This is a genomic window from Kineosporia sp. NBRC 101731 (genome assembly GCF_030269305.1).
Lineage (GTDB): Bacteria > Actinomycetota > Actinomycetes > Actinomycetales > Kineosporiaceae > Kineosporia.
In genome coordinates this window covers 57672-170953 of sequence record NZ_BSTC01000012.1, presented here as the reverse complement: position 1 = coordinate 170953, position 113282 = coordinate 57672, and the positions used below count along the sequence as shown (strand labels likewise).

Here is a 113282-nt window from a genome sequence, read left to right as displayed (position 1 = left end):
ACCAGGACAGCGGCCGGAAAACGTAGACCGGTCAGGGAAGGCAGGCGTGGCTGCGCCGGCGTTGCGGTGAGTGCGTCGTCTCTTCGTGCGGTCTCGGGCATCTCGGGTCCCCCCTGGGCTGGGTGCATGACGACGGCAAGGGTTACCCGTGGGGATCGGCGCTCCAAGTATCGTGACCGGAATATGTCTACTCGGGTGTGGGCCAGCCTCCGTAGGGACGGGTGATGGCCTCCAGCGCATGCCCGTCGGGGTCGTCGAAGTACACGCCGCGACCGCCGTCGCGGCGGTTGATCCGTCCCTCGCCGCGGTGCTCGGGGCCGCCCCAATAGGTCAGCCCGCGCTCGTGCAGGCGTCGCAGCAGATCGTCGAATTCGATGTCCTCCAGCAGGAAGGCGTAGTGCTGGGAGGGCACGGGTCCGGTCACCGACAGGAAGTCCAGGGTGACGCCGTTGCCCAGGACCACGCCGGTGAACGGTGGATCCTCCACCGGTGCGGGCAGTCCCAGCAGGTCGGCCAGGAATCTGGCCGAACGACGCTGGTCGGCCGACCTGACGATGGTGTGGTTGAACTGTGCCGCCATCTTCGTCTCCCTGACGGGCCGGTGGGTGAGGTCGCGCGCGACCGAGTTGACAGATCATCGGCCGATCGCGTGCGTGCGAACCGGCCGGCAGACAAGAGTTTCCTGGTGAGCAGAAATGCGCAACCTGTCGATCGGCTGGCCGCGTCCCTGCCGGGCCGGGTCCGCGCCCCACGATTGCCCGAAGCGGGTTTCAACACCGGTGTGTCCTGCCGGCCGATGGCGGTGGTGGAGGTCGGGCAGTCGCAGGAGGTCGCCGCGGCCGTGCGTTTCGCCGCCGAACGGGACCTGGCGGTCGGGGTGCGGGCCACCGGGCACGGGTCGGTGCCGGTGGGCCCGGAGGCGATCCTGGTCGACACGGCGGCGATGGACGGGATCCAGATCGACGCTGATACCCGAACGGCGCGGATCGGGGCGGGCGTGCGTTCGGGTGATCTGGTCGCATCGGCCGCCGCGCTGGGGCTGGCCCCGCTCAACGGCGCCTCACCGTCGGTGGGCACGGTGGGGTACACGCTGGGCGGCGGGATCGGGCCGCTGGGCCGGGCCCACGGTTTCGCCGCCGACCACGTGCGGGAGCTGGAGCTGGTCACGGCCGAGGGAACGGTGCAACAGGTCACCGCCGATCGTGAACCCGACCTGTTCTGGGCGTGCCGCGGCGGCAAGGGAAACTTCGGCATCGTCACCGCGATGACGCTGGACCTGGTCGAGATCGAGGACTTCTACGGCGGCGGGCTGTGGTTCGCGGCCGCGGCGGGTGCCGAGGTGCTGTCCGCCTATGCGGACTGGACCGCGGGCGTACCCGACCGGATGACCTCGTCGCTGGCGTTGCTGCGCCTGCCCGACCTGCCGGCGCTGCCTCCGCCGGTGCGGGGGCAGTTCGTGGTCCACGTACGGATTGCCTTCGCCGGGCCGGCAGAGGAAGGCGAGCAGTTGGTCGAGCCGCTGCGCACGATCGCCCCGCGACTGATCGACTCGGTGGCGCCGATGCCGTATGCGCGGGTGGCGGAGATCCACGCCGATCCGGTCGAGCCCGGTCCGTACCGGGACAGTTCCGCCCTGCTGACAGAACTGGACGCGGGGGCGATCAAAACGCTCCTGGAGCGGGCCGGTCCGCAGGTGCAGGCGCCGGTGGACGTCGTGGAGATCCGGCATCTGGGAGGTGCTTTCGCGCGGACGCCGAAGGAGGGCAATGCGGTTGGCTACCGGCGGGCGGGGTTCACGCTGTTCGCTGTGGCCCGCGCGGAGGGCGAACAGCTCGCCCCGGCCAGGGAATTCCAGCGTGACCTGATCGAGGCGATGGCGCCCTGGCGCCTGGGTGGTCCCTGTCTCAGTTACCTGGGACCCGAGGAGACCGACCCCGCGGTGGTGCGCTCGGCCTGGGAGCCTGCCACCTACGAACGGCTTCGCCGGATCAAGACCGACGTCGACCCGGCCAACACGTTCCGGATCAACCACAACATCCCCCCGCTGGAGGCATCAGGATGAGGCCGTCGTCCGAACTGGAGATCTGCGTGGTCGGGGCCGGGCCACGCGGGCTGTCGGTGCTGGAACGTCTGTGCGCCAATGAGAAGTACCAGCCCTGTGGGGCTTCTCGGGTTCTGGTGCACCTGGTCGATCCCTGGGGGCCGGGAGCGGGGCAGGTGTGGCGGGCCGACCAGTCGGCGCACCTACTGATGAACACGGTGGCCTCTCAGATCACTCTCTACACCGATGCCAGCGTGAGCATCGACGGGCCGATCGTCCCCGGGCCGAGCCTGTACGAGTGGGCCGCCACCGTGCAGGACGGGGACTTCGCGGCGCAGGCGCGGCGTCTGGGGCCCGATGACTACCCGACTCGCGGTTTCTACGGCCGTTACCTGGACGCCTGCTTCCGCGCGGTGATCCAGGACGCGCCCGCACACGTAGAGGTGCGTGTGCACACCTCACGAGCCGTGGCGATGGCCGACGTGCACGGCGTACCCGGAGGGCCCCAGGGTGTGCGTCTGGAGGACGGCACCCGGCTGAACGGCCTGGATGCGGTGGTCCTGGCCCTGGGGCACGTGCCGGTCCGCCCGACGGTGCAGCAGGCACGTACCGCAAGCCTGGCCCGCATCCACTACTTGACCTACGTAACCCCCTCCAACCCGGCCGATGTCGACCTGGAACAGATCGCTGCGGGTGAACCGGTGCTGCTGCGCGGCCTGGGGCTGAACTTCTTCGACTACATGGCGCTCCTGACCTCCGGGCGCGGAGGGCGATTCGTGCCGGCCGGGGACGGCAACAGGCTGGAGTACCTGCCCTCGGGCCGGGAACCGGTCATCTACGCGTTCTCCCGGCGGGGTGTGCCTTACCACGCCCGCGGCCACAACGAGAAGGGCGCGCACGGACGCCACGAACCGCGACTGCTGACCGCTGCCGCCATGCAGGCCGCCCGCCGCCGGGAGGAACGCGACGGCCTGCGCTTCGGCGAGCAGATCTGGCCGCTGATCCGCCGGGAGATCGAGAGCATCTACTACGAGATGCTCCTGCGGCGCTCCGGCCGCCCGGACGAGGCCGCGGCGCTCACCGCCCGCTACCTGGTGGCGGCGCCCGGCACGGAGGCACAGCTGCTGGAGGAGTTCGGGGTGGACCCGGACCGGCGCTGGGACTGGGGCGCCGTGATCAGCCCGCTGCGCGGGCGTTCCTTCAGCGATCAGGCCGAGTACCGGGCCTGGCTGCTGGAACACCTGGAGAAAGACGTGCAGGAGGCCCGTCAGGGCAACCTGAGCAGCCCGCTGAAGGCTGCCCTCGACGCGCTGCGCGACCTGCGCAACGAGATACGCCTGGTGGTGGACCACGGTGGCCTGGACGGCAATTCGCATCGGGACGATCTGGAGGGCTGGTACACGCCGCTGAACGCCTTCCTGTCGATCGGGCCGCCCGCCGAGCGGATCGAGCAACTGATGGCCCTGATCCGGGCCGGGGTGGTGGACCTGCTGGGAGCGGGTGTGCAGGTGCGCATCGATGCCCACCTGCACCAGTTCTGCGCCTCTTCCACGAGCATCCCCGGGCTGCAGGTGCGTTCGCGGGCACTGATCGAGGCCCGGCTGCACGAGCCCGACCTGTACCGCACGGAGGACCCGCTGCTCCGGCACCTGCTGAACACCGATCAGTGCCGCCCCTACGGCATCCGCAGCCGGGAGGGGCAGCCCTACATCACCGGCGGCCTGGCTGTCACCACGCGTCCTTATCACCTGGTGGACGGGGCCGGTCACGCCCATCCGCGCCGGTTCGCCTACGGGATCCCCACCGAGTCGGTGCACTGGGCCACGGCCGCCGGCGTGCGCCCGGGCGTCAACTCGGTCACCCTGGCCGACTCCGACGCCATCGCCCGGGCCGTTCTGCAGTTGCCGCCCGTGGCGCATGTGCCGGTCGAGATCCGGCCGCTGGCAGACGGTCTGGGTCACGACCGGCCCATGTCGGCGGCCGGGACGCCGGAGCCCGCCGGGGTGATCGTGTGAGCCAGGACGCCGGGATCGACTCCGGACTGCTGTCACCGGTGCGGGCGGGAACCCCGGCCGAGGCAGCGGTGGCCGACCAGGCCTGGGTGCAGGCCATGCTGGACGCCGAGAGCGCCCTGACCCGCGCCCAGGCCCGCACCGGCACGGTGCCCGGGCCGATCGCCCGCACGATCACCGAGACCGCGCGGCAGGGCCTGCCCGACGTGCGTGCGCTGGCCCTGGCCTCCCGCGAGACCGCCAACCCGGTGGTCGCCCTGATCAGCCAGTTCCGGGCGGCGGTGGCAGCCCGCGACGAGGCGGCCGCCGCGTACGTGCACCGGGGCTCCACCAGCCAGGACATCTTCGACACGGCCGCCATGCTGGTGGCCACCCGGGCCCTGCGCATCGTGCACGCCGATCTGCTGCTCACCGCCGGGACCCTGGCCGGGCTGGCCCGGACACACCGGGACACCGCCATGCCCGGTCGCACCCTGGCGCTGCAGGCGGTTCCCACCACGTTCGGTCTGAAGGCGGCCGGGTGGCGGCACCTCGTGCTGGAGGCCGCCGACCGGGTACAGGCCCTGCTGGATCCGCCGCTGCCGGTGTCGCTGGGTGGCGCCGCGGGCACCCTGGCCGGGTACCTGGAGTACGCGCGCCTGGAGGGTGGCGACCCCGGCGGGGAGTACGCGCGCGTTCTGGTCGAGGCGTTCGCGGAGGAGACCGGACTGCGTCCGGCCCTCCTGCCCTGGCACGCCCTGCGCGTTCCGATCGCCGATCTGGCTTCGGCGCTGGCATTCACCGCCGGAGCGCTGGGCAAGATCGCGGTGGACGTGTTGTCGCTGGCCCGCACCGAAGTGGGTGAGGTGAGCGAACCCGGGCGTCCCGGACGGGGAGCGTCCTCGGCCATGCCGCACAAGCGCAACCCGGTCCTGGCCACCCTGATCCGCAGCGCTGCCCTGCAGGTCCCCGCCCTGGCCGGTGCCCTCACCCAGTGTCTGGTGTCGGAGGACGAGCGTTCGGGCGGCGTGTGGCACGCTGAGTGGTCGCTGTTGCGTGAGTGCCTGCGGCTGACCGGCGGGGCGGCCCACACCGCGGCTGAACTGGTGCAAGGGCTCCGGGTGCACGAGAGCCGGATGGCCGCGAACCTGGACCTCACGGCGGCCCAGATCACCTCCGAACGCCTGGGGGTGGTGCTGGCGCCGGTGCTGGGGCCTTCGGAGGCCCGGAGTTTGCTCACCCGGGCCTGTAACGAGGCCGACGAGGCCGGCGGGGGCAGGACACTGCCCGAGGTACTGGCGGAAGTGCCCGAGATCGCGGCGCGTTTCAGCGTGCAGGAGTTGGAAGGGCTGTGCCGCCCGGACCAGTACACCGGTCTGGCGGGCGCGCTCGTGGACGAGGCGCTGAAGAGTCGGTAGCCGAGGGCGGTACGGTCGGCTCGGGCCTGACCGGGTAGGGCGCCGGGGTCGCTGTGGGATCAGGGACGACCACCGGCGCCCTTCGTTTCCGGTTCCGCACCGGCCGACGTCGGGCGAGCGTCGGCACGAGCGTTCAGGGCGTGTTTCGCCAGCGCAGGGCAGGTTTTCGTGGTGAGTGGACACCGCTCGGTACTGGTGCGCCTGCATCACCGTGGACGCCACCGAAACCTTCCACGGCCACCCCGGCCCCTCCCCGACGTCAGCTCGCAGCGACGTTCCGGGTGTCGACGGCGAGAGTGTATTTCTTGCCCTTGACCTTGACCCGGGAGAGCACGATCGTGTCACCCTTCGAGAAGTGCTTCATCGGGACAACCTTCGTCCCCCCGGATTTCGTGACGTAGCAGCCGAACAGCTTTCCCCTCACCGGGAAGCCGGTGGCCAGCCCGGAACTGTCGTTCGTGTACCGCACCACCTTCGCCTTCTTGCCCTTGCGGACCACCCGGAGGTACTCGCCGCCGGCGACCGCCCCGGGGGACCAGCGCTTGCAGGCCTTCTGGGCCTCGGACACGGTGCTCTGTCGCACCTGGCCGTCGGCCTGCGCGGTGGGAGTGCCCAGGCCGACAGCAGCCACCGCAACGATGCCTGCGACGAGCGAACGGACGGGGAACCTGGCGGTCATGGTGATCTCCTGAACGGTGCCGGTGGCGGTCGATCGGGCTCGCCCCGGATCGGGCGAGGTTTCCTGCAGCCAAGGATTCGACGATCTTGCGACGACTCTGAAGTGTGCTGGCACCTGCCGGAGGGCCGCTGCTTCCCGGCGCGGGCAGGACGGCCCGAAAATTGAGGGCAAATACTGCGACACACGTGTGCGAACGGGGACAGGTACTGGGTATGAACTCCACCATTGCGTCGTCGCGGGAGCGGGAACAGCGCTTCCGCGAGATGTACGACGCGTCGTACATCGATCTGCTGCGGTTCGTCCGCCGACGCGTTCATCCCACCCACGCCGAGGACGTGGTCGGTGAGGTCATGCTCGTTGCCTGGCGCCGCCTGGACGATGTCCCCGCCGACCTCGTGGGTTCGCGCGCCTGGCTCTTCGGCGTGGCCCGCAACATCCTCCAGAACACGCGACGCCGCGAGGACCGGCATGATGCGGTCGCGGTCCGGCTCGCCGACGGCCTTCACCGTCCCGCCGATGCCGGCGAGCTTCCTGACCTGGTGGCCCACCGGGCCGATATCGCCGCAGCCTGGCCGCGGCTGAGTGCGCTGCATCAGGAGGCTATCGCCTTGTCGGTGCTGGACGGGCTGACCGCGCCCGAGGCGGCCGTCGTGCTCGGTATCTCCTCCACGGCTTTTCGCCTGCGGTTGTCCCGTGCCCGGCGCACCCTGCGGCGCCATGTCGAGTCCACCACCGCCGATGTCCGCCTGTCCGGCGGCCTTGCTTCCGACAGGAGCCCCCGATGAACAAGCGCGCCGTCGCCGCCATGACCACCGCCGCTGTACGTGCCCTCGACCCTGCCGGGCCTGCCGTTCTGAGCGATGCCGAGGACGAACGCGCCGACGCGACGTTGGCCCGGATCCTGGCCACTCCCAGCCAGGATTCGGTCCCGGGGACGTCCGATCGGCCGCGTCAGCCGCGTCTGCTCCGCGGTCGAGTGCTGGTGCCGGTGGGCCTGGGCGGTGCCGTGGTCGCTGCTCTGCTGTTGAGCGGCGGTTCTGCTTTTGCGTCGTGGACGCCGAAGCCCGAGTTGCTGACCGGCGCTGCCGCGACCGAGGCCGTCACCGCGTGCCGCGCCGCCTTCGGGGCGTCTGATCGGGCAGAACCGGTCGTGATCGCGGAGCGACGTGGTGAATGGACCATTGTGCTCATCGACGGCCCCCGGATCAGCGCGTCCTGTTTGATGTCCGAGAAGTTCCTCAAGCAAGAGGACCACGCGGACCCCTCGGCGGGGTTCATGGGAGGGTACGACCCGGACCCCGCCAAGGCCCCCTCCGTGGCGCGGGACCGCCTCGTCGAGACGGAATATGCGGGAGGCAGCTTCTCCATGCCGGGTCGCTGGCCTTTCACCACCGACGAGGTGTGGCTGGATGTGGTCCAGGGATACGTGGGGAGCGATGTCACCGGTGTCACCGTGCATCCCCCGGTAGGCCCTGACGTCGAGGCATCGGTCGTCAGTGGCCGGTACACCGCCTGGTGGCCCAGGGGCGTGCTCAAGGGCGACCATCCTGGAGGGGGCGGGGGGTCGAGCTACACCGTGACCCTGGCCGACGGCACCACGCAACCGATCACGGGTGGCATTTGATCAGCGGACGACGATTGACACACCACCCCGACCATCCGGCTGAACGAGACCGGAACCGGAACCGATCCCTCCACCCTGACCGTCCGCGACGCCGACGGAGTGGCTCTGGTCAGCATCGACCTGGCCGATCTGTCAGCCGGCCACCCGCAGACCGGGCGCCTGAGGGGTTCAGTCGAGGATGGCCCGGGTGACGCTCATCTGATCGCCGAGCACGCCCTGGATGAGCTGCTGGGTCTGGTTGATCTCGTCCACGGCGTGGTGGATGTCGGCCAGCGAGGCGGTCACGGCCTCGACGCGGCTCTGGATCGCGGTGACCCGGTCGCTGACATTGGTGGTGGCCTGCTCGGTCTGGCTGGACAGCTGCTTGACCTCCTCGGCGACGACGGCGAAGCCCTTGCCGGACTGGCCGGCGCGGGCGGCCTCGATGGTGGCGTTCAGGGCCAGCAGCTTGGTCTGCGCGGCGATGGTCTGGATGTCCTTGACCACCTTGTTGATCTCGGCACTGGCCTGGCCGAGTGCCGCCACCTGCGTGTTGGCCTCCTGGCTCAGTCGCCCGCCGCGCGAAGCCACGTCGGAGGCCGAGGTGACGTTGCGCTCGACCTCGCCGATCGACTCCATCAGCCGCGCTCCTGCCACCTTCAGCTGCTGCCGGGCCTGGAAGCGCTCCATGGCCTGACCGATCAGGAAAGCCGTGTTCCGCAGAGCCATCTCACGGCTCTTGGCCATGACCAGGGTGCGGGTGGCGAAGAAGTCGATGGTTCCGACGAGCTTGCCGTTGACCGTGATCGGCAGACAGACACCAGACTTCACCCCGGCCCGCTGCGCGGCGGGCCGGCGCACACAGTCGGTCAGCTCACCCAGGTCCTCGACGAAGACGAAGTCGTTGCGGGCCCAGGCCCGACCCGACAGGCCCACACCCTTGGCGAAGGACGCGGACAGGGTGACGTCACGGAACTCCGGGTTGACGTCGCCGGACTCCTTGGAGAAGCGCAGTACCTGCGCCTCTTCGTCCAGCCGCCAGAAGGAGCCGTACTGCCAGTCGAAGTCGCGGCGGATGATCTCCATCGCCACCCGCAGCGCGTCGTCCTCGCTGCCGGCCGACGTCAGTTCACGGATGACGGCGGAGACCGCATCCACGTCCTGGGCGGCCTTCTCCTGGCGGACGGTCTCGTGCAGGCGCTCCAGGGCGGAGGAGACGAGCACCCCGATGGCGCGCAGCACCGCCAAGCGGTCGGCCGAGAGGGTGAGGACCTCCGTGGTGAAGAAGTCCATGGTCCCGATGACCTCACCCTGCTCCAGGATGGGGAAGCAGATCCCGCTCCGTACACCGTTCTTGGTGGCGACGGGAGCCCGCACGCAGTCGACCATCGTGCCCAGGTCCTCGACGAAGACCAGGTCCCGCTGCCGCCAGGTTCGCCCGGAGAGGCCGACCCCCTCGGCGAAGGACGCCTGAAGTGTCACTGTCCGGAACTCCGGGCTCACGTCACCGCTGTCCATGCCGAAACGCAGCACCTCCGCGATGCGGTCCCGCTCCCAGTAGGAGCCGTAGGCCCACCCGAAGTGCTGACGCACGCTCTCCAGGGACGTCTTCACTGCCTCTTCGACGGTGGTGGCCCGACCGAGCTTCGTCACCACGTCGGTCACCGCGATCACGTCGGCGTGGGCCTCAGCCATGGCCTGCTCGGCAACCGGGTTGTGAGACGTCCTTCTGAACACGGATGACTCCAGGCGATTAGGGGGCCACCCTGGCAGGGGGCGCTGCCGGTTCCTACGGCGTGCTCAGACTCTTCGTGAGCAGAAAGACCGTTCCTCTATCGCTTTGAGTGACGATTCACTCGAACGGGTGCCAACTGTTCCGGGCTGTCCCTCGCGTGCGGTCATCACGGCGGCGACATCAGGCCGATTCGCTCGGATGAGGACGGGCGGACCATATAACCTGCAGCGCGTGCGTCTAGGGCCTGGGCCCATTCCTGTCTCCGCTCGCAGTCGGGCCGCACCTTCCCTACGCTCCAGTCGTGCCAAAGGCCCCGATGTATACTCAGTTTACGAAAAGTACGCTTGTCACTGTCTCGCACGCGATTGAGCAGGCGGCTCTGGCTCCCGGCGAGGACGGCCCGATGGTCGTGATGGCGCTGTTCCAGCGGATGCCCTATTTCGATCGGGAACGTTCGGTCTACGAACGCATTGCGCAGCGGGCCGCCGTCACGGTGGTCGGTATGGTCCTTGATGAGGTGCCCGAGCAGATCCCCGGTGTGCATACCGTGGGTCTACAGGAACAGGAACCCCTGGCCCGGGAGTGGAGCGTGGCCGTCCTGACGCCCCGCTTCGGCGCGGTGCTCGTGGCCCACGACCGTGAAGAGGTCGATCCGCGCGCCGCGACCATCGAAAGTGGTCGGCGGTTCGACGGCTGGTCGCGGTACCGGCGGGACGACTCCCTGCACGAGGTGCTCAGGCTACGAGCTGCGCTGGCGGATCGGCTTCCGGCGGTCGCGCAATCAGCTATCGACGATGTCGTGCAACGGGTTCGCCATTTCCCAGCTAGCCCCGGTGAGGTTCGCGCCGATGCCTCTGCCCGGCTGATGGTGGAACAGAACGAACGACACCGTGCCCACATTCATTCTCTTCGGCAAGAACTCGCGATGGCCGGCGCCGACCCGGCCGAGGCCGGACTGACCAGCGACCACGGCGTACGCAGGTGGTCAGGTGCGGACGGGGTAACCGCCTCCGGCGTGCTGCCGGTGGCGCTCTTCGGCGTGAGAGTCACTCGGTCGCCGTCGGCGACGGCCCATGTGGACCGGCGGGTCGAGGTCCGGGAGACCCAACAGGTCATCCGGGTGCTGACCGCGCTGCTGCGGGGCCAGGATCGAGCCACCCGGGTCGCCGACAACGAGTTCATCCTGGTCATGCCCGACATGCTTCAAGAGGACGCGCTGCGCATAGCCCACCGCATTGGCGCGGATTTCGCGACGGCCAGCGAACGCAACCCGTTCCTGTCGGCCACCGCAACAGTCGCCGTGGCCGAGACCCGGCGCAGGCCCCTCCCGGTTGATGAGATCCGTAAGGCGCTGACCTGGGCCGTGGCCGAAGGAGCGCCGGTCGTCACCCTGCAGACGGACTAGGGCCGAGGTCTTCCGAAGTACCCGATAGCCGTGCATGGGTGAGTGGTGCGACAGCGAAGCGGAGCGCGATCTGCAACCGCCTGCGTCCACCAAAAATGTTTCCTCTCTTTAATTTTGGACGCCTGGGTCGGGGTTTCACGCGGTCAGGTCCAGTGGCACGACGGTCGGTTTCATCTCGTAGATGCCGGGGGTTGTGGGCAAGGTGCCCGTACCCTCGCGGTGAGTGAGGAGCACTGGTGATCACCCATCTGGTTCTGTTCGGCGCAACCGGCGACCTGGCCGGCCGGTTCCTGCTGCCCGCGCTGGCCCGTCTCCTGGCTGCTGGTGATGTATCGCCGGACCTGCAGGTTGTCGCGGCCGCACCGCAGGAGTGGGATGACACTACGTTCCGTGATCGTGTGGCGTTCCGTCTACGCGAGCACGCGGGGGGCCTGTCAGAGGACGACTCGCGGGCCTTCCTGGATCGCCTTCACTACCAGCGGGTGGATTTCGCGGATGTGGGCAGTGTTCGCAAGGCGGTGCACGGGTTTGCCGATACCGCACCGGTGGCTGTGTACCTGGCTCTGCCGCAAGGGCTGTTCCAGACGGCCACTCGCGCCCTCGGCGCCAGCGGTCTACCTCCCGGCAGCCGGATCGCTGTGGAGAAACCCTTCGGGGAGGACCTGGCCGGTGCGGTCTCGTTGAACGCGTTGCTGGCACAGGTGATGCCTGACGCTCCCGAAGCAGTCTTCCGGGTGGACCACGCGCTGGGGATGCCCGGTGCACAGCAGGTGCTGGCGTTACGCGGCGCAGAGGCGATGCCCGCCTCCATCTGGGACAGCGCTCACATCGAGCAGATCGACATCCTCTGGGAGGAAACTCTGGGTCTGGAGGGGAGGGCGAACTTCTTCGACCGGACCGGGGCATTGCGGGACGTGCTGCAGAACCACATGATTCAGGTGCTGACCGTAGTCGCGATGGAACTTCCCGCTGCGGCGACGAACAAGGATCACCGTGACGCCAAGATCGAGTTGCTACGTTCGGCCCGCGCTCTTCCCGAGTCCCGTCGGGCCCGGTTCACGGCTGGAACACTGGCGGTCAGCGGCACCGACGTCGTGGGGTATGTGCAGGAGGACGGTGTCGACCCGTCCCGACAGACGGAGACCTATGCGGAAGTGGCGGTGCACGTGGATCGGCCCCGGTGGTCGGGGACACGGTTCTTGCTGCGAGCAGGTAAGGCCCTGGCGACCGACCGCAAGGGCGTCCTGATCCACTTCCGTCCCGAGAGCGGCCGGGAGCCGTTGTGGATACCGATGGACGGGCCGCCCGGGTCGATGGACGGCGAACTGGTCGCCTACGGAGCAGTTCTCCTGGATGTGCTTTCGGGGAGCAGCCGCTTGTCGGTCAGCGCCGAGGAGTCCGAGCAGGCCTGGCGGGTCGTCGAACCGGTGCTGCACGCGTGGGCCCAGGGCGTCGTGCCCTTGCTGGAGTACCCGGCCGGCTCCTCCGGCCCCGCACACCCTCTGCCTGATCGCAGCCGCGACAGCAGTCCCGGATCTGGAACGGCGGCGGCACCATGACCATCATCACGTGCGGGGCTGGTGGATGTGAATGGGACGATTACCCGCTGCACACCGCGTTCACCGCGGTTCCGGAAAGGACCGTGGAAGAACGACGCTCGCTGTCGTCGGGTATAACGCTGCGCCAGAAGACCCTTCGTGATTGTACACCTCCCGATCCAGAAGGCAGAGCATGAGAATGTATGTCGCGGGTACATCCATGGCCGGGTCGCTGGGGGAGAAGTGGAACATTCGACGGATGCCAACGAAAGTGGGAGGCAGGCGGCCGCGGCTGCTCATTTCCAGGTCGGGGCCGACTATGTGAGCAGCGGCGATGTGGATCAGTGCGACGCGGCGGATGAGGAATTCGAGGCGGCTGTCAGGCTGGGAGGTTCGTCCTGGGCGTGGCTCGCCGCGGACGAATACCTCTACGCCAGCGTAGCGGCGAACTTCGGCCGCTGGATGGCGCGCGGCATTGTGCTGGATTTTCCTCTTGCTATCGCGCCCGCCATCACTGTTTCGCCGGACACCTTCGCTCCCATGACCGATGGCTCACGTATCAACAGAATTAACGTTCATCTGAAAGTTGAAACGGATCAGCTGCAGGAGGCTCGGGCGGCCCTGGCCGCGTGTGAGGGCAGGCTCATGCGAGTGGACCAAAACGGGCGTGAATGGGAAACATTCGAAGCATTGATAGAGGCTATGCACGAAGGGCCGCTGGACCGGAATGGGGACGAGCTCTATAACCCTGCCGACGTCAGTCGGCCGATTCTCCTGGGCGGGGGAGTCGGGATCTCGATTGATACGGATGGCCAGGTATGGGGTCCCATGGCACGGTCCATCCTGCGAGTCATCATCGAGGAGTTACATGCTGCGGGGGTGGCAGCGGCACATATCCGCGCCTTTCGGTATTAGCAATGGCGTGTTGCGTCGAGAGGGCTCAGCGAGACCGTGTTCCGTACGTCTCGGAGTCAGATGTTGATGCAGACGATCTGGACTACGGCTTCGTAACCCACGGACGTCAGAGCGAAGGGTGACGGAGGGATGCAGGAGCGAGACCAGCCGCTCGAAGTCCCCTTCGCGGGCGGCCGCGAAAAAGGCATCGACGACTTCACGGCGATGCCCGGTCGGTCGCTCGGTGGGCGCTACTCCCTCGGCCCCGTTCGCCCGTACGCGTCGCCGGGCCCGGCTGGCCAGCTGGCGAGCGGCGGTGGGGGTGCGGTCGAGCAGGGGGCCGATGTGATCGAAGGGAACACCGAACAGGTCGTGCAGGACGAAGGCCAGATTCACGATAGTCAGAGGCAACTGGTTGCTCATCGCACTCCATCCGTGGGATGTGGTGTCTGCTCGCTCGGCGGGTTCGGCATCCCGGCCGGTCGCTGACCGCCCGTTCGTGATCAGGCGGTACCTCCCCGGTGGTCCGGTACTCTCCGGTCGCCGGGGAGCTGCAGGCATCAATGGTGGACGCGTCGGTGCACCTACCGGGGAAGCGTCAGGTACCGTCCGTCGCCCCGGTAAAGACGAACCCCGCCGCTGTAGGGGAGGGTGTTCCCGATCACCCGGGTCTTCCAGACCCCGTCACACTCGGTGGTGTCGGCGATCGTCTTGTACGCAAAGGCGTCGTACGAGTAGTACTTCGCGTGGACGCAGTAGCCGTCGGTCGACTCGTCCCGGGTGCGCACCTTCCATTGCTCGCCGGCGGTGCTGACGCAGAGCTGGCCACCTCCCCAGGTGGCGTGCACCTCGGTCCCGCAGTCCCAGGTGACGGCCTGGGCCGAGCCCGCGGCGCCGATCCCGAGCCCGGTGAGGGCGATGGCACTGGCGGCGACGAGCGAGAGCGATCTGAATCTGCTGAGCATTCCGTTGCCTCCGGTCGAAGATCCATCAACGCACCCATACTCATGCCGACACCGGCTGTACTCAAGCAAAGGGCTTGGCCGGAGACTCATCTCCGCCCTTCGTGGTGTACATCCCGACGAACGTCAGTCAATAGGCCTGCCTCTCGGCCATAGCGGTGGAGGTCAATGGCCTGGTCAAGGTTGCCTCCAGGCCCGTCCGTGGGCGATTCTCACTGTGAGGAGAGTGCTTTTCGTCACCGCGACGGGGCCGTTCGTCGCCTTCTGGGCTCTCGTTCGCCCGGTCCGGGCACGGGCAAAAGTGACCGTCCGAGTCTCTGGACACCGACGCTGACAGCAATTAATGTCTGGTTTCGGTAATTGATCATGATTGTCCGAATCGTGGGGGGAACCTTGCTCAACAACAAGGCGGGTGCATGGATGCGCCGCATCGTCGTGGGTGGCGTCGCCGTGGCGCTGGCCGCGGGAACGGTCGGCATCGCCGCTCCGGCCCAGGCGTCCGTGTCGCAGGGGTATGTCGCCGGCGCAGGGGTCCTGACCGACGACTGGGGTGACGAGGGCACGATCTCTGCCACGACCCGTAGTCACAGCAATGCTGTCTTCCTCTGGCAGGCGGTCCTTGTCGCGGACGGCTACCTGACACCGAGCCAGGCGGACTGCTGGTTCGGCTCGACCACCAAGGCAGCCACCCAGCGCTGGCAACGCGCGCACGGCCTCGACGATGACGGCTCGGTCGGCCCGCTGACCTTCGGCAAGGCCGACGACAAACTGGTCTGGTCGGGCACACACGTCGCTTACGACGGGAGCGTCAGCTTTTTCGACGCCATGGCTCGTGACGGCAACGGCTACTACTACTTCTACCGGACCGGCGATAAGGCCTCGTACACGAGCTCGTCGGTCTGCGACTGACCTCGTTCCTTTCGGCCCGGCCCACCTGAGGGCCGGGCCGCCATCCAGTGGGGGGAATAGTGCGAAACATGAGCACGGCGCATGGATGCGCCGTGCAGCTGTCTGCGGAGCTGTGCTGGCCCTGAGTGTGGGAACGTTCGGCGCAGTTTCGCCGGCGCAGGGGTACATCCTGGGTTTCCGGGGTCCTGACCGACGACTGGGGAGACGAGGGAACCATCTCCTCGACGACCATGACGCGGTCGGCCCGAAGACGTTCGGCAAGGCCGACGAGTGTGTCCATCTGCGACTGGTCTCGTTCCGTTCGGTCTGGCTCCGCCTGAAGGGCCGCCGGCTAGACCGTCCACACCAGGCAGAAGGGCTTGCCGGCCGGGTCGGCGTACACACGCCAGTTCTCGCCCTCGCCGTCCAGCCGGGTGGCGCCGGCCTCGAGGGCCCGGGATTCGGCGCTGTCCACGTCGTCGACCAGCACGTCGAGGTGGATCTGCTGCGGGTGGGCCGGGTCTGGCCAGCGGGGCGGCGTGTACTCCTTGACCTGCTGAAACATGACCGGCTGGGCGCCGTCCTCACCGATCATGGCCATGCCGTCGGCCTCGAACGTGAGCGGCTTGCCCAGCAGCTGGGTGTAGAAGTGCGCCAGCGCCGAGGCATCGGGGCAGTCGAGCATCACCCCGGCCAGCGTGATCCCGTCGGCGTCCGGACTCTGGGCCAGGTCGAACGGGTGGCCGGCCGGGTCGGCGAGGGTGTGCCAGTGCTCGTTGCGCTGCAGCACCGTGGCCCCCAGCCGCTGGGCCTGCTCGGCCGCCGCGTCGATGTCGGGCACCCGGAAATCCAGGTGCGCCTGCTGCGGCTGCTGCGCCCCGGGCCACTGCGGCGGTACGTGGTCGGGGGCGAGTTGCAGACCCAGCCGCCAGCCGTCACCGCTCTCCATGGTGATCCAGTCGTCATCCGTGGAGAGGCGGCGCCAGCCGGCCAGGTCCTCGTAGAACGAAGCCAGGACCTCGATGTCGGGCGCGTCGATGGCCACGGCGCGCAGCGAGCCGATCGGTGATGTGGTCATGGTCTGATCCTGGCCGATTCGGTGACGGTCGTCACCTCCGGCGCGGCGCTCCGGCTGTCAGTCGGCGGCGACTTTCAGTACTGATCCGCGGGTGAGTGACACCAGTTCCTCGAAGGTCAGAGGAACAACGGTGTGGGGCGTACCCGCGGCCGTCCAGACCGTCTCGTAATCGCTCAGCGCCTCGTCGATGACGGTGCGCAGCTGGGTCGGATGGCCGATGGGGGCTACGCCGCCGATCGCCTGTCCGGTGATCGCTCGAACCTGCTTGGCCGAGGCCATCTCGATGCGGGACGCGGAGAGCTGCCCCGCCAGGAAGTCCGTGTCCACGCGGTGTCGACCGCTGGTCATGACCAGGACCGGCTCACCGTCGGACAGGAAGAGCAGGCTGCTGCCGATGGCTCCGATCTCACAGCTGAGCGCTGCGGCCGCCTCGGCCGCCGTGCGGGTGGAGTCCGGCAGTTCGCGGACGGTAGCGCTCAGGCCTGCGTCGGCGATCGCGCGCTGCACGAGCCGGCTTCGCTCAGGGAGGGCGTTCAGGTCACTCATTGTGCTCTCCTGTTGTTGTGGGGTTGAGGGGGTAGCGCATCACCAGGACGGTGCTGCTGCGGTGAACCAGTCCTTCGTAGAAGTGGTCCTGGTCGCCGGGGAAGGTGTGGCTCTGCCCGCCGACGAGATGGGCAGGGGCGTGGTTGACTCCGACCGCGATTTCTCCACTGACGACGGTGATGCTCTCGACAACGCCCGCGGTGTGGCCGGGGGATTGTCGGCGCCCCTGCCCGACCGTCATCCGGTAGACCTCGACGAGTTCGGCCGACTCGGTCCATCGTCCGATGAGCTCGGCGTCGATGTTCTGCCCGTGAGCCTGCGGTCCCGGTAGCCGGCCCTGTGTGAGGTCGCTGTTGTCCGTCACGAGGAGATCGCCCAACGGCACGGTAAGTGCCGTGGTGATCGCGAAGAGCGTGTCCAGAGTCGGGTTTCGCTGGCCGCGTTCAAGTTCGGACAGCGTCCCCTTCCCCAGGTGCGTGGCCGCGGCGAGCGCGGAGAGCGACAGGCCGCGCTGGATGCGCAGGCCTTTGATGCGATCTCCGACAGACGCGGACAGGTCGGGGAACGACGTGGGTCCGGCTCCTGATGGACGGGGTTGACGGGGTGACATGAAGGCACCCTATCGTTCTATCAACAGAACGTTCCATAGGCAGAACGGGGTAATCGTTGTGCCGGTGAGTCGCCTGCAGCACATCCCCGGAACGGGGTCGCCCATCTTGAGGCACGACGTAGATCGTCAAAGCTGTTCCTGGTTATCGGCTCTCGGCAATCAATCACTACTGGGGACGAGGACGTGCCTGCCCGCTGGCAATCCGGGCGACGAGCGTGCGTCCCGCCACCAGCGGCCGGAGGTGATCTGACCCATCAAGCCGGCCAGGATCGAAGCTGAGCGAAATCGATGTGTTCCGGATGTGCGATGGTCGAGTCGAGGTCGGGTTCAGCTCGAGACGTGGCCAGGTGGGCCCTGAGCCCTTGCCCGTGCGCGGTCGCGGTCGCGGTGCCGTTGTCGTCGCTGATCAGTGAAGGGCTGCTGCAGTCCCAGGTGTTCCAGGTTCAGCCCAGATAGCTGACGGAATGGGCACAGCCCAGCTCTGACGCAGAATGTCCCGCCCGGGCGCCAGCTTGCGCATCTCGGCCTGGCGGACGGCCTCCGCCGCCTCCATCGCGGCACCTGGTCTTGTCGAACCGGATGATCAATCCCTGCTGGGACAGTGCTTGATTTAAGTGTCTCTAAAGACAGCGAAAAGAATCCACCAAAAGCAACGAGGAGCACATGAAAAAAGAACTTTGAAAACCTGTTATATCTGACCGGTGTGGATGGTCGCCGGTAAATCGGGGACTATTGAGAATGTGTTCCCTGGTGGCCCGTCAGGTCTCTGACCAGGAAAAACGTTCATGGGTAAGGTTCCTTTCCCGGTCGCGCTTGTCTTGATTGAAAGACTCTGCCAGCATGGCGAATCGTCAATCCGGCTCCCGGTCATTGCCGGAATTCATTGACTCATTCAGGCCTCGCCGCCCCGTGGGCCTGATGGCTACCGGACCATCGTCTTCCCCTCCGAGAGGCATTCAGACAATGACCACCAACGTCTCACGCGGTCGCGCACCGCTGACACTCCGCTGGCGGAAAGTGGCCTTCGCCACCGCGGCCGTAGCACTCGTCGGCGGTGTCATGGGCGGCGTGACGCTTGCAGCAGCCGCACCGTCCGACGTCACGGCTGCTACCACCCTTGGTGCCTCAGCTGCCGCCAAGGGCCGCTACTTCGGCGTTGCGATCGCCGCGGGTCGTCTCAGCGACTCCACCTACAACCGGATCGCCACCAGCGAGTTCAACTCGGTCACGGCCGAGAACGAAATGAAGTGGGATGCCACGGAGCCGTCCCGGGGTACCTTCACCTACTCTCGTGGCGACCAGATCCTGAACAAGGGCACGGCCATGAAGGCGAAGGTGCGCGGTCACGCCCTGCTGTGGCACCAGCAGCAGCCCGGCTGGGCGCAGTCGCTGTCCGGCAGTGCTCTGCGTAGCGCCGCGATCAACCACGTCACCCAGGTCGCCTCGCACTACCAGGGCAAGATCTACGCCTGGGACGTGGTCAATGAGGCCTTCGCCGACGGCGGCAACGGTGCCCGGCGCGACTCCAACCTGCAGCGCACCGGAAACGACTGGATCGAAGCCGCTTTCCGCGCGGCCCGGGCCGCCGACCCGGCGGCCAAGCTCTGCTACAACGACTACAACACTGACGGCATCAATGCGAAGTCCACTGCCGTCTACACCATGGTCCGCGACTTCAAGTCCCGCGGCGTGCCCATCGACTGCGTCGGCTTCCAGTCCCACCTGGGCACCAGCATGCCCGGCAACTACCAGGCCAACCTGCAGCGCTTCGCCGATCTCGGGGTAGATGTCCAGATCACCGAGCTCGATGTCGCGCAGGGCTCCAACCAGGCGAGCACCTACGCCACGGTGACCAAGGCCTGCCTGGCCGTGTCGCGGTGCACCGGCATCACGGTGTGGGGGGTCCGGGACAGCGACTCCTGGCGCACCGGCGAGAACCCGCTGCTGTTCGACAACTCCGGTAACAAAAAGGCCGCTTACACCTCGGTACTGAATGCCCTCAACACCGGCACCAACAACACCGGCACCACCAGTCCGGTTGCCAGCAGCCCGGGCACGACCAGCCCCAGCGCCGGCTCGAGCTGCACCCTGCCCTCGACCTACCGCTGGAAGTCGACGGGCTCGCTCGCCACTCCCAAGAGCGGCTGGGCGTCGCTGAAGGACTTCACCACCGCTCCCTACAACGGTCGTCAGCTGGTCTACGCGACGACGCACGACACAGGTTCGAAGTGGGGCTCGATGAACTTCGGCCTGATCACGAACTGGTCCGACCTCGCCACCGCGAGCCAGAACTCGATGAGCTCGGGAACCGTTGCGCCGTCGCTGTTCTACTTCGCCCCGAAGAAGATCTGGGTGCTGGCCCACCAGTGGGGGCCGACCGCGTTCTCCTACCGGACGTCCTCCGACCCCACCAAGGCCAACGGCTGGTCGGCGCCTCAGCCCCTGTTCACCGGAAAGATCACGGACTCGGGCACCGGGCCGATCGACCAGACCCTGATCGCCGACGACAAGAACATGTACCTGTTCTTCGCCGGCGACAACGGCAAGATCTACCGCTCCACCATGGGCATCGGGAACTTCCCCGGTAGCTTCGGTTCGGCCTCGACCGTGGTCCTCAGCGACAGCAAGAACAAACTGTTCGAGGCCCCGCAGGTCTACAAGGTCAAGGGCAGCAACCAGTACCTGATGATCGTTGAGGCGATCGGGACCAACGGCCGTTACTTCCGCTCGTTCACCGCCACCAGCCTCGGCGGTACCTGGACCCCGCAGGCCGCGACCGAGAGCAAGCCGTTCGCGGGCACGGCGAACAGCGGCGCCACCTGGACCAACGACATCAGCCACGGTGAGCTGATCCGCACCAGCGCCGACCAGACCATGACGATCGACCCGTGCAACCTGCAGATGCTCTACCAGGGGCGCTCGCCCAGTTCCGGTGGTGACTACGGTCGCCTGCCCTACCGTCCGGCCCTGCTCTCCCTGCAGCGCTGAGACGACCGGGTTGTCGAGTAATGGCCTATCCGACGTCACCCAGAAGGTGGCTATGAGCATGGCAATCAAGGACTGAACATGACGCGATACCAGAAGAGGCAAGCTGGCGGCGATCGAAAGATGCTGAGCCGCAGAGGCATACTGACGGCGATGGGCGCCGCACCGGTTCTCGGGGTCGCCGCGGTCGCCGTGAGTGCCAACCAGGCCTCGGCGGCACCGGCAGCCATCAACCCTGGCGCGGCCAGGCAGACGATCCGTGGCTTCGGTGCCATGACGCACGCCGCGTGGGTCGGGGACCTGACCACCGCCCAGCGGGAGACGGCCTTCAACACCGGGGAGGGCAAGCTGGGGTTCTCGGTATTGCGCATCCCGGTCGGTGAGAAGGAATCGGACTGGAGCCGGGATCTGGCCACGGCCCAACGCGCCGTCGCGCTGGGAGCCACGGTCTTCGCCTCGCCGTGGAACCCTCCGGCGAGCATGACCGAGACCTTCACCCGGGGTAGCCAGACCAACGCCCGCCGGCTCAAGGCCGGGTCTTACGCCGCCTACGCGCAGCACCTGAACAACTTCACCGTGTACCTGCGTAACAACGGCGTGGAGCTGTACGCCATCTCGATGCAGAACGAGCCCGATTACGCGCAGGAATGGACGTGGTGGACCACGTCGGAGATGACCCGTTTCCTGCGCGATCACGCAGGTTCGATCAGCACCAGGGTCATCGCCCCTGAGTCGTTCCAGTACACCAAGTCTGTCTCGGATCCGATCATCAACGACTCGGCGGCCTGGGCCAATGTGGACATTCTCGGGGCTCATCTGTACGGCACGCAGTACTCCAACTTCTCCTACCCCCTGTTCAAGCAGAAGGGTGCTGGCAAGGAGCTCTGGATGACGGAGGTGTACTACCCCACCAGCAGCGCCAATTCGGGAGACGCATGGCCCGAGGCGCTCGGTGTGGGCGAACACATCCATCGCTCCATGGTGGACGCCGAGTTCCAGGCCTACGTGTGGTGGTACCTGCGGCGCAGTTACGGCCCGATGCGCGAGGACGGCCAGATCAGTAAGCGCGGTGCCCTGATGGCGCAGTTCTCACGGTTCGTCCGCCCCGGCTACGTCCGGATCGACGCGACCGCCAGCCCGGCCACCAACGTCCTGGTGTCGGCCTACCGCAAGAACGACAGCATCGTCATTGTCGCCATCAACAAGAACACGTCGTCCGTCAGCCAGCAGTTCGCCCTGGCCAATACCAGTTCCTCCGGCAGCGTCTCGAACTGGCTGACCGACGCGACCCGGAACGTCGCACCCCAGCCGGCTCTCACGATGTCCGGCGGATCCATGACCGTCACCCTTCCCGCCCAGAGCGCGATGACGTTCGTGACCACCCTGAGCGGTGCCAGCACCACCACCCCGGTCACCACCTCCAGTTCCGGCGCAGCCGAGGAGTACAAGCTGGTGAACGTCGCCAGCGGCCTGGTCCTGGGTGTGCAGTCCATGTCGAAGGCCGACGGCGGCCAGACCGTGGTGTGGAGCGACACCGGCACAGCGGATCACCGCTGGGCCAGGGTCGCCGACGGCACCGCCTTCAAGTTCCGTAATGCACACAGCGGAAAGGTTCTCGGTGTTGACAACATGTCCAAGGCCGATAACGCACGCGTCCTGCAGTGGGAGGACAACGGAACGGCCGACCATCGCTGGACCCTGGTGTCCAACAGTGACGGCTCCTACCGCATCCGCAACGTCAACAGCGGCAAGGTGCTCGCCGTCCTGAACGGCTCCAGCACTCGAGGTGCTCAGGCCGTTCAGTTCTCCGACAACGGTGACGTGAAACATAACTGGCGCCTGACCAAGGTCAGCTGAACCAGCTGGGCTCCGGACCGGATATTTTCCGACCGGTCTGGATCCCGGATCACCTCGATGGACACAAAGCTGGGTATGCGCCGAGACCGTCCAGCTCAAGACATGTCGCCACGAAACCCAGCCACTGATGGGGCTGTTCGCAGAATCGCGGACAGCCCCATCGCTCGGGGGTTTCCGGTTCAGTTCGAGACGGTGGCCAGGCGGGCCTTGAGCCCCTGGCCGTAGGCGGTCGCGGTGCCGTTGTAGTCACTGATCAGTGAGGGGCCGCTGCTGCAGTCCCAGTTGTTCCAGGTCCAGCCCAGATAGCTGACGGAATGGGCATCGGCCCAGTTCATCAAGCCGTCGACAAACCCGTGGGCGCAGTCGTTTTCTCCGAACTCGCCGAACACCAGCGGCACCTGGGCGGCGACCGGGGCCAATTGGCTGTCCCAGCAGGAGGTCGAGGCGCAGGTGTTGAAGTTGTAGACGTGTACCGCCGCGACCAGGTTGTTCAGCGGATCGGTCGGCTTGTAGGCCAGCCACTGGCTCAGGTCGTTGGAATAGGCCAGACCGCCGAGCATGATCACGTTGGTCGCGCCGGTGGCCCGGACCGAGTTCACCAGGGTCTGGAATCCGGCCACCGAATAGTTGATCCCGGCGCAGGTGCCGCCGTCACGCCAGCATTTCCAGCCGGACGTGGCATCGCCGGTCGCGCGCTCTGGATAAGGCTCGTTGAACAGGTCGAACACGACCGCGTCATTGCCCTTGAAGGCGTTCGCGACACCGGTCCAGAAAGCGGGCGAGTACTGCGTGTCCGGCATCGGCTTCTGGCAGACGGAGGCCACGTCCGAGCAACCGGAAGAATTACCGGTGTAAGCGCCGTAGGTCCAGTGCAGTTCGACGATGGGGGTGATCCCGTTGTCGATGAGGAGCTTGACGTAGCGCTTCACCTCGTTCTGGTAGGCCGTCCCGCTGTATTCCGGAACCGGATTGCTGGTGGTGCCCAGCCAGCATTCCTCATTCAGTGGGATCCGGACCGTACGGACCTTCCAGGTCCGCATCGCGGTGACCGAGGCCTGGTCCATCGGGCCGTCCCAGATGCCGGTGCGGTTCTTGATGCAGGCGAACTCTCCACCGGACCGGTTGACACCGTAGAAGCGGTACGGCGTGCCGGCCGCGGTCAGGACCTGGTTGCCGGACACGTGCAGCGCCGGCGCGGCCCCCGGGGTCGTCGGCGTGGTGGGGGTCGGTGAGGCGGTGGGCGAGACGGTCGGTGAGACGGTGGGACTGGCCGAGGTGCTCGGGGTGGTGCTGGGGGTGGGTGTGCTCGTGCCCCCGGTGCACACAACCCCGTTGAGCTTGAACGAGGTCGGGCTCGGGTTGGTCCCGCCCGAGGACCCGAGGAACCCCAGGGAGACGGACTGACTGGTGGGCAGGGCGGCGTTCCAGCCCAGGTTCACCGCCTTGACGTCGGTGCCGGACTGGGTCCAGGTGGCATTCCAGCCCTGGGTGACTGTCTGGTCGGCGGTCGGGAAACCGAAGGTCAGGGTCCAGCCGTTGATCGCGTCGCCGAGGTTGCGCACGGTGACCGCGCCCTGGAAGCCACCGGTCCACTGGCTCTGGACCGTGTAGTCGACCTGACAGCCGGCGGCGGCCTGGGCTGTCGGTATCACTGGAGCCAGCGCGGCCGCCGCGAAAAGTCCCACGGCCAGCCAAGCAGTTCGTCGCCACATGGAGCGTCCTCGATCCAAAGGAGATTGTGACATCGCGCAAATCCCGATGGCGATGAAATTGTTTCATTCACCGATTTCCGTACAGGGCGCGCGAAACCTTATGGAAACCATTGCCTGGGAGCGCTCTCATGTCAATAAGAAAGGCAGCTTCAAGGCTTGTTCCGGAGCACACCTGACGATGCCCACGAATCCTCTACCGTGACGGTCGGATGGAACCGGCAAAAGGTTGCCCCAGATCTCGAGAAATCTTGAAAGGTATTCATCGTCCCGGCCGCAATCGCCCGGCGGTAGGGATCTCTTGCCGATGCCTGGAGTGCGTGGAACCATTCAGCTAATGCTTGCCCAACCTGCACGGCGTCGTGCAGGTCGTCAAAGGAGACGACAACGGCCAAGAACATGACCATGGCGAAGGTTGCCGCGGAAGCGGGCGTTTCTCCGGCCACGGTCTCTCGTGTGTTGACAGGTTCGGCGCAAGTGAGTGACACCACTCGTCGGCAGGTTTACGCGGCGGTCTCTCGCCTCGGATACCTACGCCGCGGTGAGCGGCCCGGCGACAGCCGGTATCCACCGATCATTTCCGCGGTGATCTGCGAGCCCACCACCCGGATGTTCAACGACCCCTTCTTCGTGCGCTTCATCAGTGGCGCCGAGACCTACCTGTCCGGGCGGGGTGTTCCGCTGCCGCTGATATCGGCGGCCAGCCCGGTCTTCGCCTCGACGGAAAAACACCTGCTCGGAGGGGGTTCGGACGGTGTCCTGCTGGTCTCCGTGCACGGCCGGCACCCGTTGGCCCTGACCCTGGCCGGCACCCGGCTGCCGATCCGCGCCGCCGGGCGACCGGTGGACGAGGTGCAGATGCCCTTCGTCGACGTGGACAACCGCGGCGGCGCCCGGGCCGCGGTCGAGTTACTGCTGAAGACCCGGAAAAAGATTGCCCTGATTACCGGTCCGGCCGATCTACCGGCCGCCCGGGACCGGCTCGCCGGCTACCTCGACGCGCTCGCCGAAGCCGGCCACCCACCTCTGGTCGCGTCCGGGGACTTCACCCCGATGGGTGGCAAGAACGCCATGCGGCTGCTGCTCGATCAGGCCCCGAATCTGGACGCGGTCTTCGCCGCCTCGGACCCGATGGCCATGGGCGCCATGGCGGCCCTGCGCCAGGCCGGTCGGCGGATCCCCACCGATGTCGCGATGATCGGCTTCGACGACGTGACCGCATCCGCGTTCACCGATCCGCCACTGACCACGGTGCGTCAGCCGGTCGAGCGGCTCGGGGCGCTGGCCGCCGAACTACTCTTCGAACAGGTGGTGTCCGGTGACGGGCCCGCCGCTGACCAGATTCTCGCCACCGAACTGGTCATTCGCTCCTCCACCTGAGGCCCTTCTCAGGAAACCCACTTCCGGTGGTGACCAACTCGTCCTCCATGACTGCGGGAACCATCCCCGGCGAAAGCCCCGCCTCGACCGATAATTTCGGTCGGGGCGGGGCTTCGGTGTTACTGCCGGTAGCGCCGAGAGCAGCTACCGGCAGCCGGCGGCCCTCAGATCACAGCGCCGGGTAGGCGTTGGCCAGGAGCTGGCGGAACTGGGCCGAGAACCAGGCCCCGGAGACCGGGGCGTTGGGCAGGGCACCACTCATGCTGTTGCCGTTGCGGCCGTTACCGGTGTAGGTCGGGTCGCACATACCGTCCAGGCCCTTACCGGCCGGGTTGCTCGGACCGGTCGGCACCAATGTGCTGGAGCCGTCCGACTCGCCCGGAGGCTTGATCCAGGTGTAGGCGTCGATCCCGCTGGCCGGAGCGGCCTTGGGACGCTCGCCGATGCCTGCGCCGCTCTGGTTGCACCAGTTGCCGGCGTGGATCCGCCGGTCGATCCGGGAGGCGTCCACGTAGGTGTTCAGGTCGGTCGAGGTGCTGGCCGCGGTCGGCCGGGCGGAACCGCCCCAGCCGTTGCGGGAGGTGTCGATCAGCATCCCGATGTTGGAGTTGAACCCGGCCGAGATCAGCTGGGTGCGGAACCCCTGGGCGAAGGTCAGCTCGTCGGTGTACTGGTTCCAGTCCACCCACTTCGACTGCCGCACGCTGGTGCCGTTCACGGTGGTGTTGATCTTGACGAACGGCTCGTTCAGGGCCGAGTAGTTGGCCGTGTTGGTGATGAAGCCGTCCACCGTGTTGACGCCGCCGGTGGCCTTCTTCGCGGTGTCGGCGAACATCGTCGCCGCCGGGGCGAAGTTGCTGTCCCAGCCGAGCCAGCCGTGGTGCGCGGCGTCGATGTAGTTGTAGTTGTTCGTGCCCGCCGCGTGCAGTTTCGAGAGGGCGTAGGCAATACCGGTCGAGTAGTTGCCGTTGGCCAGCATCGTGCGGCAGGCCTCGGTGGCGCCGGCGGCGCTGCCCGCGTTGGTCACCAGGTTCGGCAGCGAGTCGATCTCGACGATGTTGACGATCCGGATCGAGGCGTACTTCGGGTCGGCCTGGATCGCCGCGATCGGGTCGATGTACTCGGTCTTGTACCGCTCGATCTCTGTCGGGCCGAGCTCACCGTTGGACGCCAGGGCCGCGCAGTCCCGACCGGGCAGGTCGTAGATGACGAACTGAGCCAGGGTCGCGCCCTGGGCCAGTGCCTTGTCGAGGTGTCCGCGCAGGCTGGTGGCATAGCCCGACCCGGACGGAGCGGTGATCGAGGCGATGCTGTCCAGCCAGACGCCGGTCGGCTGGTTGGAGATCGCGCTGCCGCCCGGCTCGGCCGCCGCCTTGGCCGACCAGTCGGCGTTGACGTACCACTTCGCGCCCACGTAGGGGTTGTCGAGGTGAGTGCCGGGCTGAGGGGTGGTGGTCGTGGTCGGCGTGGGGTTTGCCGTGGGCGATACGGTCGGGGAGACCGTCGGAGAGACCGTGGTGGTGGCCGTCGGCGTCGGCGTCGGGTTGGTGGTGCCGCCGTTGCAGGTGGTGCCGTTCAGGGTGAAGCTGGTCGGCTTGTCGTTGGTGCCCGAGTACGTGCCGTTGAAGCCGACGTTCGTGCTGGCGCCCGAGGCCAGGCTGCCGTTGTAGGCGGCGTTGACGATCTTGACGTGCTTCCCGGTCTGGGTCAGCGTGCCGCCCCAGGCCGAGCCACCCGTCTGGTTGCCGGCGTAGTCGAACTCCAGCGCCCAGCTGGTGATCGGGTCACCGGAGTTGGTGATGTCGATGCTGGCGGTGAATCCGGAGCCCCAGGAGTTCGCCGTGTACGCGACCGAGCATCCGGGGGCGGCGACAGCCGCTCCGATCGATACCAGCGAGATTCCTCCGCTGACCACTGCTACGGCCGCGGCGGCGGCCAATACACGGTGCGAGCGCAGGCGCCCCACACCCTGCCGTAATCTGTTCATGCGATTCTCCTGATGGCTCGATCCACCGCAACGGCGAATGACCGCGACGGACCTTGGGTCGGCTGTACCGGTTGACGCTGCCGTTGTTCCGAGCGCCGACAAGCGCTACGAGCAGGTTGCGGAGACGTTTCACCGATGTCAATGGAGAACGATTCGGCTCTGTGAACCCAGGGAATGGAATCACCGGAAAGATTCGACGAACCCCCGCTGACCTGGCATGAAGCATCTGAGGCAGCCATTTTGGGGCCCGAATCCGGTCTCTCGCCGGGCGGGATCTTCTGAAATTCATTCATGCCGGACCAGCGATCGGTCAGTCCGGCCCCAGGCGGGTCAAGCAGGTGCCCTTAACCGATAGAGCGAGTTCTTGGGAGACCCCTAGAGGTTAATGCGCCGGCTGGTCCCACAGAGAAAGTAGTGACCTTCTCGCGCTCGGGCCGGGCTTCTGGCGCAACCCGGCATCATCGGGTCATGCCTATCGCGCACATACAGGAGTCCTACCGGCTCCGTTTCGATGGGGGCCTTTCGGGTGCCCGGGGGATCCAGCACGGCGCTGACGTCGTGATCGTCGTGGAGATTGCTGCCGAAGTGAACGCCAGCGATCAAGTGCCCCTGCTTCGAAATGGAGTCTTTGTCGCCGCTCCTTGACCCTGGGCTGCCATGATGACCGCACGAGCTCGGGGGAGCTCGGACGGGGGGAGAGCATGAAGGTCTGGAACAGCGCCGTGACCACACAACCGGCGCTCGTGGTGCGGTGCGAGAACGACGCCGAGGTGAGCGCGGCCGTGCGGCGGGCCCGGGACGAGGGCCTGTCGCTGTCGGTCCTGGGCGGCGGCCACGACTGGGCCGGACGCGCCCTGTGTGAGAACGGCCTGGTCATCGACGTGAATGGCCTGAAGAAGATCTCGATCGAAGACGACGTCGCGACCGTCGGCGGTGGGGTGAGCTCGCTCGAGGTCATGGAGGCAGCCGCGGCCACCGGGCAGGCGGTGGTGGCCGGAACGGTGGGCTCGGTCGGGCTGACCGGCCTGACCATCGGAGGCGGCTACGGCCCGCAGCTGGGGAGCGCCGGGCTGGCTGCCGACAACCTCGTGGGGGCAAGGGTCGTCCTCGCCGACGGCACGGTCGTCGAGGCCGAGGACGATCTGCTGTGGGCCCTGCGTGGGGGTGGCGGCAACTTCGGCGTGGTCACCGAGATGCGGGTGAAACTGCGACCGTTCAACACGGCGCTGGCCGGGTCGGTGTTGTTCCCGGGGCAGCAGGCGCACGACGTGTTCACCGGTCTCGGTGAGTTGCTGGCCGAGGCCCCCGATGAACTGGGGGTGCTGTCCGGGGCCATGGACCTCCCCGACGGCACGCCGGCCCTCTACCTGAACCCCACGTGGGTGGGCGATCCGGTGGTGGGCGTTGAATGGGTGCGCAAAATCGAACGATGGGGGACGCCTCTGGTCTCCCAGGTTGCCCAGGTCCCGTTGTCGGAGTCGTTGCGGGCCGCTGACGAGCTGTTCGCCGCCGACGGCCGGAGCTGGATTCTGCGCACCCTGAACGTTGCGGCGCTCACTCCCGGCGTGGTCACGACCATCGTGAGTGCCGTGCAGAACAAACCCTCGCCGAACCAGGTGATCAACATGCATCACTTCCACGGCGCCGCCACCCGGATCAGCCCTGAATCGGCTGCTTTCGGGCAGCGCCGCGAGCATGTGATGGTCGAGATCATCTCCGGCTGGAAGGACGAGGACCCGGCCCCGTTCCAGCGATGGGCCGATGAAACGCTGGAAGCGCTGAGGGAATACGCCCTGCCTGGCGGCTACCCGAACCTACTCGCCCCGGACGCACACGCCCAGATCGTGCAGGCCTACGGGACGAACGCCGCCCGGCTGCGCTCGGTGAAGCAAAGGTTCGACCCGGAAGGGACCTTCACCGCCATCCCGCTGCCCTAGGAGGATCGTGCAGTTCCTCCCCCGGGGGGAGGAACTGCACGATCGGCCTCTACTTCAGGTGCCGGGCGAAGAACTGGTTCGCGGAGTCCCCTTCGTACGCCGGAACGCCGGTGTGGCCGCCCATATTGGCGTGCAGCGTCTTCTCCGTGGAGCCGAGGGCGTCGAAAAGGTCCAGGGCCTGCTGGCGATCATTGTTCTCGTCGTCCCACTGCAGGAGGACCTGCACCGGAACGGTGACCTGACGGGCGTCCTGGAAAATGACGCGCGGCACGAAGCTCCCGGCGAACAGGACAGCGGCCCGGACGCGTGGCTCGACCATCGCCAGCCGGACTCCGATGGAGATGATCCCACCGGAATACCCGACCGGTCCGTCGATCTCGGGCAGTTCAAGCAGGGTGTCGAGGGCCGTCTGCCATTCCGTGACCGCCTGGCCGGCCAGCGGAAGGACAAGCCGGTCGACGATGTCGTCGGTGACCGGCTCTCCGGCCGCCAGCGCCCCGCGGAGATCGGCCCGGGCCTGCTCGGCGTCCGGCGAAGGAGGCCGATTCCCGCTCCCGGGTAGCTCGATGGTGGCTGCAATGAAGCCCTCGGCCACGCAGTGCCGGGCCCGCCCGGCCACCCGGGGATACATCCGGTTCAGCCCGCCGGGATGGCCGACCAGGATCAGGGGCGCCGGGGCGGGGCTGGACGGAGGGGTCCACAGGATGCCAGGGATGTCGCCGAGAGTGAAAAGGCGCTCGAGGACGCCGTCGTCGAGCTGCTGTTCAGAAGTGAAATGCATGGTCATACCCTTCGGAAGGCCGTGAAAACGGCGCTCCCGGACGACCTATCGCCCGACCATGACCCCAGAAGGGAGCACCCATGTCGATGTGTTCACGGGTACCACCTCCTTTGTCTCTCGCACGGTCTGCCGGGAAACATAGCAGGGGGCGTCGTGAGCGACAACCACTTTATTGTCGCGGGCGGACAAGCATCGGGTCGTTGCGGATGCCCGCTCGAGAGCTCACACATGTGGCTCGTCCGGTACCGATACGTGTGATGCACTGAATGGCATGAAGCCGAGCACTCACCGGTCGCCCCTGACCCTCGCGCTGACGCTCTTGTCGGCCGGACTGATGGTCGGCGCATCGCTGATCGCGGCATCACCCGCCAACGCCTCGACGGCGTCCTCAAAGCCTTGGCCCGACAGCACCACGGCTGTCCAGCCGGACGGGCTGGTCGTGGCCGGCGGGATGACGCAGCCCGTCTTTGCCGCCGCCACGGTGATCAAGGAGCGGATCTGGGTCGAGACCGTGGTTGACACCGATGCCGACGGTCATCACGACCGGGTCGCGATCGACATTGAACGCCCGGCCGCCCAGGGGCGGGTCTCGAGCATCCTGGAGGCTTCGCCCTACTGGGAATGCTGCCAGGACGTCGCCAATCATCGGGTGGACGTGCCGTGGTTGCCGCAGGAGCGGCTCGGTCTCGGCCCAGGAGTGCTGAGCACCCGTTCGGTGATGAAGTCGCAGGCTGCGCAGGCCAAGCGTGCGGCGGCCGAGACCGCGCAACGCTACGTCCCGCGCGGTTACGCCTCCGTGCAGGCCCAGACCATCGGGACGGGTGCTTCGGACGGCTGCCCGACCAGTGGCGACCAGAACGAGACGCTGTCGGTGACGGCGGTGATTGACTGGCTGGCCGGTCGGGGTCGCGGCTTTCACAAAGACGGTACCCCGGCCCAGGCCACCTGGAGCACGGGCAAGGTCGGCATGATCGGCACCTCCTACGACGGGACCCTCGCTCAGCAGGCAGCCACCACCGGCATCGACGGCCTGAAGACGATCGTCCCGGTCTCGGCGATCAGCAGCTGGTATGACTACTACCGGGCCAACGGTCTGGTCGTGGCGCCGGGCACCTATCAGGGTGAGGACACCGACATCCTGGCGCGGTTCGTCATTTCCGATCGCCAGAAGAAGGTCTGTGAGCCCATGATCCAGCAGATGGAACGCGATCAGGACCGGGTCACCGGGGACTGGAGCCGGTTCTGGCAGGACCGTGACTACGTGCGGTCGGCCGGCAAGATCAAGGCGAGCGTGTTCGTCGTCCATGGCCTGAACGACTGGAACGTCAAAACCAATCATGTCCAGCAGTTCTGGGATGTGCTGAGCCGTAACAACGTGCCGCGCAAGATCTGGTGGCATCAGGATGGGCACGGTGGGCCGGCGGGCGACGACAGGTACACCCTGCCGAACGGGAAGACCAGAACCTTCGACGACACGGTGAACCGCTGGATGGACCACTGGCTCTACGGCGTGAACAACGGGATCGAGAAGGAGCCACGGGCGATCATTCAGCGGGAGAACCGCACGTACCGCACCTATAACGACTGGCCGGACCACCGCGTCCGTCATCGTCGCTATTCTCTGGCCGCCCTGGGCGGCACGCGCCGGGTGCAGTCGTTCGTGGACGCCGGGTCGAGGAAGACGGCTCGCAAACTCATCGCCTCGCCGACGAAGGCCAACCCGAACCGCCTCGCCTACCGGACCAGGAAACTGGCGAAAGCAACCAGAATTTCCGGTGCGGGCCAGGTCCGGCTGAAGCTGTCCGTCAACAACCGGCGGGATGCCAACGTCACCGCACTGCTGGTGGACTACGCCCCGAACGGCAAGGCGACCTTGGTCAGCCGCGGCTGGACGGATCCGCAGAACCGGACATCGATCCGTCACAGCCGACCACTGGTCAAGGGCCGCTTCTACGCCCTGAAGTTCGGGCTGCAGCCCAAGGACTATGTTTTCGCCGCCGGGCACCGTATCGGGCTGGTCGTGATCTCCACCGATGTCGAATACACCTTGCGGCCCACACAGGGGACGGGACTCAGCGTGAAACCGGGCTCCAGCCAGGTGAAACTTCCGGTGGTCGGCTGATGTGACCACCACCGGAGTTTGATGGGGACAGACATGCCCCGGCCGGTCGAGATGCTCTGAGGGGGCAGATCGGCTGCGACCTCGATGCTCTGCACCTCGGTGATTCCGGGTCGTTCGAGGTCTGGCTCACAGACGCCGGGTCTGGTGCAACGTGATCGGGCCGGCGCGCATCTGATGGTCACAGACGCGCCGACAGGATCACGAGGATGGACGATGACGCAGCACCCCGGGCTACGCGGGTCGACACCGGATGGCGGCCACGCACACGGGCCGGTCCCCGGCGCGGGATGGCCCGGTACGACGAAGACCCGGGAGAAGTGGTTGGGCCGCTTCCAGCGTGGGCTCCTGGGTTCGCTCGTGATCGTCGTCATGCTCGCGTACTTCGTCGTCCGCGATCACCGGGCCGTCTCGGAAAGCTCCGTGTGCGCGGCGTTGACCAGGGAGGAGGTCGTGAGCGCCGTCGGGGGCCGGGCCGGGTACGACGAATGGTCTGCCGACCGTTGCCGATACGGTGCCAACCGGGTCCCCTCGAGCCCCGATCTCATCATCGTCGCCACGGGCGGGAGCGGGTCGAAATCTCCTGAGACGGAGACCGTTGCGCAGATGAAGGCCCGGGTTCAGTCGGGCGACTGGTCGCGGGAGCCGGGTCTGGGCGACTACGCCATCGTGGGAAACTTCAGCAACGAGGTCCAGGTCAAGGACGATGGCGTTTTCTTCTCGATCACGGTCACCGGCGTGGACCACCTGGCGATCCCGTACCGGCGCGACGTGCTCATCGAACTGGCCCGGAGCGCGCTCGACGTCGGCTGAGCAGGCGATCCTCCGACCTGGCCGCCCTGCGGGCCGAGTGCTTCCTGGTCGGTGCCGGACCCCACGACGAGGGCGACCTGCGCGCACTCGTGGCGCGCCGGGCGCCGACCGCTGCCCTTCTGGTCCGGGTGCTGGCCGAGCCGGGGCGCGACGCCGAGGCCCAGGCGGTGATGCAACGACTGCGCGGTGACTTGGTGGAGGAGTACGGCGCCGATCTCTCCTCGGTGGTCACCGAGGTTCATCTGGTCCTGCTGCGCGGTGACCTGCCCGTCCTCTGTCCCGGTGTGTGGGTGGTGGATCCGGCCGGCCGGACCGCTGCCCTAGAAGATCGTAGATGGTTCTGGTGTCAATATTTTGGGATCGTTGCTCGCTACGCAAGTTGACAGCGGCCGAAGAGCCGCCGGATTCTGAAAACTCACCGGTCCTTTCTCCCGTGCCACGTTCGGCACCGGCCGGCCGGCTCTGCACACCTCTTTAGGGGCTGTGGACAGTTTCTGTCCTCGACGTCACCGTGGTGACGAGGGAGCCGTCCCGGCCCCGCTGGGTTGGTGCTATGCCGCCTATGAAGCTGTTTCTGGCGGTGGTCTTTTCCTGCGGCGCAGGCGTGGCTTCGGCCTGACCAGGCCGGGGCGTCCGGCTTCGTTCCACGCTCGTTCCGCGGCCAGGCCCCGGGCTCGGATGTTGCGGGCGGCGTTGATGTCAGCATGCTCGTAGTGCCCGCAGGAGCCGCAGTAGAACGTCTCGCGGGTGATGCGGTTGGTGGCGTCGATGACACCGCAGGCAGAGCATTGCTGTGAGGTGTTTGCCGGGTTGACCAGCCAGATGCGGCGTCCCAGTCCGGCGCTTTCAGCCTTGACTGCAACCCATCTGGCTACTCGTGCCGGTGCTGCCTGGGCCAGGGCTCGGTTCAGCCCCGACTTCGCTGCCACGTTCTTACCTGGTTCCTCGATCGTTCCTTTCGCCGAACGCATCATTGCTTGGAGGTTGAGGTCTTCCAGAACGATAACCTCATGCTCGGTCACCAGGTGCTTTGCGGTGTGCCGGGCCCAGTTCTCTTCGATGTTCGACGCGCGCCGGTGCAGGCGGGCGATCCGGCGCGAGAGCTGCCGCCAGCGCCGACCGTACTTCTTCTTACCGGAGCGATCCTGCTGGAGCGCGATGATCGCAGCGCGGATGCTGCTCAGACGCGATACGAGATCGTCTGCGTGATGCATTATGCCGGACGTTTCGGGGGCGCGCATGGCTTCAGCAGCTGTCGCTCCTGAGGCCAGGGCCACGAGAACTGCTACACCACGGTCAATCCCGGCCGTCGAACCCGGTTGTGCCACCGGTAGCTGCTCGACGGCAAGGTCACCGAATCCGATGCTGGCGCGCCAGGCGCTGCCTTCCTTGTTGGCACGGGTCAAGGTCAGGGTGGTGGGTACGCCGCCGCGCTCGGCATACTGGCGCAGCTGCCGTACAGCGGGATTGGACAAGGGGATCACCCCCACGCCCTGGACGTACAGGTGAGGACGTGGGTGCTTCTTCGTGCCCCCGAGGTTGAGTTTCCAGCCGGTGGTCTCGTCGTAGCCGATGGTCCGCCACCTGCCCTTGCCCTTGAACCGCGGGTACCCAGGGGTTTCTCCGGTGCTGACGCGACGGAAGAACGCGCTGAATGCTTCGTCCACGCGGCGCATCGACCACCTCAGCGGCTGGATGCCCCAGACCAGTACGTCATCGCGGACACCCCGCAGGCCTGTGATGTGACCGAACTGCTGGAACATGTCGATCTTGGTCCTGGACGGATGCTGGTAGGCATCCCGCCGCTCCTGAAGTGCCGCATTAAAGGTCTCGCGGGTCGCGTCCAGAAGCTTCAGCAGGGAACGCTTCTGAGCGCGCGTCAGGGGCTTGAACGCGATCTCAGCCTTGCGGAAGACGACTTCGTCGCGGCCATCGACGATCAGCTTTCCACCAGCACGGCCCTGGCCGTACCGGGGTGCCCGAATCGTCGAGGAGATCATGGCCATCACTGTGCCAGAGGGGGCCGACAAAAACGGAATCACCCCAGGCCGCGACCTACACCGGCTCGGGCTACCCGTGGGCGACCCCCGCCGCGTGCGCACCGGTGGTGAGCACGCAGAACTCATTTCCTTCCGGATCGGCGAGCACGGCCCATCCGGAATCGTCCTGGCGCAGGTCGTTCACGAGCGTCGCCCCGATGTCGAGCAGCCGCTGAACCTCCTCGTCACGGGTGCAGTCGACCGGGCGGACGCAGATGTGCATGCGGTTCTTCACCGTCTTGGGCTCCGGAACACGAAGGAAGATCAGCGAGCGTCCGGCCGGGCCGATCAGCTCCACCTCGTCGTCGGTGCCGTCGTCATCGGCGGGCCGGAAGTCGTCGAGCACCTGAGCCCACCACGCCACCTGCGCGCGAGGATCACGCGCGTCGATACAGAAGTTCGAGGTCCGCGAAGTCATGCATCACCTTGGCAGGAGCCATCGTCGACCGCCATCGGGGAATGCGGCGTTCGCATTCTCCGGCACGATGAACCCGGCACGGCGATCGGCGAGGGAACGAGGCAGTGATGGACTGGCACCAGGGCAACGCCACCGACGACCGGGATGAGAAGAGCTGGCTGATCGGGTTCTTCGCGACCGGCGACCAGGGCGTCAACTACAGCGAGGACGTCGAGATCAAGTGGTCGGACCACCGGGCCGGTGATGTGCAGACGGACTGGGAGAAGTCCCGGGGGACGTCGGTAGGCATCCTGATCTCCGGGCAGATGCGCATCCACTTCACCGACGGCACGGCCGAGTTGGACGAGCAGGGTGACTATGTGCGGTTCGGGCCGGGCGTGAACCATCGGTTCAGCACGCCGACCGGTGGGCGCCTCATCACGGTGCGCTGGCCCTCGCGGCCGGATGAGGACCGCGGCTGAGTTCGGGCGGGGTCAGCAACGGCCACACTTTCGCGTTCCGGTGGTCCGGGCGTGTAATCCAGCCCTGATCTCGTCATCGCCGTCGGCGAGGGCAGTCCGTTCGGATCAGGCGCTGCGGCGCCGGGCGTCGATGGCTCCCATGTTGGCCTCGGCCCACTCGCGCAGGACCGAGATCGGTCCGTGCAGCGACATCCCCAGCGGGGTGAGTCGATAGAAGACCTTGACCGGCACGCTGTCCTCGACGCGACGGTGCACAAGGCCGTCCAGGGTCAGCCGTTTGAGTTCCTGGGAAAGCATGCGGTGCGAGATCCCGGGCATCGCTCGCTCCAGTTCCGCGAACCTCAACTCGGGAGTCGTGGGCCGTGCGAGCACCGTAATGATCATCGCCACCCACTTGCTCCCGATGCGGTCCAGAAGCTCCCGGGTGGGGCACTCGACATCGAACAGGTCTCCCCGTCGCAGGGCGAGATCGGAAGGGGTAGTGGCGGTTACTTCGCGGGAACCAGGTGACGGCATTTTGTGCTCTTCCGAGGTCAGTAGAAGTTCCATACGGTCAGGAGGTAATCAACGGTAACCGACAGAAGGAACTGACGTGATCTCGACACAGAGGATTCAGGCGAACGGCATCGAGCTGAGCGTCGCGACGGCGGGCCAGGGGCCGGCCGTCATCCTGGTGCACGGGTTTCCGCACACCTGGCAGATCTGGGAACCGATCATCCCCGCGCTGGCCGAGCGCTACACGGTGGTGGCCCCGGACCTGCGGGGGATGGGTGCCTCCGAGCGCCCGGAGACCGGATACACGGCCATGGACGTGACCCAGGACCTGGTCGGCCTGATGGATGCCCTCGATCTGGCGACCGCGGACGTGGTCGGCATCGATCTGGGTACCCCGCCGACTTTCCTGCTCGCCCTGACCCGTCCCGAGCGGGTGCGCAAGCTCGTGGTGATGGAGTCGCTGATCGGCCGCCTACCGGGCGCCGAGGACTTCCTGCGCGGCGGGCCGCCGTGGTGGTTCGCGTTCCACGCGGTTCCGGGCCTGGCCGAGAGCGTCCTGGCCGGGAACGAGACCGACTACATCGATTTCTTCCTGCGGACGGGGACTGGGGGAGACGGGGTCAGTCCGGGGTTCCGTGACGCCGTCCATGTGGCCTACAACAGCCCCGAAGCACTGCGGGCAGCGTTCGAGCACTATCGGGCCTTCCCTGTCAGTGGGCAGCAGATCGCCCTGGCCGTGAGCGAATCGCGGCTGAAGGTGCCGACGTTCGCCATCGGGGCGGCGCCGGTCGGCGATGCTCTGCACCGGCAGCTCGAGCCGATCGCAGACACCCTCTCGGGCGTTGTCCTGGAGAACTGCGGGCACATCATTCCGCAGCACCGGCCGCAGCTCCTGCTCGATGCCCTGAACGGATTCCTGGCGTGAGCGGCCTGGTCGATGTACACGCGCACTTCGTCACGCCGCAGTACGTGGCGCGCCGAGACCGGTGAAGACATCGGGTGTCCGCCCATGCCATAGGGTCTCAAACCATGCGATACCGCGCTCTGCGCTCGCTGGTCCTTCTGTCGGTAGTGATGCTCGTGTCGGGACTGACAGCCTGCCAGTCGCAGCACGATGGCGAATCAGGGGATTCGCTGGAAGACATCACCCTGTCGAAGGCGTCCGTGCTTCCACCCGATCTGGACGTGCTGGGATCGGGACAGGCGTGGGAGTTGCCGTCCGGACGCTCGGTTGCGGGATCCGGTGCCCGTCAGGTCGGCCACTACCTGCTGATGCCGGTCGATGCGGACCATGTCCAGGCGACCCAGACCTGGGTGATGGACATGAAGACCGGAGCGACTCGTCGCTACGCGAGCATCGACGAGGGCTGGATCGAGAACATGGCTATCGGAGCCGGTGACTGGATGCTCCGTAGCGAGGTGATGGATCCTTCGTCCGGCGGCTGTACCGGTGCCGACGAAGACGGTTGCTACAGCTGGCGACTCTACGCACAGCCGCTGGACTCAACCACACCCCGGCTTCTGGCCGAGTCCCAGAAGCCGGGAAGGCGGGCGTCCGTACCGTCCCTGGTGACCGATGGTCGGCAGATCGGCTGGCAACAGGGCGACGCCTCCGGCCGGTACCCGATCTATCGCTGGGAGCCCGGGGCAAGGACCGCGGACGTCGTAGCTGAGCGGGATCAGCCGGGCGCTCTGGAGTTCACCGACGACGGACGGCTCTTCGTCCTGGAGACCGCACCCGGAGCCGAGGTGACAGACACGGTGTATCTCAAGTCCCTGACTCAGATCCGGCTGCCGGGACCGAAGCAGATCGCGCCCGTCACCACATTCCTCGGTCTGATGTACTACGACGTCATCGGGCAGACCGTTACCTATTTCCCTCAAGCCGGTGATGGGCACGGTAACTGGCTGACTGTTCCGCTGGGGAGCAAGGCCGGGACCGGACGTCAGGGCGAGCTGATCAATCCTGGGATCGACGGTCCGTACGCGGCTGCGTGGATCACCGATACGAAGCTCCTGAGCTCGTCGGCCACCGGGACAACCGTGTACGACCTGAAAGATCCGGCCCTCACGGTCACGTCGGAAAGCACCGACCTGACGACCGCCCGGGTCAGCAACGGTTCCGTCGTCATCGGCTACCAGCCGCCGGACGACGGTCCGGCACTGGTCTATGTCAAGAAGTACGACTGACGGCAGAGACAGTCGTCAGCGGTTGGCCCTGCCGTCCAGCCGCAGCACGTTGCTCTCGTCACCGTGCGAGCCGGTCTTACCCACGTGCTGGTCGTCGATCCCCGGACCGTTCTTCAGTACGTGTCGGGGCAGGGGAACGGCGGATCGACAGGAGCCGGCGAGGTTCCGGTGCCTAGCGTTCCATCACCACGATGTCGCCCCGCACCGCCGTCAGCCGGCCCGCGCTCGCGGCGGCGAGGGCGGCGTCGAGGTCGCCGAGCCGTGATGGTGGCACGAGCAGGGTGATCGTGGCGCTCGCCAGGTAGGTCACGTCGGTGATCTGGGCGTCGCCGGTGTCCACCCACTCACGCAGGACTCCCTGGATGCGGCCGGCGTCCTGGTGCGGCACCTCGACCTCCACCCGGACCGCCGGTGTGCGCCGCACGACCCGGGCGAGGTCGAGGGCTTCGGAGACAGCGGTGGAGTAGGCGCGTACGAGACCACCCGCACCGAGCTTGACCCCGCCGAAGTAGCGGGTCACGACGGTCACCAGGTCGGTCAGGTCGCGACGGCGCAGCACCTCGAGCATGGGCACTCCCGCGGTGCCGGAGGGTTCGCCGCCGTCGGACGAGCGCTGCTGGTCGGCGTGGGTGCCGATGACCAGGGCGACGCAGTGGTGGCGGGCGTCCCAATAGTGCTTACGGACCGCCGCGATGACGGCCTCGGCCTCCTCGGTCGTGCGCGCCGGGGTGACCTGGGCGATGAAGCGCGACTTCTTGACGACGAGTTCGTGCTCGAGGGCCGCGGCAATGGTGGACGGGTAGTGCGCCGCACCGGCAGTGGGTTCGTCCACCCCGCCACTCTACGAGCCGGGTTAGGTGCCCGGATCGCCAGGCCGTCAGGTCCGGGGCAGGACACCCATGGTCGTCATGCTGACGGACAGGCGCAGTGCGTCGTGCAGGGTGCCCGGCACCGTGGCGAGCGAGGGATCGGCCTGGTAGACGGCGAGGATGCTCGGGGGAGGGGGGACGTAGGCCGACAGTGCGCCGGCCAGGACCAGGACCTGCAGGCAGTAGGCCTGGGCGCCGTCGCCGAACTCGGGAACGTGCTGGAGGACGAGGTCGGTCGCGGTGGCGAGGCCCTCGAGTGAGGTGCGTTTGTGCCGGGTCGCCACCTCGATGGACACGTTCTGCTCCAGGACGCTGCCCTGCGCACCGAACAGGTTGCACAGCACCGGCCGATCGGCGAGGGAGCGGCTGAGGATCTCGGCCAGCCGGCCGGCCCGTTCCGCGGGGGAGTCGCGCCGGTCGATACCGGTGGCCAGTTCGTCCTTGAGCGCGGCCAGCCATTCCTGCACGAACCGGTTCAGCAGCTCGAGGAGAACCGCCTCACGAGTTTCGAAGTAGCGCAACACGTTCGACTTGGCGAGCCCGACCCGGCGGCTCAGCTCGTTGAGGCTCACCTCGGCGACCGGCATCTCGTCGAGCATGGCGGTGGCGGTGTCCAGGATCGCGCGGCGGCGGATCTCCCGCTGCTCCTCACTTCGCGCCCGTTGGAACGTCACCCTTCGATCCTACATTACAGACCACCGGTCTCTTGACTTGAGACCGGCGGTCTCTTAATCTCGAACCAGTAAGAGACCGACGGTACTTTCAAGGAGAGCGACATGAGCGAGCACTGGACCGAGCAGAACATCCCTGATCAGAAGAGTCGGGTCGCGGTGGTGACCGGCGCCAACACCGGGCTGGGTTTCGAGACCGCCCGGGCGCTGGCAGAGCGCGGGGCCTCGGTCGTGCTGGCCGTGCGCGACGTGGAGAAGGGCAAACAGGCCGCGGCCCGGATCGCCGGGGACGTCGGCGTGCAGGAGTTGGACCTGTCCTCGCTGGAGTCGGTCCGGGCGGCCGCGGCGAACCTGCGCGCGGCCCACCCGCGCATCGACCTGCTGATCAACAACGCGGGCGTGATGTACACCCCGCAACAGACCACCCAGGACGGCTTCGAGCTGCAGTTCGGCACGAACCACCTCGGCCACTTCGCGTTCACCGGGCTGCTGCTCGACCGGTTGCTGTCGGTTCCCGGATCGCGGGTGGTGACGGTCAGCAGCACCGGGCACCGCATCCAGGCGGCGATCCACTTCGACGACCTGCACTGGGAGCGCTCGTACAGCCGGGTCGGTGCCTACGGTCAGGCTAAGCTGGCGAACCTGATGTTCACCTACGAGCTGCAGCGGCGGCTGGCGGCGCACGGCAGCACGGTCGCGGTGGCCGCCCATCCGGGGCTCTCCAACACCGAGCTGGCTCGCAACACCCCGCCCGCGCTCCGTCTGCCGCTCACCGTGCTCGCACCGCTGATCACCCAGCCGGCGCCGATGGGCGCACTGCCGACGCTACGCGCCGCCACCGACCCGGCCGTCCTCGGTGGGCAGTACTACGGTCCGGGCGGGCGGGGCGAGCTGCGGGGGAACCCGCGGCTGGTCGTCTCCAGCCCCGAGTCCTACGACATCGCGGTGCAGCAGCGCCTGTGGTCGGTCTCCGAGAGCCTCACCGGCGTGACGTTCCCGGTCTGAATCCATCTGGCTGTGGTGACAACGCTTTCAGTGCCGCGAACTCCGAGGGTGAGGGGGCGGCGGGCGAACGTTCGTGGCCACCGCACCAGGGATGAACCCCAGGTGCCGACCATCACCGACGGAGGCACCAGCGTCCTCCATGCTGTTGATCGGTAGTGGTGAACCTCTCGAGGCGCGGGTAGATCCGGCCGCGTTGGTGGCGAACACGCGCTCGCGGCCCTCATCACTGACCGGTTCGCGAAGAGCGCTGGATATGGTGAACAGTCATGTCGACGGCTTGGTGTCAGCGGTTGCTGACTTTCGCGACGAGCGACCCGTCGGCGGCGAACAGGGTGACCTCGGCCGTCAGGTCATCGGTTCCGGCGCTCCCCGTCGGAGCCACGTAGACCAGTCGATCCGGCAGGCCGTCGAGCCGGAGCAGGTGGGCCTCGACCGGTGACCCGTTCCCGAGAACGGCTTGCACCCGGCTCGTCTCAGCCGGTGCCAGGCCGACGATGTTCATCGTGCCGGTTGCTGACGTGTCCACGAAGGGGGTCTGATCGCCGGGGTTCAGGGCCACGAATCCCTGGGGCGATGTCAGGCAGGCCACGCCGTGATCCTCGAAGACGGCATAGTCGTCAAGGGCGGTCGTGGCGGCGGGAACCACCTCGCAGTAGTTGATCCCGGGATCGAAACCCGGGCGGGGGCCCGCTGCCAGGGCGACGGTCGCGAGGCTGATCGCGATCGGTGCGCCGATGGCGACGGTGCGACCGGACGGTCCGGGCCGCAGCGAGAACCACCAGTTGACGAGGGCGAAGAGCAGCAGTCCGAGCAGGGCGCCGAGATCATTGGTGATCAGGTCGTTCACGTCGATGCTGCGGTAGGACCACCCGGCTGCCCAGCAGGCCAGGGCCTGCGAGCCTTCGAGCCCAGCCCCCACGAGCAGGCAGGCCACGGTGAGCCAGAGGGCGCCGCGGCGGACCATGAAGGGCAGGCCGAACCCGAACGGCACCGTGAGAACGAGATTCTGCAGATTCTGGTCGTTCAGTCCACTGGACAGCAGGCCCCGCAGGTCGAGCTCGGTGGAGATCTGCAGCACGGGGATGGCCTCCTCGCCGAAGAACGCCGCTGGTGGCCGCTCTCCCGGAAGGGGACAGAGAATGATGAGCGCCAGTACGGTGAGATACCCGCCGAACAGTCCCACGGCGAGCAGCCTGCGCCCTCCGGACCCCCGACGCCGCGCGAGCACCAGCACCGTGAGAACGATCAGGAGCAGTACCGCTCCGAAGGCAACATCTTCCGGCCCGAGCCGATTCATCCAGGACAACACCTGCGGCAATCTATAGAGGCCTGCAGGACATCAGGTGCTTCTGGCGCGGATTCGGTACCAGGGGCCAGAGCTTCGGGACCTGAGGATGAGAGACCGCCGGACCGGCGGCGGGCACCCGCGTCCTCAATGAGTTGATGTCGCCTCACCCGTCACGGCGCACCGTTCCGTGCACGCCGTCCAGGTGGTGGCTCCATTGCGCGCTCTCGGGCAGAACGGTCTTCAGTTCGTCGAGGTAAGTGCCGGCCAGGCGCTGGTTCTGGGCGCGGAACCGGACGACGGTGGAAGGGTGCCGGGTCAGGGCATCGCCGAGGTGGGGTCCGAGGTGGCTCCGCAGCCGCCGGCCCTGCCCGGTACCCGGTCGCCGGGCCCGGTGGGAGTCGAGGATCAGTTCCGTACGGTCGTCGTTCTGCCAGATCCGGAAGCCGATGATCGCGGTGCGGGTCTCGTCGATGAGCAAGGTCCAGGTGCGGTTGAGGGTGATGTACGCCGCCACCGCGGTCATGACCGGCCAATAGCCCACGACCACCGCGAGTGCGAACCATCCGACGACCGGGAAGAAGCCGATCAGGACGGCGACCGCGGCGACCAGGAGCCAGGTCGGGCGGTTGCGGGCCGCGGTCGACAGTATCCAGAGGGTCAGCGCGCGCCAGGTCTGGCCGAAGGATGCGATCTTGACCCCGGCGGCGGTGGCCGTGCGGAGGAGGTCGTTCTGCAGGGTCTGGACGGAGTGCTCAGGTTCGGGCGCGGGTTTCACGCACCATAACTACCAAGGATCGCTCCCCGTCCGCTGGTCACCCTGTGTAATTGTGTGAAAATGCTGCTGTGCCCGAGCTGCCCGAGGTCGAATCCGCCCGCGCCGTCATCGAGCGCTGGGCCCTGAACCGAACGATCGTCGACGTCGATGACAGCGACACGTATGAGTGCCGACCGCATCGGCCGGGTCAGATCAGGCAGGCGCTGGTCGGGCGCACGCTGAGTGCGGCGCACCGGCGGGGCAAGAGCATGTGGGTCGACACCTCCGCCGATGGGCCGGTGCTGGGTATCCACCTGGGGATGTCGGGCAAGATCGTGATCGGTGACGGGGCCGGTACCGAGATAGACGGCGGCGACTACTGGGAACGAGGTCGGCAGCCGGGCGACCATCGCTTCAGCCGGTTCGGGGTGACGTTCGAGGACGGTGGGAGCCTGCTGCTCATCGATCCTCGTCGTCTGGGCCGGGTGCGCCTCGACCCGCCGGTCGAGAAGCTCGGCCCGGACGCCCAGTTCATCAAGCCCGACGCCTTCCGGGGGCTGCTGGCCTCCAGCGGTGCACCGGTCAAGGCGCGGTTGATGGACCAGGACCGGATCGCCGGTATCGGCAACCTGCTGGCCGACCAGATTCTCTGGGCCGCCCGTATCCGTCCTTCCCGCCCGGCCGACGAGCTGGACCCCGACGAGGTCGCCCGGCTCCTGCGGGCCACCCGGGCCGCGATTCGCGACGCCATCGCCGGCGGAGGCGTGCACACTCTCAAAGTTGTTCCCTACCGCAAGAAAGCCGCTCGCTGCCCGCGTGACCGGGCGCCGATGGTGCAGGGTACGGTCGGTGGGCGGACGACGTGGTGGTGCAGCAAGGAACAGGCCTAGTCCCGGTCCCAGGGGCGAGTGCGGACGGAGGGAGTCGAACCCCCACAGCCGAAGCGACGGTTTTACAGACCGCTGGGCTCAACCACTTGCCCGGTGCGCCCGCTCGTTCTTGCTGTCCTGCTGGGTGAATCGTGGCGAAGAGAGGGTTCGAACCTCCGACCCCCGGGTTATGAGTCCGGTGCTCTTCCGACTGAGCTACTTCGCCGTGCTGCGCAGGGGCTGAGGGACTCGAACCCCCGGCACCCGGGTTTGGAATCCGGTGCTCTTCCAGCTGAGCTAAGCCCCCAGGAACGTAAAAACGCCGCTCCCGATGTCTTACGGGAACGGCGCCTTCGTGACACCTGAGATCGCATCAGGTTCAGGAAGGGCCTCCCGGCACGGGCATCCACAGGCGCCACGACATGCGATAGCCATAGCGGGAGAAGGCTGATGAGTTCGTGGTGCGGAACATGACCGGTCTCCTCTCGATGGTCTGCATGGTGATGCGTGGTGGTGTGTTGTGGTGCGGCAGTCCGATCAGGATGGCACGGCCGCCGCACCGGGGCCAAGGGATTAATGATGGACGAGGTGCTCGAGTCGGCGCGGTGGTCGCCGGGGTGAAGTGCCCGGCGTGCCACCGGCCGTACCGACCACGGCTCAGGGCAGACGGATGCATCGGTGCAGCGTCACCGCACGATGACCAGCGTCTTGCCCAGAGCGGTGCGGTTCTCGATCGCGGCGTGGGCTTCGGACGCCCGCTCCAGGGGGAACGTCTGACCGATCACGGGCACCACGTCACCGGAGATCGCCTGGGCCATGATCTGCTCGGCCCAGCGGGGTACGTGCGGTCGGAAACCGGCCAGCTGGTCGATGCTGATCACCGTCACGTCGCGCCGGGCGGCCTCGTCGGGACTGATCCGGGTGAGCTCGCCACTGGCGGCGCCGTGGATGGAGAAACGTCCCTGAGGTGCGGTCATCTCGAACGCGGAGCGTCCGATCGGGCCGCCGACACCGTCGAAGACGACGTCCGGGCCGGTGCCGGCCGTGATCTGCCGGACCTGCCCGCTCCAGTCCGGGGTGGAGTAGTCCACCGACGCGTGTGCGCCGAGGGTGCGGGTGAGGTCCAGCTTGCGGCTGCCTCGCGCAGCCGCGATCACCTGGGCCCCGGCCAGCCGGCACAGCTGGATCAGCAGGCTTCCCACCCCACCGGCCGCCGCCTCGATCAGGACCCGGTCGCCCGGTGTGATGCCGGCGTGCTCGACGAGCCCCTGGGCGGTGCTCCCGTCGGTGTACAGGGCGACGGCTTCCTGGAGCCCCAGCGCGTCCGGCACCGCGAACAACTGGCCGGGCTCCGCGACCGCCAGCTCGGCGAAACCACCGGTCTCGCCGATCCTCGCCACGACCCTCCGGCCCGCCCAGGACGGATCGACGCGGGAGCCGAGTTCCCTGACCGTCCCGCCGACCAAACCACCGGGCACATATGGAAGTTCCGGGCGCCGGTGCCAGCTACCCACACCCTGGCGGATCTGGGTCTCGACGAACGTCAGTCCCGCCACCGACACCTCGACCAGGACCTGACCCGGCCCGGCCACGGGATCCGGCTCCACGGCGGGAACCAGCATCTCCGGACCACCGAACCCGACGACATGGACCACTCGCACCGGTAACCCCCGTTGTTGAACCGCGTCCCTCGATCACCTGAGTCTGCAACCTCAACTGAGGATGAGGTCAACCGAGGGACGGAGAACCGATGAGTTCCGCCCCGCTGCCGGGTCTGAATCGCTGACCGGTCCATCACCCAGGAGCTTCGGAGGCATCATCATGACCGTCACCACGAACGATGCACCCACGACCCGCGCCCTGATCCTCACCGGCGTGGTCGCCGCGGTGGTGGCCGCCGCCGCGACCACCGCCGTGGCCGCTGTCGGTCACGCCGCCGGCATCAGTCTCGACGTGTCCGGGGAACCCATCCCGGTGGCCGGGTTCGCCTCGCTGACCCTGGCCTTCTCCCTGATCGGGCTCGCGCTCGCCGTCGGGATCCGCCGGTTCACCGCCCACCCGCGGACCGTGTTCGTCCGCACCACGGTGGCGCTCACCGTCCTGTCGTTCGTGCCGGACGTGTTCGCCGACGCGGAGGTCGCCACCCGGCTCCTGCTGATGGTGACCCACACGGTGGCCGCGTCCATCGTCATTCCGGCGATCTCCCGCCAGTTGCCTGACTGAAGACGACGTGGGTGCCGGCGCTCGTCGGTGCCGGGGAACGTCGTCGATCATGGAGGACGAGGATGAGGGCGACCGCCCAGAGGGCGGCGATAACGGGGAGGCCCAGGATCCCGATCCGGTCGGCGACGTCGGCCACCGGATTGGCGATGCCGACCCGGGCTCCCAGCCAGCCGACGGCGGCGACCGCTGTCGCCACGGCCGCGACGATCCGGAGGGTCTGGTATCGCTCGGCGCGGGCCAGCAGGATCAGGGGCGGCAGGACCAGCGCGACGATGACCAGCTGCATGGCCTCGATCCCGAAGTTGAACCCCAGCAGCGCAACGACCAGTTGCGCTCCCGTCAGGTCGAGCTCGCGCAGTGCCTCCGAGAACGCCAGTCCGTGGACGAGCCCGAAAGAGGCGGCCACCAGGGCTTCCCGGCCCGGGAAGATCGGGCGGACGGCGTGCAGGGCCGCGACCAGGATGCTGACCGCGATCAGCGACTCGACCAGCTGCTGGGGCACCGGCACACCGAGCGCCCCCAGCGCGAGGGTCACCGAGTGGCCGAGGGTGAAAGACAGGGTGATGGTGGCAATCCGGCGCATCGACCGCCGCGCGGACACCGCTGGGCCCCAGCGTCGGGCGGCGGCCACCAGCGGGGCGGGCAACAGCAGGGTCAGTAGGAAGAGTTGGTGGTCGGTGCCCTCCTGGATGTGTTCCACTCCCAGGCTGAAGAGGCCGGTGAAACCGCTGGACCCACCGTCGGAGGCCAGGTCGACGTGCAGCGGCTGCACGGTGTTCGTCACCGTGCTGCGCCGGACGGTGCCCACCGCGCTGATGCTGCCGTCGCTCTCGGAGCTGGCCGTCACGATCACGGTGTGGGTGGCCACCTTGTCGACGACGGCGTCATACCCGAGGTTGAACGACTCCCGATCGCTGCCGGGCGGTGGGGTGAGCGTGAAAACGGTTTCCAGTTGTGGGTAAAGCCCGGTTGTCTGGGCGTTCCCGACGGTACTGACGGTCAGGGACCCGTCGTCCACGGTCCAGGTTTGACCGTCGTCACTGGTGGGGACGAAGTGATCCAGCAGGTATTGCTGGATCTGGGCGGCGTGGGCGTCGATCGTGGCCTGGGACTCGTCGTCGAGGTCGATCCCGGTGGCCGACTCGAGGTCGGACAACGGAATACCGACGGTGGCCTCGACGGCGCCGTCGCCCACCTCGAGCAGGATGCTCGAGGTGGGCACGACGTGCGCCGATGCGGAGGGGGAGCAGCAGAGCCAGGCCACTGCGCAGACGATCATCACCACGACCACCCGCGCGGACCTCGTCCGTACCGCAGACCTGCTCGGGAACGGCATCAGCTCTTGGTGCCGCCGTAATCGGTGGTGCGGTCACGCCACACCGAATGCGGGTGGTTGCCGGACAACACGATCCCGTTCTGCATCGAGAATTCGATCCACACCGACGGCCCGTCGATGCGGATGTAATCGTCCTTCGCGGTCAGTGCCTGCGTGCCCGACCAGGCGATGTAGGTGTCGTCCAGGTCGTCCTCGTACCCGGCGAGAATGGTCTTGGCATCGCTGTCGGCGAGGTCCTCGACGTAGCCCGCGATCGCCGCGAGGGCCAGCTTCTTCTGCTTCGCCGACAGCGTGGAGATCTTCACGCCCTCGTACTCGGTCGGGAAGGCCCAGTCGTTGCCGGGACCCAGCACCAGGTCGGAGTAGGTGTCGGCCAGTTTCGCGGAGGCTAGCTCGGAGCTGCTGAGCGATGCGAGCAAGGCGACGAAACGCGTGTGCTTAGCCTTCAGTGGCTGGTAAGACTCACCGTCCAGCTCGAACTTCGTGAACGGTTCCACTCCACGGAAGGCCGGCGTCGCACCGACCAGCTTCCCGTCGACGTAGGTGTTGGCCACGGCCATGTGGTGTCCACCGAACTGGAACTCCCAGGTGCCGGAGTCCTGCGGGCTGCCGAGGATCGCCACATAGAAATTGCCGCGGCCGTAGGTGTCGCCGCCGCCGTTGTCGGCGAGGTAGTCATCGGCGGCGAGTTGCTGCTCGATCTCGTCGTAGCCCAGCCCTGCCGTCGTGCCGGTGGCCGCCTTCAGCAAGGTGGTGAAGGCCGCCAGCTGGTCGTCGCTCAGCGCGCTCAGGGCGATCCCGACCCGGGCCTGGCTGCTGCCGCCACCACCGCCGGCACCGCCCGACGGCATGCCACTCGGGGCTCCCTCCTCACCCGAGGCGCCACTGGGCATCGTCCCACCACTGGGCATCGTCCCACCACTGGGCATCGCATCACCACTGGGCATCGTCCCACCGCCGGGCATCCCGCCGCCCGCGCCGCCGGAGATCAGCCCCTGCGGCAGATTGGACCAGCGCTTGGCGCTGGCGAGGGTGTAGTCCAGGAGTACTGTGCTTTGCTGGTCGGCGTCGAGGGTTTGGTAGAAGGCCTGGGCCAGCGCCGCGACACTGCCCGCGGCGGCCTCACCGTCGGCGGTCGCCGTCGAGGCGGTGGTCGTGGCGGAGGTGGACGTACTTCCCGACGACCCGGACGAGCACCCCGCCACAAGCAGTCCCAGGCCGGAGACACCGGCGAAAAGCGTTCGGCGGGTCAATGGCCGGCCGGTGAGGAGAAGGTCGGTCGTGTTCATGCGAGGGACGTTAGTGGGCGACTCATCGGTAGTCCCTGAACGAAGGCTTTGGGCCTCCTGTGAGGGCGGGGTGTGCCAGATGTCTTTGCCATAGGGAAGGATCGGGGGGTGGTGGACATGACCCGGGCAGATTTTGAGCGGCTGGTCTCGCAGGCGCTGGACGAGATCCCGCCGGCCCTGACGCGGGAGATGCGGAACGTCGTGGTGCTGGTGGAGGACGACGCCCCCGACGACGATCCGGATCTGCTGGGCCTTTACGAGGGCACGCCGCTGACCGAGCGGGACGACTGGTGGGCGGCCGGCAGCCTCCCCGACCGCATCCTGATCTTCCGCAACCCGACCCTGGAGATCTGTGAGGACGAGCAGCAGGTCGCCGACGAGGTCCGCATCACCGTGCGGCACGAGGTGGCCCACCATTTCGGCATCGACGACGCCCGCCTGCACGATCTTGGCTGGAGCTGAACGGCCCGGACCACCTGCACCTCCCTTGCTGTGCAGGTGACTGCGCCCTGGCGCTACATCTCTTCCGCGGTGCCGCTGACCCGGATGCGCCCGGTGACGGGGACCGACACGTGGATGAGTGACGGCCGGCCCACCTCACGGCCCTGTTCGACCGTGATCTGAGAGGGGACGGGGAGGTGGCCGCCGTGCCGCAGGTAGGCCCCGAGCCCGGCGGCGGCCGATCCGGTCGCCGGATCTTCCCGGATGCCCCCGCGCGGGAACGGGTTACGACTTGCGAACCGGGTCTCTCCCAGTCGATGCACGACCGGGACGGTGCCGTCCCAGCCCTCGCGGTCCTGGAGCCGGAGTACGGCGGCGGAGTCGTGGTCGAGCCGGGCCAGGACGCCGGGCCCGACCGGCACGATCGGGTGCGGGTTGGCGCCCCGCAGGAAGGCGGGTGGCAGGGCCGGGTCCAGGTCGGACCGCGAAAGTCCGAGCGCGGACAGCAGTTCGTCGAGCAGGACCTCGTCGAGGTGGTCGACGGAAGTCTCCACCGCGGTCAGCGATGCCTGCTGCGGTGTCGCTTCGACGGGCACGACCCCCACATTGGTCGTGAGGCTGATCACCGGGTTCGCTCCGTTGCGCGCCAGGGCCACACCCGAGGCGATGGTGGCGTGCCCGCAGAAGGCGATCTCGGCGCGGGGTGTGAAGTAGCGGATGCGGGCCGAGTCGGGCGTGATCGAGCTCAGGAAGGCCGTCTCGCTGAACCCGAACCGGGCAGCAGTGCTGAGCATGTCGGCGTCGGACAGGGGTTCCGCGTCGAGCACGACCCCGGCCGGGTTGCCGGAAGCGGGCTCGTGCTGCGACGTGGTGAAGGCCCGGAACTTCAGCTCTCTCATGCGGCGTGCGATCTCGTCATGGTGGGTATTCAACGAGATCGCCCGGCCGTGCGGCTACGGCCAATTCGCAGACCGTGGCCACACCGTCGGGTTCAGAACGCGTTGACGCCGGTGCGTTCGACCGAAAGGTCCCACAGTCGTTCGGCTTCGGCCGGGTCGACGGCCCAGCTGCGGACGCCACCCATCATGATGGTGGACTCTTCCGATGCGAGGTCCGCGATGTTGCAGTCTTCCAGGTAGAGGCCGCCCAGGCCCTCCAGCAGGGCCGAGGTCGCCGCCCAGACCTGGGTGGCGGCGCCCTGTTCAGGGGTCTTGAAGGCGGCCACCGGGTTCCCGTCGGCGTCGATCCAGCCCAGGTCGACCATCTCCTGCTTCGGCAGGTGGCGCTGCAACGGCGTGAGGATGCCGCCGGGGTGCACGGAGAAGGCCCGCACCCCTTGGGGCGCGGCCAGCCGGTCCAGGTGCCGGGCGAAGAGCGCGTTGGCGGTCTTGGCCTGGGCGTAGGCGCGCCACTTGTCGTAGCCGTGGGTGAAGTCGATGTCGTCCCAATGGATGCCGCCGCGGCGGTGCCCGATGGAGGACACCGACACGACGCGTCCCCGCCCGCGGGCGATGGCCGGCCACAGCCGGTTGACCAGGGCGAAGTGACCCAGGTGGTTGGTGCCGAACTGCGACTCCCAGCCTGGCCCGACGGTGGTGTACGGGTTGGCCATGATGGCGGCGCTGTCGATGGTGTAGTGAATGTCGCGGCCACTGCTCAGAAAGCGCTCGGCGAACGCCGCGACCGATGCCTGGTCGCCCAGGTCGAGTTCGTCCACCTCGGTGTTCGGCACCTCGGCGAGGGCCTGGGCGGCCACCTCCGGGCGCCGGGCCGGCACCACCACGTGGGCGCCGGCGGCGGTGAGCGCCTTCGTCGCCTCCAGCCCCAGGCCGGAATAGCCGCCGGTCATCACGACCAGCCGGCCGCTCAGATCGATCCCGGCCAGCACGTCGGTCGCCGTGCTCTTCGCGCCGAACGGTGAGTCGATGCGGTGCTGGGGGGCGTGGCCCATCTCGTCTGTCATGGGGAAAATCTACGACCGGTATCGCCGGGGTGCGGCCCGGCCCGGCGCCGGCCAGGTGCGGATCCGGGTCGCGGCCACCTCGTTCAACGGGGTCGACGGCAACTTCCTGGTCGACCGTCACTACCTTCTCTGTGCCTCCGCCGGTGTTCTCCGGCTGGAGGCGCGGGGCCAGACCTGGCTGCCGCCGCCGGCCCGGGCGGCCCTGATCGAAGCCGGACAGCCGATCCAGGTGAGCACTCGCTTTCGCGGTGGGCTACTCGTCGCTGTCTGCCTTCAACGCGGTGTTCCGTGAGCTGACCGGGCGCACACCCACGCAGTACCGGGCCAGCTTCCGGCTCTGAGGCCGGCCCGGTCGCTCACGGCGGGATCAGACGGTGAGGGCGAGCTTGCCCTGGAGATGGCCCCGGTCGAGCAGCCGGTGTGCGTCGACGACGCGCTCGAACGGGAACGTCTCCTGTACGTGGACCCGGAGCCTGCCCTGCTCGACGAGTGAGACGAGCCCATGCAGGGCCACCGGGTCCGGGTCGACCGCGATGCCGCTGAAGCGCAGGCCGGCTGCGGCCGAGCGGGCGATGAGATCGGCGTCGCTCTCGGCCACTGCCGTCACCAGGTGCCCTCCGGATCGCAGCACTCCGAGAGACCGATCGACGGTGTCCCCGCCGATCGTGTCGAGCACGACATCGATGTCGCGGACCACCTCGGCGAAATCAACCGTGGTGTAGTCGATCACCTCGTCCGGACCGAAACTCTCGACGAATTCCCGTTTGCCGGCACTGACGGTCGTGATCACATGCGCCCCTAGCGCTTTGGCAATCTGAAGGGCGAGGTGGCCGACCCCGCCGCCACCGCCGTGGACCAGGACCCGGTCGCCGGCGCTCACGCCGCCGACATCGACCAGGGCCTGCCACGCCGTCAGCCCGGCGATCGGCAGGGCCGCGGCCTCGACGTGCGAGAGTGACGCCGGCTTGCGCACCAGGTGCAGGGCCGGCACGGACACGAACTCGGCGTAGGCATTGGCCGCCCGGGGGAACAACGACATCCCGAACACTTCGTCCCCGGGCTTGAACCGCCAGCTCACCGACTCTTCGACCACGCCGCTGATGTCCCATCCGAGGATGAACGGCGGCGCACCGATCAAGGGGAACTCGCCTTCTCGAAGACGCGCCTCGAGCGGGTTCAGCCCGATCGCCCGGACCCGGACGAGGACCTCGGTGGGCAGGGGACGGGGCACCGGTGCGTCGACGATCGTGAGCACCTCGGGGCCGCCGAGCTCCTGCTGGGTGATGACTCGCATGACTCTCCTGAGTGGTGGGGAAGAGCCTCCAGGCTATTTTTCTGATGGGAACCGGCAGGTACCTTTGGCGCCATGAGCGGTTTCGGGTCCAGCGACGTCTTTCTTGCCGACTGCCCGGGGCGTCTGGCGGTCGAGTTGATCGCCGACAAGTGGACGGTGGTCGTGCTCTACGGCCTCAGCCGGGGCCCGGTGCGCCACGGCGAACTGATCGAGCTGATCGGGGGCATCTCCCGCAAGGTGCTGACCCAGACCCTTCGACGGCTCGAGTCACAAGGGCTCGTCCGCCGCCACGCGTACGCCGAGGTGCCGCCTCGCGTCGAGTACGAGCTCACCCCACTCGGCGAGACACTGATCGATCCGATCCACATGCTCACCGAGTGGGCGAGGGCGAACGGCGACGCGGTCCTGGACGCGCTCGCTGCCGGTCCGGATGATCAGTACCAGCCGACGGACTCGCTGTGACTCCAAGCGCCGCAGGGAGTTCCGTAGCGGTCGGAGATGTAGTCGAGCCCCCAGCGGATCTGGGTGACCGGGTTGGTCTTCCAGTCGGAACCGGCTGAGGCCATCTTGCTGCCGGGCAGGGACTGCGGGATGCCGTAGGCGCCGGAGGAGGGGTTGGTGGCCTGGTAGTTCCAGCTGCTTTCCCGGGTCCAGAGCGAGTCCAGGCAGGTGTACTGGGCGGAGGACCAGCCGCGGTCGGTCAGCAGGATCTTGGCCGCGGCCTGCGGGTTCTTCCGGGAGTTGGCCAGGGACAAGGCCGAGGACGAGGAGGACGAGGAGGACGACGCGCTCGCTGTCGGCTCGGAAGCGGCGGCTTCGGCCTTGGCTTTGGCCTTGGCTTCGGCCAGCGCGGCTGCCTTCTGCTCCGCTTCCTTCTTCTCCTTGGCGGCCTTGGCCGCCGCCCTGCGCTGGCGGGCCTGCTCGGCACTGGCCTTCTGCGACTGGGCCGCAGCGGCTTTCGCCTTGGCCGGGGAGGCATCCTTGATGTTCTGCAGCGTGGTGGCCGTCACCTCGGCCCGTTCGGCCTCTGCTTCGGCCTGGGCCGCAGCGGAGGCCGATGCGTCTGCGCTCGGCTGTTCCTGCAGGGCGTCGAGGGCGAACGCGGCCGTGCTGGAACTGCTGTCGGCGTCGAACGGGTCGGCGAACTGGGAGACCGCGATGCCCTCGGCGCCCACGACCAGTGCCATCACCAGCAGGCGGGTGGCGGTGCCGTGGAGGCGACCGATCCGCCGCCGGGGAGCCTCCGGCGAGGACTCGGGTGCGGTGGGGTCGGCGGTGAGATCCAGGCCCCATTCCGTGGAGACGGCCAGGGGGACCAGGGGCGGCTGCGGACGCGAGCGGTGGAACGCGTCGGCCGACGGCGGGGGCGGCACGGGCATGTCGATGCCGGCCGGGCGCCCGGGGTTGGTGCGCGGGATGGGCAGGACCGCGGGGGTCGGCAGCATCGCGTGCGGGTACTGCGTCTGCAGGGTGGGCCGGCGCGTCGCCTCCGCGCTACGTGGGGCGGAAGCCGGAGCCGACGGACGCTGGGGGCGTGACTGGTGCCCGGACGGACGGCTCCCCGAGGGGCGGGTGTGCGAGGTGCGCCGTGCGGCGGCCCGGGCCTCGGCCCGGCGTAGGTCTGATCGCTTGGGGTAGCTCTTGATCCCGTCCTGGCTCAGCACGGGGATACCACCGGTGTTCAGCCAGTGCTCCGCGAGGTCCTCTTCGGTCTCCGGGCCCACGGTTGTCGTCACGACCTCCACCGTGGCGACTCGGACCAAGAACCACAACCGTTTCAGCAGAGAGTTAGGAAAGGTTTGATATCACCCACGATTTCCTCACGGAAAGTGCGATCTGGTAACCGTGCGCAGGCAGGGGGATGGCGCTGAGCGGGGCGGGTGCATCCGGTGCGTTGTGTCCGTGGGGAGGGCGAGGCCGGTGCTGTCCGCGAACCAGCGCAGCGGATCGAGCACCGGCTGCGGCATCACGGGGTACGCCGACAACCGCAACACGCTGGACTACCACTGCTACACGGTCGCCAGCGACGGCTCGACCTGGACGTACCTGCGCAACGACAGCGACGGTACGACGGGTTGGGTGAAGGACACGCTGCTGCCGAACAACGGCTCGGGCGTGTACTGCGGGTTCTGATCCCGGCCGGTTCCTGAATCGGTCGGCGTGATCGACCGATGCGGGCGGCGGGACGCGGGTGGTCGCCTCCTCCCGGAGACGGCCACCCGCGTCCATCACGGGTGGTTCATTCGCCGACAATCCCGGATTCCTCCAGACGCCCCGTCAGAAAAGCCTTCTCGGCCGGTGTCGGGGCCAGGTCCAGGGCCCGTCGGTAGTGCTGCGCCGCCTCGGCCCGGCGGTCGAGGCGGCGCAGGAGATCCGCCCGGGTGGCGGGCAGCAGGTAGTACCCGCCCAGGTCGCTCTCGAGCCCGTCCAGCAGCGGCAGGGCGAGTGCCGGGCCGTGGGCCATGGACACCGCGACGACCCGGTTGAGTTCGACCACGGGGGAGCGGGTGATCTGGTGAAGAGCGGCGTACAACTGGACGATTCGCTGCCAGTCGGTGTCGGGCGCGCGGGGTGCGCGGGCATGGCAGGCGGCGATCGCCGCCTGGAGCTGGTAGGGCGTTCGGGTGCCGCTCAGCAGCGACAGCCCTTCGGAGATGAGCTCCTGGTCCCATCGGTCCCGGTCCTGCTGGTCCAGGGTGATCAGCGTGCCGCCGGCATCGTGCCGGGCCGCGGATCGAGACTGGTGCAGCACCATGAGGGCCAAGAGCCCACGGACCTCGGTCTCGGTCGGCATCAGGTGCGCCAGCAGTCGTCCGAGCCGAATGGCTTCCCCGGCCAGGAGTTCCGGGCCGGAATGGCCCGAGTATCCCTGGTTGAAGATCAGGTACACCACGGCCAGCACACCGGTGAGCCGTTCGTGCAGCATCTCCGGGGCCGGTACCCGATAGGGGATGCCGGCGTTGCGGATCTTCTGCTTGGCCCGGGTGATCCGCCGGGTCGCGGTCGCGGGGGTGATCAGGAACGCCGCGGCGATCTGCTCGACCTCCAGACCGGCCACGGTGCGCAGGGTCAGGGCCACGCGGGACTCGAACGGCAGCGCCGGGTGACAACACGTGAACAGCAGCCGCAGGCGATCGTCGTGGTGGGCGTCCTGAGTCGTCGACGTCAGCAACCGCATCTTCTGTGCCTCGGTGACCCCGCGCCGCAGCCGGTCCAGAGCCACCCGCCGGGCGGTGACGGTGAGCCAGGCGCCGGGACGGGCCGGCACCCCGTCGTCGGGCCAGCGGCGCAGCGCCCGCTCGAAGGCCTCCTGCACGCATTCCTCGGCCAGGTCCCAGTCGCCGCTCAGCCGGATCACGGTGGCCAGCACCTGGGCCCGCTCGCCCGCGAAGGCGGCCTCGACGGCCGCCTCCACGGACAGTGCGGACGGCTCCGACGGTGATGAGCTCACTGGTAGTACAGCGGGCGCAGTTCCAGGCTCCCGAACTTGGCCGCGGGATGCCGCGAGGCCACCTCGATGGCCTGGTCGAGATCGTCGCACTCCAGCAGGCAGAACCCGCCGATCTGCTCCTTGGTCTCGGCGAACGGCCCGTCGGCGATCAGGACCTCACCACCGCGCACCCGGACCGTGGTGGAGTCGGTGACCGGGGCCAGACGCTCCTTGAGCGAGGCGATCCCGCGCCGCTCCATCTCCTCGTCCCACGCCCGGGGGTCGGCCTCGGCCTCGTCCACCACGACGTTCTTGTCGATCGCCAGCAACATCAGGTACTTCACGTCGGCCTCCCGTGTGCCTCGGAGCTGCCTCGTCGGGCAGCTTCACCCCTCCGACGAACAGGGTGCCCACACATCGGACACCGGCGACGGAGAATTGAGGACGAGGTGGTTGCCGTCAGAAGGTCGTTGACCTCAACCGGGGTTCAGGTGCCAGCGTGGGTGCCATGACGACGTGGATCTGCTCGACCTGCGGCCTGGAGCACCCCGACACGGAGCACCCGCCCGAGACCTGTGCCATCTGTGAGGACGAACGCCAGTACGTGCCGGACTCCGGGCAGAGCTGGACCACCCACCGGGCGCTGGCCGAGGCCGGGCACCGGGTGAGCGTGCAGGAGCTGGAGCCGGACCTGTACGCGGTGCGTTGCAGCCCGAGATTCGCCATCGGTCAGCGAGGGCTCCTCCTGCGCACACCGCAGGGAAACCTGCTGTGGGAACCGCCGGGCGTGTTCGACGCCGCGGCCGTGGCGGCGATCCAGGACCTGGGCGGGGCCGCCGTGATCACCGCCAGTCATCCCCATCTGGTGGGGGCTTCGGTGTCGTACAGCCACGCGCTCGGCGACGTGCCGGTGCTGGTGGCGGAGGCGGATCGGGCCTGGGTGCGTCGGCCCGACCCGGTCGTGCAGTTCTGGGGCGGTACCCGCGAGGTGCTGCCGGGGGTGAAGCTGCTGGAGTGCGGAGGGCACTTCGCCGGCAGCGCCGTCGCCCACTGGGCCGCGGGTGCGCAGGGGCGCGGGGTGCTGTTGACCGGGGACACCATTTTCGTGGGCGGTGACCGCGCGTCGGTCTCCGCCATGCGCAGCTACGTCAATCTCATCCCGCTGCCCGCCCCGGCCATCCGCCGGATCCGGGAAACCGTTGCCCCCTATGCCTTCGACCGTCTCTACGGCGGTTTCGACCATGCCGTTATCGACACCGGCGCCCACCGGGTTGTCGTGGACTCCCTGACCCGGTACCTGGGCTGGATCGGCGGGGAGCTGGTGCCGCAGGAGGAGAGGTGAGGGGCATGGACTCGATCGTGTGCCGTCGTTGCGCCGGACCCGCAACGACGGCACACGATCGCCCTCGGATCAGGCCGCCGGCAGTTGCTTGGCGCCCTTCTGCACGGAGGTGGAGATCTTGATGCCCTTGTCGATCAGGCGGTTGCCGTTCACGTCGGTGATGCGGATGGTGTTGCCGCAGCCCTTGCCGGTGCTGGACTCGAAGTAGTTGTAGTCGCGGCGGGTGAGCTTGAACCAGCCGGAGGCGGTCTTGAACTCGATGGTGCGGATCGGGTTGCGGTGGTTGCGCACCTGCACGCCGCACCACCACTGGGTGGAGCCGTCCTTGTACACGTACCGCACCGGGCTGGTCAGTTTCGGGCTGAGCAGCTTCCAGGTGACGTTGATCTGGCCCTTGCCGGGGGCCAGCTTGTCGAAGGCCTGCTTCGACAGGTCGAGCTGACGGGACTTGCAGCTACCGGGACAGAGGTCGACGATCTTCACCGTGATGCTCTTGCCGTTCGCAGCGGTCACCTTGACGTAGGCGCCGCACATCAGCGAGCCCTGGTAGTCGGCCGTGTTCAGCGCGGCCACCATCAGGGTGCTGCTGCGGGCGAAACTGCAGGCCCCGGTGCCGTCGGCGTCGTAGTAGGTGGCGATGCCCTTGTATGTCGTGCCGAGCGTGACGCGGTCTTTGGCCGCGCTGGTGGTGACGTCACTGGCCGAGGACGACACGGGCGTGACCGCGGAACTGGACTGGGCGAAGTAGACACCTCCGCCCACGGCTACCAGGACGGTCAGGGCGGCGGCGACACGGGCGCTGAGCTTCTTTCGGGACACGTTGTGGATCTTCGTGCCTCCAGCATCAGGTGTGTGTTCTGGCCGGGTTAAGAAATCCGCCGCACCCCGCAGAACAGATCCGGACCTTTGTACATGTTGCTTTTGGTCCAGCAAGCGCGTAAACCAGAAGCAAGCAAAGATCCGAGTGGTTGGACAATGGTGTCGAATGTTCGCGAGTGAGCGTCAGCAGGTCATCCTGGACCGGGCCCGGCAGGACGGGCGGGTCGATGTACAGACCCTGGCCGCCGATCTGCAGGTGACCCAGGAGACGATCCGTCGCGACCTGACCACCCTCGAGCGCCGGCGGCTCCTGCGACGCACGCACGGCGGGGCGGTCCCCGTCGAGAAGCTGGACTTCGAGCCCCAGCTGTCGGTGCGCGAGACCCTGCACGTCGACGAGAAGCAGCGGATCGCCCGGGCGGCCCTGGACGAACTGCCCGAGGAGGGCGCCGTCCTGCTCGACTCCGGCACCACCACCGCCGCCCTGGCCCAGTTGATTCCCGACGACCGTGAGCTCACCGTCGTCACCAACGGCATGTCGATCGCCCTGATCCTGGCCGACCGCCCCAACATCACCCTGCACACCGTCGGTGGCCGTCTGCGGCCCCGCACGCTGGCCTCGGTCGGCGACTGGGCCGAGCGGGAACTGCGCGAGGTGTTCGTCGATGTCGCCTTCGTCGGGGCGAACGGGGTCTCGGTGGCGCGCGGGCTGACCACACCCGACCGGGCCGAGGCTGCGGTCAAGCGGACGATGATCGCCTCGGCCCGGCGCACGGTGGTGCTGGCCGACCACACCAAGTTCGAGGCCGATCACTTCGCCCAGTTCGGGCACCTGGCCGATATCGACGTCATCGTCACCGATACCTCGCTGGACGCCGACCTGGTCACCGAGGTCGGCGGCGCGGGACCGAGAATGGTGCAGGCATGATCCTCACATTGACGCCGAACCCCAGCCTGGACAAGACGTTACAGCTTGACCGGCTCGAGCGGGGGGCGGTCAACCGGGCCGTGGGCGGCCGTGTTGATGCCGGCGGCAAGGGGGTGAACGTCTCCCGGGCCCTCGCGGCCCACGGCATCGCCAGCACCGCTGTCCTGCCGCTGGGCGGGAGCGACGGCTCGCGGATGGGCGCGATGCTCGCCGCCGCCGGGGTCAGTGTGCGGGCGGTGGACGTCTCGGCGGGCCCCCGGACCAACATCACCGTCGCCGAGCCGGACGGCGTCACCACCAAGATCAACGAACCCGGGCCGCAGCTCAGTCCCGGTGAGATCGCCTCGCTGGTGGACGCGGTGCTCGAGATGGTCACGCCCGGAACCTGGGTGGCGGGATGCGGGAGCCTCCCGGTGGGGGCCCCGGTCGACTTCTACGCCGACCTCGTCGGGCGGCTGCACGAGCGCGGTGCGCGGGTCGTCGTCGATTCCAGCGGACCTGCGCTGCAGGCGGTTCTGGAGAAGCGGCCCGACCTGATCAAGCCCAATCTCGAGGAGCTGGCCGAGGCGGTGGGGCGAGGGCTGCGGACCCTCGGTGATGTGGTCGATGCCGCAGATGAGCTCCTGGGGCGCGGAATTACCACCGTGCTGGCCAGTCTCGGACCGGACGGGGCGCTGCTGGCCACCGGTGACCTCCGGCTGTACGGTTCGGCCCGGGTCGAGCAGCCCCGCAGTACCGTCGGCGCCGGCGACGCGCTGCTCGCCGGATATCTGGGCCGCATCTCGCAGTCGAACGACCCGACGCAGGCCCTGCGCAGCGCCCTGGCCTGGGGCGCGGCGGCGACCTCGCTCCCCGGGAGCCGGATGCCGGGTCCCGACGACGTCGCGGCGATCCGCGTCGTCCTGCACGAGCACCTCGATGTCCACCGGAAGCTTTCCCCAACAACGTAATTCGGTTCCACGAACCTCTGAAAGGTGAGAATCTCGCCATGAGCGACTTGATCAACGACGACCTGGTCCTGCTCGACGTCACGGTGCCCGACCGGGCGACCGTGACACGCCGGCTGGCCGAACGGCTCGCCGCGGCCGGCCGGGTCACCGACCTGGACGGCTTCCTCGCCGACGTGCAGGCCCGCGAGGAGCAGATGCCCACCGGCCTGCCCGGCGGTATCGGTATCCCGCACGCCCGGTCCACGTACGTCACCGTGCCCACCCTGGGATTCGCCCGCGTGCCGGGTGGTGTCGACTTCGGCGCGGAGGACGGCCCGGCCACCCTGGTCTTCCTCATCGCGGCTCCGGACGGCGCGGGGGAGGAGCACATGAGCATCCTGGCCTCACTGGCCCGCAAGCTGATCCACCAGTCGTTCAAGGATTCCCTGCTGAACGCGTCCGGCCCGCAGGACGTCGTCGAGATCGTGCTGAAGGCGGTGGCGTCATGAAGATCGTTGCGGTCACGTCCTGCCCGACCGGTATCGCCCACACCTACATGGCGGCCGAGGCCCTGGAGCAGGCCGGCAAGGATGCCGGTCACGAGATCAACGTCGAGACACAAGGGTCTGCCGGTGCGAACCGTCTTGCTCCCGAGGTGATCGCCGCCGCGGACGCGGTGATCTTCGGCGCGGACGTCGAAGTGCGCGAGCGTGAGCGGTTCGCCGGCAAGCCGCTGGTGGAAGTACCGGTGAAAAAGGCCATCTCGGACGCCCCCGCGCTGATCGCCCAGGCCGTCGCGATGGCGGCCGCGGCCCCGTCCGGCCCCCCGGCCGCTGCCCCGGCACTGGCCAGCAAGGTGACCAACGACGCCAGTCACGCCACCCGCGTGCGCCAGTGGCTGATGACCGGCGTGAGCTACATGATCCCGTTCGTGGCGGCGGGCGGCATCATGATCGCGCTGTCGTTCATGATCGCCCAGATCGCGGCCGGCCGGCAGGGCGCCATCCTGGTCACGCAGGTACCGCTGACCGAGGTGACGCAGAACTTCGACGTCACCTCCGGCATGCACTGGGCAGCCTTGTTCTTCCAGGTCGGAGCGGCGTCGTTCGCCTTCCTGGTTCCCGCCCTGGCCGGTTTCATCGCGTTCGCGATCGCTGATCGTCCTGGCATCGTGCCCGGTTTCGTGGGCGGCTCACTGGCCGTCGCGGTCGGCGCGGGCTTCCTCGGCGGTATCGCCGCCGGCTTCCTCGGCGGTTTCGTGGCCCTGTGGCTCGCCCGCCGCAACGTGCCCAAGGCGGTGCGCAGCGTGATGCCGGTAGTGGTCATCCCGCTGGTAGCCACGTTCATCACCGGCCTGATCATGCTGATCGTGCTCGGTCGCCCGCTGAAGTGGATCTCCGACGAGCTCACCGACGGCCTGAACGGCATGAGCGGCGCCAACCTGATCGTGCTGGGTGTCGTGCTCGGTCTGATGATGGCCTTCGACATGGGTGGCCCGGTGAACAAGGTCGCGTACACCTTCGCCACCACCGGTCTGGCCGCGGTCGGCACCTCCACCGACGCGACCCAGCTGAAGATCATGGCTGCGGTGATGGCGGCCGGTATGGTCCCGCCGCTCGGCATGGCCCTGGCCACCCGCCTGCGCCCGGCGCTGTTCTCCGAACCGGAGCGCGAGAATGGCAACGCGGCATGGCTTCTGGGCGCCTCATTCATCACCGAGGGGGCCATTCCGTTCGCGGCGGGCGACCCGCTGCGCGTCATCCCGTCGCTCATGCTCGGCTCGGCCGTCACCGGCGGCATGGTGATGGGCTTCGGCAGCACCCTGCGCGCCCCGCACGGCGGTCTGTGGGTCACGCCCCTGATCGGCGGGATCGTGCCCTACCTGCTCGCGCTGATCGTCGGCACCGTGATCACGGCCTTCGCGGTGACGGCGCTGAAGGGGCTGCGCGCCCGAGAAGCCGCCCCGCAGGCCGAGCTCGTCAACAGCTGACCACCATTTTCCCGGAGGTACCCGAAATGCCCGCACGTCAGGTCGTGATCGGCTCCAGCGTCGGTCTGCACGCCCGTCCCGCCAGCCTGTTCACCCAGGCAGCCGCGCAAGCCGCTGTCCCGGTGACAATCGCCCGAGAGGGTGGCGATCCGGTCGATGCCCGCAGCATCCTTCTCGTTCTGAGCCTCGGGGTGAAGCACGGGGAGACGGTCACACTGGCCGCCGAGGGTGAGGGCGCCGACCCGGCGCTCGACGACCTGGCGTCCCTGCTCGCCCAGGACCTCGATGCTGCACCGGCCGGTGGCTGAGATGTCGACACACAGGGCAGGGCTCGGGGTCAGCCCGGGCGTGGTGGCGGGACCGGTGGCCCGCCTGGCGGCTCCACCCCGTCCACCGGCCGACGAGAAGCCCGGCGACGACCCGGTCGCCGAACTCGCCCGGGTGGACGCGGCGCTGGATCAGGTCGCCCGCACCCTGCAGGAGCGGGCGCAGGCCACCTCCGGTGACGCGGCGGACGTCCTGACCGCCACCGCCCTGATGGCCCGCGACCCGTCCCTGCACTCCTCGATCCAGGGTCTGCTGGAGCAGGGGCGCCCGACCGTGGCCAGTCTCGACTCCGCGATCGAGAGCGTCTGCGACGTGCTGGCCGGTCTGGGCGGGTACATGGCCGAGCGGGCCGGCGACCTGCGCGACGTGCGCAACCGCGCGCTGGCCGTACTTCTCGGGCTGCCGATGCCCGGGATCCCGCATCCGGGACACCCGTTCGTGCTGGTCGGTCACGACCTGTCCCCGGCCGACACCGCCACCCTCGATCCGGCCGAGGTGCTGGCCATCGTCACCGAGGAAGGCGGCCCCACCAGCCACACGGCGATCCTGGCCAAGGGGCTGGGCGTGCCCGCGGTCGTGCGCTGCCCCTCGTCCCGTGACCTGGAGGACGGCACCCTGGTCGTCGTCGACGGTTCCACCGGCTCGGTGATCGCCGACCCGGCGCCGGACCTGGTCACCCAGGCCCTGGAACAGGCCGACGCCCGACGTCGGCTGACGGCCACGGGGGCCGGACCCGGACGCACGGCCGACGGCACCGCGGTCGCCCTGCTGGTCAACATCGCGACGATTGACGACGCCCACCGCGCCGCCGCCCTCGACTGCGAGGGCGTGGGCCTGTTCCGGACCGAGGGCATGTATCTCGGCCGGCACAGCGCGCCCACGCTCGAGGAACAGGAGGCCGGCTACCGCGAGGTGCTGACCGCGTTCGCCGGCCGCAAGGTGGTCGTGCGCACCCTGGACGCGGGGGCCGACAAGCCGCTGGCGTTCGTCGAGCACGGTGACGAGGAGAACCCGGCGCTCGGGGTGCGAGGGTTGCGCGTCTCCTGGCGTCATCCGGAATTGCTCCAGACCCAGCTCCAGGCCCTGGGCCGGGCGGCCGCGAGTACGGCCTCCGATGTCTGGGTGATGGCCCCGATGGTCGCGACCCCTTCGGAGGCAGCAGATTTCGTGGCGAGCGCCCGTGCCGCAGGTCTGTCCGTGGCCGGGGCGATGATCGAGGTACCCGCCGCCGCTCTGCGCGCCGACCGGGTCCTGGCCGAGGTGGACTTCGTCAGCATCGGCACCAACGACCTGGCCCAGTACACCTTCGCCGCCGACCGGATGCAGGGTGAGCTGGCGGCCCTGCTCGATCCCTGGCAGCCCGCCCTGCTGGACCTGATCGCGGCGGTGGGCGCGGCCGGTGAACGGGCGCACGTGCCGGTCGGGGTCTGCGGTGAGGCCGCCGGTGACCCGCTGCTGGCCTGTGTGCTGGTGGGTCTGGGTGTGCGGAGCCTGTCGATGGCTCCCGGTCTGATCGCCACGGTGCGCCTGGTCCTGGCGGCCCACTCGCTCGAGGAGTGCCGCGCGATGGCTGCCGCGGCCCGCGACGCGGTCGACGGGGTCACCGCCCGGGAAGCCGTGCGGGCCCTGGCCGGGGAGGCCGTCCGGGCCCTGATCTGAGGGGCGGGAACTGGGCCGGCGGATCGGGTCGTGAGGCTGCTGTTCAGCCCCGCACCCGCGTGGACCGCCGCGACCGAATGGCGCTGAACAGGTTGAGGATTCCGAGGACCACGAGGATGACGGCGATCCCGACCCCGCTGACCCAGAGGGGGACGACCGAGTACCGCGTCACCCCGTAGTGCTTGTCCAGGTCGACGCTCTCCCCGCTGGCCCGGTCGCCGAGGGCGTAGGCAGGCATGGTGAACGTCCAGGCGGCGTACGACGCAGGCTTCTCCGAGCTGGCGAACTTGACCTCACCCTTGATCTGGCGCCCGTCCAGGGTCCAGGTGGCAGGGCATGTCTCGGTGGCCTGACCGCCGCTGCCGCGGCGCCGGATGTAGATCTTGTCCGGTACCTCCTCCTGCGGGCAGGTGCCCTGCACCGTGACCCGGTCGCCGTAGCGGTAGCGGTAGGAGTCGGCGTCGAAGGTGCGCAGCACGAGGCCGGCGACACCGGAGATGACGAGACAGATACCCACGCCGATGATCAGCGTCGAGATCAGGGCAGCGGTGCCTTCCTCCCAGAAGATGCAGAGGATGACGCCGAGGAATCCCGCGGAGAGCAGGATCGGCCCCCAGAAGCTGAATTCGTAGGGAAAGATCTGCAGGGCAATACCGACCGCGATACAGACGCCGCTGATGGGGCCAAGGACTCGGGGAAGGGACACGGAAAAAAGCTAAAGTCGGGGTTTTCGGCGGTCAAGGCGTTTCCCATTGCCCCTTGCAGAACCGCTGAGGGCTGTCCCCGGCAGTCTGGATGGCAGCTGGGTCAGACCGTTGTTGCGGAAGGAGCTGTTCTGCGCTCCGCTTCGGACACGTCGGGCTGCGCGCGATCACCGCCGTCCCGGCAGCCGTGGCCTTCGTCCCGCGCAGCCGCCGATAATGAGCGCATGGCCCAGCCCTTCGACCCCGTGGACCGCCGTCCGACCCTGGAGGACGTGGCCCGGGCCGCCGGGGTGTCCCGGGCGACGGTCTCGCGCGTCATCAACAAGGTGCGCAACGTGGACCCGGACATCACCCAGGCCGTGACCGAGGCGGTCGTCGCCACCGGGTACGTGCCCAATCAGGCAGCGCGCTCCCTGGTCACCGGGCGCACCGGCACGATGGCCCTGGTGATCAGCGAGGTGGCTCACCGGGATCCGGAAGACCCGTTCACGAGTCAGTTTCTTGCCGACCCGTTCTTCGGCCGGGTCGTGGCCGGCCTCTCGAACGCCTTCGCGGAGGCCGGGGTGCGGCTGACGTTGACCTTCGCCGAGTCCGACGGTGCCCGGGCCCAATTGATGGACGACCTGCACGCGGGGCGCTGCGACGGGGCGGCGGTCATCTCGCTGTACCCGCTCGACCCCCTGCCCGGGCTGCTGAGCGCGGTCAAGGTGCCGGTGGTCTTCTTCGGCCGCCCGCCGCAGGGTCTGCCGTTCAGCTATGTCGATCTGGACAATCGGGAAGGTGGCCGGCTCGCCGCCGAGCGGCTGATCGAGCTCGGCTGCCGCCGGATCGCCACCATTGCCGCCCCTGCGCAGTCCATCGCGGGAAGGGAACGCACGGCCGGGTTCGCCTCGGTGCTGGCGGCCCGGGGCATCAGCGAGTTCCCTTGTGAAGCGGGAGACTTCACCCAGGCCGGGGGAGAGGCCGCGATGCAACGCCTGCTGGCGCGCGCCCCCGACCTCGACGGGGTCTTCGCCGCCTCCGATCTGATGGCCGTGGGAGCGGTCGGGATTCTCAAGGACGGTGGACGACGCGTGCCGCAAGACGTCTGCGTGGTCGGCTTCGACGACGGCCGGGCGGCCACCGCCAGCCGGCCTCTGCTGACGACGGTGCGTCAGCCGGTCGAGGACATGGCCGCCGAGATCGGTCGTCTGCTCACATCGGTACCGGCCAAGGGACGCGCACGGTCGGTGATCTTCCGGCCCACCTTGGTAGTGCGTGGGTCGGCCTGATCAGAAGTCTCCGAAAATTGTTCGAAGCCGAAAACTTTCAGGTGAAGACCGGTCGGCGCACCGTCACGACGGCTTGATTGACACCCAGGACTCCGGTCAACCATGTTGGAGAGCGCTCTCCTCATCCCTGACCGGAGGAGCACCGTCATGAAACGCTGGAAAGTCACCACCGGACTCACCACTGTCGTCGCCGGATTCGTGCTGGTCGTGACCAGTGCGGGCTGGGCTCCCGCCGCCCCGGCCCTGGCCGCGACCGGTTCCGTGCACCACGCCGCCGCGGCTGCCGCGGACTTCAACCCCAACCTGGACCCGGGCGAGTCCATCACGCTCTCGCCCCCGGTTCAGGGCATCGCCCCGCACCCGGGTTTCCAGCCCGCGCCGGATACGTATCACCATGAGTTCCAGGCAAATTGCGCCCCGAACCACTCGGCGTCCGACGACCCGATCGTCTTCCCCGGCCAGGCCGGGGCCTCGCACAACCACACCTTCATGGGCGCCAGTACCACCAACGCCCGCAGCACGACCGGGTCGCTGTACGCGTCGTCCACCTCGTGCGTGACGCCTCAGGACAAGTCGGCCTACTGGTTCCCGACCATGTACAACGGCGACCAGGTGATCACCCCCACCGGCGCTCAGGTCATCTACTACAAGTCGGCCGTGTACGACTACACCACGGTCGTCCCCTTCCCCCGGGGCCTGCGGTTCGTCGTCGGCAGCCCGACCGCCACCCTGGACGAGTTCAGGAACGCGCCCGGCGCGGTCGAGGGCTGGGAATGCGGTGACAGCACGAGGAACTGGGACTTCCCGGGGAACTGCCCGGCCGGCACGCAGCTGAACGTGCGGATGCAGTCGCCCGGCTGCTGGGACGGCATACACCTCGACTCGGCCGACCACAAGAGTCATATGTCCTACCCGGTCGGGAACGCCGCCGACTACGGTCACCTCGTGTGCCCGGCCAGTCACCCTGTCGCGGTACCGATGATCGAGTTCAAGATGGCCTTCCCGGTCTCCGGCGACATGTCGAAGGTGCGGCTGGCCAGCGGGCGCGGTTACTCCTGGCACTACGACTTCTTCAACGCCTGGGACCCGACCGTCCTGAGCCCGCTCGTCCACCATTGCATCAACGGTGGTCTGCAGTGCAACCCGCGCGGTTTCGACCTGTACAAGCCTGGTCGTGGGGGAGTGCTGGACGAGAACTACCAGCTGCTGCCCGGTGTCTCCTGAAACACCCCCGAACCTGTCCGCAGTAATCGTCACCCTAGGAGCCGAGGATGTCTCCCGTTCCCCGAATGTTCCATGATCGTGCCGGCCGCGATCGCCGATATCTGTCGATCCTGGTCGGCTCGGTGCTGGCCCTGATGGCCGGTTTCCTGACCTTCAGCCCGGTGGCACCCGCCCAGGCCGCCGCCACGTTGCTCTCCCAGGGCAAGCCGGCCACGGCCTCCTCCAGTGAGAACGACGGCGTCTTCGGCGCCGCCAAGGCCTTCGACGGCGACGCGGGAACCCGCTGGTCCAGCGCGTTCTCCGACCCGCAGTGGCTCCAGGTCGACCTCGGCAGCACCCAGACGATCAGCCAGATCCAGCTGAACTGGGAAGCCGCCTACGCCTCGGCCTTCACCATCCAGACCTCGGCCAACGGCACCAGCTGGACGAACATCACGCCCACCACCGCCGGTGCGGCCGGGCTGCAGACCATCAACGTGACCGGCAGCGGCCGCTACGTGCGGATGAACGGCACCGCCCGGGCCACCGCCTACGGCTACTCACTCTTCGAGTTCCAGGTCTATGGTGGCACTTCCACCGACCCGACGCTCCCGACCTCCGACACCCCGGACTTCGGCGCGAACGTGAAGATCTTCGACCCCACCACCCCGACGGCCACGATCCAGACGGCCTTCGACAACGCCTTCAACTCCCAGCTGGTCAGCCCCACCGCCCAGTTCGGGACCCAGCGTTACGCCTTCCTGTTCAAGCCGGGAACCTACGGACGTGTCTGGGCGAACCTGGGTTTCTACACCTCGGTGGCCGGTCTCGGCCAGAACCCCGACGACGTCACCATCAACGGTGCCCTCAACGTGGACTCCGGCTGGAACTACGGCGACACCTCCAACGCGACCCAGAACTTCTGGCGCAGCGCGGAGAACCTGTCCGTGGTGCCCGAGGGAGGCACCGACCGCTGGGCCGTCTCGCAGGCCGCGCCCATGCGCCGGGTGCACATCAAGGGCAACCTGACGATGGGCCCGTCCAACCAGGACAACGGGCAGGGCTACTCCAGCGGCGGGTACCTGGCCGACAGCAAGGTCGACGGCCAGATCTCCTCCGGTTCGCAGCAGCAGTGGTACACCCGCGACAGCACCATCGGCAGCTGGACCGGCGGGGTCTGGAACATGGTGTTCTCCGGAGTCTCGGGTGCACCGGCCAACGCGTTCCCGAGCCCGCCGCACACCACCCTGGCCACCACGCCGGTGACCCGGGAGAAGCCGTACCTGTACGTGGACAGCGCGGGTAAGTACCGGGTGTTCGTGCCGTCGCTGAAGCGCAACTCCTCCGGGGCCAGCTGGCCGAACACGCCCGGCACCTCGATCCCGATGAGCCAGTTCTACGTGGCCAAGCCCGGTGACAGCGCAGCCCGCATCAACCAGGCCCTGACCCAGGGGCTCAACCTGTTCTTCACCCCGGGCACCTACACGCTGGACCAGACGATCAAGGTCACCCGGGCCAACACCGTGGTCACCGGCATCGGCTTCCCGACCCTGATCCCCTCCGGCGGGGTCACGGCGCTCAGCGTCGCCGACGTCGACGGGGTCAAGATCAGCGGCCTGACCTTCGACGCCGGCACGACCAACAGCCCGACCCTGATGAGTGTCGGCACGGCCGGCACCCACACCGACCACGCGGCCAACCCGACCAGCATCCAGGACGTCTTCTTCCGCGTCGGCAGCAGCGTGCAGGGCAAGGCCACCACCACCCTGGCCGTGCACAGCGACGACACGATCATCGACCACATCTGGGCCTGGCGGGCCGACCACGGCGGTGCCGCCACCGGCTGGAGCGCCAACACCGGTGACACCGGTGTGCTCGTCAACGGGGACGACGTGCTGGCCACGGGGTTGTTCGTGGAGCATTACCAGAAGTACGAGGTGATCTGGAACGGCAACCGGGGCAAGACGATCTTCTTCCAGAACGAGAAGCCGTACGACGTGCCGAACCAGGCCGCCTGGATGAACGGTTCCCAGAACGGTTACGCCGCTTACAAGGTCGCTGACGCCGTCACTGATCACGAACTGTGGGGCGGCGGCTCGTACGCGTACTTCAACGCCAACCCCGCGGTGAAGCTGGACCACGCCTTCGAGGTGCCCAACAAGACCGGGGTCAAGCTGCACAGCATCCTCACCGTCTCGCTCGGAGACGTCGGCACGATCAGCAATGTCGTCAACAACACCGGCGGGGCGGTTCCCAACCCGGCCGGGAACACGGTGCCACGCAACGTGGTGTCGTACCCCTGAGATAACCCACCCGCACCCGGTCAGCCCCGTGAGGACCGCTGATCCCGGCTACCAGAGCCGAGATTCGCGGCCCGACCGGGGCTGACCGGCGTCGGTGCGCCGGCGGGGAGACCGGACCGGGCTCTCCGCCGTGGCCGCACCCGATCGGACCGTCAGTTGATCCAGCAGGTGGGAACGCCGTTCCTGTCGTCGCACTTGCCTTCCTGCAGGTCTGTGATCTTCGTCCAGACGCCCTTGTCGTGCCAGGATTTCGAGGAGTAGGTCATGTAGTAGGCCCGGTTGGAGAAGGTGAACGCGTCGACGTCGACGTTCCCGCCGCCCCGGTGCTTGCCCGGGGCCAGGTACTCCTGAGTGCACTTCATGTGCTTCCAGGCGCCCGACGACCCGGCGTTGCTGTTCCACACGTCGCACCAGTCCGAGCCCCGGCCCAGCGAAGTGGTGATGTACATGCCCCACGGGGTGTCGTTCTGGACCTCACCGCACGGCGACTTCCAGTCGCAGCCGTCGGCGTGGGCCGATTCCGTCGACGCGAACAGGGCCGTGGCGGCGAGTGCCGACACGAGACAGAATCGGCCGATGGTCTTGAGCATGGTGGAGCCTTCCGCTGGTCATCAGGTCGTGCGGCCATGGGGCCGGAAGACGACATCCTGGGGTGCTTCTCACCGGGTGAATGAGGAATATAGTTCCCGGGTAACTCTTTCGGGCTAATGCCGCCACCCGTTCGGTCCAGTGGGCTGAACACTGAGCACCTTGCGCAACCGATGGTTGCATATCGCTGTCCTCGGGGATACGTTGATGCGCAACCAAACGTTGCAGGGGGACAGTATGGAATTCGGCAGCATCGAGCGGGAGCTCTTCATCGAGGCGGCTCCGGAGATCGTGTTCGACGTCATCAGCGATCCGAGGCATGTCCAGGAGTGGTGGCCGGACGAGGCCCGGTACGAGCGCGTGCCGGGGGCGCAGGGTCAGATCGTCTTCGGCGACTGTGATGCCGGCGGCCAGGTGGCCGAATTCTCGGTGCTGGAGGTGGATCCGCCGAGGACGTTCTCGTTCCGGTGGACGCATGCGGCCGGTGAGGCGGCGGCGGAGGGCAACTCGCTGCTCGTCACCTTCGAACTGGTGCCGGCCGAGGGTGGCACCAGGCTGCGGATGACCGAGACCGGATTTCGGGAGATGGGCTGGGAGGCAGCTGTTCTCGAGGATCAGTACAACGACCACGTGAACGGTTGGGGAATCTTCCTGCCCCGGATCGCCCCGTACGCGACGGCTCTGCCGGTCCGGTCCTGAGCTCGGCCGTGGACGATGACCTGTGGTCGGCGATCGGTGATCCGACCCGGCGCAGAATGCTCGACCTGCTGCTGAGAGACGGTGGCGGCACGTCCACCTCGCTGGGGCAGCAACTACCGGTGACCCGGCAGGCGGTGGCCAAGCATCTGGGCGTCCTCGATCGGGTCGGCCTGGTGCAGGCGACCTCGGCGGGCCGGGAGAAGCTGTACCGGGTGGACGAGGCCCAGATGGCCCGGGCCGTGGCCCAGCTGGCGGAGGTGGGGTCGGCCTGGGACGCCCGCTTGCGCCGGATCAAGCGCATCGCCGAGGCGGTCCAGAAGGCCCAGGACGAGTAGCAGCAACGTCGTGAAGGGTCCGGCCCCGCGGGAGATCGTGCATCCCGCGGGGCAGAACCATGGGGGCATGACGTGGGTCAGACGTAGGCCCGGATCCAGGTGTCACCCGCTCGGATCCAGAGCGTTCCGTCACGGCCCTGGGCGCAGCTCAGGACGACGCGACCGGGCATCGCCAGGTGATAGCTGTCGGTCTCGACCCAGACCCCCTCCCACCGGCGCGCGCGGATCAGGGTGAGGGAGGGCTCGTTGTGATCGCGGGCCGAGAAGAGGGCATGAGTGCCGCGAATCGCCACCCCGTCACAGTTGTCGATGAGGACGGGGTAGCTGCTCACCTCGCCGGTGGAGGGATTGATCCGGGCGGTGTGGTCGGCGCGGGCACCGCGCCACATCAGCCAGACCTGGTCTCCCTCGGTCGCGGCGCTGGTGCCGTTGAACACGTCGGAGACGCGCCCGTCCGAGCCCCAGATCCGTCGGCCCTCCAGGTCCCAGCCCGCCAGTGCCGGCTGGGACCAAGGTTTCTGGCCGAACATGCCTTCGTCTCCGTAGGCGACCCAGAGCCGGTCGGCGGGGTCCGCGATGACTGCGCTCAGATCGTTGCCGAGCCCGTAGGGCTCCAGCACCCTGCCCTCACCGGTGGTGGAGAAGACGGCGGCGGTCGGGTGCCCGGAGCGTGTCTTCTCGTTCCAGACGCTGCCGGTCAGGACGAACCCACCACGTGCCAAAAGGACGAGGTGACGGGGTTGGAAGTCGATACCGGACAGCGAAAAACGCCGGGTACCACGGTCGGTGACAATCACCAGCGTGGCATCGAACGGCAGTCGCGGGCTCAGCCCGACCCAGCCGCGCACGTACTGCGACGGGGTGAGGAGGCGCTGATGGACCAGGATGACCCCGAGATGCCCCTCGGGGTTGACCGACCACCAGAGGGCCCGTTCTCCCCGCTCGAAGTCGGCCGTGGGAAGGGTCCAGAACTCGTCCGTCTGCGGGACGGGCCGGGTCATGCTGGGTGGACGGCGCCCGTCCATGCCGAAGAGAAAGTGATCATATCCGGCAATATACCCGGGGCCGTGCGCGGGTAAGTGGCGCCCTGCGGGCATCGACCTAGGGTGAAGGCATGTCTTCGCTCACCGAATACTTCACGCTCAGCAATGACGTTCAGATTCACAAGCTCGGCTTCGGCACCTGGCAGATCCCGGACGGAGACGACACCTACAACTCGGTCACCACGGCACTGAAGCTCGGCTACCGGCACATCGACACCGCCCGCGCCTACGAGAACGAGGCGAGCGTGGGCCGCGCGGTGCGTGACAGCGGCATCCCGCGCGAGGAGGTCTTCATCACCACCAAGCTGCCGGCCGAGGTCAAGGACTACGACCAGGCTCGCGCCACCTTCGAGGAGTCCAGTTCGCTGCTCGACCTCGGGCACGTCGATCTCTACCTGATCCATGCCCCCTGGCCGTGGGCGGAGCAGGGCAAGGACTACAGCGAGGGCAACATCGCGGTCTGGACGGCCATGGAAGAGCTGTACGACGCCGGTCGTGTGCGCTCGATCGGTGTCTCCAACTTCAACGTCGCCGACCTCGAGTCTTTGACGGCGTCCACCCGGATCCGCCCGCAGGTCAACCAGATCCGCTGGTTCATCGGTAACACGCAGGATGAGACCACTGCTTACTGCGAGGCCAACGACATCCTGGTCGAGGGCTACTCGCCGCTGGCCACGGGTGCCATCCTCGACAACCCGCAGGTGCGGAAGATCGCCGAGCAGTACGGCAAGACGGTGGCCCAGGTCTGCATCCGCTACTTGCTGGAGAAAGACGTCCTGCCCCTGCCCAAGTCCACCACCCCCTCCCGGATCGCCGAGAACGCCGACGTGGACTTCGTCCTCAAGCCCGAAGACGTGACCTTCCTCGACGGGCTGACCGACACCACTGCCTGACCCATCTCTGCCTGTCCGGGCAGAAGCAGTGCCTTATGTTGTCAATTGTCCCGTTTCGTGAACGTCTCTCAGTGCTCCGCCGTGAGTCCCTGTGTCAGGCAGCATCCTCGAGTAGGTAGAGGTGAGACATGTTCAGGGTCAAGCGTTCACACCGCATCGCCGCGGCAGCGGCCGGCACACTGGCTGCACTCGGCACCACGGTGGCGGTCGGCGACTCGGCATCCGCCGCGGTGAACACCCTGCAGTTCTGCGTGCAGAGCGGTTCGGGGTCCATCAACGTGAAGCCGCACGACTTCGCGCCCGGCATCGGCAGTCCCGTCATCTCGAGCAAGTGCTGGTCGACCTACTTCGACACGCAGGGGTGGAGCCAGATCGACGTCTACCACAACGGAAGCTACGCCTACAGCACGTCGTGGAACAGCAACCTGGGCTCGAAGGCGATCTACCTGTGATGTGAGAACCGGTTGATCAGGTGCCCTGCGGCCGGCTTCGTGCCGGTCCGCAGGGCCTCCCTGACGTACGCAAGACTCGGATCAGGCGCTGGTCACGGTCAGCACGTGGGTGTTGCTGTCGTAGCTGAACTTCGTGGTGGCGCCGTTGGCGGGCACCGTGAACGAGATGTTGGTGCCGTCCTTCACGCCGCCGGCGCCGTAGTTGATGCCCCAGGTGCCGCCGATGGCGATCTTCGTCTGCCAGGTGCCGGCCGTGATCGCCGTGGTCTGCCAGGTGTAGAGGTCGTCGCCGTCGGTGTCGGTCAGCGAGGGCACCGCGCAGTCCGGTTGCCAGTTCTGGGTGCAGCCCAGCTGGGTCTGGAAGGTGCCCGGGGCGGTGACGCCGTCGATCAGGTTCTTCGCGTGCCAGACGAACCCGACCGAGGCCGTCTTGGCCTGGGCGGCGTTGTCGTTCTGCAGCGTGTAGCTGAAGCGGTAGCGCCGGGTCTCGTTCGAGTTCCCGGTCGGGGCCCAGCCCAGGTCGGCCGAGCTGGACCGCAGCCGGTCGACCTTGGCCTTCAGCGTCGTGTCGGTGGCCAGGAACGGGTTGCGCACGGCCCCGGCGGTGGCATTGCAGGTGGCCGTGGCACCGATCTGGTCGATCGTGAAGTCCAGGTACGGGGCCAGGGCGGAGGTGGTGTCGCTGGTGTCGTAGTCAGCGGTCAGCCGGACCACGGCATCCAGCGAGCCCCGATAGGTGACGTCGATGCAGCGGGTACCCGTACTGCCCGGGCCCAGGCCACTGAGCGAGAACATCGAGACACCGTTCAGGTTGTCGGTCAGCACCACGTGGCCGCTGGCCAGGCTGCTGCCCGTGTTCGAGGTAGAGGCGTTGAAGGCGGCCTGGGACGTGTGCATCACCAGGAGGCCGCTCAGCAGCAGGCCGGACAGGACAGCGATCGGGGCGGCCCAGCGGCGGACGACAGCTGGGAACACCGTGCTCCTTCCGGACTCATCCACCGACAACCACCCGACGTGCCCCGGTCGGCACGTAGACGCAGGACTTGAGTCGTGGCTTCTGCCCGTTGGGCACCTTCGTCTCGACCGATGCGTTGGACTGTGCGGATAATGCTGGTGGACGCACGGAAGGTGGGGGTCATGGCGGTGCCGGTGGCGAGACTCGCGGGTCGTTTCGTGGACGGCGCGCTCGACGTCGCCCATCATCGGGCGCCCGTCGTGACCGAGCGCGCCTATCGCACCGTGGCCGCCCCCTTGCTGCGGGCCGACCCGGCGGGCGCGGCCCAGGCGGTCGAGGCCCGCCTGGACGGTACGCGCGAGCGGGTGGCGCAGATGGCGACGCGAGGATCGGTTCCCTCGTCCGCCGCCCGGCGCGTGCATCGTGACCTGGCCCGGTCCCGGGCCGACGTCGAATGCATCGCGTCCCGGCTGCCCGTCGTCCAGGCCCGGTCCCTGACCCTGCGATCGACCGCCTACACGGAAACTCTCCAGTCGCTCTCGGCCCGGCCGCAGGCGCGCGCCGGAACCGACCTGGCGTGGGGCGCCGGGGTCCTGGGGGTGAGCCTTGCGGCCTGGATCGGTGGCCTGCTGCTGGTGACCGGCGGCATCCTCACCGCGAGCCTGGTCGGTGTGCTCGCCGGCGTCGTCACCGCCTCGTTCGTCACCGGCGCGCGCACCCGCCGGGTCGGCCGGGCCCGGATCAGTGCGATCGCCGAGAGCCTGGCCCGGGCCGACGTCGTGGCCATGGGCTCGTCCTCGGCCCAGGCGCCCGGTCTGGATCGCCGGCGCCGCGCCCAGCTCGAGCGGGCCCGCGCCTCAGGGCGCCTGGACCAGCAAGGGCTCACCGCGCTGAGCACGATCGATGCCCACCTGGACGACCTGCTCGTGCGTCTGCTGGAAGGCGAGCTCGAGGCCGACGGCATCCACCTGGTGCAGGCCACGATCGAGCGGTACCTGCCCGACACCCTCGAGCCGTTCCTGGCCATGCCCGACCATCAGGCCCGGGTGCGCGAGCGTCCCGCGGTGATGGAGGTCGCCGACCAGTTGACCTCCATCGAGGTCGCGCTGGCCGAACTGGTGCGCCGCCCCTCGCGCAACAACCTCGAACAGCAGCTGCTGCGCCAGGGCGAGTTCCTGCGCTCGAAGTTCGGTACGGCGCAGAACGCTTCGTAGCTCATCCGGTAGCTCACTGCGTAGCTCAGGACGAGTAGATCGCCAGTTCCGACAGCTGCGCGGCCGGGTACCCGCTGCCCCCGGTGAAGGTCAGCCGCAGGAAACGGGTCTGGACCGGTGAGAAGCTGACGGTGACCGGCGGCGAGCCCGCCTGGGCGAACCGGTAGGACGACCCGCCCCGGATCGTGCTGAACGAGCTGCCGTCGGTGCTGCCGCGCACGGTGAGGCTCTGTGAGCGGCTCCTCGTGGTCGCCGGCGCCGACAGTTCGAGACGGGCGACGGTGACGGTGCGGCCCAGGTCGACGGTCACCGAGTCCGGGTACCCCGAGGACGCCTCCCAGTAGGTGCTCAGGTCGCCGTCGGTCAGGGCGGACGCGTTGGTGCCGGACGCCTGACTGGTGACGCTCAGACCGGCGGAGGCGGCCAGGTTGCCGGTCGGGGCGGGCACTTCGGCGTCCGACCCGGAACCGTCGTCCGACCCGGAACCGTCCTCAGAACCGGACCCGGACCCGGACCCGGAACCGGCATCGTCGTCGGACCCGGTGGCGGGATCGGCCTCGTCATCGGTGGCCGGCGTGGTGCCACCGGAGCCGGTTCCGGAACTCGGTTGTGTGGCGCCGCCGTTGGTGGTGCCCCCGGCGGGCACCGAATCTGCTGCACCACCGGATGTCTGGCTCGCGCCCGGTGTTGATCCGGGGGAGGGCGATGCTCCGGCTCGAGTCGTGGAGGTCACCGAGGCGGTGGACGAAGGGGTGGGCGTAGCAGAGGACGAGGCGCTCACCGACGCGGACGCGTCGGGTACGGGGATGTCCACCTGGAGCCCCGAAGGTGAGGGACCCAGGTCGGAGGAGCGGGTCGTCCACTGCACCACCGCCACACCACCGACGATGACGGCCACCACCGCCGCGATCGCCCAGACCCCCAGGCTGATACCGAACGGTCCCCGCCGCGGCTCGGGGGAGTAGGTGCCGAGGTCGAGTTCAACGGTGGACACATCCTCGGTCGACCGCTGCGGTGTCTGGTTGTTGCTGTCCACGCAGGAGCTCCGCCAAACGTCTGAGCGCGGCCAGGTTGCTGCACTGGCCGCACATTCTGACATATCGCCTGGATAGGTCTGCTGGTCAGTGACGGGTGGCTACAGCGGTGACACCGACGGGGGATGTCTCGGTGAACGCGCGCCAGACCACGTTCCGGTCGCGACCCGGTTCTTCCGGCACGGTGCACACGTCGGAGTGCCAGAGTTCGTTCGCCGCCAGGACCGTCCAGCTCGCGTCGCAGACGCAGACCGCGACCTCGGTCAGCCGGTCGAGCATCCGGCGGGCCGGCTCGGTGACCTCCCGCGGGACTTGTCCGTCGGGCTCGGGGGAGGCGGCGAAACCGGCCAGTGCCCGTGGCCGGACGTGTTCGTCCGAGTCCAGCCGCAGGGCGCGGGCCAGCGCGTCGACCACGCTCGGGGACGGTCGGCGGCGGCCCTGTTCCAGGCGTTTCAGGTGTTCCCCGGAGACGCCCACGATGCCGGCGAGCTCTTCCCGGCGCAGGCCGGGCACGCGCCGGGCGGCGGGCAACGACGCCGGTACCCCGGCTTCATCCGGTGTCAGCCGCTGGCGCAGGGCCCGCAGCGTGTTCCCGAAGTCGTCGTCCCGCCACACAGCTACATTGTGTCAGTCGCGGGCCAGGCGCGGTCCACCCGGGACGGCGGCATCAGCGGCGTCGATCGGCTCCAGGTAGAACCGTGACCGGCGGATCAGAGCGTCGCGCACGGTGATGATGACGACACCCTTCAGGTCCTGCCCGGCTGCCTGGGTGTAGTGCCATTCTCCCCACACCTCGTCGTCGACCTCCACCGCGTTTGTCATCGCGATCGTGATGTCCGGCGACATTTTGAAGATCATGGCCCAGTTCCGGCGCACTTGCTCCGGTCCCTGGAAGTCCCGGCCCGGGTGGGCCGGCCATTCGCCGGAGAAGTCCGGGCCGAAGCAGGACGAGACCGCGTCCAGGTCGTGGTTGTTCAGCGCGCTGATCAGTTGCTCTACCAGGGGATTGCTCATGACGAACCACGCTAGGCGCCCGGGCGCGGACCCTACCGGGGCCAGGATGTACCACCCGCGAGATAAATCAGTTGCGCCCGGGGAAGAGGCCCCGGCAGCATCGTCCCCACCAAGTAGTGCCTGAGTGCCGGGAATCGAAGGGAGAGAAGACCATGCGAGTGACGCCTGCGCGACTGCCCCGTTCACTGCCTGACCTCTCCGTTTCGACTCCCACGAAGGACATCTCACCGTGCACGAAAATGATCATGAATTCGGCCGTCGCCGTCGCGGGCGCCGGCGTTTCGACGACGAACTCAACGGCTCGGACCATCTCGGCGAGCTGACCACCCGCTCGTTCCGCCCGGAACCCGAGCTCGACCCGGACGCTCCCGCCACCGGGGACCGCTGGAGCACCTGGGGTGACACACCCCCGACCGGTCGTGGACCGCGTCCTCACCCTGACTGGCTGGTCATCGAATCGGCCGCGGTGGATACCGATCTGGGCCTGCTGAAGACCGGTAAGGAAGCCGACGTCTCGCTGATGCGCCGCGGTGTGCCGGACACCGACCGCTCATGTCTGCTGGCGTGCAAGCAGTATCGCTTGTCCGAGCACCGCATGTTCCACCGCGATGCGGGGTACATGGAGGGACGGCGGATGCGCGAGTCGCGTAGCAACCGCGCGATGAGCCGGCGCACCGACTTCGGCCGGGAACTCATCTCCGAGCAGTGGGCCGGTGCCGAGTTCGCGGCCCTGAGCCGGCTCTGGCAGACCAGCCAGGAGCTGGGGCGCCCGGTCGTGCCCTATCCCGTGCAGATCCTGGGCACGGAACTGCTCATGGAGTTCGTCGGCGACCACGCCACCGGCCAGGGCGCACCGCGTCTGGCGCAGGTGCGGCCCACGGTCGACGATGCGAAGGACCTGTGGCAGCAGGCGGTCTCGGCGATCGGGCTGATGGCCCGCTGCGGTCTGGCTCACGGCGACCTGTCCGCCTACAACGTCTTGGTCCACGAAGGGCATCTGGTGCTGATCGACCTGCCCCAGGTGGTCGACCTCATCGCCAACCCCTACGGGCCGAAATTCCTGTACCGGGACGTCGGCAACCTGGCCACCTGGTTCGGCGCCCGGGGCGTGCCCGGGATCGATGCCCGGCGGGTCACGCAGGAGCTGCTGGCGGAGGCCGGAGTGCACTGACCATGCGCCGGCCCGCCCCGAAAGCCTCTCGGGGTGGGCCGGCGGCGGGTTGATCAAGCCGCCTCCACCGGGCAGGGGGAATTTAAAGAGGAATTGATGAAAATGCAGCCGCCTCGGCAAGAGGCTTCCGGGCAACCGTGATCCAGGGACGATCCAGGCGTTCCGACCGCGTACGGCAGTTCGGGAGAGACAGGGGACAAGGATGAAGTGGAAGCGATCTCGCCTTGCCGGAGCCTTGGCGCTGGGCACGCTGGGCGTCATGGCGATCGCCGTCGGCCCCGCCCACAGCGCGCCTGCTCAGGAGGCCGCGAGTAGCGGATTTGTCGACAACCTGGACGGTTTCGACTCCGGCCGATGGCACCAGGCGGACGGCTGGAGCAACGGCGGCATGTTCGATGTCGGCTGGCGCGCCGATCATCTCCAGTTCGGCAACGGTGTTATGAGCAGCATCCTTGACACTGCTTCCTGCCCCGGCGGTTGCTCGGGCAAGTCGTATGCCTCCGGTGAGTACCGCAACAACGACCTTCTCTCCTACGGACGTTTCGAGGTCCGGATGAAGGCCGTCCAGCGCCCGGGGACTGTCACCTCGTTCTTCACCTACACCGGTCCCAGCGACGGTCAGGCGTGGGACGAGATCGACGTCGAGATCCTGGGCAAGGACACCACCAAGATGCAGACCAACTACTTCACCGACGGGGTGGGTGGGCACGAGACCGTCATCGACCTGGGCTTCGATGCTTCGGCCGGCTTCCATGACTTCGCCATCGAATGGTGGAACCAGGGAACCATCAACTGGTTCGTCGACGGCCGCCTCGTGCACCAGGAGGACGGCTCACGGGGACCGCTACCGACCCGCCCGCAGCGCATCATGATGAACCTGTGGCCCGGCACCGGTGTCGACAGCTGGCTGGAACCGTTCACCAACCCCGGTCGTCCGCTCACGGCCCAGTACGACTGGGTCAAGTACAGCCCGTACTGAGCCCTTCTCCGGCCGGGGCATCGACCAGAGGTCGCATGCAACAGCGAAGGGTCGCCACGACGGGCGGCCCTTCGCTGTCACTCTGCTACGTGTCCGTGTTCCAGATCGCCGGCATCACTGCCCCGGCTCCGCGGACGACAGAACGCGACGACTTCAGGAAATCAGGTCTTCGGGCAGCTCCTGCGGCTCGCCCGGGTGCCGGATCGAGTCGCGGCCCCGGCGGGCCGAGAGCTTGGCCGTGCTGGTCTCCAGCGACTTCGTCAGTTTGGGGACGGCACCGTGGTACGCGTCGTGCACGTTCCCGGCCGAGTGCGTCACGACCAGGGACTTGACGCCGGCGATCCGCGCGTCGAGGGAGCACCGGATGTCGTCGGTCCCGGGCTTGTCACCGTTCTGGTCGCTCAGGTGAACCTCGACACGGACCAGCTGGTCGGCGAAGCGCGAGAGCGACTCAACGAGCTGCTCCTCGATCCAGTCCGTCTCCGTCTTGATGTACTTGTCGGTCTGAACCTGAACCTGCACGGGCTTACCTCCATCGCAATCGTCTTACTGCACGGCAGCGTTCCACAGGTGGATCAAGGCCGCGACGGGAGAGCGCATCCCTGGCGTGTCGTCACGAGGGCACCGTTCAGGCTCGCCGTCATCACCTTCGGAGGTGTCGAGCGTCTCGTCGTCCGACCGGCCGGCGGTCCGGGTGACCTTGCTGCCGTCACCGGCCTACGGGAACTCCTGAGCCAACCAGGGTTTCGGTGCCATGCCGTCGCCGCGACATGGCTGGCCGTGCTCACCGATCGGGTCACCGGGCTCGACCAGCTCGGTGACGTCCGGTACCGAGCCGATGCCCCTGGACCGGGTCGGGGCCTCGGGTATCTTCGGTGACCCCCGGACCGCCATCGCTGCCACCGGGCAGGCAATCTTCGACGATCTCGACACCCGGTCCGCCGTCCTGCCGGAGGCATTCTGTGCCCGGCTCGGTCTGGCCCTGACCATCAAGGAGAAACGGCAGTGCTGATCCCTACCGCTGAACTGCACATCCACATCGAGGGCACCCTGGAGCCGGAGATGCTCGTGCAGCTGGCCCGCCGCAACCAGGTGCCGCTGCCGACGTACGACGTGGAGGAGTTGCGGGCCCGGTACCGGTTCGGCGACCTGCAGGCCTTTCTCGACCTGTACTACGCCAACCTTCAGGTGCTGCGCACGGCCGAGGACTTCCACGACCTGGCGGCGGCCTACCTGCACCGGGCCGCGTCCCGTGGGGTGCGCCGGGCCGAGATCTTCTTCGACCCGCAGGCGCACGTGAACCACGGGGTGCCGCTGGAGGCCGTGATCGAGGGCCTGACCGCGGGTCTGGCCGAGCCGACGGATCAACCGGTCTCGACCGATCTGATCCTGTGCTTCCTGCGGGATCTGGGACCGGAGGCGGCCGGGGAGATGTTCCGGGCCGCACTGCCGTTCCGTGAGCACTTCATCGGGATCGGGCTGGACTCGGCCGAGGTCGGGCACCCGCCGGCGATGTTCCGGGAGGTGTACGCGGCGGCCGCGGCCGAAGGGCTGCACCGGGTCGCGCACGCCGGTGAGGAGGCCGGCCCGGACTACGTCTGGGAGGCGCTGGACGTGCTCGGGGTGGCGCGGGTCGACCACGGCATCCGGGCGATGGAAGATGCGGCCCTGGTGGACCGGCTGCGCGCGGACCGGATCCCGCTGACGGTGTGCCCGCTGTCGAACGTCAGCCTGCGCACCGTGGACACGATGGCCGACCACGTGCTGCCCGCCATGCTCGACGAGAACCTGGTGGTCACCATCAACAGCGACGACCCGGCCTACTTCGGTGGCTACGTCGACGACAACTACGCGGCGGTCAAGGCCCAGCTGGGGCTGAGCGACACGCACCTGCGCACGCTGGCGCTGAACTCGTTCGACGCCTGCTTCGCTCCCGAGGCCGACCGCGAGCGCTGGAAGAGCGAGGTCCGCGCGACCTTCGCGGGGCTCGGACCGGGCAGCTCGCTCACGTAGGCGCGGACGGCGGCGGCGTGCCGGGATTTTGTCCGGGTGCCCCTGGTGCCCGGGTGGGCGTCCTGTATCGTGCAGATACCGCCCGGTCGGTTTGCCAGTGGGCACCGGGTCATCGGGCCTGCGCACGGATGAAGGACGATGTCGGCATGAGGCAGACGAGTGTTGCGGACGACGTGATGAGGGCGGCCCTGGAGCTGTTCGCCGGCCAGGGGTATGCCAACACGTCGGTGCAACAGGTGGTCGAGGCCGCCGGTGTCACCAAAGGCGCGCTCTACCACTACTTCCAGTCCAAGGACGACCTGCTCTTCGCGATCTACGAGCGGATCCTGTCGGTGCAGACCGAGCACCTGCACGCCATCGTGGAGAAGAAGCTGGGGGTCGGCCAGACCCTGCGCGAGGTCTGTGTGGACGTGGTCGAGACCTCGGTCGACTTCCTGCTGGAGGGCACGGTCTTCTTCCGCAGCCAGCACATGCTCTCGGCCCCCCGCCAGCAGGAGGTCACCCGCCGGCGCCGGGCCTATCACGACGTCTTCACCGGCCTTCTGGCGCAGGGACAGACAGAAGGCCTGTACCGCAAGGACATTCCTGTCACCGTGATGGCAGCCCACTTCTTCTCCGACCTGCACTACCTCTCCTCCTGGTACTCCCCGGCCGGCCCGGAGGACAAGACCACCCTGGCCCACCAGCTCACCGACATGTTCCTCGTGTCGATCTGCGCGTCGAACCAGACCGCCGAAACCTGATCCCCCGACCCTCAGGAGTAGCCCGTGTGTGATCTCGCCCAGCCCCGGACCCAGACCCTGGAAGGCAGCGCACGAACGGGGGACGGCCGATGAGCCCGGGCGGGCAGGAGCTGGCCGGGCGGGTGGCGCTGGTCAGTGGGGGAGCGCGGGGCCTGGGCGCCGCCTACGTGCGTGCCCTGCACGGGCGGGGCGCGAGCGTCGTGATCGGCGACGTGCTGGACGAGCAGGGCCGCGCCCTGGCGCACGATCTCGGCGAACGGGCGCACTTCGCGCACCTGGATGTGACGAGCGAGTCGGACTGGGCTGAGATCGCCAAGGTGGCAGCGGGTCTCGGCGGGGTCCAGGTGCTGGTGAACAACGCGGGCATCGCCAACGCCGGGCGGATCGAGAAGTACGACCCGGCCCAGTGGCACGCGGTGATCGCCGTCAACCTGACCGGTGTCTACCTGGGCGTGCGGGCTGTGGTCGGGATGATGAAAGACGCCGGTGGCGGCTCGATCATCAACATCTCCTCGGTGCAGGGCATGCGGGGAGGGGCGTCGCTGCACGGGTACACCGCCTCCAAGTGGGGCGTGCGCGGGCTGACCAAGTCGCTCGCGGTCGAGCTGGGCCAGGACGGGATCCGGGTGAACTCGGTGCACCCGGGTTTCGTCGAGACCGACATGACGCAGCGTCTGGACGCCCATCGGCAGGTCATCCCGCTGGGGCGCATCGCCCAGCCGGAGGATCTGGTCGGCGCGGTGCTGTTCCTGGCGGGGGACTCCTCGGCCTATGTCACGGGTACGGAACTGGTGGTCGACGGGGGGATGATCGCCGGGGTTCCGTACAGATAGGACAAACACATACCGTCCGGTCGGTTTAGGTCGTATGGTGGCGATACCCGACTCAATGAGGTGTCGATGGCCACACATGGTGCGGCGACGGAAAGACCCGTTCCCCGGTTGCGCGTGCGGGGTCTCGGAGTGCGGTTCGGCGGCCTGGACGCCCTGGTCGACGTGGGCCTGGAGGTCGGCGACGGTGAGGTCGTCGGCCTCATCGGCCCCAACGGGGCCGGCAAGACCACCCTGTTCAACGCCGTGTGCGCCCTGGTCCGGCCGGGCACCGGCACGATCGAGACGTCCGGGGTACCGGCCCCCGGGCGCCCCGACCGTCTGGCCGCCGCGGGCATCGCCCGCACCCTGCAGGGCCTGGGCGTCCTGCCCGGGCTCAGCGTGCTGGAGAACGTCCTGGTCTCGGTGCTGGACCGGCCCGACCGGGGCGGCCGAGCCCGGGTCGCCCTGGAACGCGTCGGCCTGAGCGACCGGGCCGGCGAACCGGTCGGTGCCCTGCCCTATCCGGAACAGAAACGCGTGGCCCTGGCCCGCGCCCTGGCCACCGGCCCGAGCCTGCTCCTGCTGGACGAGCCGGCCGGCGGCCTGGGCCCGGCCGACGTGCTCGACCTGACCGCCACGATCCGCGAGGTGGCGGCCGGCGGGTGCGCGGTGCTGCTGGTCGAGCACCACGTCGACTTCGTGATGGGCGTGTGCGACCGGGTCGTCGTGCTGGACTTCGGCCGGGTGATCGCCACCGGCCGCCCCGACGAGGTGCGCCGCGACCCGGCGGTCGAGGAGGCCTACCTGGGCCTGGCGGTGGAACGATGACCGCAGCCCTCGAGATCCGCAGCCTCACCGTCGGTTACGGGGCCGAACCGGTGCTGCGCGAGCTCAGTCTCCAGGTGCCCGACGGCCAGGTGGTCACCCTGCTCGGCGCCAACGGGGCGGGCAAGACGACCTTGCTGCGCGCGGTCTCCGGCCTTCTGCCCACCACCGGAGCGGTGCTCCTGCGCGGGCAGGACATCAGCGACGTGCCGCCCGAACAACGTGTGCGGCGCGGCCTGGCCCACGTGCCCGAGGGACGCGGCGTCATCGCCGAACTCACCGTCGAGGAGAACCTGCGCCTGGGCGGCCTGTGGCGCCACGGACGCACCGCCCTGCGCGAGCGCACCGACGCCGAGTACCAGCGGTTCGAGCCCCTGGCCCGCCGACGTAAAGCCCTGGGACATCAACTCTCCGGCGGTGAACGGCAGATGCTGGCCCTGGCCCGCGCCCTGGTTGCCGCCCCCGACGTGCTGCTGCTCGACGAACCCTCGCTCGGCCTCGCCCCGCAGGTCGTGCACTCGATCATGCAGACACTGCGCGACCTGTGCGACAGCACCGGCCTGACCGTCCTGCTGGCCGAACAGAACGCTGCCGGTGCCCTGTCCATCGCCGACCGTGGCGTCGTCCTGCATCTGGGGGAGGTCCGCTCCGACGGGCCGGCTGAGCAGATCGCCCAGGACGAGGCCCTCAGACACGCCTATCTCGGATATTGAGGGGGTATTGATGGATCGTTTCGTCTTTCTTCTCACCACCGGAATCGCGGACGGCGTCGTGTTCGCCCTCTTCGCCCTCTCCCTGGTCCTGATCTGGCGCTCCACCCGGATCATCAACTTCGCCGCCGCGGCCATGGCCGTGGCCGCCTGCTATCTCGCCCTCGCGGTGACCGACCTGACCGGCAGCTACTGGGCCGGCCTGATCGTCGCGGTCCTGGTCGGCGGTACCCTCGGCTGGGCCGTGGAGCGAGGGATCATGCGCGCCGCCCGCGACCCGCTCTCCGGGGTGATCCTGGCGATCGGCACCGTCATGGTGCTCCAGGCCCTCACCGGCATCCTCGCCGGACCCCAGTCCCGGCCCACCCCGGTGCCGTTCGGCGACCGCCCGGTGATCGTCGGCGGGGTGGCGACCCTGTCCCCGTACGACCTGTTCGTGATCGCCGTCGCGGTCACCCTCACCGCCGGGCTGCATACCTTGTTCGCCCGCACCTCGCTGGGCCTGCAGATGCGCGCGGCCGCCTTCGCCCCCGAGATGTCCCGCCTGCTCGGTGTTCCCGTCGCCCGGATGCGCACGATCGGCTGGATCCTGGCCGCCGCCGTCGGGGCGCTGGCGGTGCTGCTGGCCGTGCCGGGCGAACTGGGCCTGGATCCGCACGCCGGGGACTCGCTGTTCGTCAGCGCTTTCGCGGTCGCGGTGATCGGTGGTCTGGACTCCGCCCAGGGCGCGGTGATCGGCGGCCTGCTGGTGGGCGTCCTCATCAGCCTGGTGACCGGCTACCTCGGTGCGGCGGTGGCCCCGCTGGGCGTGCTGGCCCTGCTGGCCCTGGTGCTGCTGGTGCGCCCGGCCGGTCTGTTCGCCGGGGTGGAGGCGAGGCGCGTATGAACCAGAACCCTCGCCGCATCGTCCTTCTCACCATGGTCGGCCTGATCGCGGCGATTGCCGGAACGTTCCTGCTCGACCCGTACCGCAACTACCTGCTGGCCCTGGTGGCCGCCCACCTGTGTGCCATCGCCGGGCTGAGCCTGCTGATCGGTCGCACCGGGCAGCTCTCGCTGGGGCACGCGGCGCTGATGGCCGCCGGGGGCTACGGGTACGTGGCCGGGGTGAAGGTGGGTGACGGTGTCGTACCGGGCGGCCTGCAGCCGGTTCTGGGCCTGGTCGTGGCGGTGGTCACCGCCTCGGTCATCGGTCTGGTGCTGGGGCTGGCGGGGGCCCGCCTGCACGGCCCGTACCTGGCCGGGCTCACCCTGGCCGTGGTGCTGGCCCTGCCCGCGCTGACCGCCCAGATCCCGGCGCTGGGCGGAGACCAAGGGCTGATGGTGCCCTTCCGCTCGGTGCCGCAGGCCCTGTCGTCCCTGATCGCCCTGGAACAGTGGCAGGCCTGGATAGCGCTCACCGTGGTCGCCGTCGTCCTGGGAGTGCTGGCCACGGTGGACGCGGGTGCGCCCGGGATCCGGATGCGGGCGGTCCGGGACGACGAGGTGGCCGCCGCCCTGGCCGGTATCCGCCCCGGGCGCATCAAGGTCCAGGCGTTCGTGTTGTCCGCCGCCGCGGCCGGAGCCGGCGGTGGGGTGCTGTGTTTCGTCGACTCCGGGGTCCGGCCCGGCGGGTACGGCGTGACGCTGTCCCTGCTGCTGGTGGTCGGGGTGGTCGTCGGCGGCACCGGCCGGCTGGCCGGGGCGGCGATCGGCGCCGCGCTCGTGGTGCTGCTGCCCTGGCTGATCGGGCTGGGCACGTCCGCGGTCGACCTGCCGGCCGAGGCGGCCCAGCGCCTGGACGGCAATCTCGCCGTGCTGGTGTTCGGTCTGCTCCTGATCGGTCTCACCGTTCTGGCCCCCACCGGTGCCCTCGGGCTCCTGACCCGGGCCGGGGCGTCCCGCAAGAGATCCGCACCATCCATCTCGCCCCTGTCGAAGGACTGACAATGATGTCGCGTTCACGGCCCGCAATTCGTCGTCCGGCCACGGTGTTCATCGCCGCGGCCCTGATCGGTGCCACTGCCCTGTCCGCCTGCAGCACGCCGGAGAAGTCCGGGTCGTCGGGGGAGGCGAAGGACGTCCCGGGCATCACCAAGACCTCCGTCAAGATCGGCACCCACACCCCGCTCACCGGCCCGGCCTCGGCCGGGTACGCGCCGATCTCGAAGGCCGCCGCGGCCTACTTCGCCTACCTGAACGCCAAGGGAGGGGTGAACGGCCGCAAGATCGACTACGTGGTCAAGGACGACGGGTACAACCCGGCCACGACCTCTACGGTGGTGCGCGAACTGGTCCAGCAGGACAAGGTCTTCGCGATCGTCAACGGCCTGGGCACCCCGACCCACGCGGCCGTGGTGGACTACCTGAACCAGCAGAAGGTGCCCGACCTCTTCGTCGCCTCGGGTGCCAGTCTCTGGAACCAGCCCGAGAAGTCGCCCCAGACCTTCGGGTTCAACCTGGATTACGTGCGGGAGGGCAAGATCCTCGCGCACTACCTGCAGGAGAAGAACCCGGACGCCAAATTCTGCGTGCTACGCCAGGACGACGACTTCGGCAAGGACCTGACCACGGGCATCACACAGGTGCTGGGTAAGGTCACGGCCGAGCAGAAGTACGCGGTGTCGAACGAGTCGCTGACCGCCCAGATCGGTGCGCTCCAGCAGGCCGGCTGCACCGTGAACCTGCTGGGCACGGTAACTCCCTTCACTGCGCTGGCGCTGGGGACCGCGGCCAAGATGGGCTACCGCGCGCAGTGGGCGGCCTCCTCCTCCGGTGGTGACTACCCCTCGCTGGTGGGATATCTGGGGGAGGACGTCGGCCCGAAGCTGCTGGAGGGCCTGGTCGCGGCGAACTATCTGCCGTTCAACGCCGACGACGACTGGGTCAAGCTGTTCCAGCAGATCAACACCGAGTACAACGCCGACGCGCCGTTCACCGGCAACACGATCTACGGCATGTCGATGGCCTACACCTTCGCCGAGGCTCTCAGCCAGGCGGGCGAGAACCCCACCCGTGAGGGCATCATCGAGGCCCTGCAGTCGGGCTCGGTGAAGTCGAACGGGATCACCCCGGCGGCGTTCTCCGCCACCAACCACGAGCCGTTCGGCGGGGCCGGGATCACCGTGGTGAGCAAGGGCGTTCAGGCCTACCTGGACGGGCAGGTGTTCACGACCGACGCGCAGGCCGGCCCGGTCGAGGCGTACACCGGGCCGGCCGTGGCTCTCACGGGCGAGGGGATCCCGGGGAAGTAGTACCGGAGGCGCTCCCGGCCGGTGCGTGCTCGGCGACCAGCTCACGCTTGAGCAGCTTGCCACTCGCACCGGTCGGCAGCGTCTGACGCACGTGCACGATCCGGGGGTACTTGTAGGCGGCGATCCGCTCCCGGGTGAAGGTCAGGACGTCGTCCCCGGACAGCGACTGCCCGGGGGCGGCCACCACCGCCGCGTGGACCTCCTGCCCGTGCACCGGGTCGGGCACCCCGAACACCGCGACCTGGGCGACTGCCGGGTGCCGCATGATCACGTCCTCGACCTCGCGCGGGTACACGTTGTACCCGTTGCGCACGATCATGTCCTTCTTGCGGTCGACGATGGTGATCACGCCGTCCTCGTCCTTGGTGCCCAGGTCGCCGGTGCGGAACCAGCCGTCCACGACCACCGAGGCGGTCGCCCCGGGATTGCCCAGGTAGCCCTTGAACAGGTTGTGACCCCGGACCACCAGCTCACCGAGCTGACCGGCGTCCATAAACGTGATCTCCCCCTCGAGCCCCGGGTCGGCGACCTCGACGTCGACGCCCCACAGAGCCCGCCCGACCGTTCCGGGCCGGGTCGGTTCACCGACGTAGTTGAACGACACCGTCGGCGAGGTCTCGGTGAGCCCGTAACCCTCGTGAACCGAAGCGCCGAAAGCCTTCTCGAAGGCCTCCAGCAGCGGAACGGGCAAGGCGGCACCACCGGACACGGCGTACCGCAGGGGAGGCGTCTGGCTGCTGCGGGCCGCTGCCTGCACCACCCCCAGGAACATCGTGGGCACCGCGGTGAAGATCGTCGCGCCGTGGCGCACCATCAGGGCCAGAGCCTCGTCCGGGTCGAACCGGGGCAGCAGGAGAACGGTGGCGCCCCGCCGGAATCCGATGTTCAGCACCGAGGACTGGCCGAAGGTGTGGAAGAACGGCAGACCGCCGAAGATCACGTCGTCGGGCTGGACGTCGCCGCTGTCGATGAGCGCGACGTGCACCTGCTCGACCAGGGCCAGATGACTGGAGACCGCCCCCTTGGGGCGTCCCGTCGTGCCACTGGTGTACAGAATCGTCGCGGGCGCCAGGGGATTGACCGAGGCGTAGTTGCGGATCGGGGTGCTGGCGCGGGCCTCGTCCTCCAGGCGGGCCACGGGCGTCCCGTCGGGAGCCAGGACCGTCACCACCGCGACCCCGGCCGCGGCGGCCGCCGGCAGTCCCTCACCGAGCGCCGGGGCGGCCAGGACCAGCAGGGACGCCCCGCTGTCGCGCAGCACGTGCTCGATCTCCTCGGCCTTGAACAGCAGGTGCACCGGCACGACGACGGCGCCGAGGGAGAGCACCGCGTAGTAGACGCGGGCGAAGTCCGGCACGTTGGGCACCAGCATCGCCACGCGGGTGCCCGGCCCGACCCCGCGATCGGCCAAGGCCCCGGCGTAGGCGCGGGTCTGGTCCCACAGCGGTCCGTAGGCGATGGAATGGTCCCCGATGATCAGGGCGGTGCGATCGGGGGTGCGGCGGGCGGTCTCGGCCAGGATGGCGGCCACCGAGAGGGTGCCGTGGCCGGGGCCGGTCAGGGCTTGGTCGTGCTGGTCGTTGTCGAGGGTCATCGGTGCTTCCCTTTCTCGTCCTTGAGCGGGTACCGGATGCTGGTCTAAAGGGTTGAAGGGCGGCGGAACTCGGCCCGGCCGAGGGAGGACAGGTGCACCTCGTCGGGCCCGTCGGCCAGGCGCAGCGTGCGGATGCCGGCCCACAGACCGGCCAGCGGCGTGTCCTGCGAGACGCCGGCCGCACCGAAGATCTGGATCACCCGGTCGAGGATCTCCTGCACGGCGCGGGGGACAGCGATCTTGATGGCCTGGATCTCGGTCATCGCGGCCTTGTTGCCGACGGTGTCCATCAGCCAGGCGGTCTTGAGCACCAGCAGGCGCAGCGCCTCGATCTGGATCCGGGCCCCGGCCACCCATTCGCGCACCACACCCTGTTCGGACAGGGTCCGGCCGAACGCCGAGCGATCCGTGGCCCGTTCCCGGGCCAGGTCGAGGGCGCGCTCGGCGGTCCCGAGCGAGCGCATGCAGTGGTGGATGCGGCCGGGGCCGAGCCGGGCCTGGGCGATCGCGAAACCCTCGCCGGGCCCACCCAGGATCGCGTCCGCGGGCACCCGGACCTCGTCGAAGGCGATCTCGGCGTGGCCGCCGTGTTCGCGGTCGTCGTAGCCGAAAACAGTGAGCGGACGGACGATGTGCACGCCTTCGGTCTCCCGGGGCACCAGGATCATGCTCTGCTGGCGATGGCGCGCTGCGTCCGGGTCGGTGACGCCCATGACGATCAGCAGGCGGGCGTCGGGGCTCATCGCTCCGGTCGACCACCACTTGCGGCCGGTGATGACCCAGTCGTCGCCGTCGCGGCGGATCCGGGTGCCGATCTGGGTGGCGTCGGAGGAGGCCACCCCGGGTTCGGTCATGCAGAAGGACGAGCGGATCTGCGCCTCCAGCAACGGGTTCAGCCATCGTTCCTGCTGGGCCGGGGTACCGAACTCGGCCAGGAGCTCCATGTTGCCGGTGTCGGGGGCGGCACAGTTCATCGCCACCGGGGCCAGCTGGGGAGAGTACCCGGTCAGTTCGGCGATCGGCGCGTACTGCAGCTGGCTGAGCCCGGCACCGTGCTCGCCGGGCAGGAACAGGTTCCACAGCCCGGCCTCGCGGGCCCGGACCTGCAGGTCGTGGATCACCGGGGGCCGCCCCCACCGGCCGGGGTCGGCGGCGAGCTGTTTCTCCAGTTCCGGCTCGGCGGGGCGGACCTGATCGGCGATGAAGGCCCGGGCCCGGTCGGTCAGGTCCCGGGTGCTGGGGTCGGGTGCGAAATCCACGGATTCTCCTCGGCTCTCGACAGTTGGTTCAGCCCGTGCACGGCCAGGGGAACAGCGAGGTCACCGACCGTTTCGAACCCGGTGCCCACCGTGCCCCCGGCCTGGTAGCGGAAGTACACGCCCTCGAGGATCACGGCCAGCTTGTAGGCGGCGAAGGCGCGGTACCAGGACAGGTGTTCCACCCGCGTCCCGAGCACCTCGCAGTAGGTGTCGAGCAGTTCCGGGAACGAGGGGTAGCCGGCCGCCGGGTCGACGGCGCTCACGGCCGTGCCCGGGCTGATGGAATGGATCTCCCAGTAGAGCCCGAGCAGCCCGACGTCGACCGCGGTGTCACCGAGGGAAGACAGCTCCCAGTCGAGGATCGCGCTGATCGAGGTGCCGTCCACCAGGGCGTTGTCGAGCCGGAAGTCGCCGTGCACGAGGCCATTGCGTCGTGTCGTGGGCACGTTGTCGCGCAGCCGTTCCTGGAGCCGGTCGAGCTGAGGCAGCTCGCGCGAGCGCGACCCGTCGTACTGCAGTCCCCAGCGGTGCAGCTGGCGGACGAGGTAGCCGTCGGCGCGGCCGAAGTCGCCCAGGCCAATGCGGTCGGGGTCGAGGCGGTGCAGTTCGGCCAGCAGCCGGATCAGCTCGAAACTGATGTCGCGCAGCGCGGTCGGGGTGTAGGCGGTGTTCTGGTGGCGGCGGGCCAGAGCCTGGCCGGGCATGCGGGTCATCAGGTAGAAGGGCGAGTCCAGGCCGGTGGACGCGTCGGGCGTGCGTTGCAGGGCCAGGGTGGCGGGCACGGGGACGCCGGTGCCGGCCAGGGCGCTGATCACCCGATGTTCGCGGGCCATGTCGTGGGCGGTGGCCTGGACGTGGCCCAGCGGTGGGCGGCGCAGCACCAGGGGTCGGGCCGCGCCGTCGATGCCGTAGGTGACGTTGGAGCGCCCGCCGGCCATCAGGGTGGCCGACAGCGGCCCGGGCCCGGCCAGACCGGGATGCGTTCGCTGAAGCCAGCTCTCGAAGACCGGTACGTCCAGACCGGGGGTGGGCGAGTGCGGGTCGTCCGTCATCCGTGATCCTCTCGCCCGGGAACAGCCCTGAAGCCGTGGGTCGAGGTAAGCATACCGCGCAGTCGGTTTGTCGTCGGGGTTCGTCGCCCTCCACTTCTCCGTGATCATGCAAAGTGTCCCCGGAGTTGTAGAACTCTTGCCATCGCAGTTCTAGGGCATCGGGGACACTTTGCATGATCACGAATGGAGGGGTGGGGTCTTATCGGGCGAGGAGGTCCCGTTCGATCGCAGCTCGTAGGTGGGCGGGGATCGGTACGGGGCGGCGGTTTTTCGCGTCGACGAAGACATGGACGAAGCGGCCTGTCGCCGCCGGCTCGGTGTCTTCCTTGCCTGCCTGCTGGCGGTGGATGGCCAGTTCCCAGGTGACGCTGCTGGTGCCCAGGCGTCCCGCGCGCAGGCCCACGCGCATGACGTCCGGGAAGGAGATCGGGGCGCGGTACTCGCAGGCCGACGATACGCAGATGGCGATCTCCGTGCCACCACCCGGGACCAGGCCGGCTGCGATCAGCCAGGTGTTGATCGTGGTGTCCATCGCTTCGTAGTAGACGGCGTTGTTCACGTGGGCGTACTGGTCGTTGTCGTTCCAGCGGGTCGGGAAGAGGCCGTGGTGGCCGTAGTCGTTCATCGGCTCATCCACCTGACCGCATCACGAACGCGAACGCTGCCCGTACGCGTCCACTGCTGGGCATCTCCCCGGTGATCAGGTCGGCGTAGGTGTGCGACTCCGAGATCCGGACCAGCAGGTACGCGAGGTCGGCCGGGTTGATGGCCGTCCCGAACGGGTGCTCGCCCATCTCCACGCGCACCAGGTGCTCGACCACCGCGACGTAACGTCGCTGGATCTCGCTCTCGTTGGTGGTCAGCAGGCGCAGGGCGCGGGCGGGTTCACGGCGCAGGAAGGTGCGGAAGTAGTCGGCCGAGATCAGGTCTTCGGCGAACGCCGTCAGGACCGCGACGACCCGGTCGGCACCCTTCAGGTGCGCGTGTGCCTGATCGGCCTGCGACAAAGTGGGGACGGCCAGCGACCAGAGCACCTCCGACAGCAGGCTGTCGCGGTTGCCCACCCAGCGGAACAGGGAGGTGCGGTCGATGCCCAGAGTGGTTGCCAGGCGGCCCATGTCGATGCGCTGTCCGGCGACGAACGTCTCGCGGGCCAGGCGGAACGCTGCGACCGAGTCGGGGTGCTCGCCGCTGTCCAGGCGCTGCGACAGCCAGGACGGCGCGCCGGCCGTCCCGATCAGGGCCAGCGGGGTGCCGTGCGATCCGGGTGGTCCCTCGGCGAATGACGTGGCGGCCTTCGGCATAGCCAGACTCTAGACCGCGCCCCCGGTCGTGGTGCAACATTCTGCAAAGTGATGCACGGGCGCTCGGCCGATGATGATCGAGGAGACCATGACTGACACGATCCGCCATGTCCCACCGGAACCGGTTTCGCCAGAAGTTGTTCCGGAAACGCTGGAGGCCGACTTCTACGGCTTCCAGGCCGACCTGACCCCGCTGGAGCAGGAGAAGGCCGTGCAGATCCGGGCCTTCCTGGAGCGCGAGGTGCGCCCGATCGCGAACGACTACTGGGACCGCGCCGAGTTCCCGCACCAGATCATCCAGCCCATCGCCGATCTGGGTCTCTTCGGGATGCAGATCGCCGAGACGGCCCAGTTCGAGAACAGTTCCGTGTTCCGCGGCTGGGTCGCGCTGGAGATCGGGCGGGTGGACGCCTCGACGGCTACGTTCGTGGGGGTGCAGAGCGGCCTGTCGATGAACGCGATCGCCCTGGGCGGTTCACCGCAGCAGCGCGAGACGTGGCTGCCGCCGATGAGCCGCGGTGAGCTGATCGGCGCGTTCGCCCTGACCGAGCCGCTGTCGGGCTCCGACTCGGCCCGCGGCCTGCGCACCACTGCCGAGCGTCGCGGTGACACCTGGGTGCTCAACGGGGCCAAGCGATGGATCGGTAACGCGACCTTTGCGGACGTCGTGGTCGTCTGGGCGCGCGATGTCGCCGACCACCAGGTCAAGGGTTTCTTGGTGAGACGAGGCACGGCAGGCTTTACCTCGTCCAAAATTCAGGGAAAACAGGCGCTGCGCATCGTGCAGAACGCTGACATCGAACTGGTGGACGTCGAGGTCGCGGAGGCCGACCGGCTGCCGGAGATCCGTTCGTTCGATGACGTCGCGACCGTGCTGCGCCTGACCCGCGCCGGCGTCGCCTGGCAGGCGACCGGGGTGGCGATCGGGGCCTACGAGGCGGCTCTGCAGTACACCGCGCACCGGGAGCAGTTCGGAAAGTCCCTGGTGTCGTACCAGCTCGTGCAGGACCGGCTGGCCCAGTGCCTGGGCAACATCACTGCCTGCATCGCCTTGTGCATGCAGGTGTCGCGAATGGAGGACGAGGACCGCCAGAGTCACGCCCACGCGGCCCTGGCCAAGGCGTTCACCACCACCCGCATGCGGGAGGTGGTGGCCTGGTGCCGGGAACTGCTGGGCGGCAACGGGATCACGCTGGAAGGGGGAGTGGCCCGGTACTTCGCCGACGCCGAGGCGCTCTACTCGCTGGAGGGCACGCGCGACATGAGCAACCTGATCGTGGGCCGCGACATCACCGGAGTATCGGCCTTCGTATAAGCCGTCTCAGGTGCGGCGCAGCACCGAGACGACCTTGCCGAGGATGGTCGCGTGGTCACCGTCGATGTCGGCGTAGGCCGGGTTACGGGGTTCCAGGATCACGTGACCGTCCTTGCGGCGGAACACCTTGACGGTGGCCTCGTCGTCGATCAGGGCCGCGACGATCTCACCGTTGTAGGCCTCGGGCTGCTGCTTGACCACCACGATGTCACCGTCGCAGATAGCCGCCTCGATCATCGAGTCACCGCGCACCCGCAGCGCGAACAAGGTGCCTTTGCCGACCAGGTCACGGGGCAGGGAGAGCATCTCGTCGGAGAGCTCCTGGGCCAGGATCGGTGTGCCCGCGGCGATGTCGCCCAGCACCGGGACGCCGATCGTGCCGGGCTCGGAACGGGCGCGCGGCCCCTCGTCCGCCGCCAGGAACATCCGGACGTCGACCGGGCGGGTGGAGCGCCCGCGGCGCAGGAACCCCAGCTCCTCCAGCCGACGCAGGTGCCGGCTGACCGTCGAGGTGGAGGCCAGCCCGACCGCGTCGGCGATCTCCCGGGTCGAGGGGGAGTAGCCGTACCGCACCGCCGACTTCTGGATCACGGCCAGGATCTGGCGCTGCCGGTCGTTCAGTATCGACGTGTCCATGGCGTCCAGATCTTCAAGCACCAGCAAATAGTCGCAGACGCGTAGTTCCTCCTTCTCACCGGCTCGACTACGGTGTCATCGGTACAAAACCGGCATAAGGAGATCTATGAGTGCGCTGACCGACGTCGACATCGAAGCTGAGACCGAACTGCGCCGCCCGACCGCCGTGATCACGGCCGACATCAAGGCGAACGCCATCGAGGCCTTCGGTGAGCTGGCAGCCCGCGGACCCGTCTTACGCGTCACCCTCAGCAACGGCCTCGACGCCTGGGCCGTGCTCTCCTACGACGCGGCCCGCGCCGCACTGACCCACCCGGCGTTGCTGCACGACGCGACCCCGGCCGAGAAGGCGCTCGACGCCGTCGGATACACCATGCACAAGGTCGGGCAGGGCATCGCCGGCTCGATGCTGATGTCCGACCCGCCCGACCACACCCGCCTGCGCCGCCTGGTGGCCCCGACGTTCAGCCCGCGCCGCACCCAGCTGCTGGCCGACCGCGTGCACGAGATCACCGCCGACCTGCTCGACGCGATGGGCCCGGCCGGTGAGGCCGACCTGGTCGAGGCGTTCACCGCGCCCCTGCCCATCACCGTGATCTGCGAGCTGCTCGGCGTTCCGGTGCAGGAGCGGGCGGCCTTCCGGCAGTGGACGAACGACATGCTCGACCTGCCCTCGGAGAAACAGCGCACCGGCGCCGCCAGCCTCTACGGCTACCTGTCCGGCCTGGTGGATCGTAAGCAGGCTGAACCGGGCGACGACCTGCTGTCCGACCTGATCGCGCAGCACAACAACGAGGACGGGCGGCTCTCGCGCCAGGAGCTGATCGGCACCGCCGTCCTGCTCGTGGTCGCCGGGCACGACACGACCGTCAACCTGATGGGCAATGCCCTGGTGGCGCTGTTCCGCCGGCCCGACCAGGCCCAGATCCTGCGGGAGCAGCCCGAGCTGATCCCCGGCGCGGTCGAGGAGTTCCTGCGTCTGGACTCCTCCGTCGAACTGGCCACGCTGCGCTACGCGGCCGAAGACCTCGAACTGGCCGGAGTTCCCATCCGCCGAGGTGACGTGATCGCGGTCTATCTGGGCCAGGCCAACCGTGGGGCCCCGCAGAACGACGAAGGCAACCCCGACGTCCTCGATGTGACCCGGCCCAGTGCCCGCCACATCGCCTTCGGCCACGGCATTCACCACTGCCTGGGCGCGCCCCTGGCCCGGATGGAGACAACGATCGCCCTGGGCGCCCTGCTGCAGCGTTTCCCCGACCTCGAGCTGACGGCCGGCCCGGACAGCGTGCAGTGGATCCCGTCGGGCATGATGCGCGGGCCGATCTCGCTGCCCGTGCGGTTCACGCCAGTGGGATAAAGATCCTCAGCGGTGGCTTCCGTCGGTCCGGGAGGAGTTCTCGAGCGCGTCCTCCTGCGCCTCGTCCTCCTGGATCTCACGGAAATTAACGTACGAGTAGACGACCGTGGCCGCCGCGATCAGCCCCGAGAAGATCAGCGAAGCACCGGCGCCCCAGCCACCGGGCAGCCACCACCGATCATCCAGCGGCCACCACTGCGGCGTCGCCGGGTGCAGACCCCACACGACGCCGATGCCCATCAGGCACGCGATGCCCAGCACCGAGGCGGCGATGCGCAACGGGCTGGCGACACCGTCAGCAGCAGTGCGCAGGGCTGCCTTCCGCACCGGCTCCAGCCGGCGTTCGGCCCACTCGTACTGCGTGGCCAGCACCGCCAGACCGGCGAACAGGGCCAGCAGGCCGGGGCCGGGAAGGACGAGGGCGGCGATCCCCACCAGCACCAGAGCCCAGCCCACGATCTGCAGGGCAATGCTCTTGAGCGCTCCGGAGCCGGGGACGTTCACAGCGAACAGCCCGATCCGGTCGACGTCGGCATGGTGTTCACGGCCCACCTGGTCCCGGGCGTGCGAGACGCCCGTCGTGTGTGTGGGCCCGAGATGATCTCGGACCCCTGATGGCCAGGACGTTACTGCCTACCGCACGGCCCTGCCGTCTGGAGAACTACTTCAGCCGGAAGCGCCCCACCGCGCTCCTCAGCTGGCCGGCCACCTGATCAAGCTGCTGAACAGCAGCGTCGGCCTCGGTCAGGGTCGCCGTGGTGGTACGGGTTGCCTCTGCGACCGAAGCGATGTTGCCCGCGATCCCACTGGCCCCCGCGGCCGCGTCGCCGACACTGCGGCTCATGGTCGTGGTGGTCGCGCTCTGCTCCTCGACCGCCGCGGCGATGGTGGTCTGGAAGTCGTTGATCTGCGCGATCACCGCGCCGATCTCACTGATCGCGGTGACTGCATCGCCGGTATCGGCCTGAATCGCCTCCACCCGGCGGGCAATGTCCTCGGTGGCCCGGGCCGTCTCCTGGGCCAGCTGCTTGACTTCCTCGGCCACCACCGCGAAACCCTTGCCGGCGTCGCCGGCCCGGGCCGCCTCGATCGTTGCGTTCAGCGCCAGAAGGTTGGTCTGCTCGGCGATCTGGGTGATGGCCTTCACCACGTTGCCGATCTCGGCAGAAGACTCACCCAGCTTGCTGATGGTTGCGTTCGTGCTCTGGGCGCGGGCCACCGCGGTGCCTGCGACGTCCGCCGCCAGCTGCGCGTTACGGGCAATCTCCCCGATCGATGCGCCCATTTCCTCTGCTCCGGCCGCAAGCGTCTGGACGTTCGTCGACACGTCCTCGGACGCGGAGCTGACCACTCCGGCCCGCTCGTTGGCCAGTCGCGCGCCTTCCCCGATCCGGCCGGTCACGTCATTCAGCCGGGATGCGCTGTTAGATACCGTCTCGGCCTGGTTGACGAGTGTGGTCAGCATGCCGCGGAAGGCGCGGATGGCTTCATTCGCCATCGAGGCCATCCGCCCCAGCTCGTCGCGTGAGGTGACGTCTGCTTCCTGGGACAGGTCACCCTCGGCCAGCCGGGCCAATGAACCGGACAACGCACCCACCTGCTGCAGCAGCCGCCGCAGTACGGCGGTGGCCAGAGACACGGCCAGCACGAGCCCGAGCAGCAAGGAGAGGACGACGGCGATCCGGGCGTTGCGGAAATCGGCGTCGGCCTGGGCCGTGGCTTCCTGTGATGCCTTGGTCTCCAGCGTGGCCAGGGCGACCACACCATCGTTCAGCTGCGTCTCGGCCCCACCGAACGCCTTGCCCAGATCGTCGGGCATCTCGAACCCACTGGGAGGCGCCTGCCCGAAGACGATCACGTCACGCAGGGTTCGGTACTGCTGCGCAGCCGTGCTGATCTGCTTGATCTGGTCGCCCCGGCCGCTGCTGGTTCCGGCGACCGATTGGTACTCAGCCAGAGCGGCGTCCAGGGCCGTGTCGGCGGCCTCGCTCGCGGGGATCCAGGTGTCCGAGGCCGACGTGGCGTCTCCGTTGGCTTTCGTTACCTGGTAGAGGAACTGGGCTCGGTACATTTGGGCTAGCTGGTGGTTGAGGTCGTTCAGTTGCTGCACACCGGTCAGCCGCTGCTCCTGCAGCGCGTGGATCCGGGTGTTCATCGCGCTCATCCGCTGAAGTGACACCGCTCCAACCCCGACCGCGACCAGAGACATGACCAGGATCGGCGCGACGATTTTGGTCTTGACGCTGAGGTCCCTCAGCCGACCGGAGCTGCGTGAGGGTGACGCGGGATGAGCAGCGGTGCTGGACGCAGACGACACGCGAACTCCTGAGGGGTAACGGCCGGGAACCTGTCCCTTCGGCATTCCCTGGTGCCTGTTCCAGGAAGAGTCGGGCGAATGTGACGGGGATAACATCTAGCTGCTCTGGTGTGGGTGCTCGGGGCTATCACTCCCGGCCGGCCCGCGATAGACCGCTCTCCGGACAGTCCCAACTGGAGCAGGACGTGCTGGACGATGATCAGAGGACGCGGGTGGTCGCGAAGCGCTCGCGGTAGGCGGTGGGGGTCAGCCCGAGTTGGCGCTGGAAGGCCCGGCGCATCGTCTCGTCGCTGCTGAACCCGCCGGCCCGGGCGGCGGTGCTCACCGAGACGCCGTTCAGCAGGAATTGCTGGGCGGCTTCGACCCGGCTGACCTCGACGAACCGGCTCGGGGTCATGCCCAGCTCCCGATCGAACATCCGGTGCAGGTGCCGCGCGGACACTCCGGCCCGCCGGGCCAGGGCCTGCACGGTGTGCGGCCCGGACGGGTCGGCGGTGACGGCGTCGAGCACGGCGCGCAGGGGCCCGGCCGGTTCGGCGGGCAGGGCCAGACGGGCCGAGAACTGGGACTGCCCGCCGGGCCGCCGCATGAACATCACCATTTCCTGGGCCACGTCGCGGGCGGCCGAAGCGCCGTGGTCGTCCTCGACCAGGGCCAGGGCCAGATCGATCCCCGCGGTCACTCCGGCCGAACTGAACACCGTGCCCGAGCGCACGAAAATGGCGTCCGCCGTGACTTTTACCTTCGGATAGGCACGTCGCAGCAGGTCCGCGTGACGCCAGTGCGTCGTCGCCTCGCGTCCGTCCAGGATTCCGGCCTCGGCCAGCAGGAACGCGCCCGTGCAGACCGACGCCACCCGCCCGGCCCGCTCACTCAGGCGCTGCAGCGTCGTCACCAGTTCCTGATCCAGTCGCCGGGCGCCCTCACCACCGGGCACGATCAACGTGTCGAAACCACCGTCGCCGGCCACCTCGTCCACACTCAGCCGCACCCCGCTGGAGGTGCGCACCACGGGCCCGGCCAGCCCCACCGTGACGATCTCGTAGCGGCCCAGGCCGGCGTCGGCCTCGCTGAAGACCTGCACCGGTCCGGCCACGTCGAGCAGCAACACATCGTCGAAGACCAGCACACCCACCCGATGAACCATCATCCCGCCCTCAGTTGTCAGGTCCGATTCCGAGGACTGTACGTCCGATCGGTCATCGTGCTGCAGGGGCATGGTGCTGGAACCTGGCCAGGTGACCGAAACCAGCCTCCAGATCGCCGTCGTCCTCTTCCCCCGCGTCACCGCCCTCGACGCCATCGGGCCCTACGAGATCCTCCAGCGGCTGCCCGGCGCCACCGTGACCTTCGTCGGGCACCGGCGCGGCGAGGTCCGCACCGAGAATGGGTTCCTCGGGCTGAGCATCGACCAGACCTTTGAGGACGTGGTGGCCCCCGATGTCGTGGTGGTCCCCGGAGGCGTCGGTTCCCGGGCACTACTTGAGGACGAGGTTGCGCTCGGCTGGTTGCGTGGGGCACACCGCACCACCCGCTTCACCACCTCGGTGTGCACCGGCTCGCTGATCCTGGCGGCGGCTGGACTGCTGGAGGGTCTGAGCGCCACCACACATTGGGAAAACCTCGACGATCTGGCCAAACTCGGTGCGGTCCCGACCTCGGACCGGGTCGTGGAGCACCTGGACCGCCGCATCGTCACCGCGGCCGGCGTCTCCTCCGGGATCGACATGGCCCTGCGTCTGGCCGAGCTCCTGACCGACCGGGTCACGGCACAAGCCATGCAGCTGATTACCGAGTACGACCCGCAGCCCCCGTTCAACGCGGGCAGTCCGGCCGCGGCCGGGCCGGAGGTCGTGGCCCGGGCCAAAGAGATCGGGCTTCTCAAGGACTGACTCGGGCCGAACGAATCCTGCTTCCACCCTGAACGTCACGGGCGTTCGAGGCCTCGCCCAGGCGCTCTTTGGTTTTCCAGGTCAGCGTCACACCGATGGCTCGGGGCCGGCCCCCATCGCGGCTGACCTTGGTATTCCTCGCTCGACCTTGAGCATCGCTCAACCGTTCGCGCTTCCAGGCGAGCCGACTTCTCGCTGAACAGTTTTGGGTAGCGCATAATGTGCAGGGATGGGAAGAACGCCAGGTGGACGGGACCGAGCCCAGCTTCAGCGGCGCCTGGAGGTCTTGAAGCTGCTAGTCGTGCCGCTGGAACCCCATGGGATTGTGAGACCCCCAGACTGGGCAGGGCCGCTGTCCGAGCCTGAAGCGCTGGGAGTCGGGCCTGATGGCACTGCTTTCGCAGTCTGGTCGCACCGGCAGGATCCAAGGCACAAGCAGGTGACCTGGCACCTGGACAGCAAGCAGGTCAGCGGCGCCATCGATGTGGAGAGCGACCTGCGCCCGTCATTCGTGCAACCGCTGCCGGGGGGTCGCGTCCTGCTGGCGGCGGCTCGGGCCAGAAATGCTGGCCCCAACGGCGAGGTATGGACCCCTGACGGTGACCTGGAGCATCGAGGACACCTGGGTGATGCCATTGGGGAACTCCTCACCACGCCGTCCGGCAAGGTGTGGGTCGGATACTTCGATGAGGCCATAGGCGGGAGTGGCCCAGAGGGTCACGGCCTCGCACGCTTCAACCACGATCTGACGGTTGACTGGCTCTACTCGCCGAATGCCGGACTCCCGTACATCTCCGACTGCTACACCCTCAACCTCGACGCCGAAACCGCCCACTTCTGTCCCTACACGGACTTTCACGTCATGTCGGCGTCGGGGGACGAGGTCACAGACTGGGGAGCATCTCCCTACCGGTTCGCGCACGGCATGCTGGCCAAAGGCACAGACCGGGCGTTCCTGGGTGGTTGGGGTGCCGAGTACGGCGTCGTAACGCTCGCTCGCATCAGCCAAGACGGTGTGCACCGCGTGGGCACTCAGTGCTGCATCGTTCTACCCGATGGCCTGGAGACACAACGTCTGCGCTATGCCTGCCGCGGCGGTGACCTATATGCCTTTACCGCTCGAGGAGCTTGGTACCGCACCAATCTCAAGGCGCTGAGCGAATCCCTGACCTTTTGATCCGGATCCGTGCTGTCTCGAAAATTCCTTCGTTCCGCACAATCACGCCCTTGGATTCCAGGTCATGCGCCGGCAACAGACAGGATCCGGGTTCGAGTGTCCCGGCGAACATCGCAGTCGCAGCCGTGACCTGCCCGCCTGACTCAAGCGCGGCTGGCGGGCGACCGATCCTGTGATCATCGTGGCCGCGGTCGATCTTGGCATCGGCGTTCAGCTCAAGGAGATGCTCGTGATTACGACGACCTTCCCGACCATCACGGCCGTCCTGAAAGTCCTGACGGAGCGCTTGGAGGGGGACGGGCAGCACCTGGGCCCGATCTCTACCCGCGTCGCCCTGCGTACGGGGGTCAGCCTGCGCAACATCCGCCCGGACCAGGAGAAGGATCCCGTTCTGATTCAGAAGGTGCTCGAGACGCTGTCCGAGATGGGATTCAAGTTCTAATTCCGGTTTTTCAGAGCCACAAGAACGGGAGCTCGTATGTCAGCGACGACAGGGATCAACAGCACGACCGGTGTCTCGGCCATGGCCCAGGGGGCGGCCACGACAGCCGTTCCCGATCTGGTGGCGCAGCTGCGGGAAGGGCTCGCCGGCCGAACGGCCGCCGCGGTGCTGTACTTCGCCTCGTCGAGTTATGCGCCAGAGGATCTTGCCGGGCCGATGGCCGAGAACTTCCCCGAAGCGGCGGTCCTCGGGTGTTCGACCGCCGGCGAGTTCACCAATGACGAGCACCTGACCGGGGGAATTTCGGCTATCGCGCTGCCGGTAGAAATCCTGGGACGCGTCGCGGCCGTTCTCGGGGATCTCACCGAAGATCCGGTGAAGGGCATGGACAGGGCCATCACCGAACTGGAGACGGCGTGGGGTACGCCGATGCGCGATCTGGCGACCGCCTCCCATGTTGGTTTCGCCTTGATCGACGGCCTTCACGGCGACGAGGAGATGGTCAACGAACGGCTGGGAAATGCCGCACCGATGCTGGACTTCGTCGGTGGATCGGCCGGGGACGACCTGGCGTTCGACCAGACCTGGGTCGCGGTCGGCGACCGGATCTCGCACCATGGGGTCGCGCTGCTCCTGTGCCAGACGAAGGTCGCCTTCCGGGTGGTGAAGACCTGTTCGCTGGAGCCCAGCGGGGTAACGCTGAGGATCACCAAGGCGGACCTGCAGTCGCGGACCGTGCAGGAGATCGATGGTCGTCCGGCGGCCCAGGTCTACGCGGAGGCCCTCGGGCTGGAGGAGTCAGCCCTGGATGCCTCGGTCTTCCTGGCCCATCCCCTCGGGCTGATGATCGATGGTCAGGCCTGGATCCGGAGTCCGCAGCAGGCAGACGGCAACGGCGGACTTCACTTCTACTCCCAGATCGTTGAAGGTACCGAAGTCGAGATGATGCGCGGGACCGACCTGCTCCTGGACACGCGGAAGGTGCTGGATACGGCTCGCCAGGAATTGGGCGGGGCGCATTCGGCAGTCTTGTTCAACTGCATCCTGCGACGCCTGGAAATGGATGCGAAGAATCTGCATCCAGGCTTCCTGGAGGGCCTTTCCGGCCTGCCGACCGCTGGGTTCCACACCTACGGGGAGACTTGGCTCGGACACATCAACCAGACCCTCACGGGTGTCATCTTCGGACGACCGTGACACGCCGCCTATGCCGGCCAGGTAGAGCAGACTGATTCCGATGCTGCGCCGCAGCGGCAATGTTGCTGCTGCGGCGCGGTGTTCGCCGTAGCCGTGCTACGGTGTTTTGGTCGCGAAAAGCGATGTCGTGTGCGCACTGCGCAGGACATCGTTCGTACATCGATCCAGATGGTTCTGATCGTTGAGCGTCTCCTTGCCGAGATCGGGCTCCCGTCCGCTCCCGGCGCTGACCACCGTCGCCGCGTGTCGCCGCGACAGAGGAGCGCATCACGATGCAGAAGACCATTGCCATTGTCGGAGCGGGGCTGGGCGGGCTGACGCTCGCCCGGGTGCTTCAGGCCCACGGCGTCGAGGCAACCATCTACGAGGGTGAGACGTCGGCGGCGACCCGTACACAAGGCGGCCTGCTCGACATTCACGAAGAGACCGGCCAGATCGCGCTTCGCGCAGCTGGTCTTCATGACCAGTTCCTCACTCTGGTTCGCCCGGGCGAGGATGCCAAGCGTGTGGTCGACCGCCACGGATCGATGCTGTTCGACGTGTCGGCGGACCCCGGCTCAGCCCGTCCTGAGGTGGACCGTGGCGAGCTCAGGCAGCTGCTCATCGACTCGCTGACACCCGGGACGATCAGGTGGGGTCACAAGCTCGCCTCGGTCCAGCACCATGGGAAGGGCGGCCATGACCTCACGTTCGCAGACGGCTCCACCACGCACGCCGATATCGTCATCGGTGCGGACGGTGCCTGGTCGAAGGTGCGTCCGCTGCTCACCCCGGCCGAGCCTCTCTACAGCGGAACCTGCTTCATCGAAATAGCTCTCGACTCAAGCAACCAGAACGTTCAGGCGAGTGTGGACGCGATCGGCAGTGGCACGCTGATGGCGGTCTGGCCGGGCCAGGGGATCATCGCCCATCGCTACGCCGATGGGCGCGTGCTCGGATACGTGGCGCTGAACAGGCCCGAAGAATGGATGAGGTCGATCGACTTCGGCGACCCGTCCGTGGGCCTGCGCCGCGTTGCCGACGAATTCGACGGCTGGACAACGCTACTCACCGCCTTCGTGACACAGTCCATCGCGGAGCCGCGGCTCCGGCCCATCTACACCCTTCCCGTCGGGCTGACCTGGGACAGGGTGCCCGGCGTGACGCTCGTCGGCGATGCCGCACATCTGATGTCGCCCTTCGCCGGCGAGGGCGCGAACCTCGCCATGTACGACGGCGCGGACCTGGCGAGGGAGCTGGTGAACCAACCCGACATCGAGGTCGCGCTCGCCGGGTACGAAGATCGGCTGTTTGAGCGCAGTAGCGACGCAGCCGGTCGCTCGGCGCGGAATCTGGAGGTCTTCTTCGGCCGGGGCGCACCGCAGAGTGTGGTCGCGCTGTTCGATCACTCCTGATGCATCAGGCCGATGCTGCGGGCCTGGGCTCGGGGGACACGCGATCAGAGAACCTGACCTGCGTACCCGGCTTCAGTTACGGAATCTTGACCGCACCCTGCCTTGAGGTGTTCGCGTACGAGCCGGACGTCCTACGCCAGGACGCTCTGGGCATGGGTGAGGGCTTGGACCCCGTGGCGACAACGGTGTCATAGAACCAAGATCAAGTCCATTACTTAGCGGTATGGAATACTTCACTGCGTGATCGAGCGGTTGACACCTTTTAGTGCCATTTATGTGTGCAGACTGTGAGGGATCGTTGCAGGGGCCCATCCGGTCCCGAAAAACCTTCCTCACAAGGGATCTTGCGTGCTCAGATCGTCTCGTCATGTCATTTTTCGTTTACTGGGTGTGTCTGGAAAGGCTGCGGTGAAGGCACCCGCAGCAGGGGGTGCCTCCCCGGGGGGGCGCTGCTAAGGACCGGTGGCCGTTGTCGTTCATGGCCGCGGGTGTGGCTGTGGCATGTTCGCTGGTCCCGGTGCAGAGTGCGATGGCGGCTACCGCCTCCTCCTCCGGTGAATCGGCCTCCGATGAGCGGCCTTCGAAGCCGCCGACGTCGTACACGCCGATGAGCGCGGCCGATGAGGCCAAGCTGAGGGCGAAGGCACTTTCTGCCGCGAAACCTGAGCTGGGTAAGAAGGAGCTGGTGGGTGACCGGACGCGGATGTCGCGGACGTTTGCTGATCCGGTGACCGGGACGCGGGTGAGCCAGCTGTCGGCCGCGCCGATCAACTTCAAGGATGCCGGTGGTGACTGGCAGCCGATCGACAACATGTTGAAGGCCGATCAGACCAGTGGCGGGTGGACCAACGGCGCCAACGATTACGCGCTGCAGCTGCCCAAATCCCTGGCCGAGCCGGTCAAGATTGTCGATGGCGGCGACAAGGGCGCATTCGTGTCCTTGGAGCTGGCGCCGGACAAGACCCCGGTCGATGAGCTGACGGCTCCTACGGTTCAAGGTCGGGCGGCCACTGCGGTGGCGGAAGCACCGGAGGTGTCGGCGAAGGCCGCGACGGTCAAGAAGGCTGAAGCGACCTACGCCGATGCGCTGCCGGGTGTCGACTTCTCCTATGAAGCCATTGGAGACGCGGTCAAGGAGACCGCGTACGTTGATTCGCTGGCTGATGTGGAAGCCCTGCCGGGTGGTTCGCTGAGTTTCACGGTGAAGACCGGCGCCGGGATGACGCTGAAGGTCAAGGAGTTCGGGGCTGTCGACGTCCTGGGCGCCGATGGCAAGGTGGCGTTCGAGATCCCGCGGCCGGTGATGAGCGATGCCCACGGTGAGCCCTCGACGGCGATCACGACGCTGGTGAGCAAGGACTCCGGCGGTGATTCGTGGACGTTGACGCTGACGCCGGACCGGGAGTGGCTGGCGGCCAAGGACCGGGCGTGGCCGGTGGCGATCGACCCGACGATCGGGGTCGGGGCGCCGATGGCTGCTTGCACGCTGCAGTCCAACCGGCCCGAGGCTGAGGGCCCGTTGTGCTCGGGGTCGGAGATCCTGACGCAGTGGACGGCTGACTCGGGTAATGAGCGGCGGGCGCTGGTGCGTTTCGACCAGCTCCTGGACGTGGTTCCGGCTGATGCGCAGATCGCGACCGCGCGTCTGAACCTGTTCGTGGTCAACGATTCCGCTTACGCGGCCAGCTCGGTGGATGTGCAGGCGTTGACCAAGGCGTTCACGACCTCGGCGACCTGGGCGACCCGGGACGGTTCGGCGAAGTGGACCACGGCCGGTGGTGACCGCTCGGGTGATGTGTATGAGCGCAAGGCGCTGACGCCCAACGGCACGTCCCAGTACTTCGACGTTTCGCGTCTGGTGCAGGAGTGGACCGAAGGCGGTTCGAGGTACAACGGTTTCATCCTGAGCAAGCAGGCCAAGAGCGATGACGGCGGTCTGCTGAGGTTTGGTTCGGTGCAGTCGAGTGTTCCGCCCTCGATGTGTGTGGAGTGGGAGCCGCGCACGGGTGTGCGTAAGGGCAACACCGCGATCGTGACCGAGCAGCTGTCCGACCGCACCAGCATCAGCATCAACCCGGCCACCGGTAACGCCACGCTGACCACGAAGGAACTGTCGATCACCGGTTCCGGGATCGACCTGAACGTGGCCCACACGTCCCAGTCGCTGGACACCGACGGGATCGGTGTCAACGGCTACGGATGGACGTCCTCGCTGACCGGGACCCGCCTGTGGCCCTACGCCGGTGGCACCACGGGCGCGGCGCAGACGATGTTCTACCGCGACGGCGCCGGCGCCCAGCACACCTACCTGCGTAACCAGGCCGTCAACACCCGCTGGATCCGGCCGATGGGCCTGGACAAGGACCTCTCGGTTCCTGACACCAGTCACTACGAGCTGACCGACCGCAAATCTCAGACGGTCGAGCGGTTCAAGAACATCGGCACCACCGCGGACCAGATCTATGGTCTGGAGTCGGTGGCCGACAAGAACGGCAACAAGATCACTTTCAATTACGACGCTTCGGCGCGGTCGCAGATCGATGGGACGCTGATTCTGCGCTCGGTCACCGACACGCGGGGCCGGAACCTGGAGGTGACGAACTTCTCGGGGTACTTCAACGACTTCATCACCGATTCCTCGGGCCGTCAGGTCATCTACAACGGCAGCAACAACCAGCTGGACTCCATCACCGACGCTCCGGCGGCACCGTGGCGTACGAGTACGACGCCGCGCACCGGGTCACCGCGGTCGTGACACCGGAGAACCTGCGTACGGAGATGACATACGACGATCCGGGCCGGATTACGCAGCTGAAGCGGAAGAACTCCGCTGCGGCCGGGGACTCGGTCTGGACGTTCTCCTACGGCACGTTCACCCGCAACTCCGACGGCAAGCCCACCATCAAGAACACGGTCACCGACCCCAACGGTCACACGACCGAATACACGGCGAACGGCCGCGGTCTGGTCTCCTCGACCAAGAACGCCCTGGGCAAGAGCGAGTCCAAGACGTACTCGCCCAACGACGACGTCGCCTCCACCACCGGGGCTACAGGCGGCGGTTCGCAGACCAGCACCAACACATTCGAGGTCGACACTGCCGGTGACACCTACCGGATGACGTCCACGAAGATCCCGACCGGAGCCACGACCACGCTGGGCTACGGAACCGGGGCCGAGACGTATGACCTGAAGACGAGCACCGATGCGCGAGGCAACTCCACCGAGTACACATACAACACCGCGCACAACCCGACCAGCGAGAAGAAGACCAACAGCGCCAGGACCGAAACATCAACCACGGTCAGCCTGTACGAAGGTGACACCGACCCCGCCTACGGTGATGTCGTGCACTGCGGTCCCGGCACCACGCCGGCCGCGACGAAGTCCGGTGCGCTGTGTGAAAAGCGGGATGCCGAATACGCGAAGGGCACCTCACGGGCCGCAACCGGTGGACACCGCACGGCCTACCGGTACAACGCCAACGGTGAACTGACCACCACGATCCCGCCCACCGGCGGGTCGCTGGCCAACCAGACCTACACCTACGACAGCCTGTCCCGCCTGCAGACCCTCACCGACGGCAAGGGCCAGCAGACCTACTACGGCTACGACGCGATGGACCGCGTCACCTACGTCCAGCACGCCGACGGATCGATCGAGTCCTCGTACTTCGGCGGCGGCGACACTGGTATCAACAACGGCTGGCTGCGCTCGATGACCGAGTACCCGGCCACCGGCGCCACCGCCAGCCGGGTCACGAACTACGGCCGCGACGACCTGGGCCGCATGACGGCCACCACCGCTCCTGAGGGCACCGCGGCCCTGACCTATGACAAGGCCTCCAACCTCAAGGTGTACGACGACAACGGCGGTAGCGTCGCCTACGGGTACAACGACGCCGACCAGCTCACCTCTGTCCAGTTGCCCGGCGGCACCTGCACCGGCCTGACCTATGCCTCACCCGGCACGGCAGCCAGCAAGTGCATCCTGCTGCAGGTCGACGACGACGGACGCCGCACCGGCACCAAGTACCCCGGCGGCACCAGCGTCCAGACCAACACCCTGGACAACTCCGGGCGGATCAAGCAGATCGTCGCCAAGACCGGCTCCACCCCGGTCACACGCCTGGACCTGACCTACTCCTACGCCGAGGCCAGCAAGGACACCGGCCTGGTCAACTCCGTCACCGATGCCACGACGAGCAAGAAGACGACCTACATGCACGACGGCCAGGACCGTCTGACGGTGGCCTCCACAGCCCCCACCGCTGGTGGGACCGCCAGCACCTACGAGGCGTTCTGCTACAGCGCGGCCGGTAACCGCACCAAGTACTACACCGCAGCAGGCGCCACCTGCGCCACAGCCAGCCCGGCCGCTACCTACACCTACAACACCGCTAATCAGCTCACCGCAGCTACCGGCACTACCCCCACCGGCGCGACCCTGGCCGGCACCGGATTCAGCTACGACGCCAACGGCAACGAAACAGGTGCCAAGTCAGCCACCGGCCGCATCACCACCTACAGCGACCGCGACCAGGCCACCAGCTTCACACCCACCGGCGGCACCGCAACCACCCAGACCTACGCCGCTACCGGCAACGGCAACCGCCTGACCTCCGGCACGACCAGCTTCATGGCCTCACCGTTCTCACCGGCCCCGGCCTGGTCAAAGACCGGCACCACCAGCACCTGGACCATCCGCGACCCAGACGGCAGACTCCTGGCCATCCGCATCGGTGCCACCAGCAACCCCGGCTCGGCGAGCGAGTACTACCCGTTCACCGATAATCTGGACAATGTGCGCGCCATGGTCACCGCAACCGGGACCACACCCGAGGTGACCTACACGTACTCTGCGTACGGGGCCACCACGGCTACCACCGGGCCTCTGAACCAGCCTTACCGTTACGGCGGTGGCTACATCGATACCGCCACAGGGCTATCAAAACCGGGATCCGTTACTACGACCCCATCCACGGCCGCTTCACCCAGCAAGATCCCACTGGCCAGGAAGAAAACCCTTACCTGTACGCAGCAGGGGGTCCCGCGACCAAGCATGATCCGACGGGGGCCAACTGGTTTACAAGTGACAATACCCAGTGTATTGGCACTGTGGGGTTGATGGTCGCCGGCTTAGTTTTCGCACCACCAACCACATTGGGTGCACTAGCTGTATACGTCGCTGGCGGGCCGTTCGCTATGGCTACTTGCAGAAATGTCTAGCCAAATAAGGAGGATTTATGTGGACCTGGATAAAGATCATCGCTGGCGTCATCGCTGTCGTTCTTGGGATAGCGCTCATTTTTTCCCTGGAGAGCACGCCTCTGAGAATCTTCTGGGGTCTGTTCACGATTTTCATCGTCGTGTCCGGGCTGCGGCAGCTGATCAACCGCGAGTCAAGAAGTGGCTAATCGCCCCCGCCTAAGCGGCGTCTGTTCGCAAGGATGACCATCCTACAGCGTGTCAGGGAATCAACTGAGGAAGGGGGATCCGACAATAAACTGAGCTCCGCACCGAAGGTTTCGGTGCGGAGCTCAGCGTCTTCGGGAAGATTACCGGGCGTGTCACAGAGATCGTGTAAGCCGTTAGAGCCGATGGTTCCTCGCTTGAGTCATGCTACGAAGAGTGCTTAACGCATTGCCGCGGAGGGATGTCCGGGTCGATGCGGTTTTCCAGTTGTCAGCGAGGGCGACCTGCAAGTGCAGCGCCTCGACCGCGTCCTGCACTCCGTCGTTTCGGAGTTCCGGGGACACTTTGCATGATCACGAACGAGGTTTAGAGGCGCGGATGACGAGGCTGCGGTTGGGCTGAATAGTCTTCGTGTCAGAGGGCGCCGAGAAGGGCCTGGATCCCTACCACCCCGGCACCCCGGGCCCAGTCCTCAAAACCCAGCGGCTCGGTCGAGATGGTCAGTTCGCATGGACGGGTCTTAGCCGGGCTCAGGCGTAGTTCGAGGGTGGTGGCGGTGTCCGGGGAGGCGTACAGCGTGCCCACGTCCTCGCCGGCCAGCACGATCCGCTCGGTCTGCAGACCGCCGGCCACGGTGGCGATGAGGTGGCCCAGGGCGGTGGCGGCGCCGGTGAACCACTCGGGGTCCAGGGCGGCCAACTGCTCGAAGGTGACGTCGGTGCCGGAGCGGCCGAAGCGGGCGGCCACGGCGTCACGGTCCAGGTAGCTGGCCACGCAGCCGTGATGGCCCAGGCGGCAGGCCGGGCCGGTGCTGTCGACGGGGGAGTGGGTCAGCAGGTGGCCGTTGTCGATGAGGTGCTCGAGCACGATCCCCTCGCGCACGACGGCGAAACCCAGCCCGGCCCCGACGGTGATCACGCCGAAGGTGTCGTGGGTGCGCCCGGCCCCGAACCACAGTTGCTCGCGGGCCAGGGCGACCACGTCGTTGCTGAGAACGGCCGGGACGCCGCAGATTCGGCTCACCCGCTCGCCCAGATCGACGTCGCGCCAGCCGAGGAACGGGCCGTCACGCACCACCGAGCGTCCGTCGACCACCCCACCCAGCGAGATGCCCAACCCGTCGACGCTTTTGCCCAGACGCCGCACCAGGCGCCCGATGACCCGCACCACGCCGTCGACCGGCACGACGCCCTCGACACGGGCGGGCAGCGGCTGGCTGAGAGAGGCGATCACTTCTCCGGCCAGGTCGCACAGCACGCCGTAGGCGGTGTCGCCGGTGAGCTTGATCCCGACGATGTGCCGGCTGCCGGGAACGGCCGTGAGGATCTGGCGCGGGCGGCCGATGCTGGTGCGCTCGGCCTCCTCGGTGACGACACCCGCGTCCACCATCAACCGCACCACCCGCGACATCGAGGCCTCGGACAGCCCGAAGGCCTCGCACAGGGCCGCCCGGGTCGAGGGGCCGTGCATGAGCAGGTGCCCGGTGATGGCCTGGGCGCGCGGGGAGAGCGGGGGGTGATCGTCCATGACCCGAAAAACCATACAGAATTGCGGACGCGTCCCCGCACCTTTTCTTGCATGGTAAAAGTAAGTCTGTCCTGTCGGGCCGGGAGAGCCGGGCCGACCACCACGAACCGCAACGGAGCACCCGCGTGACCGACGATGACAGCCGGGACGTGCGTCCCCCCGTCCACCTGCGTGCCGCCGGGGTCTCCCTGGTCATCGACCTGGACGGGCCGGTCCCGTCGGTCGTGCACTGGGGCGCCGACCTGGGTCACCTGAGCGACGCCGGACTGCGGGCGCTGGCCTTGTCGGCCGGGGTCGAGCTGACCAACAATGCCCCCGACGTCCCCCGGCGCCTGACGCTGCTGCCGGTCGAGCGCGACATGTGGTCGGGCACCCCCGCGATCGCCGGGCACCTGGCGGGCCGCCGCACCTCGCCCCGCCCGGTCTCGGTGCGCGAGGCCCTGACCGTGACGAGTGATCCGGCCGGCGGCGGTACCCTCCAGGCCGAGTTCACCGACGAGATCACCGGACTGGCGCTCTCGCTGTTCCTGCGCCTGACCCCGCAGGGACTCGTGCAGGTGCGCCATCGCGTCCACCGTTCGGAGACCGACACTGACGGCGAACAGCCTTACGACCTGGCTGGTCTCACTGCCCTGATGCCCCTGCCCCCGCGCGCGGCGGAGATTCTCGACTTCACCGGCCGATGGTCGCGCGAGCGCCAGCCGCAGCGCCTGCCGGTGACCGACGGCTCGCACCATCGGCACGTGCGCCGCGGCAAACCGGGCGCCGACAACCCGTACGTGACCATCGCCGGCACCACGGGTTTCGGTAACCGCACCGGTGAGGTGTGGGGCTTCCACCTGGCCTGGAGCGGTGACAGTCACTGGCGCGTCGAGCGCCTGCCGGAGGGTGCGGGGGGCGCGAGCGCGGTCATCGGTGGCGGCGAGGCGCTGCGTCCGGGGGAGATCCGGTTGCTGCCGGGTCAGGAGTACGTATCGCCGGATGCGTTCTTCGCCTGGTCGGGGCAGGGCCTGGACGGGATCTCGGACCGGTTCCACGCCTACCTACGTGCACGTGACAGCCATCCGGTGAGGCCTCGTCCGGTGCTGGTGAATACCTGGGAGGCCGTGTATTTCGATCACGACCTGGACCGGTTGAAGGCTCTGGTGGATAGTGCGGCCGAGGTGGGTGCCGAGCGGTTCGTGCTGGATGACGGCTGGTTCCTGGGTCGACGTAACGACCGT

At 68.0% G+C, this 113282-nt stretch carries 110 protein-coding genes and 3 tRNA genes (2 of these 113 cut by a window edge); 64 read left to right on the top strand and 49 right to left on the bottom strand.

Annotated elements, in window-relative coordinates:
* A protein-coding gene (locus QSK05_RS27870) for an acyltransferase family protein (protein WP_285600323.1) crosses the window boundary here: on the bottom strand, nucleotides 1-101 show its start. Its footprint begins 1123 nt before the window's first position; 101 of the gene's 1224 nt are visible here — the first part of the coding sequence; it begins with the start codon at nucleotides 99-101; its stop codon lies off the left edge, out of view.
* Between the two features lie 86 nt (nucleotides 102-187).
* On the bottom strand, nucleotides 188-580 hold the full coding sequence (locus QSK05_RS27865; protein WP_285600322.1) for a VOC family protein: 393 nt from the start codon (nucleotides 578-580) through the stop codon (nucleotides 188-190).
* Nucleotides 581-685: 105 nt separating this feature from the next.
* Between QSK05_RS27865 and QSK05_RS27860 the strand changes: the two genes are divergently transcribed.
* The 3 genes from QSK05_RS27860 to QSK05_RS27850 are packed head-to-tail and all read left to right on the top strand — an operon-like array spanning nucleotide 686 to nucleotide 5450.
* Nucleotides 686-2062: an FAD-binding oxidoreductase gene (locus QSK05_RS27860; protein WP_285600321.1), complete on the top strand. Its 1377-nt coding sequence runs from the start codon at nucleotides 686-688 to the stop codon at nucleotides 2060-2062.
* Complete coding sequence (locus QSK05_RS27855) at nucleotides 2059-4056, top strand: FAD/NAD(P)-binding protein (protein ID WP_285600320.1); 1998 nt, start codon at nucleotides 2059-2061, stop codon at nucleotides 4054-4056. Before QSK05_RS27860 ends, QSK05_RS27855 begins: the two co-directional genes overlap by 4 nt.
* Nucleotides 4053-5450 (top strand): nitrosuccinate lyase, encoded by a 1398-nt coding sequence (locus tag QSK05_RS27850; protein WP_285600319.1) that lies wholly within the window; start codon nucleotides 4053-4055, stop codon nucleotides 5448-5450. Before QSK05_RS27855 ends, QSK05_RS27850 begins: the two co-directional genes overlap by 4 nt.
* 259 nt (nucleotides 5451-5709) lie before the next feature.
* Here the strand turns inward: QSK05_RS27850 and QSK05_RS27845 are convergent, their stop codons facing one another.
* A complete protein-coding gene (locus QSK05_RS27845; RefSeq protein ID WP_285600318.1) occupies nucleotides 5710-6129 on the bottom strand; it encodes a hypothetical protein in 420 nt (139 codons plus the stop codon).
* Between the two features lie 212 nt (nucleotides 6130-6341).
* Between QSK05_RS27845 and QSK05_RS27840 the strand changes: the two genes are divergently transcribed.
* Nucleotides 6342-6914, top strand: a complete 573-nt coding sequence (locus QSK05_RS27840; RefSeq protein ID WP_285600317.1) for an RNA polymerase sigma factor — start codon at nucleotides 6342-6344, stop codon at nucleotides 6912-6914.
* On the top strand, nucleotides 6911-7753 hold the full coding sequence (locus QSK05_RS27835) for a hypothetical protein (RefSeq protein WP_285600316.1): 843 nt from the start codon (nucleotides 6911-6913) through the stop codon (nucleotides 7751-7753). The genes QSK05_RS27840 and QSK05_RS27835 overlap by 4 nt, the downstream gene beginning before the upstream one ends.
* Nucleotides 7754-7921: 168 nt before the next feature.
* Here QSK05_RS27835 and QSK05_RS27830 read toward each other — a convergent pair whose 3' ends face one another.
* Complete coding sequence (locus QSK05_RS27830) at nucleotides 7922-9469, bottom strand: GAF domain-containing protein (protein WP_285600315.1); 1548 nt, start codon at nucleotides 9467-9469, stop codon at nucleotides 7922-7924.
* A gap of 299 nt (nucleotides 9470-9768) precedes the next feature.
* Between QSK05_RS27830 and QSK05_RS27825 the strand changes: the two genes are divergently transcribed.
* The 4 genes from QSK05_RS27825 (at nucleotide 9769) to QSK05_RS36685 (ending at nucleotide 13793) form a co-directional block, all read left to right on the top strand.
* Entirely contained in the window at nucleotides 9769-10872 is a 1104-nt protein-coding gene (locus tag QSK05_RS27825) for a DICT sensory domain-containing protein (protein WP_285600314.1), read from the top strand.
* 236 nt (nucleotides 10873-11108) lie between these two features.
* Entirely contained in the window at nucleotides 11109-12431 is a 1323-nt protein-coding gene (locus tag QSK05_RS27820) for a hypothetical protein (RefSeq protein WP_285600313.1), read from the top strand.
* A 222-nt stretch (nucleotides 12432-12653) separates the two neighbouring features.
* Nucleotides 12654-13325 carry a hypothetical protein gene (locus tag QSK05_RS27815; RefSeq protein ID WP_285600312.1) on the top strand — a complete coding sequence of 224 codons (672 nt, stop codon included), beginning with the start codon at nucleotides 12654-12656 and terminating at the stop codon, nucleotides 13323-13325.
* A 129-nt stretch (nucleotides 13326-13454) separates the two neighbouring features.
* A complete protein-coding gene (locus QSK05_RS36685; RefSeq protein WP_285600311.1) occupies nucleotides 13455-13793 on the top strand; it encodes a hypothetical protein in 339 nt (112 codons plus the stop codon).
* A 95-nt stretch (nucleotides 13794-13888) separates the two neighbouring features.
* On the opposite strand, the gene QSK05_RS27805 is transcribed toward QSK05_RS36685, so the two are convergent.
* The gene (locus tag QSK05_RS27805) at nucleotides 13889-14269 is read right to left on the bottom strand and encodes a hypothetical protein (protein ID WP_285600310.1); all 381 of its coding nucleotides are present in this window, start codon (nucleotides 14267-14269) and stop codon (nucleotides 13889-13891) included.
* A gap of 378 nt (nucleotides 14270-14647) precedes the next feature.
* Here QSK05_RS27805 and QSK05_RS27800 point away from each other — a divergent pair, with 378 nt between their 5' ends.
* Nucleotides 14648-15175: a peptidoglycan-binding domain-containing protein gene (locus tag QSK05_RS27800; RefSeq protein ID WP_285600309.1), complete on the top strand. Its 528-nt coding sequence runs from the start codon at nucleotides 14648-14650 to the stop codon at nucleotides 15173-15175.
* A gap of 331 nt (nucleotides 15176-15506) precedes the next feature.
* Here the strand turns inward: QSK05_RS27800 and QSK05_RS27795 are convergent, their stop codons facing one another.
* From QSK05_RS27795 to QSK05_RS27785, 3 genes are read right to left on the bottom strand one after another with little or no spacing between them, the layout of a single operon-like run.
* Complete coding sequence (locus QSK05_RS27795; protein WP_285600308.1) at nucleotides 15507-16232, bottom strand: VOC family protein; 726 nt, start codon at nucleotides 16230-16232, stop codon at nucleotides 15507-15509.
* 57 nt (nucleotides 16233-16289) lie between these two features.
* Complete coding sequence (locus QSK05_RS27790) at nucleotides 16290-16778, bottom strand: YbaK/EbsC family protein (protein WP_285600307.1); 489 nt, start codon at nucleotides 16776-16778, stop codon at nucleotides 16290-16292.
* Nucleotides 16771-17388: an XRE family transcriptional regulator gene (locus QSK05_RS27785; protein ID WP_285600306.1), complete on the bottom strand. Its 618-nt coding sequence runs from the start codon at nucleotides 17386-17388 to the stop codon at nucleotides 16771-16773. Before QSK05_RS27785 ends, QSK05_RS27790 begins: the two co-directional genes overlap by 8 nt.
* Before the next feature lie 963 nt (nucleotides 17389-18351).
* Between QSK05_RS27785 and QSK05_RS27780 the strand changes: the two genes are divergently transcribed.
* Both QSK05_RS27780 and xynC read left to right on the top strand, forming a co-directional pair.
* The gene (locus QSK05_RS27780) at nucleotides 18352-20376 is read left to right on the top strand and encodes a non-reducing end alpha-L-arabinofuranosidase family hydrolase (RefSeq protein WP_285600305.1); all 2025 of its coding nucleotides are present in this window, start codon (nucleotides 18352-18354) and stop codon (nucleotides 20374-20376) included.
* A 150-nt stretch (nucleotides 20377-20526) separates the two neighbouring features.
* Complete coding sequence (xynC, locus tag QSK05_RS27775; RefSeq protein WP_285600304.1) at nucleotides 20527-22230, top strand: glucuronoarabinoxylan endo-1,4-beta-xylanase XynC; 1704 nt, start codon at nucleotides 20527-20529, stop codon at nucleotides 22228-22230.
* Between the two features lie 179 nt (nucleotides 22231-22409).
* On the opposite strand, the gene QSK05_RS27770 is transcribed toward xynC, so the two are convergent.
* Entirely contained in the window at nucleotides 22410-23942 is a 1533-nt protein-coding gene (locus QSK05_RS27770) for a cellulase family glycosylhydrolase (RefSeq protein WP_285600303.1), read from the bottom strand.
* 396 nt (nucleotides 23943-24338) lie between these two features.
* Here QSK05_RS27770 and QSK05_RS27765 point away from each other — a divergent pair, with 396 nt between their 5' ends.
* Nucleotides 24339-25319 carry a LacI family DNA-binding transcriptional regulator gene (locus QSK05_RS27765; RefSeq protein WP_352302833.1) on the top strand — a complete coding sequence of 327 codons (981 nt, stop codon included), beginning with the start codon at nucleotides 24339-24341 and terminating at the stop codon, nucleotides 25317-25319.
* A 169-nt stretch (nucleotides 25320-25488) separates the two neighbouring features.
* On the opposite strand, the gene QSK05_RS27760 is transcribed toward QSK05_RS27765, so the two are convergent.
* Complete coding sequence (locus QSK05_RS27760; RefSeq protein ID WP_285600301.1) at nucleotides 25489-27306, bottom strand: glycoside hydrolase family 6 protein; 1818 nt, start codon at nucleotides 27304-27306, stop codon at nucleotides 25489-25491.
* Between the two features lie 701 nt (nucleotides 27307-28007).
* On the opposite strand from QSK05_RS27760, the gene QSK05_RS27755 reads away from it, so the two are divergent.
* Nucleotides 28008-29243, top strand: a complete 1236-nt coding sequence (locus QSK05_RS27755) for an FAD-binding oxidoreductase (RefSeq protein WP_285600300.1) — start codon at nucleotides 28008-28010, stop codon at nucleotides 29241-29243.
* A 49-nt stretch (nucleotides 29244-29292) separates the two neighbouring features.
* On the opposite strand, the gene QSK05_RS27750 is transcribed toward QSK05_RS27755, so the two are convergent.
* Nucleotides 29293-30024, bottom strand: coding sequence for a dienelactone hydrolase family protein (locus tag QSK05_RS27750; RefSeq protein ID WP_285600299.1), 732 nt, complete (start codon nucleotides 30022-30024; stop codon nucleotides 29293-29295).
* Between the two features lie 271 nt (nucleotides 30025-30295).
* Between QSK05_RS27750 and QSK05_RS27745 the strand changes: the two genes are divergently transcribed.
* The 3 genes from QSK05_RS27745 to QSK05_RS27735 all read left to right on the top strand — a co-directional run bounded on the left by QSK05_RS27745 (nucleotide 30296) and on the right by QSK05_RS27735 (nucleotide 33339).
* Nucleotides 30296-32146, top strand: a complete 1851-nt coding sequence (locus QSK05_RS27745) for a Xaa-Pro dipeptidyl-peptidase (RefSeq protein WP_285600298.1) — start codon at nucleotides 30296-30298, stop codon at nucleotides 32144-32146.
* A gap of 213 nt (nucleotides 32147-32359) precedes the next feature.
* Complete coding sequence (locus tag QSK05_RS27740; RefSeq protein ID WP_285600297.1) at nucleotides 32360-32956, top strand: hypothetical protein; 597 nt, start codon at nucleotides 32360-32362, stop codon at nucleotides 32954-32956.
* A 128-nt stretch (nucleotides 32957-33084) separates the two neighbouring features.
* Nucleotides 33085-33339 (top strand): hypothetical protein, encoded by a 255-nt coding sequence (locus QSK05_RS27735; RefSeq protein WP_285600296.1) that lies wholly within the window; start codon nucleotides 33085-33087, stop codon nucleotides 33337-33339.
* A gap of 177 nt (nucleotides 33340-33516) precedes the next feature.
* Here the strand turns inward: QSK05_RS27735 and QSK05_RS27730 are convergent, their stop codons facing one another.
* Both QSK05_RS27730 and QSK05_RS27725 read right to left on the bottom strand, forming a co-directional pair.
* Nucleotides 33517-34956 (bottom strand): RNA-guided endonuclease InsQ/TnpB family protein, encoded by a 1440-nt coding sequence (locus QSK05_RS27730; protein WP_285600295.1) that lies wholly within the window; start codon nucleotides 34954-34956, stop codon nucleotides 33517-33519.
* A gap of 70 nt (nucleotides 34957-35026) precedes the next feature.
* Nucleotides 35027-35413, bottom strand: coding sequence for a VOC family protein (locus QSK05_RS27725; RefSeq protein WP_285600294.1), 387 nt, complete (start codon nucleotides 35411-35413; stop codon nucleotides 35027-35029).
* A gap of 107 nt (nucleotides 35414-35520) precedes the next feature.
* Here QSK05_RS27725 and QSK05_RS27720 point away from each other — a divergent pair, with 107 nt between their 5' ends.
* A complete protein-coding gene (locus QSK05_RS27720; RefSeq protein ID WP_285600293.1) occupies nucleotides 35521-35874 on the top strand; it encodes a hypothetical protein in 354 nt (117 codons plus the stop codon).
* A 105-nt stretch (nucleotides 35875-35979) separates the two neighbouring features.
* Here the strand turns inward: QSK05_RS27720 and QSK05_RS27715 are convergent, their stop codons facing one another.
* Entirely contained in the window at nucleotides 35980-36390 is a 411-nt protein-coding gene (locus QSK05_RS27715; RefSeq protein ID WP_285600292.1) for a winged helix-turn-helix transcriptional regulator, read from the bottom strand.
* Between the two features lie 76 nt (nucleotides 36391-36466).
* On the opposite strand from QSK05_RS27715, the gene QSK05_RS27710 reads away from it, so the two are divergent.
* Together QSK05_RS27710 and QSK05_RS27705 are read left to right on the top strand one after the other, a co-directional pair.
* A complete protein-coding gene (locus tag QSK05_RS27710) occupies nucleotides 36467-37294 on the top strand; it encodes an alpha/beta fold hydrolase (protein ID WP_285600291.1) in 828 nt (275 codons plus the stop codon).
* A 104-nt stretch (nucleotides 37295-37398) separates the two neighbouring features.
* Nucleotides 37399-38559, top strand: coding sequence for a hypothetical protein (locus tag QSK05_RS27705; protein WP_285600290.1), 1161 nt, complete (start codon nucleotides 37399-37401; stop codon nucleotides 38557-38559).
* Nucleotides 38560-38731: 172 nt separating this feature from the next.
* Here QSK05_RS27705 and QSK05_RS27700 read toward each other — a convergent pair whose 3' ends face one another.
* Together QSK05_RS27700 and QSK05_RS27695 are read right to left on the bottom strand one after the other, a co-directional pair.
* Nucleotides 38732-39391 carry an IMPACT family protein gene (locus QSK05_RS27700; protein ID WP_285600289.1) on the bottom strand — a complete coding sequence of 220 codons (660 nt, stop codon included), beginning with the start codon at nucleotides 39389-39391 and terminating at the stop codon, nucleotides 38732-38734.
* 45 nt (nucleotides 39392-39436) lie between these two features.
* Nucleotides 39437-40102 carry a TetR/AcrR family transcriptional regulator gene (locus QSK05_RS27695; protein WP_285600288.1) on the bottom strand — a complete coding sequence of 222 codons (666 nt, stop codon included), beginning with the start codon at nucleotides 40100-40102 and terminating at the stop codon, nucleotides 39437-39439.
* A 102-nt stretch (nucleotides 40103-40204) separates the two neighbouring features.
* On the opposite strand from QSK05_RS27695, the gene QSK05_RS27690 reads away from it, so the two are divergent.
* Nucleotides 40205-41104: an SDR family NAD(P)-dependent oxidoreductase gene (locus tag QSK05_RS27690; RefSeq protein ID WP_285600287.1), complete on the top strand. Its 900-nt coding sequence runs from the start codon at nucleotides 40205-40207 to the stop codon at nucleotides 41102-41104.
* Nucleotides 41105-41387: 283 nt separating this feature from the next.
* Here the strand turns inward: QSK05_RS27690 and QSK05_RS27685 are convergent, their stop codons facing one another.
* Together QSK05_RS27685 and QSK05_RS27680 are read right to left on the bottom strand one after the other, a co-directional pair.
* Nucleotides 41388-42413: a VanZ family protein gene (locus QSK05_RS27685; protein WP_285600286.1), complete on the bottom strand. Its 1026-nt coding sequence runs from the start codon at nucleotides 42411-42413 to the stop codon at nucleotides 41388-41390.
* 142 nt (nucleotides 42414-42555) lie between these two features.
* Entirely contained in the window at nucleotides 42556-43167 is a 612-nt protein-coding gene (locus QSK05_RS27680; RefSeq protein ID WP_285600285.1) for a hypothetical protein, read from the bottom strand.
* A 68-nt stretch (nucleotides 43168-43235) separates the two neighbouring features.
* Here QSK05_RS27680 and QSK05_RS27675 point away from each other — a divergent pair, with 68 nt between their 5' ends.
* Entirely contained in the window at nucleotides 43236-44036 is an 801-nt protein-coding gene (locus tag QSK05_RS27675; protein ID WP_285600284.1) for an Fpg/Nei family DNA glycosylase, read from the top strand.
* Between the two features lie 19 nt (nucleotides 44037-44055).
* Here QSK05_RS27675 and QSK05_RS27670 read toward each other — a convergent pair.
* The 4 genes from QSK05_RS27670 to QSK05_RS27655 all read right to left on the bottom strand — a co-directional run bounded on the left by QSK05_RS27670 (nucleotide 44056) and on the right by QSK05_RS27655 (nucleotide 45676).
* A tRNA-Tyr gene (locus tag QSK05_RS27670) sits at nucleotides 44056-44139 on the bottom strand.
* Nucleotides 44140-44168: 29 nt separating this feature from the next.
* Nucleotides 44169-44241, bottom strand: a tRNA-Met gene (locus QSK05_RS27665).
* A gap of 8 nt (nucleotides 44242-44249) precedes the next feature.
* Nucleotides 44250-44322, bottom strand: a tRNA-Trp gene (locus tag QSK05_RS27660).
* A 379-nt stretch (nucleotides 44323-44701) separates the two neighbouring features.
* Nucleotides 44702-45676 (bottom strand): zinc-binding dehydrogenase, encoded by a 975-nt coding sequence (locus QSK05_RS27655; RefSeq protein WP_285600283.1) that lies wholly within the window; start codon nucleotides 45674-45676, stop codon nucleotides 44702-44704.
* Between the two features lie 160 nt (nucleotides 45677-45836).
* On the opposite strand from QSK05_RS27655, the gene QSK05_RS27650 reads away from it, so the two are divergent.
* Nucleotides 45837-46238, top strand: a complete 402-nt coding sequence (locus QSK05_RS27650) for a DUF6069 family protein (protein WP_285600282.1) — start codon at nucleotides 45837-45839, stop codon at nucleotides 46236-46238.
* Here the strand turns inward: QSK05_RS27650 and QSK05_RS27645 are convergent.
* Nucleotides 46204-47574 (bottom strand): HupE/UreJ family protein, encoded by a 1371-nt coding sequence (locus tag QSK05_RS27645; protein WP_285600281.1) that lies wholly within the window; start codon nucleotides 47572-47574, stop codon nucleotides 46204-46206. The two genes, QSK05_RS27650 and QSK05_RS27645, sit on opposite strands and share 35 nt — an antisense overlap.
* Complete coding sequence (locus tag QSK05_RS27640; RefSeq protein ID WP_285600280.1) at nucleotides 47574-48863, bottom strand: DUF3500 domain-containing protein; 1290 nt, start codon at nucleotides 48861-48863, stop codon at nucleotides 47574-47576. Before QSK05_RS27640 ends, QSK05_RS27645 begins: the two co-directional genes overlap by 1 nt.
* Nucleotides 48864-48980: 117 nt before the next feature.
* Here QSK05_RS27640 and QSK05_RS27635 point away from each other — a divergent pair, with 117 nt between their 5' ends.
* Entirely contained in the window at nucleotides 48981-49325 is a 345-nt protein-coding gene (locus QSK05_RS27635; protein ID WP_285600375.1) for a metallopeptidase family protein, read from the top strand.
* 53 nt (nucleotides 49326-49378) lie between these two features.
* Here the strand turns inward: QSK05_RS27635 and QSK05_RS27630 are convergent, their stop codons facing one another.
* Nucleotides 49379-50203: a PhzF family phenazine biosynthesis protein gene (locus QSK05_RS27630; protein ID WP_285600279.1), complete on the bottom strand. Its 825-nt coding sequence runs from the start codon at nucleotides 50201-50203 to the stop codon at nucleotides 49379-49381.
* A gap of 92 nt (nucleotides 50204-50295) precedes the next feature.
* On the bottom strand, nucleotides 50296-51267 hold the full coding sequence (locus tag QSK05_RS27625; protein ID WP_285600277.1) for an SDR family NAD(P)-dependent oxidoreductase: 972 nt from the start codon (nucleotides 51265-51267) through the stop codon (nucleotides 50296-50298).
* Here QSK05_RS27625 and QSK05_RS27620 point away from each other — a divergent pair.
* Complete coding sequence (locus tag QSK05_RS27620; RefSeq protein ID WP_285600276.1) at nucleotides 51266-51559, top strand: cupin domain-containing protein; 294 nt, start codon at nucleotides 51266-51268, stop codon at nucleotides 51557-51559. The genes QSK05_RS27625 and QSK05_RS27620 overlap by 2 nt on opposite strands.
* Complete coding sequence (locus QSK05_RS36495; RefSeq protein WP_352302816.1) at nucleotides 51516-51608, top strand: AraC family transcriptional regulator; 93 nt, start codon at nucleotides 51516-51518, stop codon at nucleotides 51606-51608. Before QSK05_RS27620 ends, QSK05_RS36495 begins: the two co-directional genes overlap by 44 nt.
* A 26-nt stretch (nucleotides 51609-51634) precedes the next feature.
* On the opposite strand, the gene QSK05_RS27615 is transcribed toward QSK05_RS36495, so the two are convergent.
* A complete protein-coding gene (locus QSK05_RS27615; protein ID WP_285600275.1) occupies nucleotides 51635-52561 on the bottom strand; it encodes an NADP-dependent oxidoreductase in 927 nt (308 codons plus the stop codon).
* Between the two features lie 72 nt (nucleotides 52562-52633).
* Here QSK05_RS27615 and QSK05_RS27610 point away from each other — a divergent pair, with 72 nt between their 5' ends.
* A complete protein-coding gene (locus QSK05_RS27610) occupies nucleotides 52634-53023 on the top strand; it encodes a winged helix-turn-helix transcriptional regulator (RefSeq protein WP_285600274.1) in 390 nt (129 codons plus the stop codon).
* On the opposite strand, the gene QSK05_RS27605 is transcribed toward QSK05_RS27610, so the two are convergent.
* Nucleotides 52996-54297: an aggregation-promoting factor C-terminal-like domain-containing protein gene (locus QSK05_RS27605; protein ID WP_285600273.1), complete on the bottom strand. Its 1302-nt coding sequence runs from the start codon at nucleotides 54295-54297 to the stop codon at nucleotides 52996-52998. The genes QSK05_RS27610 and QSK05_RS27605 overlap by 28 nt on opposite strands.
* 184 nt (nucleotides 54298-54481) lie before the next feature.
* On the opposite strand from QSK05_RS27605, the gene QSK05_RS27600 reads away from it, so the two are divergent.
* Nucleotides 54482-54694 (top strand): hypothetical protein, encoded by a 213-nt coding sequence (locus QSK05_RS27600; protein WP_285600272.1) that lies wholly within the window; start codon nucleotides 54482-54484, stop codon nucleotides 54692-54694.
* Nucleotides 54695-54800: 106 nt separating this feature from the next.
* Here QSK05_RS27600 and QSK05_RS27595 read toward each other — a convergent pair whose 3' ends face one another.
* Both QSK05_RS27595 and QSK05_RS27590 read right to left on the bottom strand, forming a co-directional pair.
* Nucleotides 54801-56012 carry an RNA polymerase sigma factor gene (locus QSK05_RS27595; protein WP_285600271.1) on the bottom strand — a complete coding sequence of 404 codons (1212 nt, stop codon included), beginning with the start codon at nucleotides 56010-56012 and terminating at the stop codon, nucleotides 54801-54803.
* The gene (locus QSK05_RS27590; protein ID WP_285600270.1) at nucleotides 56009-56335 is read right to left on the bottom strand and encodes a YciI family protein; all 327 of its coding nucleotides are present in this window, start codon (nucleotides 56333-56335) and stop codon (nucleotides 56009-56011) included. Before QSK05_RS27590 ends, QSK05_RS27595 begins: the two co-directional genes overlap by 4 nt.
* A 164-nt stretch (nucleotides 56336-56499) precedes the next feature.
* Here QSK05_RS27590 and QSK05_RS27585 point away from each other — a divergent pair, with 164 nt between their 5' ends.
* Nucleotides 56500-57333: an MBL fold metallo-hydrolase gene (locus QSK05_RS27585; RefSeq protein WP_285600269.1), complete on the top strand. Its 834-nt coding sequence runs from the start codon at nucleotides 56500-56502 to the stop codon at nucleotides 57331-57333.
* 69 nt (nucleotides 57334-57402) lie between these two features.
* Here QSK05_RS27585 and QSK05_RS27580 read toward each other — a convergent pair whose 3' ends face one another.
* The gene (locus tag QSK05_RS27580; RefSeq protein ID WP_285600268.1) at nucleotides 57403-58152 is read right to left on the bottom strand and encodes an expansin EXLX1 family cellulose-binding protein; all 750 of its coding nucleotides are present in this window, start codon (nucleotides 58150-58152) and stop codon (nucleotides 57403-57405) included.
* Between the two features lie 166 nt (nucleotides 58153-58318).
* On the opposite strand from QSK05_RS27580, the gene QSK05_RS27575 reads away from it, so the two are divergent.
* From QSK05_RS27575 to ptsP, 6 genes are read left to right on the top strand one after another with little or no spacing between them, the layout of a single operon-like run.
* Entirely contained in the window at nucleotides 58319-59080 is a 762-nt protein-coding gene (locus QSK05_RS27575; protein ID WP_285600267.1) for a DeoR/GlpR family DNA-binding transcription regulator, read from the top strand.
* A complete protein-coding gene (gene pfkB, locus QSK05_RS27570; RefSeq protein ID WP_285600266.1) occupies nucleotides 59077-60030 on the top strand; it encodes a 1-phosphofructokinase in 954 nt (317 codons plus the stop codon). The genes QSK05_RS27575 and pfkB overlap by 4 nt, the downstream gene beginning before the upstream one ends.
* Nucleotides 60031-60068: 38 nt before the next feature.
* Nucleotides 60069-60518 carry a PTS sugar transporter subunit IIA gene (locus QSK05_RS27565; RefSeq protein WP_285600265.1) on the top strand — a complete coding sequence of 150 codons (450 nt, stop codon included), beginning with the start codon at nucleotides 60069-60071 and terminating at the stop codon, nucleotides 60516-60518.
* Nucleotides 60515-61999 (top strand): PTS fructose transporter subunit IIC, encoded by a 1485-nt coding sequence (locus tag QSK05_RS27560; RefSeq protein ID WP_285600264.1) that lies wholly within the window; start codon nucleotides 60515-60517, stop codon nucleotides 61997-61999. Before QSK05_RS27565 ends, QSK05_RS27560 begins: the two co-directional genes overlap by 4 nt.
* Nucleotides 62000-62025: 26 nt before the next feature.
* Nucleotides 62026-62307, top strand: coding sequence for an HPr family phosphocarrier protein (locus QSK05_RS27555; RefSeq protein WP_285600263.1), 282 nt, complete (start codon nucleotides 62026-62028; stop codon nucleotides 62305-62307).
* Between the two features lies 1 nt (nucleotide 62308).
* A complete protein-coding gene (gene ptsP, locus QSK05_RS27550) occupies nucleotides 62309-63985 on the top strand; it encodes a phosphoenolpyruvate--protein phosphotransferase (protein ID WP_285600262.1) in 1677 nt (558 codons plus the stop codon).
* Nucleotides 63986-64028: 43 nt separating this feature from the next.
* On the opposite strand, the gene QSK05_RS27545 is transcribed toward ptsP, so the two are convergent.
* The gene (locus QSK05_RS27545; RefSeq protein ID WP_285600261.1) at nucleotides 64029-64691 is read right to left on the bottom strand and encodes a hypothetical protein; all 663 of its coding nucleotides are present in this window, start codon (nucleotides 64689-64691) and stop codon (nucleotides 64029-64031) included.
* A 222-nt stretch (nucleotides 64692-64913) separates the two neighbouring features.
* On the opposite strand from QSK05_RS27545, the gene QSK05_RS27540 reads away from it, so the two are divergent.
* The 3 genes from QSK05_RS27540 to QSK05_RS27530 all read left to right on the top strand — a co-directional run bounded on the left by QSK05_RS27540 (nucleotide 64914) and on the right by QSK05_RS27530 (nucleotide 69466).
* On the top strand, nucleotides 64914-65960 hold the full coding sequence (locus tag QSK05_RS27540; protein WP_285600260.1) for a LacI family DNA-binding transcriptional regulator: 1047 nt from the start codon (nucleotides 64914-64916) through the stop codon (nucleotides 65958-65960).
* A 147-nt stretch (nucleotides 65961-66107) separates the two neighbouring features.
* Complete coding sequence (locus tag QSK05_RS27535) at nucleotides 66108-67184, top strand: DUF1996 domain-containing protein (RefSeq protein WP_285600259.1); 1077 nt, start codon at nucleotides 66108-66110, stop codon at nucleotides 67182-67184.
* Between the two features lie 65 nt (nucleotides 67185-67249).
* On the top strand, nucleotides 67250-69466 hold the full coding sequence (locus tag QSK05_RS27530; protein ID WP_285600258.1) for a discoidin domain-containing protein: 2217 nt from the start codon (nucleotides 67250-67252) through the stop codon (nucleotides 69464-69466).
* A gap of 152 nt (nucleotides 69467-69618) precedes the next feature.
* Here the strand turns inward: QSK05_RS27530 and QSK05_RS27525 are convergent, their stop codons facing one another.
* Nucleotides 69619-70056: a hypothetical protein gene (locus QSK05_RS27525; RefSeq protein WP_285600257.1), complete on the bottom strand. Its 438-nt coding sequence runs from the start codon at nucleotides 70054-70056 to the stop codon at nucleotides 69619-69621.
* A 235-nt stretch (nucleotides 70057-70291) separates the two neighbouring features.
* Between QSK05_RS27525 and QSK05_RS27520 the strand changes: the two genes are divergently transcribed.
* Together QSK05_RS27520 and QSK05_RS27515 are read left to right on the top strand one after the other, a co-directional pair.
* Nucleotides 70292-70753: an SRPBCC domain-containing protein gene (locus QSK05_RS27520; RefSeq protein WP_285600256.1), complete on the top strand. Its 462-nt coding sequence runs from the start codon at nucleotides 70292-70294 to the stop codon at nucleotides 70751-70753.
* Entirely contained in the window at nucleotides 70750-71088 is a 339-nt protein-coding gene (locus QSK05_RS27515; RefSeq protein WP_352302884.1) for an ArsR/SmtB family transcription factor, read from the top strand. Before QSK05_RS27520 ends, QSK05_RS27515 begins: the two co-directional genes overlap by 4 nt.
* 77 nt (nucleotides 71089-71165) lie before the next feature.
* Here QSK05_RS27515 and QSK05_RS27510 read toward each other — a convergent pair whose 3' ends face one another.
* Nucleotides 71166-72113 (bottom strand): hypothetical protein, encoded by a 948-nt coding sequence (locus QSK05_RS27510; RefSeq protein WP_285600254.1) that lies wholly within the window; start codon nucleotides 72111-72113, stop codon nucleotides 71166-71168.
* Nucleotides 72114-72202: 89 nt separating this feature from the next.
* On the opposite strand from QSK05_RS27510, the gene QSK05_RS27505 reads away from it, so the two are divergent.
* Both QSK05_RS27505 and QSK05_RS27500 read left to right on the top strand, forming a co-directional pair.
* Nucleotides 72203-73024, top strand: a complete 822-nt coding sequence (locus QSK05_RS27505) for an aldo/keto reductase (RefSeq protein WP_285600253.1) — start codon at nucleotides 72203-72205, stop codon at nucleotides 73022-73024.
* A gap of 128 nt (nucleotides 73025-73152) precedes the next feature.
* Nucleotides 73153-73476 (top strand): hypothetical protein, encoded by a 324-nt coding sequence (locus QSK05_RS27500; RefSeq protein ID WP_285600252.1) that lies wholly within the window; start codon nucleotides 73153-73155, stop codon nucleotides 73474-73476.
* 81 nt (nucleotides 73477-73557) lie between these two features.
* Here QSK05_RS27500 and QSK05_RS27495 read toward each other — a convergent pair whose 3' ends face one another.
* Nucleotides 73558-74451, bottom strand: a complete 894-nt coding sequence (locus QSK05_RS27495; protein ID WP_285600251.1) for a pullulanase X25 domain-containing protein — start codon at nucleotides 74449-74451, stop codon at nucleotides 73558-73560.
* A 138-nt stretch (nucleotides 74452-74589) separates the two neighbouring features.
* Between QSK05_RS27495 and QSK05_RS27490 the strand changes: the two genes are divergently transcribed.
* Nucleotides 74590-75645 carry a hypothetical protein gene (locus QSK05_RS27490; protein WP_285600250.1) on the top strand — a complete coding sequence of 352 codons (1056 nt, stop codon included), beginning with the start codon at nucleotides 74590-74592 and terminating at the stop codon, nucleotides 75643-75645.
* 25 nt (nucleotides 75646-75670) lie between these two features.
* On the opposite strand, the gene QSK05_RS27485 is transcribed toward QSK05_RS27490, so the two are convergent.
* The 3 genes from QSK05_RS27485 to QSK05_RS27475 all read right to left on the bottom strand — a co-directional run bounded on the left by QSK05_RS27485 (nucleotide 75671) and on the right by QSK05_RS27475 (nucleotide 77693).
* Nucleotides 75671-76681, bottom strand: a complete 1011-nt coding sequence (locus QSK05_RS27485) for a discoidin domain-containing protein (RefSeq protein ID WP_285600249.1) — start codon at nucleotides 76679-76681, stop codon at nucleotides 75671-75673.
* Between the two features lie 85 nt (nucleotides 76682-76766).
* The gene (locus QSK05_RS27480) at nucleotides 76767-77294 is read right to left on the bottom strand and encodes a helix-turn-helix domain-containing protein (protein WP_285600248.1); all 528 of its coding nucleotides are present in this window, start codon (nucleotides 77292-77294) and stop codon (nucleotides 76767-76769) included.
* Between the two features lie 12 nt (nucleotides 77295-77306).
* Complete coding sequence (locus tag QSK05_RS27475) at nucleotides 77307-77693, bottom strand: nuclear transport factor 2 family protein (protein ID WP_285600247.1); 387 nt, start codon at nucleotides 77691-77693, stop codon at nucleotides 77307-77309.
* Between the two features lie 229 nt (nucleotides 77694-77922).
* On the opposite strand from QSK05_RS27475, the gene QSK05_RS27470 reads away from it, so the two are divergent.
* Entirely contained in the window at nucleotides 77923-78864 is a 942-nt protein-coding gene (locus QSK05_RS27470; protein WP_285600246.1) for a serine protein kinase RIO, read from the top strand.
* 259 nt (nucleotides 78865-79123) lie between these two features.
* Nucleotides 79124-79843, top strand: coding sequence for a beta-glucanase (bglS, locus tag QSK05_RS27465; RefSeq protein ID WP_285600245.1), 720 nt, complete (start codon nucleotides 79124-79126; stop codon nucleotides 79841-79843).
* A gap of 153 nt (nucleotides 79844-79996) precedes the next feature.
* Here the strand turns inward: bglS and QSK05_RS27460 are convergent, their stop codons facing one another.
* Nucleotides 79997-80365, bottom strand: coding sequence for an HPF/RaiA family ribosome-associated protein (locus tag QSK05_RS27460; RefSeq protein ID WP_285600244.1), 369 nt, complete (start codon nucleotides 80363-80365; stop codon nucleotides 79997-79999).
* Nucleotides 80366-80597: 232 nt separating this feature from the next.
* Between QSK05_RS27460 and QSK05_RS27455 the strand changes: the two genes are divergently transcribed.
* From QSK05_RS27455 to QSK05_RS27415, 9 genes are all read left to right on the top strand, one after another.
* Nucleotides 80598-80855 carry a hypothetical protein gene (locus QSK05_RS27455; protein ID WP_285600243.1) on the top strand — a complete coding sequence of 86 codons (258 nt, stop codon included), beginning with the start codon at nucleotides 80598-80600 and terminating at the stop codon, nucleotides 80853-80855.
* The gene (locus tag QSK05_RS27450) at nucleotides 80849-81856 is read left to right on the top strand and encodes an adenosine deaminase (RefSeq protein WP_285600242.1); all 1008 of its coding nucleotides are present in this window, start codon (nucleotides 80849-80851) and stop codon (nucleotides 81854-81856) included. The genes QSK05_RS27455 and QSK05_RS27450 overlap by 7 nt, the downstream gene beginning before the upstream one ends.
* Before the next feature lie 146 nt (nucleotides 81857-82002).
* Entirely contained in the window at nucleotides 82003-82599 is a 597-nt protein-coding gene (locus tag QSK05_RS27445) for a TetR/AcrR family transcriptional regulator (RefSeq protein ID WP_285600241.1), read from the top strand.
* Nucleotides 82600-82688: 89 nt separating this feature from the next.
* Nucleotides 82689-83432, top strand: a complete 744-nt coding sequence (locus QSK05_RS27440; protein WP_285600240.1) for a glucose 1-dehydrogenase — start codon at nucleotides 82689-82691, stop codon at nucleotides 83430-83432.
* A gap of 66 nt (nucleotides 83433-83498) precedes the next feature.
* Nucleotides 83499-84239 (top strand): ABC transporter ATP-binding protein, encoded by a 741-nt coding sequence (locus tag QSK05_RS27435; protein ID WP_285600239.1) that lies wholly within the window; start codon nucleotides 83499-83501, stop codon nucleotides 84237-84239.
* Entirely contained in the window at nucleotides 84236-84949 is a 714-nt protein-coding gene (locus QSK05_RS27430) for an ABC transporter ATP-binding protein (protein WP_285600238.1), read from the top strand. Before QSK05_RS27435 ends, QSK05_RS27430 begins: the two co-directional genes overlap by 4 nt.
* A gap of 10 nt (nucleotides 84950-84959) precedes the next feature.
* Entirely contained in the window at nucleotides 84960-85832 is an 873-nt protein-coding gene (locus tag QSK05_RS27425) for a branched-chain amino acid ABC transporter permease (protein ID WP_285600237.1), read from the top strand.
* Nucleotides 85829-86872 (top strand): branched-chain amino acid ABC transporter permease, encoded by a 1044-nt coding sequence (locus tag QSK05_RS27420; protein ID WP_285600236.1) that lies wholly within the window; start codon nucleotides 85829-85831, stop codon nucleotides 86870-86872. The genes QSK05_RS27425 and QSK05_RS27420 overlap by 4 nt, the downstream gene beginning before the upstream one ends.
* Nucleotides 86873-86877: 5 nt before the next feature.
* Nucleotides 86878-88179, top strand: coding sequence for an ABC transporter substrate-binding protein (locus tag QSK05_RS27415; protein WP_285600235.1), 1302 nt, complete (start codon nucleotides 86878-86880; stop codon nucleotides 88177-88179).
* Here the strand turns inward: QSK05_RS27415 and QSK05_RS27410 are convergent.
* From QSK05_RS27410 to QSK05_RS27390, 5 genes are all read right to left on the bottom strand, one after another.
* Nucleotides 88151-89773 carry a long-chain-fatty-acid--CoA ligase gene (locus QSK05_RS27410; protein ID WP_285600234.1) on the bottom strand — a complete coding sequence of 541 codons (1623 nt, stop codon included), beginning with the start codon at nucleotides 89771-89773 and terminating at the stop codon, nucleotides 88151-88153. The two genes, QSK05_RS27415 and QSK05_RS27410, sit on opposite strands and share 29 nt — an antisense overlap.
* Before the next feature lie 44 nt (nucleotides 89774-89817).
* Entirely contained in the window at nucleotides 89818-91032 is a 1215-nt protein-coding gene (locus tag QSK05_RS27405) for an acyl-CoA dehydrogenase family protein (protein ID WP_285600233.1), read from the bottom strand.
* The gene (locus tag QSK05_RS27400) at nucleotides 90996-92084 is read right to left on the bottom strand and encodes a phosphotransferase family protein (protein WP_285600232.1); all 1089 of its coding nucleotides are present in this window, start codon (nucleotides 92082-92084) and stop codon (nucleotides 90996-90998) included. The genes QSK05_RS27405 and QSK05_RS27400 overlap by 37 nt, the downstream gene beginning before the upstream one ends.
* Nucleotides 92085-92283: 199 nt before the next feature.
* Complete coding sequence (locus tag QSK05_RS27395; RefSeq protein ID WP_285600231.1) at nucleotides 92284-92709, bottom strand: acyl-CoA thioesterase; 426 nt, start codon at nucleotides 92707-92709, stop codon at nucleotides 92284-92286.
* 4 nt (nucleotides 92710-92713) lie between these two features.
* Nucleotides 92714-93388, bottom strand: coding sequence for a QsdR family transcriptional regulator (locus QSK05_RS27390; RefSeq protein ID WP_285600230.1), 675 nt, complete (start codon nucleotides 93386-93388; stop codon nucleotides 92714-92716).
* 88 nt (nucleotides 93389-93476) lie between these two features.
* Between QSK05_RS27390 and QSK05_RS27385 the strand changes: the two genes are divergently transcribed.
* The gene (locus QSK05_RS27385; protein ID WP_285600229.1) at nucleotides 93477-94703 is read left to right on the top strand and encodes an acyl-CoA dehydrogenase family protein; all 1227 of its coding nucleotides are present in this window, start codon (nucleotides 93477-93479) and stop codon (nucleotides 94701-94703) included.
* Nucleotides 94704-94709: 6 nt separating this feature from the next.
* Here QSK05_RS27385 and lexA read toward each other — a convergent pair whose 3' ends face one another.
* Nucleotides 94710-95339, bottom strand: coding sequence for a transcriptional repressor LexA (lexA, locus tag QSK05_RS27380; protein ID WP_352302881.1), 630 nt, complete (start codon nucleotides 95337-95339; stop codon nucleotides 94710-94712).
* A 106-nt stretch (nucleotides 95340-95445) separates the two neighbouring features.
* On the opposite strand from lexA, the gene QSK05_RS27375 reads away from it, so the two are divergent.
* On the top strand, nucleotides 95446-96699 hold the full coding sequence (locus tag QSK05_RS27375) for a cytochrome P450 family protein (protein ID WP_285600227.1): 1254 nt from the start codon (nucleotides 95446-95448) through the stop codon (nucleotides 96697-96699).
* A gap of 6 nt (nucleotides 96700-96705) precedes the next feature.
* Here QSK05_RS27375 and QSK05_RS27370 read toward each other — a convergent pair whose 3' ends face one another.
* The 3 genes from QSK05_RS27370 to QSK05_RS27360 form a co-directional block, all read right to left on the bottom strand.
* On the bottom strand, nucleotides 96706-97251 hold the full coding sequence (locus QSK05_RS27370; protein ID WP_285600226.1) for a PGPGW domain-containing protein: 546 nt from the start codon (nucleotides 97249-97251) through the stop codon (nucleotides 96706-96708).
* Between the two features lie 109 nt (nucleotides 97252-97360).
* Nucleotides 97361-99016: a methyl-accepting chemotaxis protein gene (locus QSK05_RS27365; protein ID WP_285600225.1), complete on the bottom strand. Its 1656-nt coding sequence runs from the start codon at nucleotides 99014-99016 to the stop codon at nucleotides 97361-97363.
* A gap of 199 nt (nucleotides 99017-99215) precedes the next feature.
* The gene (locus QSK05_RS27360; protein WP_285600224.1) at nucleotides 99216-100151 is read right to left on the bottom strand and encodes a GlxA family transcriptional regulator; all 936 of its coding nucleotides are present in this window, start codon (nucleotides 100149-100151) and stop codon (nucleotides 99216-99218) included.
* Nucleotides 100152-100254: 103 nt separating this feature from the next.
* Between QSK05_RS27360 and QSK05_RS27355 the strand changes: the two genes are divergently transcribed.
* From QSK05_RS27355 to QSK05_RS36485, 7 genes are all read left to right on the top strand, one after another.
* On the top strand, nucleotides 100255-100908 hold the full coding sequence (locus QSK05_RS27355; protein WP_285600223.1) for a DJ-1/PfpI family protein: 654 nt from the start codon (nucleotides 100255-100257) through the stop codon (nucleotides 100906-100908).
* Between the two features lie 439 nt (nucleotides 100909-101347).
* The gene (locus QSK05_RS27350; RefSeq protein WP_285600222.1) at nucleotides 101348-102085 is read left to right on the top strand and encodes a hypothetical protein; all 738 of its coding nucleotides are present in this window, start codon (nucleotides 101348-101350) and stop codon (nucleotides 102083-102085) included.
* Between the two features lie 181 nt (nucleotides 102086-102266).
* Complete coding sequence (locus tag QSK05_RS27345) at nucleotides 102267-102527, top strand: hypothetical protein (RefSeq protein ID WP_285600221.1); 261 nt, start codon at nucleotides 102267-102269, stop codon at nucleotides 102525-102527.
* A gap of 120 nt (nucleotides 102528-102647) precedes the next feature.
* Nucleotides 102648-103724 carry an FIST signal transduction protein gene (locus tag QSK05_RS27340; RefSeq protein WP_285600220.1) on the top strand — a complete coding sequence of 359 codons (1077 nt, stop codon included), beginning with the start codon at nucleotides 102648-102650 and terminating at the stop codon, nucleotides 103722-103724.
* 272 nt (nucleotides 103725-103996) lie between these two features.
* On the top strand, nucleotides 103997-105118 hold the full coding sequence (locus tag QSK05_RS27335; protein ID WP_285600219.1) for an FAD-dependent oxidoreductase: 1122 nt from the start codon (nucleotides 103997-103999) through the stop codon (nucleotides 105116-105118).
* Nucleotides 105119-105725: 607 nt separating this feature from the next.
* Nucleotides 105726-107873, top strand: a complete 2148-nt coding sequence (locus QSK05_RS27330) for a DNRLRE domain-containing protein (protein ID WP_285600218.1) — start codon at nucleotides 105726-105728, stop codon at nucleotides 107871-107873.
* Between the two features lie 2191 nt (nucleotides 107874-110064).
* Nucleotides 110065-110346 carry an RHS repeat-associated core domain-containing protein gene (locus QSK05_RS36485; RefSeq protein ID WP_352302878.1) on the top strand — a complete coding sequence of 94 codons (282 nt, stop codon included), beginning with the start codon at nucleotides 110065-110067 and terminating at the stop codon, nucleotides 110344-110346.
* A gap of 600 nt (nucleotides 110347-110946) precedes the next feature.
* Here the strand turns inward: QSK05_RS36485 and QSK05_RS27320 are convergent.
* The gene (locus QSK05_RS27320) at nucleotides 110947-112059 is read right to left on the bottom strand and encodes an ROK family transcriptional regulator (protein ID WP_285600216.1); all 1113 of its coding nucleotides are present in this window, start codon (nucleotides 112057-112059) and stop codon (nucleotides 110947-110949) included.
* Between the two features lie 125 nt (nucleotides 112060-112184).
* Between QSK05_RS27320 and QSK05_RS27315 the strand changes: the two genes are divergently transcribed.
* A protein-coding gene (locus QSK05_RS27315; RefSeq protein WP_285600215.1) for an alpha-galactosidase crosses the window boundary here: on the top strand, nucleotides 112185-113282 show its start. The gene runs 1110 nt beyond the window's last position; 1098 of the gene's 2208 nt are visible here — the first part of the coding sequence; the start codon lies at nucleotides 112185-112187; its stop codon lies off the right edge, out of view.

Bases quoted from the DNA above. Each gene is read 5' to 3' on its own strand.
- QSK05_RS27415 (WP_285600235.1), top strand. From the start codon at position 86,878: ATGTCGCGTTCACGGCCCGCAATTCGTCGTCCGGCCACGGTGTTCATC.
- QSK05_RS27720 (WP_285600293.1), top strand. From the start codon at position 35,521: ATGGACTGGCACCAGGGCAACGCCACCGACGACCGGGATGAGAAGAGC.
- QSK05_RS27320 (WP_285600216.1), bottom strand. From the start codon at position 112,059: ATGGACGATCACCCCCCGCTCTCCCCGCGCGCCCAGGCCATCACCGGG.
- QSK05_RS36685 (WP_285600311.1), top strand. From the start codon at position 13,455: ATGCAGGAGCGAGACCAGCCGCTCGAAGTCCCCTTCGCGGGCGGCCGC.
- QSK05_RS27330 (WP_285600218.1), top strand. From the start codon at position 105,726: ATGAGCGCGGCCGATGAGGCCAAGCTGAGGGCGAAGGCACTTTCTGCC.
- lexA (WP_352302881.1), bottom strand. From the start codon at position 95,339: ATGGACACGTCGATACTGAACGACCGGCAGCGCCAGATCCTGGCCGTG.
- QSK05_RS27715 (WP_285600292.1), bottom strand. From the start codon at position 36,390: ATGCCGTCACCTGGTTCCCGCGAAGTAACCGCCACTACCCCTTCCGAT.
- QSK05_RS27705 (WP_285600290.1), top strand. From the start codon at position 37,399: ATGCGATACCGCGCTCTGCGCTCGCTGGTCCTTCTGTCGGTAGTGATG.
- QSK05_RS27795 (WP_285600308.1), bottom strand. From the start codon at position 16,232: ATGACCACATCACCGATCGGCTCGCTGCGCGCCGTGGCCATCGACGCG.
- QSK05_RS27845 (WP_285600318.1), bottom strand. From the start codon at position 6,129: ATGACCGCCAGGTTCCCCGTCCGTTCGCTCGTCGCAGGCATCGTTGCG.
- QSK05_RS27745 (WP_285600298.1), top strand. From the start codon at position 30,296: ATGAAGCCGAGCACTCACCGGTCGCCCCTGACCCTCGCGCTGACGCTC.
- pfkB (WP_285600266.1), top strand. From the start codon at position 59,077: ATGATCCTCACATTGACGCCGAACCCCAGCCTGGACAAGACGTTACAG.
- QSK05_RS27650 (WP_285600282.1), top strand. From the start codon at position 45,837: ATGACCGTCACCACGAACGATGCACCCACGACCCGCGCCCTGATCCTC.
- QSK05_RS27440 (WP_285600240.1), top strand. From the start codon at position 82,689: ATGAGCCCGGGCGGGCAGGAGCTGGCCGGGCGGGTGGCGCTGGTCAGT.
- QSK05_RS27445 (WP_285600241.1), top strand. From the start codon at position 82,003: ATGAGGCAGACGAGTGTTGCGGACGACGTGATGAGGGCGGCCCTGGAG.
- xynC (WP_285600304.1), top strand. From the start codon at position 20,527: ATGGGCGCCGCACCGGTTCTCGGGGTCGCCGCGGTCGCCGTGAGTGCC.
- QSK05_RS27740 (WP_285600297.1), top strand. From the start codon at position 32,360: ATGACGCAGCACCCCGGGCTACGCGGGTCGACACCGGATGGCGGCCAC.
- QSK05_RS27540 (WP_285600260.1), top strand. From the start codon at position 64,914: ATGGCCCAGCCCTTCGACCCCGTGGACCGCCGTCCGACCCTGGAGGAC.
- QSK05_RS27620 (WP_285600276.1), top strand. From the start codon at position 51,266: ATGGGGAAAATCTACGACCGGTATCGCCGGGGTGCGGCCCGGCCCGGC.
- QSK05_RS27530 (WP_285600258.1), top strand. From the start codon at position 67,250: ATGTTCCATGATCGTGCCGGCCGCGATCGCCGATATCTGTCGATCCTG.
- QSK05_RS27455 (WP_285600243.1), top strand. From the start codon at position 80,598: ATGCCGTCGCCGCGACATGGCTGGCCGTGCTCACCGATCGGGTCACCG.
- QSK05_RS27420 (WP_285600236.1), top strand. From the start codon at position 85,829: ATGAACCAGAACCCTCGCCGCATCGTCCTTCTCACCATGGTCGGCCTG.
- QSK05_RS27630 (WP_285600279.1), bottom strand. From the start codon at position 50,203: ATGAGAGAGCTGAAGTTCCGGGCCTTCACCACGTCGCAGCACGAGCCC.
- QSK05_RS27785 (WP_285600306.1), bottom strand. From the start codon at position 17,388: ATGTCACCCCGTCAACCCCGTCCATCAGGAGCCGGACCCACGTCGTTC.
- QSK05_RS27625 (WP_285600277.1), bottom strand. From the start codon at position 51,267: ATGACAGACGAGATGGGCCACGCCCCCCAGCACCGCATCGACTCACCG.
- QSK05_RS27335 (WP_285600219.1), top strand. From the start codon at position 103,997: ATGCAGAAGACCATTGCCATTGTCGGAGCGGGGCTGGGCGGGCTGACG.
- QSK05_RS27760 (WP_285600301.1), bottom strand. From the start codon at position 27,306: ATGAACAGATTACGGCAGGGTGTGGGGCGCCTGCGCTCGCACCGTGTA.
- QSK05_RS27640 (WP_285600280.1), bottom strand. From the start codon at position 48,863: ATGAACACGACCGACCTTCTCCTCACCGGCCGGCCATTGACCCGCCGA.
- QSK05_RS27725 (WP_285600294.1), bottom strand. From the start codon at position 35,413: ATGACTTCGCGGACCTCGAACTTCTGTATCGACGCGCGTGATCCTCGC.
- QSK05_RS27520 (WP_285600256.1), top strand. From the start codon at position 70,292: ATGGAATTCGGCAGCATCGAGCGGGAGCTCTTCATCGAGGCGGCTCCG.
- QSK05_RS27770 (WP_285600303.1), bottom strand. From the start codon at position 23,942: ATGTGGCGACGAACTGCTTGGCTGGCCGTGGGACTTTTCGCGGCGGCC.
- QSK05_RS27575 (WP_285600267.1), top strand. From the start codon at position 58,319: ATGTTCGCGAGTGAGCGTCAGCAGGTCATCCTGGACCGGGCCCGGCAG.
- QSK05_RS27510 (WP_285600254.1), bottom strand. From the start codon at position 72,113: ATGGACGGGCGCCGTCCACCCAGCATGACCCGGCCCGTCCCGCAGACG.
- QSK05_RS27410 (WP_285600234.1), bottom strand. From the start codon at position 89,773: ATGACCCTCGACAACGACCAGCACGACCAAGCCCTGACCGGCCCCGGC.
- QSK05_RS27865 (WP_285600322.1), bottom strand. From the start codon at position 580: ATGGCGGCACAGTTCAACCACACCATCGTCAGGTCGGCCGACCAGCGT.
- QSK05_RS27505 (WP_285600253.1), top strand. From the start codon at position 72,203: ATGTCTTCGCTCACCGAATACTTCACGCTCAGCAATGACGTTCAGATT.
- QSK05_RS27610 (WP_285600274.1), top strand. From the start codon at position 52,634: ATGAGCGGTTTCGGGTCCAGCGACGTCTTTCTTGCCGACTGCCCGGGG.
- QSK05_RS27635 (WP_285600375.1), top strand. From the start codon at position 48,981: ATGACCCGGGCAGATTTTGAGCGGCTGGTCTCGCAGGCGCTGGACGAG.
- QSK05_RS27765 (WP_352302833.1), top strand. From the start codon at position 24,339: ATGACCATGGCGAAGGTTGCCGCGGAAGCGGGCGTTTCTCCGGCCACG.
- QSK05_RS27385 (WP_285600229.1), top strand. From the start codon at position 93,477: ATGACTGACACGATCCGCCATGTCCCACCGGAACCGGTTTCGCCAGAA.
- QSK05_RS27805 (WP_285600310.1), bottom strand. From the start codon at position 14,269: ATGCTCAGCAGATTCAGATCGCTCTCGCTCGTCGCCGCCAGTGCCATC.
- QSK05_RS27390 (WP_285600230.1), bottom strand. From the start codon at position 93,388: ATGCCGAAGGCCGCCACGTCATTCGCCGAGGGACCACCCGGATCGCAC.
- QSK05_RS27435 (WP_285600239.1), top strand. From the start codon at position 83,499: ATGGCCACACATGGTGCGGCGACGGAAAGACCCGTTCCCCGGTTGCGC.
- QSK05_RS27475 (WP_285600247.1), bottom strand. From the start codon at position 77,693: ATGAGCAATCCCCTGGTAGAGCAACTGATCAGCGCGCTGAACAACCAC.
- QSK05_RS27645 (WP_285600281.1), bottom strand. From the start codon at position 47,574: ATGCCGTTCCCGAGCAGGTCTGCGGTACGGACGAGGTCCGCGCGGGTG.
- QSK05_RS27430 (WP_285600238.1), top strand. From the start codon at position 84,236: ATGACCGCAGCCCTCGAGATCCGCAGCCTCACCGTCGGTTACGGGGCC.
- QSK05_RS27525 (WP_285600257.1), bottom strand. From the start codon at position 70,056: ATGCTCAAGACCATCGGCCGATTCTGTCTCGTGTCGGCACTCGCCGCC.
- QSK05_RS27565 (WP_285600265.1), top strand. From the start codon at position 60,069: ATGAGCGACTTGATCAACGACGACCTGGTCCTGCTCGACGTCACGGTG.
- QSK05_RS27750 (WP_285600299.1), bottom strand. From the start codon at position 30,024: ATGCATTTCACTTCTGAACAGCAGCTCGACGACGGCGTCCTCGAGCGC.
- QSK05_RS27560 (WP_285600264.1), top strand. From the start codon at position 60,515: ATGAAGATCGTTGCGGTCACGTCCTGCCCGACCGGTATCGCCCACACC.
- QSK05_RS27535 (WP_285600259.1), top strand. From the start codon at position 66,108: ATGAAACGCTGGAAAGTCACCACCGGACTCACCACTGTCGTCGCCGGA.
- QSK05_RS27585 (WP_285600269.1), top strand. From the start codon at position 56,500: ATGACGACGTGGATCTGCTCGACCTGCGGCCTGGAGCACCCCGACACG.
- QSK05_RS27755 (WP_285600300.1), top strand. From the start codon at position 28,008: ATGAAGGTCTGGAACAGCGCCGTGACCACACAACCGGCGCTCGTGGTG.
- QSK05_RS27615 (WP_285600275.1), bottom strand. From the start codon at position 52,561: ATGCGAGTCATCACCCAGCAGGAGCTCGGCGGCCCCGAGGTGCTCACG.
- bglS (WP_285600245.1), top strand. From the start codon at position 79,124: ATGGCGATCGCCGTCGGCCCCGCCCACAGCGCGCCTGCTCAGGAGGCC.
- QSK05_RS27780 (WP_285600305.1), top strand. From the start codon at position 18,352: ATGACCACCAACGTCTCACGCGGTCGCGCACCGCTGACACTCCGCTGG.
- QSK05_RS27690 (WP_285600287.1), top strand. From the start codon at position 40,205: ATGAGCGAGCACTGGACCGAGCAGAACATCCCTGATCAGAAGAGTCGG.
- QSK05_RS27790 (WP_285600307.1), bottom strand. From the start codon at position 16,778: ATGAGTGACCTGAACGCCCTCCCTGAGCGAAGCCGGCTCGTGCAGCGC.
- QSK05_RS27375 (WP_285600227.1), top strand. From the start codon at position 95,446: ATGAGTGCGCTGACCGACGTCGACATCGAAGCTGAGACCGAACTGCGC.
- QSK05_RS27840 (WP_285600317.1), top strand. From the start codon at position 6,342: ATGAACTCCACCATTGCGTCGTCGCGGGAGCGGGAACAGCGCTTCCGC.
- QSK05_RS27730 (WP_285600295.1), bottom strand. From the start codon at position 34,956: ATGATCTCCTCGACGATTCGGGCACCCCGGTACGGCCAGGGCCGTGCT.
- QSK05_RS27835 (WP_285600316.1), top strand. From the start codon at position 6,911: ATGAACAAGCGCGCCGTCGCCGCCATGACCACCGCCGCTGTACGTGCC.
- QSK05_RS27400 (WP_285600232.1), bottom strand. From the start codon at position 92,084: ATGACGGACGACCCGCACTCGCCCACCCCCGGTCTGGACGTACCGGTC.
- QSK05_RS27500 (WP_285600252.1), top strand. From the start codon at position 73,153: ATGTTCAGGGTCAAGCGTTCACACCGCATCGCCGCGGCAGCGGCCGGC.
- QSK05_RS27395 (WP_285600231.1), bottom strand. From the start codon at position 92,709: ATGAACGACTACGGCCACCACGGCCTCTTCCCGACCCGCTGGAACGAC.
- QSK05_RS27425 (WP_285600237.1), top strand. From the start codon at position 84,960: ATGGATCGTTTCGTCTTTCTTCTCACCACCGGAATCGCGGACGGCGTC.
- QSK05_RS27555 (WP_285600263.1), top strand. From the start codon at position 62,026: ATGCCCGCACGTCAGGTCGTGATCGGCTCCAGCGTCGGTCTGCACGCC.
- QSK05_RS27855 (WP_285600320.1), top strand. From the start codon at position 2,059: ATGAGGCCGTCGTCCGAACTGGAGATCTGCGTGGTCGGGGCCGGGCCA.
- ptsP (WP_285600262.1), top strand. From the start codon at position 62,309: ATGTCGACACACAGGGCAGGGCTCGGGGTCAGCCCGGGCGTGGTGGCG.